The following is a 114,216-nucleotide window of genomic DNA, read 5'->3' on the forward strand; positions in this document are numbered from 1 at the left end:
TAAAACATCGTTCAAAGCTTCACTCATCGTCGGATGCGTGTAGATCTGGTCACGTAAAAGCGTATATGGAAGCTCAGCTTTCATCGCTAAAGCTAGCAAGTTGATCAACTCATGGGATTCAGCTGCATAGATCGTTGCCCCTAAGATCGCATCGCTATCTTTAGCCACTAAGATCTTAAAGATCCCTTGTGTCTCTTGTAAAACACGCGCTTTAGGAATGGCTGCGACAGGGAGCTTGAACAAACGATACTCTATCCCTTTGGCTTTAGCTTCTTTTTCATTCAACCCAACTTTTGAGAGTGGTGGTTCAATAAAGACACTGTAGGGCACGACTACACGGTCACTTACCCGCCGTTTTCCCGTGCCAAAGAGCTCATCTTTGATGATCCGAAAATCATCCAGCGAGATATACGTGAACTGAAGCCCTCCTTTAACATCCCCTAAAGCCCAGACATTTGGAACTGTCGTATGCAACTGGTCATCGACAACGATCGCTCCGCGTTCATCGACTTTGATAGCTGTATTTTCTAGACCAAGCTTTGCTGTGCGCGGTTTTCTTCCAGTCGCAGCCAAGATCTTATCTGCTTTGAGGGTCACTTCGTTTCCATCTTTTTCATAGCTGATTTCGACGTGATCTAAGACATCTTTGACTTCTTTGACGTTGACCCCTAATTCGAAGTTGACCCCTGCTTTAGTCATATCTTTAAAGACAAGTTCTGAAACATCGCTATCTTCACGAGGGATAAAGTCAGTATGGAGATCTAACACGGTGACTTTTGAACCGTAACGAGCAAACATTCCTGCAAATTCAAGCCCAATATAGCCAGCTCCTAAGATCACAAGTTCTTTTGGCAACTTTGTCTCGTCCATCGCTTTGGTAGAATCAAGGACATTTTTACTTTCTTTTAAACCTTTGATCGGTAAAACGACTGGTTCAGCCCCAGTGTTGATAAAGATCCGTTCACCTTCAAGTTGAACTTTTTGACCATCTGCTTTAGTCACTTCAACAACATGATCTGAAACAAAGCGCGCTTCCCCGTCTAAAACAGTGACTGAGTCTTCATCTGCCAACATATGGTAGTTTTTATCACGCAAAAAGGCTGTCATCTCATTTTTGCCAGCTACGGCATGACTGAATTCAGTCCCCTTGGTCGACTCGATGATCAACCGCTTTGAAGGCAAGCAGGCGATGTTGATACATGTGCCCCCATACATCTGATCGGAACGTTCAACAACGACGACTTCTTCACCTTTTGCTGCTAAAGTCTTTGCCAATGTTTTGCCACCTTTACCAAAACCAATGATCAGATTCTTTACTTTTTCCATTGTTTTTCACCGCTATATGTCTAAACATATAGTCTTTCCTTTCTTGCACTTGCTTACTACTAGCGATCCAAACTAAACTATCAGCTGACCACTTATAACACCCGACATTCCCTTTTTGATTTCATTCTTACAAATAGTAAGTTAACATGTTATCTACTCGATTGCAATTATTTTGTCTTACAAAAAAGCTAGGCTAAAAGACCTAGCTTGCTTTTTCTTTAACTTGCATTCATCATGATCTTATCAAAAAGACTTGTTGGTAATACCGTGTGTAAAAAGACAAGTGGTTTTGCCATGAACCCGATCAAATAGCGAGGACGCGGACGTTTAGCCGCAACTGCCTTACCGATCGCTTTTGAAACGATCATTGGGTCAGACATCATGTTGCCACTGTATTGTTTGCGCATCCCAGCAGCTGTCTTTTGCGCGACTGCTTCATACGCACCACCTTGAGCCGATTTTTCTAATTTATCAGCTGCGATGTGCCCAAAATCAGTCTTGATCCCACCAGGCTCGATCAATGATACTTTGATCCCAAATTGTTTGACTTCCATCCGCAATGCATCTGAGAAAGCTTCAACTGCATATTTTGTCGCATGATACCAAGCACCTAAAAAGCTTACTAAGCGTCCACCCATGGAAGCGACGTTAATGATCCGCCCCGCCTGTTGCTTGCGCATATATGGCAAAACTGCCTTTGTCAAGCTAGCTAGTCCAAAGAGATTGACTTCAAATTGACGTTTAGCTTCATCTAACGATACATCCTCGATCGCTCCATAAGAACCATAACCAGCATTATTGATCAAAACATCGATCCGCCCTTCATTTTGGATGATCGTTTGGACCGCTTCATTGATCGAAGACTCATCAGTCACATCTAAACGTAAGGGTGTGACCCCAAAAGCTTTCAATGATTCCATTTGCTCGATGCGTCTTGCACCAGCATAAACTTTATAGCCTTGCTTAGCTAGAAATTCAGCTGTCTGTTTGCCGATCCCACTGCTTGCCCCAGTCAATAAAATAATTTCCATTTTTCTACCCCTTTTCTTTTGGCTTTGTTATCTATATTGTGCCATAGGAGTTTAAAGTTTCAAACATCATTTCACGCCAAAAAGACATCTCTTGCTGTCATAGTTGACGCTTGACTGGATCTGCCCTATAATGCTTAATAACATAGGTATTTGCCGGCGAGACCTAGGCCAAAAGCGCCGACGAGAAGAAAGGATCAGTATGCGGATCAATATTTTGCAACATACACCAAATGAAGGGCCCGGTGCGCTCAGAGCTTGGGCCAAAGAACATGGACATGAACTTTATATCTATCATCCTTATCAATTTGACGGTGTCTTACCTTCAGCTGATACGACTGACTTCCTTGTTATTTTAGGGGGGCCGATGAGTCCAAATGATGACCTTTTTTGGATCAAACAAGAACGCCAACTCATAAGAGAACTCTTAGCTAAACACGTTCCGATCTTTGGCGCTTGTTTTGGAGCTCAACAGATCGCTAAAGCTTTAGGCTCTCAGATCACAAAAGCTCCTGCTAAAGAAGTCGGTTGGGCGCCAGTCTATTTAAAAAGCACTGTGATCCCTGGTATTCCTAAACGCTTAACTGCTTTACATTGGCACGAAGAACGCTTTGAGATCCCAAAAGAAGCCGTCCATTTATTCGAGAGCGATCTTGTCAAAGAGCAAGGCTTTTTAGTCGGTGATAATGTATTAGGTCTACAATTTCATTTCGAACCAGAAGCCGACGATGTCCGTGAGATCGCTTTGAATGATCGGACTTATCCAAATGAAGGTAATGCTTTAAAACAAAGCACGCTAGATATTTTACAAGCCAAAGTCCCAGCCGAAAATAAAGCTGTCTTGTTCAAATTGCTTGATTTCATTACACAATAAACTAAAAAGTCCTGCTAACAGGACTTTTTTAGTGCTCATTTTGAGCGCGATATTCGCTGACACTGATCCCCCGCCAAACGATGAAAGCGCGTAAAAAAGAATTTAATTCTTGGTAACCTAGTAGATAAGCGATATCGTTCGTAGTCATCGTGATATTTTTTAAATAGTGTAATGCTAAGATCTCACGGGCACTATTCAATTGTTCTTGAAACGTCGTATTTTCTTCTTTTAATCGGCGTTGCAAAGTTCGTTTAGAATATCCGAGCTTTTGGGAAATATCTTCGATCGAAAATAAGCCACTAGCTAACGATTCGGTGATCGCATTGCGAACTTTAGCACTGACCGAATCATCAACTGCTAGTTCGGCTAAACGTTTCTTTAATTCTGGTTCAAAGTAGTCCCACATCGTCTGATCATGACTTTTAAAGGGACGTTTGAGATCAGCCAGCGCAAAGGTTATTTGATCTTTTGCCCCTGAAACAGGAGCAACTAAGAAAAAGTCGGCTAAAGCAGAGGTTTCTTTAGGCATAAGCTCATGAAACTGAACTTTTTGCGGTCTAACTTCAAAGCCAGTTGCTTTCCGCAACATCCCCACCATAAATGCAAACTCACTTTTAGCGATAAAGCGTGGGATGCTTAGTTCACTTGCAGTCGAATGTAACTCGATCGTTAAAGTGGTCTCAGTTTGTTTGAGTTTAAACGTCATCGGACCGATCAATTTTTTATACTGAGCGATCCGCTTGATAAAGGTTTGACCGTCTTGACTACAGTAAGCGGCAAAGATCGGGGGCGAAAATTGTTCGATCTTCTCTTGCGTCGCCATCTTGACCGGTAACAAAGGATCACTTAACTTATGTTCGATCAGTTCCATCAAGTGGTAATAATCTCTTTCAGCCACAAGAGGGCGTTCTTTTGTAAAAGTCTCAGGCGCTAAGCCAACTTCAGTCAAAAGTTCCTTTAGGTCAAGACCATATTCTTCAAAGAGCTGTGCATACCGACCATCGATCACAAATTTTTCCATACTATCCCTACTTACGTGAAATATTTTCAAAAACAGCTTGCATATCTATTTTAGCACTGTTCAAATATTTTTCATTTGTAAACTCGCGCATCCCCGAAAAACTCATCTCACGCCCGTATCCCGAGTCTTTGATCCCACCAAAGGGGATCGCATATGAAGCCATCGTCGGCTGATTGATCGAGATCGCTCCCGCTTCTAATTTTTCGCCTAAAGCAGCTGCTTTTTTAGGATCTGTTGTATACACTGACGCCCCTAGACCAAAAGGCGTTCCGTTTGCAAGCGCAAGCATCTCAGCTTCATCTTTATACGAAAAGACCATAAAAACAGGGCCAAAGATCTCTTCTTTTGCGATCGGATTATCTTGTGTCACTTCAGTCAAGAGCGTTGCTTGGACCCAAGCACTATCGGCCGGAACTTCTGGTCCGATCGGTGTTGCTTTAGCTCCATGGCTTACTGCTTTTTGGATCTGAGCTTTAACTTTAGCAGCAGCTTTTTTAGAACAAAGCGGACCATAAGATGTGGTTTCTTCTAAAGGATCGCCAATGGTGAGTTCATTTGTTGCTTTTGTTAGTTCGTCTAAAAATGTTTGGTATAACGATTCATGGATCAACATCCGTTTATCAGCTAAACAAACTTGACCTGAATTTGTCAAACGTCCAAGCAAGGCACCTTCGATCACAGTTGCCATATCGGCATCAGGTAAAACGACCATCGCATCTGAGCCACCAAGTTCCATCACATTTTTCTTCAAAGCATGGGTTGCTTTAGCCGCGACTTCACGTCCGACTTCAGTACTACCAGTGATCGTGACCCCACTGATCCGTGGATCGCTCAATAAACGATCTGATTGTTCATAATCAACAAAGAGATTTTGGAAAACTCCTTCTGGTAAGCCAGCATCCAAAAGTAATTTTTCAAAAGCTAAAGCACATTGGGGCACATTTGATGAATGTTTCAACACGACAGTATTACCAGCCATCAGCTGAGCGGCTGTAGGACGTGCCATTTGGAAAAAAGGCACATTCCAAGGTTCGATCTCATAGATCGTACCTAACGGTTGGTAGATCCCGATCGCATCCCCAGCTAATTGGTCCTCGGTCTTTAAATAATGTGGCGCTAAAAATTCAGCTGCATGTTCAGCATTATATTCGAAAATATCGGCACACATTTGGTTTTCCCATAAAGAGATCGTGATCAATTTCCCCGTCTCTTTTGTATTTAAAGCCGCTAACTCTTGATTTCTTTCACGAAACAGTTTAGCTGCTTTTTTTAAGATCTGTGCTCGTGTAGCAAAACTTGTTTCCTTCCATGTCTTAAATGCTTCTTCTGCTTTGGCGATCTTTGCTTCAAATTCAACATCTGTCAAAGTTTCAAATTCAGCCATCACTTCGTTACTGTATGGATTTTTACTTACATATGCCATCTTTATTTTCCCCCATTAATTATCAGCACTACCGCGTTCTTGTAATTTATAAACATTATCTAACAACAACTTCTTTGGGATCATCGGTGATAAATTCATAAACGGCTTTTGTAAAGCTGTCAGCCCTGCAATCACTTCTAATTCACCTTGAAGCATCGCATCATAACCAGCTTGAGCGACTTCAAGTGGCGAGACTGCATTAGCAAAGAGTTTAGTATCACTCAAGCCCCCTGCCTGAGCAAAACCCGTTTGCATCGCACCAGGCATCAAACAGGTAACTGTGACGCCGGTATCTTTCACTTCACGCCATAAAGCTTCAGACCAACTTGTGAGATAGGCTTTAGTTGCATAGTAGACTGCTTGGAGTGGGCCTGGCATAGCTGCTGCAGTCGAAGAAACATTCAAGACTTTACCATTACCACGCTTGACGAAATCAGGTAAAAATAGTTTCGCCAATCTCGTTGGTGTTTCGATATTGACTGCGATCATCGCCATATCTTGTTCCATCGTTCGAGCAATAAACTCACCTTGACCGCCAAAACCAGCGTTATTGATCAAATAATCAACTGTCCAACCGTTTGCCTCACACGTATCATAGATCGACCAAGCTGCTTCTTTTTCTGCCAGATCAACGGCGATCGTATGTGCTGTGATCCCATATTTTTCTGTTAATTTTTCGGCTTGGGCCACCAATTTTTTCGGATCACGACCAACTAAGATCAAGTTCCCACCTGTTTTAGCATGGATCTCAGCAAAACATTGTCCTAGACCACCATATGCACCAGTTATCAACGCTGTTTTCTTTTCCATTTTGATTACCCCCTATTTCATCTCAACTGATGCTTTAAGTATATTTCTTCAACAAAAAAGTTTGAACATCATTTGATGCCGAACTCCGATCAAATCATGCCAAACAACGTAAACGCATTCAATTATGTAGCTAAAAACAAAAAAGAGTGCCTTTTTTAGCACTCTTTTGTCTATACCCGATTTTAAAAATGAAGATAATAAAAAATCACTTTCTATTTTTAAGATTTCTGTACAATTCTGTGTATTTCTAGTTACTATAATAACTGACTTGAAACGTTAATATCATTGCTGAAAAATCGCCTGCATTTTTACAACTCGTAGTCAAAACTTAGTCAAAAAGACATTATTTGATTTGAAGTCAAGCTTAAAATCAATGACTCGTTAGATACAAAAAAAGAGCCACACCCGATATTTTTCGAGTGTGGCATTTTTCATCTAGTGACGGTCTTTCAACCAATCATAAATGATGCTTGATACAAGATTGACTAAGATAGCCAAGATCAAGCTTAGTATTGTAGAAAACATCGGAGAGTCTCACCTCCAATTTGTACTAACTGAGATTGATTAGATCTCACGTACAATACCCAGTATACAAAACATCTTGACAAAGATAAATATCTAACTTAATATGAGAGTGTAGAGAACACGGAGGGTCACTTCCATTTTAGCGAGCTGATTACTCGCAACCGTCTTACCTTCTGACATCTGTCAGAGGGTAATTTTTTTGCACAAAAAAGCCCTCTGGCGCCCGTAGACGGTCCAGAGGGTGGCTAGCCTCTTTCAACGTTAGTATAACACGAAAAGCGCCACACCCGAAAATTAATCAGGCGTGGCGCTTAGTTTAGCTATTCAATTAGTATCGTAACGTTTGCCCGGGGTAGATCAAGTTGGCATTTCTGATCCCGTTGGCGCTTTGTAGGTGTGATACTGATGTACCTAATTTTCGCCCGATCGCTCCAAGTGTATCACCAGATCTGACCTGATAACTTCTCACTTGTTGTTTCGGTGCAACTTGACGTCGTGTACCGTATTCTTGACCACCCATCACCCCCATTGCTACATAGTGATAACTACCGCTATAACTCATATACCGTGCCCAGACATATCCACCTTTGATGTAGACGTGATCATACGTCAGGCTTTCGCCCGGATCGTATTGGGCTACGATCTGTGCGCTAGTGTTTGGGGCTGTACGCACGTTAAGCTTAGTATTAGCTGTAAACACGCCAGTCTGCGTATAGTCTTCATCTTTGGTTGAAGTTTGTACTGGTTGCTCTTGCTTAGCTTGACTTTGATTATCTACGTGGTGCGTATCGCTGTTACTGATCACAGCATTTTTATCTTGGCCACCAGTGTAATAATCATCATAAAGTTGCGAGACATCAAAGTGCCCGTAGGAGCCGTTGAATACTGCGTCACTTGCCCACTGCCAAGCATGGTGTTGCGTATGACGATCAGCCGTCACATTATATGGATATTGTGCGATCCACCCAGTCCCGGCTGGTACACTGACAACGTTATTCTTCCAGCTTTGAGAAGTATAGATATCATAACGATAACCTGCTTGTTCAACGATTCGCTTAAATTCCATCACTGCTAGATCATTAATATTCTTAGGTATCGATTGTTGTTGATCAGCCTCAACATCAGCAACTAAAACGGCGTTGATCGGTAAGCCATCTGCTTTAGCCATCGCCACAGCATAATTAGCTTCGGCTTGCGCCCCGCCAACACTGGACCATCTTGCAAAATGATAGCCATTAATGTACAAGCCTGATTGCTGTGCTGTGCTGATGTTATTTTTTGCTGTCCAGTCGTGATAATATGTTCCTTCACTGATTTTAGTCACAACAGATTTAACGCCGTATTGATCACGCATCGCAGTAAAGTTTCCAACTGTCATATAGTCGTTATGATTTGACACATCAACCATATCAGTACGCGCGGCTTCTACCTGTTTGGGTACTGCCACAGTAGCCAAAAAAAGAGTCGTTGCAACAGCGACTCCCAGAAGTAATTTTTTCTTATTCAACTTATTCTGCCCCCTTATCTTTTTGTGGGTACTGATCCAAAAGATCCCGCTGTTTAGCGTAGGCTTGTTCTACTGCATTTACGATGATCTGCTCATCTTTTACGGTGAACCCTGCGTCTAAGAGCGCCCGAACAACGGCTTGGACAGCGTGATTTTTCTTCATCGCACCACTCAAATATTCAGTTACTCCAAGTTTTTGCGATGCAACCACTGCATCTTTAGCCAGTGGTTCTAATGCCCGAAGCATGCTTAAAGCTCGACTGTTTTTGACAAAATAGCTACCACAATATCCAATCACCGCTGTGATGATCGCTGTTAAAATCGTTACGATCATATCTATTAAAGTCATATATATTTCCTCCTAATCATCTTTTACATCTAACGCTTTGACTTTGTTATATAAGACCTCGCCGGTACCATTTCCACCGAGATCCTTATAACTACTAAAAATATATTCCAGATCATTAAGCTGACCTGGAGTAACATATCCATTACTGATATATTGGGTGCAGTTATCGTATAACTCATGATGTAGCATTGCTATCACACCATTTTTCAAAAGTCTGTCGGTTTCGTGCAAACTTTCTGCCGATAATTCTCGCTCCTGTTTTTTATGTTCTAAGTAGATTGCTAGCTCCTTAACCCCCCAGCCAATAAAACCAGTACCAAAAAGGCTACATAGTAGCTCTACAACTTCGTGTAATTGCATTACACCCCTTCTTTTCTCTTTAAATTCCGCCCACCCACCACAACTTTTAACACAAATTATTCATTGTTCTCAGAAACTAATTTGATCAGCTTCTTGTGTGCAATATCTTGAATTTTTTTGCGGTTTAAGTCATCTAGTGTAACCCCAGATTCTAAATCATCAGCAGTTACATTGACGGATCCGTTAATATAATTATCTCGATTGTCGTCATGACCTTCGAAACCTACATCGATCCGCACTGTATTCCCTTTTGCATCAAAACGATATTGCAAGCCATTCATTGTATTTTTAAACATATTAATTACCTTCCTCCTCTGTTTTTTCTAACTGATCCATCAAAACATCATAAATAAGAGCTGCCTGACTATCTAATTCATATGGATAGTCAAGCAACTCTTGATACAAAGCTTTGAATTTCTCTAAATATTCAGTACAATCGATCACAGCTTTTTCTTCTGCCAAATCACTCATTTCTTTTTGTAACTGCGGGAGGTCGTCTTCATTCTTAAAAATGTAATGATCTCCATCTTTCTTCAACTCACCGCGATCATCGACTTCAAAATAATTCTTGCGAATTTCATCTAGATCCTCGGTGTATTCTTTGTTTTTTTCTGCAAAAACTTTAATGAGCTTTGTACGTCCACGACTGGCACGTCCCTTTAGTTTCAAACCATCTAGAAAGTTTCCTACTGCGACTAATTCAGCATTTTTGAAATTTAATGCACTCATTTATTTTCTCCTTTCAGATCTACATCGACTTTATCTAGTCGAACATTTTCATATTGTTTACGTTTTGCCTTGATTTCATATGATACAGGTAAATTTGGTACGTTAGATTCAATTACAAAGTAATCTCCCTTCATCTCAGAGACCCAAGCATAACCATCTCCATAGCTAGATACAAACACATGATAATCAATACTTGTGTTGATCGTTTCTAAAAATAATGGATCGATCAAAATCTTTATGCGTTTAAAAGTACCCGTGTTCGCTTTGGCAATGTCTCCAAAGTAGTATTCGGCTGTTTCATATGCATTAATTGCTGTTTTCCCTTGAGAAGTATCTACGATTGAATTTTTGCTTCCTTCAACTCCCAATCTTCCTTTAACGGTTAACCCGCCAGTGCCAATAAGAGTTTCTCCGTTTGCGTTAATACATACACCATTCGCAATCATATAAATATTATTTCCAGAACTATCTAAATTTCCATGATCGAGCCATCCATTCGTACCTATTTTAATCTGTGGTCTTGATCGCACTATACCATCACTTAACGTTCCAGACATAAGAGTCATTGGTCCGCTGGCTTCTAGTAACATCTTTCCAGATTTTCCTAAAGTAACACCGGCTCCATTGATCTTGTCGCTCAGTAGATAGCCCCAGCCATTATAATTATTAGATTTCATTACAATTCCTTCATTTCCTATGATTTCCATACCATCACAGGCTTCGTTAAGGATTGTTGATGATCTATTTATGCGTCCGTATTGAGGATCTTTATTTTTATCCCAAATAGATTTTCTACTAAAATCAATAGAACCATTGCGTGCAAACACGCCATTACCCCATATATCAACTATATTCAAGGTTCCATTATCAATATCTATATCTAAAGTTCCGGTTGTTGATCTAATTCTACCTTTCTGAAATGAAACGTAACCACTATCAAGATTAATATTTAAATTGCTTCCTGAAATCGATCCAGAAGTAATATTGTTAGCGTTCAAGTTAATAACGTTGATATTTCGCCCATTAATTGTTCCACCATTGATTTTATCAGCAGATAAGCTAGCTATTGCAGCGCTTGGGATAAATGCCTTACCACTAAACACTACTGATTCAGAATCAAGATAGATTTTATTAGCTTGAATCAACGTATGCCCCGCTTGCATATTAATTTGAGATAACAATTCACCCTTTTGCACTCGTAGATCAATCGCTGTATTCAACTCGTTTCTTACAGCCGTAATCGCAGCCATGTTATCTTCTGGAGCTGGTGACCAGTCTGTAGCTCTACTTCCCTCTTCAATTTTAATTTCTGCAACGTAAATAGATCCACCTTCAAAGCTACCGTTTATCCAGTTGATAATGCGCCAACCATCAAAACTTCCAGTTCGATCACTAGTAAAGGTACAACTATACTTCTTCCACTGGTCTCTCAGAGTTTCAGTAAGTAAGAAACCTCCACCACCATGTTGATCTGTATAACTGCTAAACATATGAAGAGATTGCCCACCAACTTCTCTGCCCGTTGGATTTGAGCTATAGTACTTGGCTTTACACGATATAGTATATTGTTGGCCCTTAACGAGATAGATAGAATTTTTAGCTCTAAACGCACTATCTTTGGCGTTTTGTTGACCAGCACCAAACCAATAATGAATTATTCTTGTTTTGGCTCCGTTGTCATCTTCAACACTACAGTTGTATAGATCCCATCCTTGATACTCTCTAGTGTTATACAGAAGATTAGTCCCGCCAACCTGCAGTTCCTCTAACTTAGCTTGCCATTGACCAGCTCTTTGATCTACATAGGAAATATCTGCCTTATTAGCCACAACCGAATTAATACCATTCACTTTGACATCAAGGGCTGCGTACTTCTCCGACAACACACCTAAAGACTTGTTATCTTGGGTGTACGGCAAATAAGAACTGCTAAACGTCACCATAGGTTGATTAAAGATGACATTTCCTACCTTATATGTCCATAGCCTGAGAGTAGCAAATTTAGCATTGGAGGGCACTTCAACATCATTTACATAGAGCAATTTTGCAAAACCATTTGAAATATTATTTACTCTTGATGTTGTCTGAGATACACGTTTAATTTCATTACCGCTAGTTTCATCGGGATAAAATATGATCTCGATCCCCGCATCACAACTATTAGTAATAGTATCAGTTACATGTAACTGCACACTAGCAGAAATTCGTTGCCAATTTAAAACCTTAAATCTCTTGCTTTGCGATAAAAGTGTGCTGGTTGGCGCAGATGAGTTTCTAAATGCTAGTCCGTTTGATCCTTGCCAGCTATCCCATTCATTATTTGAAAAAAAGATCGTTCCTGCAGAATTATTACCGATATTTGTCCAACCCTCAGCATTATTAGAAAATTCAGAGTTATAGACAAGGTTTTGAATCCCTAATTTATCGATCCGATCATTGACTCTTGCAATTTCACTAGTTCGAAAAGTCATCCCATCTTTTAGCACATTCAACTCTGTCTGATATGTTTTTAATGTATTCCCTACATTCAGAAGTTGATTTGCCGTATCTTCAGGAGCTGGAGACCAGTCTGTAGCCTTGTCTCCTGATTCGAGTTTCACTTTTCTAACATAGACTTTCCCGTTAGGTTTTGAATCGGCCCATCTTCGACCAACGATCGCAGTTTTCCTCGTGTTATCAGGATCAACTTCATAGAGCACCCAATAACGTTGCCACTGAGTCGTTAATGTAACAAATGATGCCCATCGCCAGCGGTAAAAGTTTCACCTTGCGAAGTTGTTGATTTCTTGCTTATGTTTCTACCACCTAGACCGCCGTGCCATAGAAATGTCCCAATACGTTGACCATTTACATCACCACGAGCCTCAAAAGATAACATGTATCTACTCTCAGTTAAAGCATCTAGCGTATTGTAAGCTGCACCGTCTATCCAACCAGTTGTCGGAGCATCATTTGATCTAGCTTCTGAACTTGTTCTATCAAGCAAGTTCGTTCCACCTATCATCAAATTATTAAAACGATCATTGACGTTATTTATTTCGTTTATTCGCAGCTGCATTCCATCTTTTAAAAACTTGAGATCCAAGCTTTGCGATTTCAAAGTATCGTCAACTTTAGAAAGTTGCTTGGTTGTATCCTCTGGGGCTTGAGTGTAATCAGTTGGCTTGTTACCTTTTTCAATTTTTACATGTCTAATATATGCATCATATCCAGCATTAAAATAGATGATATACGCTTTGTTAAGGCTGTTTATTTTGCCAGAAACACTATACCTTTTCCAATCTGAGGTTAAACTAGTCCCGGCTAACGGACCATCACTAGCCTCACTTTCGTTTTTTACAGTCTTAAACACGCCTGTTCCCTTGGCATCAAACGATAACGTATAATCGTCGCCGACTTGCAGTTCTCCATTAGGAAAGGCGCCACCCCATCTAGTGTATATACCACCAAAGTATTGACTATTTAGATGTGCGACCTTAGTTTCGCCTTGCATTTCAAATGTAGGAGAAACGTTAAGCTGACCAATACCCGTCGGCCACGTAAAATCTAGTGATCCTTGTAGGTAGTTTCGACCACCCACTTTGAGCCCATTTATTCGATCATTGATCTTGCTGATCTCATTTATTCTTAGGGTCATACCGTCTTTAAGCAAGTTAAATTCAGTATTATACAACTGCAGTGTATTATTCACCGTTGTTAATTGTTCACTAAAGTCTTCAGGGGCAGGCGACCAGTCTGTTGGCTTATTGCCTTTTTCAAGCTTAACTTTGCTAAGTCTAAATGGAAGTTTCGCACCTTTTAGAGAACGCACCATGAAGATTATCGTATGAGTGTCAGGTTGCGTATGGATCACAATCTTTTTATCTCGTCGTCCCGGTGTATTTGGAAGTTGGGCCATATTAGTCCAATTATCTTTATAAACACTTGTTGTCTGTTTACATTCACGATCTTTAAACTCCCAAAAAATGAACCCTTGTTTATCAGGATGTTGTCCATCGGCGTAATTTAGATCAAAACTAAATACATAATCAGTATCTGGTTCAATATCGTATACGCGTTGCTCAATTTGTACGCAATCTTTATCACCGACATTAAGCTCAACTGTGTCGCTGTTCCAGGTAATTCCGCCGAATGTTTCATACCACGCATCATGTAAATAACTAGAGCCCAACTGTGATTGTTTTAATAAATTTCGACCACCAATATCCAAATTATTGATTTGATCACCGATCGTTGTAATATTAGCTTTCAGACTATCTGCCGTATGGGTAAATTCGCTAGTTCTGACGTATCCATTTAGATCAGTAGCTGTTAGTTTGCTACGCAATTCCTGTGCTGTACTTGCTCGAAAACTTTCAAAAACATCATTACCGACCTTACTCAGCATTTGCTGTTCGATCTCGTTAGCCTTAGTTTTTAAGCTAGCAATATCTCCTTTTGCACTGGAAAAATTTGCCGCTGCACTATCAGCTGTCAATTTAACAGTTGCTAGCTGTCCTTTAGCATCTTTTAATTGAGCATTTACGCCCTCTAAGCCTGCACTAAATTCACTGATTCGACCGTCTAGTGTTGCATATTGACCTTTGACCCCATTAACATCAGTCGTCAATTTTCCAACATTTGACGTTAAATTATCTGTGACTTTCGTTAGTGCGTTTAGATCACTATCAACTTGATGCTTCATTTTTGTATAATTATCAGCCGTCTCTTGCGCCTTTTGGCTTGCATCAGCAATTTGTGCCGACATATCTGTTTGTACAGACATGAAGTCTTTGTAAATAGTATCAGCGGTCAAATGTGCATTCTCAGCTGAATGATATGCCTGATCAGCTTTTGAACGCGCTTCTTCTAAAGCTGTTTGTTGTTCTTCGATCTGTTTCTTGATCTCATCATTTGCTAAATCATTTCTTTTCCAAACGCCAGAGCCATCATCTTGTTTTTCATATACCCAAAGTTCTGTATCATTTCCGTTCTTTTTAAACCAGATATCATTTACTTTTGCATTTTCAGGTGGACTTGTGACCGTCGTCGGATAAATGACCGTCCCGTCAGGAGCATTTCGAACTTGTAGCTCTTTTATCGCCTGCATAACACTACCGCTCCAGCTGATCGCCTGTGCAGAGCTAGACGTCTGATCAGCTTTAGAAACAGCTGAAAGTCCGCCATTAAAATCAAGTGTATAGCTATTATTAGGGACAACAAACGAATTGCCTTGCTTATCCTTTAATCTAAGCCAGTCGCCCGCTTCGATAGCTGGATTTCCAAACCAGTTCAAACTGAAAGGGTAGAAATTAAGATCTTTCAAACGTTCCCAAATATCATTAAGTCTTTCAACTGTCATGATGTTGTTTTCCAACTTGATCTGCGCACCGCTACTTGATCCTGCCTGATAGGTTTGCGTTGTTTCTGTTTTCTCTCCATCCCTAGTTTCAGTCGTGATCGTTGTTTGGCATTGAATACCCCCGATCTTATAAGTAGCCTCATTTTTAACTAGGCCTGCTTGTTCATATTGACTAGGATCTAGTGAATAATTTGGTTCTGCGATCGTTCTGATTGTAAATAAACCTTGCCGGTCAAAGAGTGCATAACCAACATATAATTGAGCGATCCATCCAAGCGCCTTGCGATAACTTTGGCCAGTGATAGGAGTAGGAAGGTCGGACTGCTTAGGTAATCTGGCTAAGTCACCAGTATTGACTTTAACACCGGCTTTAGCACATACCTCGGCGATCACATCCAACACTTTTGCGGGATAACTAAGAGATGATTCATATATCCCCTCAAGTCCACAAAATTGGTCACTTGCGCTAATAGTTGTCAGGTTATTATTTCGATCCATTTTGATCTCGTTTGAAATGACGAAAACACCCAAAGGTTCATAAACGTAGCCACTGGCTGTTTTGATCCCAATACTAGGTAAAACTTTCATTCCAAGTTTTAACCCTTCGACAAGATGCGAGAATTCAATCTGAACACTATTTGAATATGTTGATCCAATAGCGAATGTCTCGCCAGTATATGCACCCGAATCATACTTTAAGCTATTGATATCTCGAGCGGTATACGTAGTTCCATTGACAAGAACTTTAATATCTAATGTTCGTTGTGATGCACGCCAAGCATCTACTACCTCTTTTGCTTGTGTTAGCACCTATGATCACCTCCTCTATTGTTCAATTAGATCAAAGGATAAACCTTTCCAAACTGGATAGGTATCAACAAAAGAATAGACTGGTGTAGTCCGATCACCAACATAAAATGTTCCTGATCGCATCTGCCCGTCTTGTGGATCTAAAAATTCAACACTAAAAAACTCATTCTTGACAGCATTTAAGATCTGTGCACATTCAGAAACTGTTAGAGCACCAAAAGTCAGAGTTATTTTTCTTTTAGTTGCAACTCGATCACGGTGCAACAACCCATGTGCGTCACGAGTTGCTTTAGCATCTATATCCTGAATTCCAACGCTCATAGTTTGTGGCGCCGGATCAACCACTGTCCCAGAAATTTTTAAATAATACAATCACAAATTCACTCCTTATAAGATCAACATATTTTTGCCATTACGTTGATTGATAGCATTTATACCTTTAATAGCGTGCGTTCCAAAAGATTCATCTCCAATTTGAACATGAACGTTTAAATCGGTAGATTGTGCATTGGTCTGGCCAGCTTGTTGCATTTGCAAGCCTTGCAAAATAGCATTGACTAAGTTTGTAGCTAACTCACTAAGGCCTCCGCTGACTTGCTTTTCATTAGTTGAAGAGTCTGATCCATCAAAAATACTGCTACCAAGCGAACTTCCCGTAGTTATTGATGATGGCATCTGTAAACCACCACCAAAATTACGGTTCATGAACGTTATTGCCTCATTGATCCGTTGCATTCCCAATTCACGATCACTCAAAGGCACGACCATCTCAGGTTTATTTCCTTCACCGATTTCATAGAAACCGTGTTTATTGATAAGTCCGCCATTCTCATATCCATGACCATGTCCGATCACAGCTAACATATCAGAGCCATAGCGATGCTTAGCGTAATTAATAGCTGCTAACATATTATCGTAACCTTTCATGATGTCGCCATGTCCCGGAAAAGCGTAGGCTCTAAATGTACCCGGTTTAGTCTGTAAGAGACCTGTTGCATTTCCTTCAGCTAAACCATCATCACCACCAATAGCCCGTTCATTACCACCAGATTCAGTATTGATCTGACGAACCCAAGCATCTACATAAGCCGAAGTCGTTGGTAAACCATTTTCTCGTAAAGCCTTTTTTACAGCTCCACGCCAACCTTCCGCTCCCGGGCCACTTTGATGAGTTGAACCTCCAAACTTTTGGATAACATCTTTAGCCCAGTTCATCATACCTTTCTTTTCCTCGTTGACTGCTCCTTTAGCGAATTTCAATGAAGCTTCGCCTAAGCCCCAGTCATAAGTAACAAATTTATTGACGATATAATCAACTAGTTTACCCGGATGAGCAATATCATCCATAACGTTTTCTAATTCATCGATCACACCGCCAACGAAGCTACTAACACCGCTAAAAATATTTCCTAGTCCACTGAAGTTAAGCCCACTAAGCGCTCTAGATATTCCGCTAAAATCAAAATTAAAGCTACCGATCCCACCAGCATACTTAGGAACCATACTAGATAGCTCATTAGCTGTGCTTGTGGCAGTTTTAACTTTGGTGCCAGCTGGCAAGTAAGTTAAAAAGTTGCGCTGTGCTGGAAATAGGCCTTGCTCACCATTTGGCAACTCGTAACTTTCGCGGTAGATATCACCAACTTGATCATTGACTAGAGCCAAACCACCGGGGTGATTTTCTGTCCCAGTTTCGTAAGAGTTCCAGTTAAAGAAGCCCCAATTAAGTGATCCACCTCCTAATTTGTTCAAGACCCAATCGATACCATCTTTGATCTTACCTGTAGCATTCTTTACCGGAGTTACAATAGCATCAACGACTTTTCCAACAGCACTTTTGATACTTTGCAACCCTTTAGTGATCCCACCGCCGATTGTATCGCCTAAGCCGCCAGCCCAATCGCTCAATGTTCTAGCAGTATTATGTCTAAAATCAGAGACCCAGCTACCTAATCGTTTACCTGCATTAATGGCTGAGCTATATGCATTACCCATGCCACGATCGACGTGACCACCTAGACCACCAGCCCAGCCTGAAATGCTACTATTAGCATCACTGAAGAAACTTCTTGTCCATTCTGATAATTTTCTACCAGCATTAGTGGAATTTGATCTTGAAGATTCAGAGCCGTTGTTGATATGATCGCCCAATCTTTCGGCCCAAGATCTTACAAGACCACTAGCAGAATCTCTAAAATCGGTCGTCCAGCTTTTGAGCTTGGAACCTGCATTTTGAGCTAGATGCTTACCTGTTTCAACACTGTTATTTACATTTCCACCGATCGAAGATGACCAATCATGAATTTTCTTTTTGGCATCAGTAATAAAACCTGTGGTCCAAGACTTGATCTTGTCACCAGCAGAAGTTGCAAATTTCTTGCCTTTATCTACATCTTTATTGATATTAGAACCAATATCAGAAGCCCACTTAGACAAAGTTTTCTTAGTACCTGAAATAAAATCGGTAGACCACTTACCAAGGTTAGAACTAGCTTTCTGAACTTCCTTCTTTCCTTTGGTGATGTTGGTATTGATATCCTTACCAACTGATTTAGCCCAAGAGGTAAAGTTATCTAAGATCTCATGAGACTTAAAGCCAATAGCTTCAACCCAATCTTTAGGCTTTTTACCTTTACCGTACTTAGACCATCCATCACCAAACTTAGAAGCGCCAATACCGCCCCATTTACCGATAAAAGATCCAATTTGTTGACCAATGGCGGCTCCTAAAGGTCCACCGAAATAAAGTCCGATACCACCACCAATAGCACCACCGATACCTGAACCAAAGTTTTGAAATTTATCTTCTTTATTTTTAGCCTTGATACCTTTATAGATATCAATTCCGGAAGTTACAGCTATCATCGCTCCAGATAGTCCCGTCCCCAGCTTTTGCCCTAGCTTCATAGGCTCACCAGATTTAATGGACGAGCGTACGGACTTAAGGAAGTCAGTTTTGGCAAGATTACTATTTTGCCAACTCTTATTAACTTCTCCCCATAGGTTCTTAGCATTGGTGTAACCTGTTTTTATATTATCGAACGTTAGCTTAGTAAGTTCTTTGATTTTTGTAATCGGATGCTTACCGAAATCAATCACAACGCCTAAAAGATCATCAGCATATTTTGCCCCGGCTTTTAACTTATCAAACTTGAGCATTGTTAATATTTTAATAGTATCGATAAAGTTTTTGATACCAGAAATAACACTACCTGCTATCTTTATCCCGAATAAAGTAAGCAACGTTCCTGTCATCACCTTAACAGCCGTCTGATGTTTATCGACCCAATCAGATAGCCCTTCTAATGCTTTAGTCAATAATTTTAAAGACTCGATGATCACAAAACCTGCCACTTTGGCAAGTGGTTTTATGAAATCATCGAAGAGCCAACCTAAAACAGGCTTAGCGGCTTTAACGACACTATGAACTACCTTAAGAGCTGCCGCTAGTAAGTTAAAGAACTCGGGAATCAAGTCGGTGATCGCAAACTTGGCCAGTGGCAATAATACATTCTTATAGGCCCACTCAATGCCGTCCCAGACATCTTTTGTGACTGGTCGGATAGATTTAAGCAAGTTATCGATCGATTGTAACAGTGGGGTAAAATCAAGTTTTTTGGTCCAGTTGGCTGTATAGTTAGCCATATCACTCAAAGCCCCAAGCATATCATCAACCATACCCAAAATAGTCTTAAAGATCGATGTACCAACATTACCGTGTTGCCAAGCTTTGTCGAACTGTCCCGCTAAATTACCAATAGTGTTTGAAATACCAGTAAATAATTCGATCAAATGTGCTGCGATCCGTTCGCCTGTACCATCATTCCACGCTTCTCTAAACGATGTAGCTATATGATGTATCAACTCAAGGACTCTATTCAATGAATCAAAAATAGATTGAATAAATCTTGTGCCACGATCACCTTGTTCCCATGCATTTGCAAATGCTCTAGCAATATCGCCAACGATGTTAAGCATGTCCGCCAATAACTGAAGCAAATTCTCAACGACTCTTTGCCCGGTCCCGTTATCCCAAACATGCATGAATGAGTTACCGACATCACCTAATAAACGCTTGATCTCAGCCCACGAATACTTAGCAGCATCGATCACAGCTTGACCTTTTTCATCCCAAGCTTTTTTCATCGGGTCAAAGATCTCGCCTAAAACTTTTTTAATCTTATCGACTGCATCGATCGCGCTTTGGTACCCTTCAAGTGGGACATTCCAATCAATGCTAGGTTTATCACTGTCTAATGAAGTATCGTCTTGTGCTGGATCGTCAAAAATAGGTGTATCTTGCTTTTGCTGTGGGGTAAATTTTTCGAGCGGTTGAGCTTCAAATTTACTGTTATCTTTCGCTTTGTTATTATCAAGGACATTTAATTCATCAAACCCCATAAGTGAAGCTTGGAGTTCTTCGTTTGCTTTTTTAGTATCTTCGAAAGCCTTTTTCGCTTGTTCATTAGCGGCTTTGATCTTTTCATTTTCAGATGCAACTGCAGCTGCACCTTCACGGTTAGCTTGTGCGATCTGTTGGTTAGCTCTTCGCACAGCTTTGGCCTGCTCTGCTTGCTGTTTTTTCACTGCGTCACTAGCCTTATTTGCCGCCTTTGAAGTATCATTCATTGCTTGTACTTGTTCATACAGGCCTTTAGCACCACTTCGAGCATTTGATAAACTCATCCCTGTTAAAGCAGACGTAAATTGTGCGATCCACCCAGTAGCACGTTGTAAGGCGCTCATAAAAGCATTGACTGCAGGTAAAACATAACTATAGATCGGATAAAAAGCTGTCAATAGATTGACTTTGATCGCATTAAAACTACTTGCAAATTGCTTATTTGTCATAAGCGCTGCACCCATTCCTTGGGCAAGCATCATGATCCCTTGATACAACAAAGTAAATACGATCAACTGACTGGCTAACATGCCCATTGCCATTTTGACGCCTTTTAGTCGTTCTCCTAGTAACGAAGCACTTGAACTGGCTTTGCGCATCGAAGAACCACCATCATTTCCGATACGTTTAAACGATGATGAGAGCCCTGAAATAGTATTCTTCAGGCGATTAAATTTAGAGCTTGTCGTAGTTGCTGTGTTACCTTCTTTAGCCAGCTCTGTATTGACTTTTGAAGTAACGGACTTGAGTTCTTCTCCTCTAGCGCTTACGTAACTATACGCTTTTGATAACTCATTATTTCGAGCGAGCAGTTGCGTATATTCTTTTTCTGCAGCTTTTAAATTAGTATTTTTACTTGAGGATCGTCCCATCATCTCATCAGTTTGGCGCAACTTTGCGATAGATCGTCTAACCTTTTCGATCTGTGCTTCATTTCGATCCATTTCATCTGCAATTTTTTCTAGAGATGTCGGAATTGTAGCAAACTCCTGCTTCATTTGTTGTGCAAGAGCTTTAGCTTGGTTTTGGAATCTTTCCATCTTAACTTGAGCATCAGCGATCTGATTATCTAATTTTAAAGCCTTAACTTGGCTTCCTTGTTTACTCATGTCAAGATCGTCTTTGCTAGCTGTTAAGGCTTGGATCTTTCGTTGCATCGAACGAGCCTGTTCCATTTTTTGTTCAATATGGGAGACTAATTCATCAACTTCCTTTTTAGCTCTAATAGCTTCTTTTTGGATCTCATCATCGATTCCAAAATCAACTTCACGTTTAGGCATGTAAGGACGTAATTTTTCTTCTTCGGTCTGTACTTTAGGCGTTGTCTGGCTATTAGCCACTCTCTTGCTATCTGATTTAGGTTTAGGAATGTCACCAACACTTTCACGGGCTATTTTGGTTTGATTAGCGATGCGTTGTTGCATATTTGATGCTTCTTGCAATCTTGCTGTTAAACTATCCAGTCCTTTTTCCGAAGCATTAACAGCATCCCTTGAACTTTCAGCTTGCGTCCTATTACTTTCAAGGATCTTCTCTGTTGCTTTGTCCTGTACCTCGATCGTTTTTTGGATCGCTTTTTGTTTATCATTTTCAGCTTCACCACGTTTTTGGACTTCCTCTTTAGCTGCTTCTGATGATTTAGCCAAAGTTTCACCAAGCGCTTGCCGGATCCGATTCAAATTACCTTGGGTCTTCATTTGTAAATCGCCAGTTTTTTGTCCGACCAACGCAACAAACTCGTCCATCTTTTGAATAACATCGCCATAGTTAGCTTTAAATCTTAACTCAAGTTCTTCAAGATTCACTCTTCACACCTCCTCCCGCTTTATCTGCATTAAATTGTTTGATCCGTTGTGCCTGTTGCATAAATAAAGCCTGATCTTTTTTCCACTCAGCTTCTTTGGTTGCTAATTTTTGATCAGCATGTTCTTCTTTCACAAATGGATAAGCTTCTTCAACTTTTGGAAGTTTAGCTGGATCATTGACCGCAACAGCCATTAATTCACTTAATCTATGATCCATATACGCCTTAGCTCGCCATTCTTCTAAACGTCGCTTATTATTAGCTTCGATCTGAGTCATGATCTCTAATAGATCCATTTCCCAAAAGCGATCAGCATCGATCCCAGCTTCAACTGCGACCGGGTATAATTCTTCAAAAAATTGAGAGACAGTAGTTAAGCCATTCTCTTCGTTTTTTATAGAAGTGCGTCTTCGGCTGGTTCTTCTGCTTCGAGCGACACCGATTCCGTATCTGTCTTCGAATTCTTGCCCGTCTTTTTCCCGAAAAAACCAGACGATTCTAGCAATTCCATCAACTCACTAAATAATTCCATCGTAGTATGCCCTTGATCTAAATATTTTTCAAAAGCTTCTACGATCTTTTTATCAGTAACGCCTGCAGTTTGGTTGGCACTTTGAAGTACGATCAAAATCTCATTTACAGGCGGTAATTTGTTTCCGCCCTGACTATCCATGAATAAAGAGAGCATTGATTTACCTAAGCGCTTTTCAGCATTAAAGACTTCACGTCCGCCTAGACGTAAGCTTAATTCAAGATCCCCAAATTGCATTTTTTTAGTTGCTTTTTTAATTGATGTTGCCATATATAAAACTCCTTAATCTAATTTTTACTAAGAAATAGATGCAGGACTCGAACCTACATCTACTTAAATGTTAGTGAGATGCACCTTGTGTTGCTGCCGTGAAGTGTGGACCATCGGATACTGTGATCGTGATAGTGTAACCTAAAGCCCCGTTAACGGCGACAGATCCAAACTTAATGTTGTAAGAGCCTCGCATTGTGGCAGTCATTCCATCTGGATAGGTAACTTTCCATTGGTATTGTTTACGATCGCCGGCTTCAGCTAAAGCCTTTTTAAAGCTTGGTCCTTTGTAAACAACTTGGAACTGTACGTTAGAAGCATTTTGAATCCCTTCAACTTGCTTGCGTCGATCGTCAGCTAAAGTTGTAACGTCAACTTTTTCAGTGTCACCGCCTAATTCAGGAATCGTCTTAATGTCTGCAAATTCTTCCCAAGTTGTACCGTCAGACGATCGTTCAAGCTTAGTACCTGTTCCGACAAGCCCTTCCGTATTATCGACTGCAAAGCGTTGTAGATCTAACGCCAAAACGTCACTATAAATTTTTACTTTTTTCACTGTTATCATCCTTTCTGATAAACTCGTCCGCTCGTATTATCAACAACACCGCTAAATACGATCAGCACTCGAGTTACTCCATTCAAATCTTGATCACCAACACTATTAGAAAAGCCCATTGCTGAAAACTTAGCAATGAGCTCATCTTTTATCTTGGTCAATGATCCTTTATCACTGTACAGATCGATAGTGATCTGCCATTCAGTGTCAGTCTCTTGTTGTTTATTATTCCGAATATACGATGATTGAGATGTTTTATAGATCGCTGTCGGAAATTTTGTAAAGTTATCTGGATAATTTGGTGAGACCACTTTTAATTCTGACATAGCTTTCAAGGTCTTAAAAACCAGCGCTTTAACATTATAAATTTCCATCTAATCACCTAATTTGTCTCTAAATTCTTGTTCTACACGCATTTTTATGATGTCAGGCGCTTCTTTAGCAAGACGATCCATTGCCGGCGTCATAAATTGACGTGCAGGCTGTCCTGTTGTTCGATAGAAGTATTTCCCTTTGATCTTGATCTTTGGCATACCATAAATCTTGTTTAGATCGATATCAACTTCTTCGACTGGGATATACCATGGCGTTTGTCGGTACGTAATCGCAATATTTGGTGGTAATTTTTTAGGCGAATTTTCACCAACTTTACCAGTCCCAAATTCACGGAAAATAGCAACCATAGATGAATTCCACCAACGCGCAACTAGATCATCGCCATCTTGTCTAACTTCATGCTTAAAGCTTCTAGCAAGCTCCCCTTGGGAATATTTGATACTTGATTGCAATTCATCAACTGCATAAGCCTCTGCTTGTTCGATCGCGTCTTCTTGACCATTCATTGTAGCTTTGGCTAGAACATCTGGTAACTTATTTAACTTTGTTTTGAGTTTATCTAAACCATGGATCTCAACTTCGAGCATGATCATCATCCCTTTTAATACGCTCTAATGTGATATTTTTGTGGGTTGAAAATTCTTGAATAGCTGTGATCTTATAGTCAGGATCTTCACTCTTGTCAACATATAGGCAAATACCAAAACCTTCGCCACGACTTTCGCTAAGTTCCGTACCTTGATATTTGCACGCCTTGATATACTTGATATCCTTGCCATAAAGTTGAGTGTTGACCGCTCCACCTGCAGATTGAACATTCATTCTAATTTCTTTAGGATCACCCCAGCCTTTGACATTGTAACCTTCATCGTCCTGAGTGTTTAGAGGCTCTTTTAGATAAACTGTTGTTAAGTCGCTTTCTTTTAATCTCATAGTTTAGTCACCTTAGCGATCCGATACTGATTCAATCCTTGTCGAATATCTTTAGGAATTCCCGTCTCAAGATAGTTAGTGACGCCACCTTCAGAGCGTTGTGTCTCGCCCTCTAAGCCTAGACGATTGTAGTTGACGATTGCCAAGCGTTTTACATAGACGGTAAGGTTACCAACTAATTTCTTTTGACCAGTATAATCAAGGACTAAAGCGACCGCCTCTTCGATCAGATCGATCATTAAAGCTTCATCACTATTATTCAGTCTTGTACCTAAGGCGGTAGCCATCGTAAGTATTTGTTGATCCACATTTAATCCCTCCAAAATTAAAGAACCTTCGCCTGAAATACATCATCAGCGCTGGCAAACGATGGAAGCATAGTTGCAGCTGCTAATACCCAAGTTCCGATCGGATCTTCACCCGTCTCGTAAACTTTAGCCATAACATTGCCAACTTTAGATACTTGTGCATTGCTTGAAACTAAGCGATTTTCTTCTGGTGTTGGGCCATAGATCTTTTGACCAGGTACTTCATCATTAAAGAGAACGATACGATCTTCTGGGAAATATCTTTGCGTCTTCACTTGGCCCTTACTATCTTCTTCACGATACTTACCATCATAAGCACGAATGATCGGTAATCCTTGGGCTGTCATCCATTGATCTAGGTCCGATTGTCCCACAACACGCCCAGTATCTTTACCAAAGATCGCTTCTTTGATCTCGGTACTACGCATTAATGTCCGTAATACCTTCTTAGAGGTTAGAGCTCGTGTCGGTGTGATATCTAATTCATCAGACCAATCTTGCAGGTTTTGGATGATAGAGGCGCTGTCACTGCCCCAAACAGCATTTCCTGTCAATGATACTTGATGTTCTTTTGGAACTTTGTAATCAATAGAAATACCATTTTTCTTATCTGTGATCTTACCTGTGGCAAACATTTCCATTGTCATCTTTTCCCCACGAGCAAGCACAGCTTGGACCATCGCATCAATATCATTGAAGACATATTGCTTTAAGTAATTTTCTTCGGCCGTGTTACGTGGCGATTGTAACTTGATAAGCGTTTCTTCCGTGAGTTGCACCTTACGTTTTACATAAGCAAGTTCTGCGGTCATTTTCTTTGCGTCACGACTGCCGATCTCTGCTTCAGTATCGAAGGCAGAAATATTAGCGATCGTCGGTACACGACTACCTGCTTTTAAAATATCTACTTCTAAAGTAGGAACCTTGACGGCTGGAAATAAGGTATCACCCAGCATGTCACGGTATTGGCGGTTACGAGTATAATCGAGTACCGTCTTTTGACTGAACATATCAAGGATCGGCGTTGCAAAGCGTTGTAGATCTAAATTAATTACTTGATGTTTCATCTACTATTTTCTCTCCTAACTGTTTATTGATTAACTTTTGTTGTAGCTTCTGCTTCTAAATCTTTAAAGTGGATCGCTGTCATTGCTTTGATCGCTTCGGCAGATGGCACTGGATCTAAACGTTGACTCAAGACCCAACCCTCACGCATAACAGCAACCATTTGATTAGATCCATCACTTAGTACATATACGTCGTTAACTGTGATTCCGATCGCTTTAGCATCATTCGTTGGATAAACTGTGCCTGCTGGCACGTATTTACGCCCTAAATCATCAGTTTGAACGTTGTAGTTAGTACTATTGATCGTTTCAGTAAAAGCAGTAAACTTTTCAGAAGCTAAAAAATTAACTTGCTTCCCACTTTGAAATTGTGTATACATTCTTTTTCCTCCTATTTCCAAAGATCATTTTTAGACTGATTAGCGTTATTAGCCTTCTCAGCAAACATCTCACCTACAGATTTAGATGACATACTATTTTGTGTACTCTTAGGAGTACGTGCACCTTGAGCCAATCGTGCTTCAACTGCGTCATGTACAGCATTTCTAAAAACTTCACTTACCTTTTGATAACTAGCATTCATTGTATCTTCATCAGCAAGTACATCACCGAAAACATCAACTAATCCGGCTGGTAATCCATCTTGGATCAACTGATTTGCTAGCTTGCTTTTGTTTTCGCGTTTTGTGATCTCAGCTTCACGATCGCTTAACGCTTGTTCGCGTTGCTTGAGATCATACTCACGCTTTTGTTCTTCGGTCATGTTTTTGCGCTCTTGGGCTGTTTTAGCTTGCTCTTCTTGTTCTTTTTGCCAGTTAGAACGAGCTGTTTCTAATGCTTTAGAGAGCTTTTTATCAAAGAACGAATCCATCTCTGACTCGGTTTCAAAAGTTTTAAACGGCTCTGATTGGGTCTCAGTACCTTTTTCACTTTCTTGCGTCTGTGTTTGTGTATCACCTTCTCCAACTGATTCACCCTCTGCAAAACGTTGCAGATCTAACAGCAATAATTCTTTTTTCATAATGTGATCCTTTCTACCCATGCACACTTGTAGATGACTGCACCAAAAAAGCCGCCCCATATTTCTACACAGCGACTTTTAAAGTGTGCGTCAACAAGCCCACACACATATTTAATTTAAGCAGTTTTATGACTTACTCGGGTCGGGAAGATAAAATAAAACGCGCTCAATTAGCGAACGCGTTTAGGTCTACGAATTACTTTTTCTATGTCATCAATTGAAATTGGTATCATCGCCATCGTTTTTTCTTCTTGCTCAGGTGTTTCAACGCCATAATCAGGAAGGAAATGAGTTTCGTCTAATTGATCCATTAAACAAACTTCTTCACCTGTTTTCAAAATAACTTCATCATATTCCTGTGGGATAAGTTTACTCATTTTTCTTAACCTCCTTAATATAGCTACTCGTAAATCTTATTTGTTTAAGATTATCTTTCGGTATTATCCAACCTACAATAACATTCACTGGGATGCCATTTTTATTATATAACATTATTTTTTGTTCGTACACATCTCCAAAACCATTGTTGCCTTTAAATTTCGATGGATATAATTTAGTAGCTTTTTCTATGGCATTTATATAATCTGAAAAATTATCTATATCATAACCTAGCTTTTCTTTGATTATTTTTCCTTTATTCCATCCTTTTTTACTTTCTCGACTAAATAAATACCCTGTAAATTTTGCTTCAGGAAATACTATATTTTCTAAGTTAGGTAACGCCTTTTCGGGATGTTTTTTCAAATCTAGTCTTCTTTTGATGTCAACGTTTAAGTTGTTCCAGTAACTACCCCCATCGCTTTTAAGCTTATCGTATACTTTTTTGCTAGGCATATCTTCGCCTAAAAGTTCTTTGATCATATCATAGTCATCTTTGATAATATCTTTAGAAAAACCTAAATAAATCACAGGTACAGTACGACAAAAGGGATGTAACGGTGGCATATTCTTGCCAAAAATTGCATCCTTAACATTGAAGATCTTCTTGTTGATACTACGACAGATCTTACTTGTTCGACTGTCTAAGATAGCTATCAGCTGATACTGTTTGACGCCTCTACTTTTCCAATTGTCGAGCTTGGTTTTAGAGTAAAAGTAATTAACTTCTGTTCTGATCAAACGACTAGCATTGAACTTGCCGACATTAAATTCTTGATCGATACGCTTGATCATCTCACGTTCTGACATGTTGCTGAGCTCTTTGACTGTAAATAACTCTTTCAAGCGATCAGCAAGTTTGTCAGTGTTATCCCAGATACGAGATGAGAAATTACTACCATTCCATCGACTATTCAAGGCCCGCTCAACATATCTATTTGGCATTTTTGTGAGCTTTGTTTTGGGCTCATCAAACTTCATAGGTACACTAGCAAGTTCTTTACCTGTCTTAGGATCTTTGATGATAACTTCATTTTTTTGTTGCTCTAATTTCGGCTTAGTGTTGTCGTCTCCAAGCTTATAGTCTCTAGCTTTGTCATACACAACACCTTGCTTCTCTGCTTGTTTCCAAGCGCGTTCCATTACATTTGTATGCAGCTTAACATTTTGCTCTAGCTCAACTGCTCCAGCTGATCTAGCTACAATATAGGCTTTAACCTGTATCTCTTCTAACCTAGTGATCCGACTCTTAGCAGCTAATCTACTCAAGTAATCATCAACTGCCTTTTTACTGTCTTTGTCAGCAATATTGCTAGATAGTGCTTTTAATGTAACTAGCTCGGACGGAGAGATATGCGAAGACATGATGCTTTCAATTTCATCAGTCGAAATATCTGCATAAAAATAGCGACGATAGATCTTTTTGACCTCGTCGCTTAAATATATTTGCGCTTTTTGATAAGCACTATTGATAATGTTTAATTTGTCAATTGCTTCATCTTGATTGTCCTGCTCACCTTGCAGATCACGCAACTGCCAATAATTAAATTGATCCTTATCACCTTTCATAGACTCACCTAGAACGTGATTGCGATGTAATCACCGTATTGACTAACAAGTTGACCAACTGTATTTTCAAATGCTTTTAGTAGCGTTTTATTCTCAATGCTTTCACCATCTGAAAAGATAGCCGTTAAAACTCCATCATTATCGCTTACAGAAACGTTAGTGCAATTATTGATCGTATGTGTCAATAATGTGGAAAACGACGCACAGACGATGTCAGAGCCATATGAACTATATTCAGCGTGTCCGCTTGCTGTGATCGTCGTCTTGTTGTTTTTCTTTATCATCTTCACTTTGATCATTTTGACTATCACTCCATTCTATGCGATCGGGATCTTGTTGCAAGGCCTGTTGATTCTTCTTGATGTTTTTCGCATCTTGTTGATCCATTTCATCAATGATCTCTTGCGGATCGTCCACTTGTGGTAGCCAGCCGTAAGTGATCTTACGTGGGATGATGCCGTCAGCGTTCTTGATATTACTTACAACATCAGATAAATTGACTGGAATGTTTGGCGTGAGCTCGATACCACAGCCACTTACATCGTCATTACCACCCTTAATATTTACGATCATTTGGATCAGATTGAGCCGACGACGTAACCCATCAAAGAAGTAACGCTTTTTGATCGATAAAAGATTTTCCAAGCCAAAAAGCTTGAACTTCATAGCTTCACCAGACACATTGCCCATGAATTTTTCATCGTTCATGTTCGGTACGTATGAGATCTTATGGATATCGTTCTCAATCGATTGACTGAGCAAATTGACCTGAGTTTCATCAAACGACTTAGTTAGCCAGCTGATATCTGCGCCGTCTTCGCGGGATGGAGCATTCAAAACACCATTCTTTAGAGCTTTAAGATCATCATCGTCTTCGGCTAGACCAAAACCAAATGTAACTAAGATAGCATCAACAAACGCTTCTTTATCCGAAATGCGATCAGTTTGTAGCAAGTTATACGCATCGATCAATGAAATAAGTTGTTCAAAATCTCCTTGCCTTTCCTCGTTGTTGCGATATTCTATCAACGGTACAGCATTAAATAAATTTTCGCCATCATAAACGATCGTATCGGTATCGGATAACTCCATTGCCATTTTAGTCCTAAATTCAACTACACGCTTAGGCATGTACACTGTCACACTATAGCCATCCATGCGCCCATCAAGATCTTTCTTTGGTTGCACAAAGACAGCAAATAATGGATCATGTTCCACGGTGTCATCAGTAACGACGATCGCAGCACGAGGATCAATGACTTCGATTTTCAATTCAGTGTTCGGGGTCAATTTTTCATTGCCCGCTTCATCTATTGTCGCCTCTGGTTCTGTTTCTTTAAGATACAGCAATTCATAGCCATAACCAAAAACAGATAGATCTTTTTCAAGTTCGATATCATGCTTGTGAATATCAGCATCCTTCAATACATCAAGTACATCATCAATGCTTTTATCCTTATCAGCAGTATACTTAACAGGGTTGCCTGTCATGAAACCGACATTCATATCAGTGATATATTTAGCATGGTTGATCATAATATTTGCTGACTTCACCTTAGAATTATCAAATTTATGATTATTGACATCTTGCTTACCATTGTAATAGTCGGCTAACTTATCCAGCCTTTTTTGACGTTTCTGAAGCTCTTTGATCGCATAGTTGATAGCTTTGATATTTGGCTCGTTTACATTTTCTAATAGGTTCTTATCGATCGAAACAGCCACATAACCACCCTCTTTCTATAATCCTCGAACATTAGGCCGTCTTGTAATTTTTGCAGTAAAGTTTTTGTGGATCACCATATACACAAAATAGCGCATAGCATCACAAGCATGGTCATGTTCCTTGACTGGTCTGTCTTCGCCATGTTGAGCTGCCTTTTCATCCCAGATATAACTTGCTAACTCTTTAAATAAATTAGAGCAAGTATCACTAAATAGGATCTTACCTTCATTCATTGCGCTTTGAGTAACTCGAATACCATCAACGACATCATTTTTAGCTTTCTTGACTTTAAAGCCGTTTTCTCGCAACACTGCAATAAAAGAGGCCGCCGATGGATCAATAATGATCTGAGCACGGATCTTCCCTAGAAACTTTTTAAGCTCTTCACAATACTGTTCATCAGTTTTTTGCTTAGCACTAGTACGCCCAGAATAATAGTATTCTTTGATCAAATACCAAGTACCTCGATTACGTCCCCACAATAAAAAAACAGTTGGGTTCTGTGTACCGTAATCGCACGATACATAGTATTTTTCAAAATGCTCCGGCAGATCGTGAACTACCATGCTGTTCTTATCAAAGTTGTCATAGATAACACCTTCTGACATGACCCAAAGCCCAAGAATGTAGCGTTGATAAAACACACCGCTAAACATACGTTCATAACGTTCAATGATCGCCTGCGATAGGGATGGATTGTCTTTCATCGTGAAATGAATACGGATCGCATTCTTCTCACTTAACTGATCTATCCAATCTAACTTAAAGTAATGATACGGACCTGCAGGGTTACAATTAAACCACAGCTTAGATCCCTCAACTGAACAACGAGCGATCGCTTGATTAACAAAACTTTGTGGCATAAGTGCAACTTCATCAAAGAAAGCGCCGCCAGCGGTCAACCCTTGCACTAGATCCTGTGATCCTTCATCCTTACCACCAAATAAAAAGAAATAGTTCTCTTTGTTGCCTTTTTGGATCACGAGCATATTCTCTGAGCGACTATCTTTTACAGAGTAGCCACGACCTTCGAGCATACGTTTTAATGGTCTGATAACATTGCGTCGGAGCGATCCGATCGTTTTACCGGATACAATGAATTGCTCACCATTGAAACTATTCATAGCCCACAAAACATAGGACAATGACATCACCACGGTCTTACCTGCACGAACTGACCCATCACAAACAAGCACTTCTTTGTCTTGCAAGGATGGAACTTTCCACCACGTTAAAACCATCAGTTGCTTCCGTGAAAAGGTTGTGAACTTAAAAGATGATCTACTTAGTGCGTTTTTCTTGGCCATTCTTTTTACTTTCCACTCCTTCTACATCTGCATTATTCCAAATTCCCGGGATAGCTTGTTCGATAGCCTTAATAAAGCCATCGTCATCAGCGAGCGAATTATCTGGTTCTGGCAAGCGATCCAACAGTTCACGCATTGCAGTCTGTTTATCATACATTTCGACCACTGGCTGTCCTTTATCAATGCGTACGCTCTTGATATTTGCTGTATCGATCTCACTGCTATCCTTTAAAACAATGATTGTTTCGTAATAGTAACCTTGCTTACCTGTCTGTGGATCTATCCACGGATCTAAACGATAAGCGCCGGCATCATCTTCATAATCACCTTCTGGATCGTGAACTTTAGACCATTTAAGTTTTTTGACAGACTTGAATTCTAGCACGTCTGTAATGTCTGCCGTTGCCTGTTGCAGGTACTTCAATAGAATATCATTTGCATCAGTGTACAAGTCCATAGACTGCTGTTTTTTTAACTCTGTGAGTTGCTTTTTTATCTCTACATTTCTCAACAATCTTGAACCTGCTCTCATCGCTGTCCCATAGTCAGCGCCATATGCTTTTTGATACGCCCAAGTAGCATTGTATCGTTGCAAGTAATACAAGCAAAAGGCTTTCTGACGGTCTTTTAGCTCATCATTTTCTACTAGCTCATCGATCACATCCGGGCTTCTTGCCTGTGCAACTTTGCTCTTTTTTGTGTGCACCCTTTTTGCTTTTTTGTGTGCACCCTTTTTCTTGGTTGCATCCCTTTGCCAACCATTGCGACTTTTCCAAGATTTGACAGTATTAAGTGATACTCCGTATTTTTCGGCAATGTCCTTATACTTCATTCCAGCTAAATAGTCCTTTTCAGCATCTTCAATGCGACTCACTTCATATCACCCACCTCCTAATTTGTAGTTTACGTAAATTACTTCTCGTCTTTCTTATTGCTAGTCTCACGACCAAGTTTGTTAATTAGATACTCTTCCAAGCCACAACTCACAAGACCAGCATCTTTTGTCTGCTTCATATTGCTCCCTTTCTGCAAAATAAAAAGCCAGCCGGTAAGCTGACTACTCAATATTTTTAAAAGCTACATTGTTATCTTTAGAATAAACATCCATGTACAATTCTTTTTTATCGCCGTTATAGGTAAGCTCATAATATGCGTTAGATCCTGAAATACCTAGTAATGCTTTGTTATTTTGTAACACTTTACAACTCCAAACAACTAAAACATTTTCTTTGGCTACTCCCATGTATTTAGAGATTTTCTCGATACATAGATTTAGAAATTTTTGTCCATCCATAATTGAATACCTCCTAAAATAAAAAAGCCAGCGGTTAAGCTGACTTATGATATAAACAAAGGCTCAAACTGGAATTGCACCAGCACGGCATGGGGAAAGTACCGCTCACTAGATTAAGCCATTTTGCCACACTCTCGGAATTTACGTGGCAAGGACTTAACGCGCCCACACGCTAGATTTATTTAGTGACGTTCTAGCACGTCATGCTTTAAGCATTGTCAGATTTATTAGAATGTAAATTAACTCATGTCCCATTTCTGGAACACTATCATAATAGCATGATATTGCTCTGATTATGGTCTGATGTTTCTATGGTTTTAGTCTGATTTTTGTCTGTTATTTGTATACAAAAAGTCTGATAAAGGTCTGATTTTATTTCATGCTTTAGTTTACGGCAACAAAAAAAGACGGTATACTAAAGGTGGTTAATCCTGTATACCGTCTCAAGCTATTAGCCTTATTACATGCTAATAGCTTTTTAATATGTCATTTTTATTATTGACAATACTTTATCCAGAAATTCTTTAGGAACTTCATCGATCAACTCAAACCCTCTCGATACTAAATCAAGTGTTCGCTCATGCTCCAATAAAACTTGCCCTTCAACATCTAGATTTTCTGGAAGATCCAGATGCATTGGAAAGTCCTTCAACTTAGTTGTGATTGGAACGACCTTCACTAACCCCGTTAAGCGATTATATTCGTTATTTGAAATAATCAACACAGGACGCATACCTTTTTGTTCATGTCCTCGGGTAGGATTTAAATTCGTTTTTACAACTTGTCCCTGTCTAAACTTAAATCTCATAAGCCTATGCTCCTTACTATTTTAATAATTGCCCTTACAAAGAAACGGTCAAGTAAGGGCAATATATTCAAAGGAATTCACGACCATAAGCTTCAGACAAATCATGCTCAAGATTACCGTGATTTTCTTTTTGATAAGCTTCTGTGTCAAAGCCATCAAATAACTCACTTAGATTCTTAACATCTGTTTTTTCTACTGGTTTAAGCAACAAGTTTTTTCCGCTGGTCTCAACATTAAATGAAACAATATCATCTCCGATTTTTGACAATAACGATTTGGGGAGTCTGATAGCAGCGGAATTACCCCATCTTTTTAGTGTTATATTCATTCTAAGTAACCTCCAATACTTTAGAACTAAATAAAGTATACACAAAAGTTTCTACATTGTAAATAAAAAAGCCTGATTTCTCAGACTTTTTCACTTATATTCGTGTAGATCTTTCCACCATGGACAACATGTCTCGAAAGCATCTGCAAATTCGTTTTCAGCTTTGCGTTTCTTGAGTTGATACTGAGCTTTCTCACATCCCAACAATTCGCATATTTCCCATGAATTGAGATCATCAACATATACACTAACTAATATTTTCTTACTCTCATCTCTGAGTGTATTTAAGGCTTCACCGACTCGCTCTAGCGTTTCTTTCGCATAAACTCGCTTTACGATCCGCTCTTCTAGATTATTACCAAAAGAGGGCGCTTTAGGTTCATCTGTGATCACTGGTGATTTGATGAAGCTATTTCCAACACCAGCTACACGCATTAATCTCTGATAGTCTTGCTTAAAAAATTTACGTACATTAGCTGATGTTGCAATCGTATCTACATCGATTCCTTCAAACCAATTGACAAATTCTTCAGCTTTTGTCATGTCAATTTCCATCGTGTGGCCCTCCATGTTATAATTAAGCATCGGATATTTGTGGAGGGCTGTCGCTTGTTGCGATGGCTTTTTTCATTCGATCGTATCGATCGTGTAACGTCTAGCTACCGTAAGTTGTTGCGTTTTTGCCTTCCGCACATGACTTAAGCTACAACCAATAAAATTAGCTACTTCAGCATTCGTTTTGAATTTATACTTTTTTTGAGTTCTGTGGTCCGTTACGACCCACCAGCTAAATTTGCTTATACCTTTATCAGATCGTGATTGTCGCCCATATTTTCGGTGATGCGCATAATTTTTACGATATTTCAAGATCTCTTTGTAATGTGGATTAGACTTAGGTATGAGTTGCTCATGCTCATACCATTTAGCACTCGGATCACCTAGTTTATCCTGAATATACCAATCTAAAGCATCTAGATGTCTCGGATCAAAAGGCCCTAAGTACCTTAGTCGTTGTCGTCCCATTTGCGATCCCTCATAAGGTCTGCAATCTCGCACAACTTAATCATGCACACGCTAAGCAGATAAGCTACTAGCAGACCAACCAAAATCAATGTTGTTAACATATACCCCTGAGACATTCTCACGAAGATAGCAATCATCAAACTTGCCACTCCAATGATATTTAACGCATTCCAAATTCCTTTAAACATTAGTCGTCCCTCCTTAATGCCCAACCGATAAACATTCCAATTCCGAGTGTCGCACCTGCGATCACGATCGTTAAAGCTGTCATTCTGTTTCCTCCAAATCGTCTAATCGAGCCCACAAAATATCACTGTACCGTTCCATTGTCTCCAGCTGGAGGCGCAACAACTTCACTTGCTCTTCTCCGATACTTGATAATTTTTCGTCATCATTCAAAAAGGCTTTTAACTTTCTGATTTTTTTGTCCAGATCAGCTTTTTCTTCTTTAAGCTTTTCAACGACTGGCTTATCTGCTGTTTCTTTTTTATCTTCATACATGATTATCACTTGATGAAATGCTTCAAAAAAGCCACCGGCTGAGCTTATTTGATATTTAATATCAATTAATTCTTTATCTTTGATAAAGTCATTGATTGAATCTTCTAAGGATACGTATGGTCCACTTCCTTCTTGAAGATACCCCTCTGTTATAATCTTTACTTTCATTTCCTAGTCCTCCAATTCATCTTCTGATACTTCGACTTTGAGTACATTGAGATCTAGCCCTTTTGCGCGCGGATCTTTTTGCATCTCATCGATCTCATCCTGCGTAAATTGCGGACGTCCCAAAGGTGTTGGTGTTTTAGATTCCCAATACCACGAGCCATCATAACGATTTACCCTTAAATACTTATAATCAAAGTTCGGTTTGATGTAATACTTCTTCTCTTTTTCGGTCGTATAACCTGTGAAGTAGGCTTGTGACATTCTGTTGATAAAATCTTGTTCAACAATATCAGAGTATTTTTCAGCCTGCTCAACTAACATATAACTGAAATTCAAATTAATATTGCTGTTATAGAATGGCAGATCTTTGTGTTTCTCAAACCATTCAGCTTCTTCGGGAGTTAGTACCACCCGTTTGACAATCTGCTCATTGCTGTTTAGTTTGTGCCAGCCTTTTCTGTTCATTTTCTTTTGAGTCACTTTATACAACGTTCCTTCAGCATTACTTAAGGCACTTACTTCATCTTTGTTGATCCAAAAATCTTTTTCTTCTGTCATTTTGTTACTCCCCCTAAAACTTATCTTTTCCACCTTTAGCCACCGTTTCGATCGTGACCTTGCAAATCTCATGTGGGATTTTACGTGGTCCCTTGTTATTCATGTATTCTTTCGCTTTTTCCTTGCTCTTGAACTTAGCAGCTTCACAGCAGTTGTACGTGTAACCATATCCTGTAATATGTCCATATTTTAAATAGCCATAAGCTTGAGTTTTAGGATAACCGGGATAATACAGCTTGATCACGTAATACTTACTCATGATGATCACCTCACTTTAAAAAATTCTGCTGGATCGTAATCAAGATTTTGCATGATGTCGTAAAACTGTACCTTACCTTTTGTCGTAACTCTACGAGTATTGACGTTCTTGCTTAGTCCAAAGATCCGCATCTTAAAATCATTCTTGCGTGGCACAACTACTTCAACAGCTTTTTTAAACCGTCGTTGAAATAAGTTAAATCTCAACTTAGCAGCTGGATCAGCACCGTATCGTCCATCTAAGCTAGATTTAACGTCGTAAACATGCAAGATACGTCCATTACGATCATAGATCACAAAATCTGGTTTATATGTGATCGCCGTCATAGCTCCAGCTTCTTCAAGCACAAATCGGGGATGCACGTCAAACTCGTAGCCACTATGTTTGACAAAACGCTGATAGAAGTCAGCCTCTTTTTGTGAATCAAACACGATCCCATCGAGTTCGACCTTACGACCAAAATGCGTGCCTGGTTTATTCTTCATTAGCTTTGCTCCATGCCTTAGCCATCGCAGCATACTCAACCCGTGCTTCGTTTAGCTTATTGATCAATTCTGTTGTGCTTTCAAACTTCAAAGCCGTTGCGATCTCATCAAAACTATATCCCTCAGATAACATTGCTAGCGTTTTACGTGGTTCGAAATCACCTTTGATTTCGTAATTCTCGATCAGCAGGAATTTATCAACAATATCTGCTGTGATCTCTTCATCTTGTTCGATTGTTTGTTCTCCACCTACTTCAAGCGATAATTGTTCATTTTTTACTGACGTCCACACGCCATTACCGTCTTTTTCGAAAAATTCAACTGGCTCAAGTGTTTCAGCATCTACGGTACGTTTGTAATGCGTGATCGCTGATTCGATTGTGATCTTTGCTCGACCATCTTCTTTTAGCTTGGATAAGTTATCTAGCTGATTGTTTAGCCCCCAACCCTCTAACTTGACTGTAATTGATACATTGCCCTTGGAATCTACCTTGAAATTGTCGATGTCTGCATAAAAGTTTAAACTCATGTTCTTTTCCTCCTATTGTTAAAAATGTCGTTTTTTTTGACAATACAGCTTAAAATTCAAATTCTATCGTTAAAAAAATTGCTTTTTTTGATTTTATCTATTGTCAAACCCTGCCCAAATCAGCAAGATCAATATCACTAATAATCCGATAAGGCTCAACCCACCGAATATCACTTTAAAAATAAACACATTGCTTTTAACCCCCTTAGAATGCTCATACACGTTCGTTTATTCCCACCCTTACAAATTCTTGTCCTACCCACTAAACTTTGTGTATGGTGTTCTAGCATTACTTTAATCAGCTTTTAGGCTGCTTCCATTCGTCTGGTTTATCAGATCCTGTACTTTTGACCCACTCTTTATAGGTTTGACCATGCGTATATGGTTGTCCTAAGACAGTTCCATTCTTCTTGGCATCCCATTGAATGACTCGACGTTGTCCTTTATTCATGTTTTTTTACCTTTCCAGCTTCTAAAGCTAATTCATACATTCGTTGTGTTGTCTCTTCCTCTAAATTATCAAGCGCTCGTTTATGCTCTAAAGTGATCAACTTCTGAACATGAGCCATCTCACTAAATGCTCGTTCGTACGTCCATTTTTTTGTGTGATACATCTCCAAAGCCTGCAGTTGGCGTTCTTCTAGTTGTCTAATACGACTATCACGCTCATCTTGTGTCATCATTTCCATCGCCTTGCACTCTCCTCTCTTCAAGTTCATGTGCATCCCACTCACGCTTAAATCGTTGATAGATGCTTTCCCACGACTCATCATTCATATATCCCTCACGTAAGGCCTTTGTGATCTTCTCTTTTCTCTTATTCCACCGCTGTTGTCTCCCTGCATCTGTTTGGCTTTTTTCTTCTATGCCTTGTAGATAGCCGACCGATACGCCAAAGTAATCTGCTAGCTTTTGCCAAGCCTCTATTTTGGGCTTTCTATCTCCCTTTTCATATTGACTGATAGTACTAACTGCTAAACCAGTATTGTTAGCTAGATTTGCTAAGGTAAGACCTCTTTCTGCCCGCAGTTCTCTAATTCTGTTTTCCAACTTGCGCACGCTCCTCATCAACTGAATAAATCAACATAGCATTAACCCCAACACCATCAGCCACTTGTGGTTGATAATCTGAAAATTCAATCCAATTTCCAAACTTAATGTCTTTGATTTCAACCTGATTATCTCGAAGCCAACTGTTAATACTTGTTTCAAGATCTAACTCAGAATATTCTGAAAACAGCTTCACTTGTGTTAATTTCATGCTTTCTTCTCTCCCTTCAACATTGCTTTTTCCTGTTTCTTCTTGCGACGGCGTCGCTTATCTCTCTTACGACTTCTTTTCTTCCCTGTCATAGTTTCACCCTCACTTTCCTGTGATCATCTTCGTCTCAGCGACAAACATGTCATACTTGGCTAATTCGTCATCAATCATTCTGAGCACCGATCTTAATTCAATCAGATTATCTTCGCTAGAATTGATTCGAAAATCGTTTGCAGCTTGCTCAATGTCAGATACTTTTGAATGCACATTTTCCGCTACTTCCTGTCGCTTATTTTCCAAAAATTTAGCGATCATCTCGTTAACACTTGTCTGTAACTCTGGATTCAAAGGCTTTTTGTCTAACTTGATCGCATCTTGTGGATCAGGAAACATTGTGATCACTTGTTTCTTCTTAGCATCCAAGATGATCGCAATATCTTGATACCGATACCGATCTCGACCGTTTTCTTCATGCTTGACAAATTCAGATAGCTTTAACAATCGCTCAGCCCATTCACGCATTGTGTCTAAAGTCTGTCCAAAGCGTTTTTTGATTTGTTCACTTGCATGTGGTGTGATCGTATAATCACTTGCACTAGTTACTCCCATTTAGTCCACCTCCTAAACTAACGACATCTCAATAACTGATAACATTTTTTCATTCGCTTTGTTGTAAATATCACGTTCGACCTCAAAACCATAAGCACTTCGATTAAGTTCAGCTGCAGCCCTCAATGTGCTCCCGCTGCCTGCCGTAGGATCTATCACAACATCGCCCGGATCAGTAAAGATCTCTATCAACCGTTTCAACACTGGAATTGGTTTTTGTGTTGGATGGATCTTAGGGTAGCCATTATCGACTTCCCAATTAAACCAATTCATGATCATCCGCCCATCATTGTTAAACTTAGGCAACTTATCACGATATAAAACGATCGCATATTCGGTCGCACCCACAATTTTCATGTTAGCTTTGAGTGCCTGCGAACTTGATTTTTTGATGAAAATCAAAGGGTATGCATGGTTAAAGCCCTCTTTCTTTCCTGTTTCGACTAACATTGGGATCTGTTCCCACGCACAAAACACGATCATAGCTGGCGCTTTTCCACGCTCTTTAGGCTCTTTAATAAGCATTTTTCTAGCAAACTTCATAAAGTTAACCACGTTAAACCGCTCATCACGATTGAAAAAGTTGGCGTTTGCTTTCTCACTCTCACCATTTTTATTGTTTCCGCCTTTATACCAAGCGGGATTGCTTGCATAAGCGTTGTTCCCAATGTTATAAGGAATATCTGCGATCATCAGTTGTGCTTTTGGTATCTGATAACGTTTGAAGTTTTCAAAGTTATCGTTATATAGCTCTACTTTTGTTTTCTTAGTTACTTCACTTGGTAATTTTTTACTCAATACCCTCTCACCTCGTATCTTTTTGTCGTCTGATCTTAGAATCGATCTTGGTTACTAGCTCCATCTGAAGCTTTTCATCTTCTCTCATAAGCGATAGATCGTCATGGCATTTGGCCTTGAGGTAGTCAAGGAATGCATCAGCATCTTCAACCAATCTCCACCGCTGTTCTTTTTCTAACTCTGCGATACTAATTGCAGACCAAGCAGCTTCTATGCGTTTTTGAGTTGGCTCTGCAAGCAGTTTGGCATACGTTTCAGCCTGATCTGGATGTGCATCTCGATGCTTTATCAACTCTTTGCATACGTTATTCCAGTAAGCCACTTCTTTTTCATACGCTCTTACTGCTTGTGATCTCAAGTACCCATTTTCTTTCATGATTGCTAGATACTCATCACCTTGCATGTAACTCAATGGGTCAAATACATAATTCACGATCATCCACCACCTTCATCAATTTCTCTGAATTCCATATACGCCCCGTTAAACAGATAGTCGATACTGCCTAACGCACCTTCACGATTTTTTTGTACTGTCAGTCTTACCAGATCACGATCATCTTCATTTGGTCGGTGTAGGAAAGCCACAACGTTGCTGTCCTGTTCGATCGATCCTGACTCTCTTAAGTTAGATAACTGAGGCGTCATGTTTTTTTGCGTATCACGATTTAACTGAGACAAGATCACGATCGGTACATTGTACTCATTAGCCATGATTTTTAACTCCCTTGAAATTTGGCCAACTTGTTGCCATCGATCTTGTTTATTTTCAACTTTGACCAAGCCAATATAATCAATGATCGCTATATACTTGTTTGGCTTTGATTTAGCTGCATTTTCTCTGATGATCGATAATATCCCACTTAACGTGATGATCTTGTCATATACTCTAAGCTTGCGATCCCTATACCACTGCATTGCTTCGTTGACGATCATCGCCTCGTAACTTTGCAGATACTTGGCGGGACGTTTCAATTTTTGACTAGCAATTCTGGTGTGCCTTGCAATAAAGCGGTTGAGCATTTCTCGCTTGTTCATTTCCAGCGTAAAATAATCAACTTGTACTTCTGTATCGTTTGCAATGATCTGATAAGCTAGATTGACGCTGTATGCTGTCTTACCAACTGACGGACGAGCCCCGATCGTCAGCAACATTGATCCATACAAGCCACCCGCTAAGATCTCATCCAGTTGCTCAAAACTCTTGATACCTACTGGTGCATCATGATCCATGCGATATGCTAAATCTGCCATGGCCCCATCAAGATAGCCCTTGTCATCTTCTTCATCTACCTTTTTCAAGTTCTCGATTGATGCAGATAAATTGGCTATGCTTTCTTTTCCCGGTGACATCTGATATAACGCGACTGCCTCATCAAGTGACTTTTGCACTGCGATCTTACGTAGTGCTTTAACTTCATTCGCAAAGTTAGCAGTCGAAAATACCGTATCTTGCAAAGCCATCAGATCACGATAGCTAAACATCCCTTCGTAATGTCCTAACTCGTTGTAGATATTTAAAGCCGTCCGTTCTGTTTGATCCATGTTCTGCATGACCGACAAGATCTCTCTATAACGCTGATCCGTAAACCAACTAGCATTTATATCAACCGTGTCTAACAACTTAGGATCTTTAAGCAGTGTTGCGATCACTCTTTCTTCGAGTTCGTGCAATCTCTAACACCTCCTCTTTTAACTCTGGATTTTTAGTTACGAAATCATTGATCGCAGCTTTCATGTGTTCGATCTCGAAATATTCTGGATGCTCACGCAAGTTGTACAAGAACGCTTCTGCCGATTGCTTACGTGCTTCTAGTTCCTCTTCCTCACGGCTTCGTGGGCGGGGGGCGTCTCCAGTTTTTTCTTTATGGCTAACAGGAGATTTACTTTCACCTAAGTTGTACTCATCATCCCAACACTCACCGTTAAACCACGTTGAGCCTTGTTTGATGTACTTCTTGTCTGTGCCCTGAACCTTGATCTGTGTCAGGTAATTCACGATACCTGTTTGGATATCTTTGTTAGTTGTCCCCTTTTTGATAGCTCTCTTGTAAGCTTCAAAAGCCTTCTTTTTGCCTTCTTTTCTTGGGTACAACTTCCAAAGCTTGTTAAAATCTTCTTCTAGCTGTTTTTCACTAACTTTACGATCAGATTGATCATTAGTATTAGATGTTCTATTACTATGTTTTCTTTGGGTAAAACCTGTTTCACTACCCTGGTGAATTCCATTGGACCACCCTAGTGAATTCTGTTGGACTACCCTACCTAAAGTGATCATTCTTCCTGTAATTGCCTTAGTTTCATCATCAATCACATTTTCAGTTTCTATATAGCCTTGTTTTTTCAACAAATTAATGTAATTAATAATCGACTTTCTTGAACAATCTAGACGCTTAGCAAGAGCGTTATTACTCATGTAAAATTTACCTGTTACATTCAACATCGAATAAATTTCACCAAATAATAGAATCGCTTTTGGAGCTTTTTTTAATAAAACTTTGTCGTGAGCTACTAATGCTGGAATATTCAGAAATAATCTTGATCCTACAAATTCTTGTTCAGTCATTGTTACACCCCACTTTCTATCGGGCATCCCACCCGTTCGGCGATTGTACGTTCGCTAACCCTAGTATTTGCCTCTAACGTTTATCTTTTTCAGTGCTTCAACATCTAGTTTGATACCCTCAGCTGGAACGTGATACAACTCTGAAAACTTTTCTGGCCCAAGCTGATGATAGTTTTGATGATGCGTCCGACACAGTGGCAGCACTCTATGTTGTGTGTGGTCCACCTTGTTACGATCAACGCCCATACCAACCGTATCTGTATGGTGTATATCAGCTGGCAGACCACAAATCAGACACACCCTATGTCGGCAACATTGATAGATAAAGTACTGCTCTTCTTTAGGCAGTAGCTCGTAGCCTTTCTTGAAAGGTACATACCACTCGAACATGAAATCTATCACTAGTTCGATCAATACATTGGCGTCTGTAACACTTGATCTTGTGTAATCTGCTAAACTAATCTCTTTGCCCGTGTAATACTGGTATTGCAGATAGAACATGTCCTTTAGGAAATCTTGCGGTACAACGAAATGATCCACAATGTCATTCAATAGGGCGAAGAATAAGCGTCGTTGCTTCTTCCTGACCCGTCTTGTATCTGCAAGTTCCCAGTCCACATAGAACTGTTCTTTACTACCTGCCACCGTTTCGATGTGATCCAAGTTAGGCATGTGATCTAACTTGACCATCAACCATGCCCCACCATCATCAGCCTTTTGCAAGATGGCTCGTGATCTTCGCTCCATCTTTTATCACCTACCTAGAATGGCAAGTCTGCATCTGATACTGTCGTACCTGCACCAGCAAATGGATCAACGCTTGGTCCAAAGTTATCAGGCAGATTATTAGCAGCTTGATCAATCGCTGGTTGTCGATTACCAAAGTTAGAGGCCCCCGGTTGTTGTCTTGCTGGCGCAAATACTCCATTTGGTTTGCTACCTTCTGGGTCAGTAGGATTATGTGAAGTAACATTCAAGTTATAGTAACCTTTGTCGTTTGGTTCAGAGTTCCATTCTACTGTTACGTTCATTTTGTTGTATTTCTTTAATCCTTGTAACAAGATAGCCAGTGTATTAATCTGAGTACCAGCTGGAACGCCTGCTACAACTAACAATGTGTTAAATCGCTTTAATGATTGTTCTTCTTTTTCTGGTGTTGTATCGTCATACACGACGTTGTCAAATTTGATCGTTCCTCCAGCATACTTACCATCTAAAACTTCGTAGTTCAGAACTAGCATTTCTTTGCCAGTACTTGATGTTTTCAATTCTGATGTTGGTAACAAACGCACGTTATATGTTCCCGCCTCTTCCACTCGACGTCCTAACACGTTATTTTCATCTACTGTTAATCCTTTAAATGCCATAATTTATTCATCCCTTCTTTAACTAGCTTTTTTAGCTTTCTTTTTTGGTTCTTCTACTGCAATTTGTTCAGTTGGTTTAGGCTCAATAAGTTCATCTGCCTTGATCAGCTTACGATCGTCAATACGGTTTTTAGCATGGTTGCCTTGCTCTGGATCAAGATCGATCCAACGTTCACCGTCTTTAAGATAGATCCGACCGACCAAATCAAACATACTTGTAAAAGCGTTGAACGTTTTTAAGTTCATATCAGCTTCGTATCGGCCTTTACCGTCGATCCCTCCATTGTCTTTATCGATCGCATGAGCCGTAGCGTAAATTGTCTTGTTTGAACGTCTCAATAACGTTCCAATTTCTCTGAACCATTTCTGCATTGCGTTGTAATTTTGGCGATTGTCTCTTGCAGCATTTTCGATATTATCCAGCACATAATTTTGCAATGCTGTTACATTATCCAAACAAATCACATCAATGTTTGGGCTGTTGATTGCTGCAATTAAGTTGTCCCATACAACACGTTGAATAATTGGAACGTCTGTACCTTCAAGGACAGCCAACGTGATGTCTCCAGTATCTTTAACAGCGTTGTATGATAAGTCAAAACTGAATAATGCTTTATTACCTTTAAATTGCTTTAGTAAGCTTGTTTTGCCTGTTCCACCGTCACCATAGATAAAATACATGTTATGGTGCTCTGGGAAATTCCCTGGCGTAAAAAATTGCATCCTTATCCCTCCAGATCCTCTGTCTTGATAAATGTGCCATTAACTGTTTTGCCTGTGCGATCTTTGATAACGTTGTAAGCATTGTTCAAGCATTCGATAGGATCAAGCCCACGTTGATAACATAAGATCATCAGCACTACTTGAATATTACCAACAGCATCAATTTCTTGTTCTACCATTTTTTTATTGATTGCCTCTGAAAGTTCTCCGATTTCTTCAAATAGCTTCATGATTTGCTTATCTGAATACTCTCCAATATTACGATCATCAGCCCAGTTTTTTAGTCTTTCGTTGATTTCTTCAAACGTCATTTAGTTACCTCCTACTTGATTACGGTCCCACGATTATCTTTCAAGTGAGCACCCTTGATGTCTTTACCATCCATGAGTGCCCTGTATAATGCCATGGAATCAGCTTTGACTACCGTTTCTGTCTTCTTGTACTCATCTGGAATGTCTTCTAATCGATCAATGATCACTGACTTTTTATAATTTCTTGTCTTTAAGATGTGGTTGCTTGTCTGCAGTTCTTTGATACCCGCTTCATCAAGCGCTGTTGTCATGTAATCTTTTAGGCTCTTTTGTTTGTTTTCGAGAACTTTCTTTGCTTCTTGTAGCTCTTTGATCTTGTTCTTCAAGAAATCAGCTTGCATCTTGCTTTTCTCAATCAGAAAAGCGATATTATCAAGTTTCACATCCCGAGCATCTGCGATCGCATCTAACGTATCTTGTAAAGTCTTTGGATCTAGATCCATTTCTTCGACTGCCCGATACTGTTCGTTAATTTCAAATAAATTCATCATTCTTCCTCCTCAATTGCTGAAAACTTTTCAAGATAGTTCTTAGCTACTTCAAATGCAGCCTCTTCACCTTCTTCGCTATAAGCTGTGTTAATTCTGAATAGGAATGTCGTGAGCTCTTTTACTGTATAGTCGATAACCTCGTCTTTTGTTTGGTGCACTAGCTCTGTATTATCCCATTCTGTTATCGTGTACAGCGGTTCATCATCTAGACGGTAACAGCTATTCGGATCGTTGAATGTTTCGATCTCGTCATTTTGATCTGGTGTCATGATAGATTTCCTCCTTCATCAAAATGTTTTCCGACAATTTCTCTTACCTCTTTTGGTGTTCTGTCTAAAAGAGCCAAAATCAAAACTGCAGTTGTTTCGTTGTCTGCAGGTACAGAGGCTGTCGCGCCTTTTTCGTCTGCCGCTATGATAAGTGAGGTCTCCACCCCCAACGATTCTAAAAATTTTTCTGCCGCTTTCACCGCTGCTGTAAATTGATGCATTTCGTATCTCCTTTAAATTCTTGTTATAATTTACCTAAAGTTATATTTGTTCAGGGTCGCACTGCCATGCGATCCTTTTTTATAGGTCGCCAAGGTCGCCGAAAAAGAAATCTTTGACCTTTTTTTGTAGCTCTTCGTTTGGGCGGATAATGTCTGATACAACACCCACCACCCATGCTAAGATAAAAGCCCAGCACATGAGCCAAGTTGTCTGGAAGCTACCGATCCCAAATCCGATCAGTAATGCAACAAGATAACCACTCCATTTCATTTCATCACCCCCTTAAACTTCAAAGTTGTCACGTAAAAATTCTTGGAGTCTTGACTTCTCGATTCTGATTGATCTGTCAGACCAAATTTGTTTCTTTAATCCCATTGCATACCAGAGATTTAGTCGATCCATCCCAATATCAAGTTCTTTAAGGACTTCCGATTGTTTGGAGTATTCCTTTAAACCTCTTGTTTTTGTTGCTAATTGCATGCGTTTTTCAAATTCTTTCGCAGCAATTACTCCCATTTGCTTAGCAATATCATCAGCTGATACTGTTATCGGCATCATCACTGTTTGTTTCATAATTTGATCACCTCCTTTCAGATATAACCTTCACTAGCTAACAGGCCAATAATCGTATCTTTTCCTTTTTCCTTATATAATGTGTACTTTGTACCGTCTCTAATTATGATCTTGCAGTATTCATTTTCCGTGCCGTATAAAGGTTTTAGCCTATGCTGATTTGCAATCTTTCCGATCGTAAACGCCCCGTTCGTAAAGTGAACCATATCAGCGATCGTTGTTGCCATGTAGAAATTTCCATAATACGGAAGTTCAGGTAGCTCGATACTACTTAGATTTTCTTTTTCTTCATTACCAACTAGCTCGTTACTTGCCTTGATTAACAGTTTTTCTCTTTCTCTTTGATCATTTGTTTCCATTGCGATCTTGTACATTAACTGAGCTCGTTTAGTCACTGCATTACGCTCCATGATTTTCAAACGCTTATCAGCCAATAGTGCTTTATCGTCTGTCTCAATTGCTTTTCGTGTTGCGAAATATGTTTCTTCCAGTTCGTCATACACGTCCCATGCCCGATCTGTCCCAAGCATTTTTGCATGGCGACTCGCTCCTCGCTTTGTCCAGAGATATAACTGATTTGCATTCTTTCCAACAAGGTAAAGATTTTTTACCTTGTTCTTAAACTCCTTGAGCTGAGCGCCTTTCAGCAAATAATAATGTTTTCCTTCTTCAAACTTGCTCTTATTGTTGTTGAAATTAACCTTGATCGTATTGACTGTTGTTTCGTAAAATTCTGCAAGTTGTTCAGTCGTTAAGATTAATTGATCATCGTAACTGACTTGCTCTATCCGTAAATTTGTCACTGCTATTTCTCCTTTCAGATAATTCCTCTGACCTCAAATGTATACTTGAAGCCATTGATTTCGACTTCTGCCTTATGCCTCCCTAGGTTTTCCACAAACCTGTATCGTTTCCTCATTCGCTTAGCAGCATTTACATGCTGATGTGCAAATTCCGATACTGCTCTAAATGCAATCTTTTTACTTGGATAGATCCCAAGTTTTACTTCTTTTTTGTTGCATGTTTCGATCACTTCATAACTCATTCGACCACTTCACTTTCTGCTATAATTTGGTTATCTCCTAATAAAGGAGGTGAAAATATGCGTCATACTGATGAACAATATCTTGAATGGATTAGACAAGGTGATTTCCTATTGCTCAAAAATTCATATGAAAAAGCCCTTCAACATGGTTCAAAAGATTTTAAGATCCACCGCTCTGGTTTTGAAGATAGTCCAAACTTCAGAGCCCATATTTCTCAGTTTGCTTTGGAGAATGGATTATCCTTTATTGAAAAATCGGATTTCTTTATATTCCATATTCCATGAGCAATGCATAAGCTCTACTCGATGATAGTAAAAACTCCATTTTGTCTACGATTAATCCTAGTTTTAAAGCCTGATGACCTTTTGGAAACATTTTGTCTTGAACAATCGTTTGATAAACAATTCCGTTATAGTTGTGACTATCAATAGTTGTTGTTCCTAGTGAATTTCTTAACGTAGTAGTAATGTTTAAGCTATCGTCTGTTATCAAGAGTGCCCTGAATTCTCTGTCGGGGTACTTTTTTTTTAAAATTTCAAGCTTTGCTAATAAATCATTCTTCAATTTGCTACATCTCCTCTTGCATCTTCAAGAGATCCTTAACGTACTTTTTAGCTTCTTCTGTCGTTGCTCGATATCGGATACATTCTTCAAACTTGCCTTCACTATTTAGCTCTAAAGCTAATTTTCTAAAGTTGCGATCCGTCACAAAGTAGATTGTTGGCTTCTTCTTCCACTGTCTAAGTAATCCATCATCTACTAGCTTCTGTGCGCCTACCGCAAGTTCTTGTTCAGCTTTTTTAGCCATTTCCTTTAACTTGACTAATTCTCGCTCATATCGCTTGATAGTAGCTTTTGTATATAGTGACTCACCACGTTTAAATTTCTCGATTTCTTCTTCAATTCGTGGAATATTCGCAACGCTCATTTCTAAGCCGTTGCCTTGTCTATTCAAGCCAAGAGCTTTATTTTCTTCTTTATCCTTAAGTTTTTCTATCCGCTCCTCTTGTTGCTTAATTTCATCAAGCAATCGAAACCCTCTTTCTTCGATCGCATCTTTTTTCTTAAACCAACTAGCTCCGTTACGTTTATCGTTCATAGGCTGTCCATTTGTGATTCTGTAATGCTCGTTCAACTGTTCGTCTACCTGAGCAAATTCTCTTTTTAAGCGTGCTAGCTTTCCTTTTGCACGTTTAATTTGATAGGACTCTTCTTTAACTTGTGTCATTTTCCTCACCCCTTCTTACTTGAAGATCTTTCTTTAAATTCATTTGGCGACGTTTTGTAGTCAAAAGCTGCAAAAAAAATTTTTTCTTTTGGAACTCCAAAAAAATCTTCTATTTTTTGCATTGTCGCTGGTCTAGGCGTTCTAAAACCACTTTCATACGATTGCCAAGCTTTTTGAGTAATATCAAGCTTTTCAGCAATTTCTTTCTGCGTCAAGCCTTTTTCCTTTCTCAAAGTTGCCAACATCAATCTGCATCTCCTTCCTCTCTATACTACATTACGTAGCTTTATCACACTTATTACTATATACTACTTTTCGTAGCTTGTAAATAGTTTTTAGCTACTTTTTGTAACTTTTTTATTTTATAATTCTAAAATGCTACTTAAAGTAGTATTATATAATTGTAAACAACATAAAGGAGGGACTAGCCTTGTTTAATATTCGACTAAGGGATTTACGTCTTAAAAAAGGATTAACGCAAGATGAGTTAGGCAAGATACTAAACGTTTCTGGTAAAACCATAGGCACATGGGAAAGAGATTCTAGACAACCTAACATAGAAACCATTAATGAATTAGCTAACTACTTTGGCGTAACGACTGATTATTTACTTGGCAGAACTCCGACTCCTTCATTTACTGCCAAAGATGAAAGAGATATTCAAAAGGTCGTTGGCGATCTTATTGATGGTCTTAGCAATGAAAATAGTCTTGCTTACCTTAGAAATGGTGGCGAGGAAATAGACGAGGACGATGCAGAATTAATCAAAGCTGCCTTAGAAAAAGTTGCTCGTAGATCTAAGATCTTAGCAAAAGAAAAATTTACACCGGATAAATACAAATAAGGCGGTGTAGTCTATGTCAAGGAAAGTTATTAGGGATAAGGTGACACATCTTGTAGAAAAATATGATACTACTGATCCTATTGAGATCTGTAATTGTTTAGGCATAAATCGCTATACATTCGATCTAGGTAAAGATACTATGGGATTCAGAACTGAGATATACCGTATTAGTTCGATAGCTCTAAATGCTAGGAATAGTGATGCAGAAAACTTTGTCACTACCTGTCATGAACTCGGCCATCACATTTGTGGTCACGACACCAACACGGAATTTCTGAAACATTCAAACTTGAACTATATCAACTATGGGGTTGAGTATGAAGCAAATGTCTTCATGGTTGAACTATTAACTTACGGCGTTAATGCTGCTTGCTTCTCAAATGAAGAACAGCTATTACAGAGTTGCAATGTACCTAAATGGGCTGAAAGATATGTCGATTGGGACTATATCCGATCTAAAGCCGATTTCTCATCGTTCGACTCTATTTATTAAGGCTGAAATGTAAACCTTATCATTGTATAAATTTTTTGACCAAATACTGATGTCGTTAAAAGCTGGAATAAAAAGGAGTGTTTGATATATGAAATCAAACAAGTTAGCGCTAGCTAATGGTATTGTAGGGTTAGCTGGGGGAATTATTTTATTGTTAGGTGGATGGTTTGTCATTGGAGGAGCAGCCAGTGGCGAAGATGCTTTAAACGTTATCGTTACTTTTCTTAATTTATTGAAGATTGCAATTTTAGTTCTCGGTATTTATGGAGCTATTTACTATAAAGAAGCTGAGGAAGTTGGTGCTGCTCCAAATGTACTCATGATCGTTGGTGGCGCTATTGCACTCGTCCCATTTCTTGGTTGGATTGGTGGTATCATCTCTATCGTTGGGGGATCTTTATATTTAGCAACTTTAAAAAAATTCAAAAAATAGAGCATATAGGAGTTAGATCTTATGAACAAAAAATTCCCATTAATATTTGCATTAATGATCACCACTATTCTATTTGCAGGTTGCAGTAGTAGCAATAGTAGCACATCAAGTTCGAACAACCAGAAAACTTCGTCAAGCAAGACTAGTTCTTCTAATAAATATTATCAAGTTGGCGATTCTGTTAAAGTCGGTGATGTCGTATACACACTGAAATCTGTTGAAAAAACCGACGAACGTAACCAATTTGAAGAAGAACAGCCTTCCAATGTTATCAAAGTTGTATATCACGTAAAAAATGAATCAGATGATAACTTGCCAATTGGAACAGATTTGAATGTTTACGGCCCAGATAATCAAAAGCTAAGTTCATATGCAATAGAGAATACTTTCGACTCCATTGCTCCAGGTAAAGAAGCTGATGTTACAGCAGGTTTTGGTACCAATAAACTTGGTAATTTTGAACTACAATTTGCGCCACTAATATCACTAGAAAAAGCAGCTAAATTTAAAGTAGATGTTCAATAATTAGCAATCATTTAAGCCCGTCAAAATGGCGGGTTTTAAAAACAGCAAAAAAAGAACATATATTCTATTTATATTAAGAGGTGTATGACATGGCATATATTAAAAAATATACAAAAAAAGATGGGTCAAAAGCTTATATGTTTAAAGCATATCTTGGAATTGATCCACTAACAGGAAAAGAGCGTCACACTACTAGACGAGGTTTTAGAACGATTTCAGAAGCAAAGACAGCTATATCACGCTTAGAATTGGAAGTAAAGGAAGATGGATTACCTACTAGTCAAAGAAAGATAATGACATTTCAAGAACTATATGTACTATGGTTTGAGCAATACAAAACAACAATAAAAGAAAGCTCTGCATTCTCTCAGCGATCAAATATTCAACTCCACATTTTACCTAAATTTGGTAAGCTTAAACTGGACAAGATAAGCACAGCATATTGCCAAAAACAAGTAAATAACTGGTTCAAAACAGTTAAGAACTATCATAACTTAATCGGACTTACTAGACGCATATTGAACTATGGGAAAGCTTTAAAACAAATATCAAGTAATCCAATGGATAATGTAATAATTCCAAAACGAAAGGATAAAACTACTAACAAAATTAATCCTAATAACTTCTACGATAAACAACAACTGCAAACGTTTATGAAGACATTGGAGGAACATGCTTCTTTTCAAATGTACGTGGTATTCAGGGTTTTAGCTTTTACAGGAATCAGAAAAGGTGAACTTTCCGCACTTAAATGGTCTGATATTGATTTTAAAACTCATACCTTATCGATCAAAAGAACAGTAGCCTTTGATCAGAATGGAAAATTGTACTGTCAAACTCCCAAAACTAAAAATAGCAATCGTTTGTTATCTTTAGACAAAGAAACAGTAGAGATATTAAAAAAATGGCAAAATAAACAACGGAAGGAAATGTTTAAAAAAGGCATTAATATAGACAAGGAAGATAATTTAGTTTTTCATAATAATAATGGTGGCTTCATTCAAAACAGTATATTTGGTTTTCTGAATCGATTTACGACTAAATATAATTTACCTCCAATAACTCCCCATGGATTTAGACATACACATGCTAGTCTACTTTTTGAATCTGGTGCAACAGTTAAAGAAGTGCAAGAACGATTAGGACATGAGAATGTTAAAACAACACTTGATGTTTACACGCATGTAACTAAATCAGCACGTGAAAAAACTGCCAATAAATTTGCCGAGTATGTTAGTTTTTAAAAAACCTTAGTCAATCACGTAGTCAAACAAAAAAAAGAGTGCTGAAATAGCACTCTGAAATGTTGATATATCAACGTTTATACCCGATTTTAAAAATGAAGATAATAAAAAATCACTTTTTATAACGAAGGTTTCACAGATCCGATACCTGCTACTTAGGACTAGACTCGGTTTTACCCAACATCGTAACGCCCAGTTATCGCTATAAAAGTGACACTAGTTATCTATCGGTTGCTAATCAAAATTAGTCAACTAATTCAAGAACAGCCATCTTAGCTGCATCGCCGCGGCGTTCGTTCATCTTGATGATACGTGTGTAACCGCCGTTACGGCCTTCAAATTTAGGCGCAACTTCTTCAAACAACTTTTGTAAAGCAGTTTGAACAACAGCCTTGTCATCATCGCTCACTTTAACGTCAGCAACTACGTCCATCATGAATGCAGCTGCGCGACGACGTGAAGCAAGATCACCTTTTTTACCTAAAGTGATCATCTTTTCAGCAGTTTTACGTACTTCTTTAGCACGTGTTTCTGTTGTAACGATGCGACCATTAACGATCAAGTCAGTTGTTAAGTTACGTAACATTGATTTACGGTGTGCGCTTGTACGACCTAATTTACGGTAAGCCATTAACAGTTCCCTCCCTTAATTGAATTTATTAGTCATCATGACGTAATGATAGACCGAGATCGGCTAACTTAGCCTTAACTTCTTCCAGAGACTTGCGTCCAAGGTTTCTAACTTTCATCATATCTGCTTCAGACTTATTCGTCAAAGCTTGGACCGTATTGATACCGGCACGCTTCAAGCAGTTATATGAACGAACAGAAAGATCAAGTTCTTCGATCGTCATTTCTAACATTTTTTCTTTATGTGTTTCTTCTTTTTCGACCATGATCTCAGCATTCTTAGCTTCATCAGTCAAATCAACAAATAAAGTCAAATGTTCTGTTAGGATCTTAGCAGACAAGCTGATCGCTTCACTTGGTGTGATCGAACCGTTTGTCCACACGTCTAACGTTAATTTATCATAATCATTTTTTTGACCAACACGTGTTTTTTCTACTTGGTAGTTGACACGTTCGATCGGGGTATAAATTGAGTCGATTGGTAAAACGCCAATAGGCATATCTTCAGCCTTAGCTTTATGTTCCGCAGCGGAAACATAGCCTCGACCCTTGTCAGCAGTCATACGTGCGTGGAAAACAGCTCCATCTGCAACCGTACAGATATATTGATCTGGGTTTAAGACCTCAACATCACTGCTACCTTGAATGTCACCGGCTGTAACTTCTTTTGGACCAACAACATCAAATTCTAAAGTTTGAGGATCTTCAGAATCAAGCTTTAGGGCAACTTTCTTTAAGTTCAAAATGATCGCTGTCACGTCTTCTAATACACCTTTGACAGTGGAGAATTCGTGTAACACACCATCGATCTGAACATCTGTGATAGCTGCACCTGGTAAAGAAGAAAGCAAGATCCGACGTAAGGAGTTACCTAAAGTTGTCCCATAGCCACGTTCGAGCGGTTCAACAACAAACTTACCGTAATCTTCGCCTTCTTCAATTTTATGAATTTTTGGTTTTTCAAATTCGATCATTCTTATCTTTACCCCTTTCAAAACGTAACGTGCAATCTGGTGAAAACATTATGAAGTTTACCCTCAAAATGAATACTGACCCACATTAAACACGACGGCGTTTTGGAGGACGGCATCCGTTATGAGGAACTGGTGTAACATCCTTGATAGATGTAACTTCAAGACCTGTTGTTTGAAGCGCACGAATAGCAGCTTCACGACCAGAACCAGGACCCTTGACTGCAACTTCAACAGTCTTCATACCATGATCCATTGCACCTTTAGCTGCTGCTTCAGCGGCCATTTGGGCAGCAAATGGAGTAGACTTACGGGAACCTTTGAAGCCTAAAGAACCTGCAGATGACCATGCAACGGCGTTACCATGAACGTCTGTGATCATAACAAGTGTGTTATTGAATGTTGAATGAATATGTGCCACACCGCTTTCGATATTCTTCTTGACACGGCGCTTGCGAGACTTTTTAACTGCCATGAAATAGCTAACCTCCTTCTTAGTTTATTTGATTATTTTTTCTTACCTGCAATTGAAACTGCTGGGCCTTTACGTGTACGTGCGTTGTTCTTCGTGTTTTGACCACGAACTGGTAAATGACGACGATGACGTAGACCACGGTAAGAGCCGATTTCGGAAAGACGTTTGATGTTTAAGGAAACTTCACGACGAAGGTCACCTTCCACCTTGTAGTTGTCTACAACGGCACGGATCTTGTCTTCTTGATCTGAAGTAAGATCGCGTACACGTACATCTTCTGAAACACCTGCTTCAGCTAAGATCTTCTTAGCTGTTGTATTACCGATTCCGTAAATATAAGTTAAGCCGATAACGATACGCTTGTCGCGTGGTAGATCGACACCTGCAATACGAGCCATTACAATTACACCTCCTGATTAATTATTATCCTTGACGTTGTTTGTGCTTTGGATTATCGCAAATAACCATAACGCGACCTTTACGTTTGATAACTTTGCAATGTTCGCACATTGGTTTAACTGATGGTCTTACTTTCATGAATTATACCTCCTAAATATTTTTGAAGTACAATCTATTTAAAGCGATAGGTAATGCGACCCTTAGTCAAATCATAAGGGGACATTTCAACTGTAACCTTATCACCTGGTAAAATACGAATATAGTGCATGCGGATCTTACCAGAAACGTGAGCTAAAATCTCATGTCCATTTTCAAGTTCAACTTTGAACATCGCATTTGGCAACGTTTCTTTGATCGTACCCTCAATTTCAATCACATCATCTTTCGCCACGCAAAAGTACCTCCTTAAAATTGGTTTTAAAACTTTACACGTAAAAATGTGAGAAGCTTTGCTTGGAGTCCCACCTTTTTCCGTAAGTTCTGTCTGTCCAAAAAGACAAACTGAGCCTCTTGAAAAGATAAACCTGAATTATCATACCATAGCAAACAAGCGGATGCAAGCACTTATTTCTAAAAATGACAATCCAGGCGTATCTTTTTTATTATTTGATGTTATCTAAGATCTTTTCGATATCAGCAAAAACTTTATCGATGTCTTGGTTACCATTGACTTCATGCAAAATACCTTGTTTTTCGTAGAAGTCAAGTAATGGCGTGTTCATCTTGATATTAACATCTAAACGGTTCTTAACTGTTTCTGGTTTATCGTCTTCACGTTGATAAAATTCGTGTTGACCACAACGGTCGCAAGTTCCTTCAACTTTTGTTGGGTTAAAGATCTTGTGGTAAGTTGCGCCACAGTTACGACAGATATAACGACCTGTCAAGCGTTCCATCAATGATTCTGGGTCAACATGGATGTTGATCACGCAATTTAGCGGTTTGTTCAATTCGTGACCAAAGACTTCTAAAGCTTTAGCTTGTTCCATATTTCGTGGAAAACCATCTAACATGTACCCGTTATTTACATCATCTTTAGCTAAACGTTCTTTAACGATCCCGTTTGTTACTTCATCAGGGACAAGTTCACCCTTATCGATGTATTTTTTAGCCTCGATACCCATTGGAGTATTATTTTTCATCGCTGCACGGAAGATATCTCCTGTCGAGATGTGTGGGATCTGATATTTATCCACGATTTTTTCTGCTTGAGTCCCTTTACCAGCGCCTGGAAGACCCATCAACATAAGATTTAATGCCATGGTAGACCTATGCTATATTAATGTAGAAAATGAAGACTAGCACTTCATCTGAGAGAGCTATAGCATTCCTTTCTTAAAAGATATCATAACGCTCATCTCTACATCTCTCTTTCTCGATGAGCAGCCATTTTACTAAGAGGCTAAGCTCTTTAAAACAACGTCTTTATTATAACATATAAGCTCTGTGACTTTAGCATAAAAATAGAGCTTTAAGGGCTTGGCCTACCATGTTTAGTTATGCTCTTTTTTCGAGTCACTCGTTTTCGCTAGATCGATCAACGGATCACTCAAGTATGTGAAATACGGATAAAAGAAAGTCCGCGAATACTTCAAGTCATCGATCGTCATTTTATTTTGGATCGCTAGTGCAAGGCGGAGGATCATTTCTGTTAGATCGGAATGCGCACAGATCTGGCCGCCAAGGATCCGACGATCTTTTTTGTGATAGATGATCCGGAGCTTGATCTCATCTTTTTTCCCAAGCGTAGATAACAAAGTAACTTTTGAACTTTCGACATATTCAGCTTCAATATTATATAAGTGCGCACTTTTAATAGTGATCCCCGTTGAAAATAGATTGAGATCAAAAATTTTGATCGCACTGATCGTAACTGAACCTGTAGCTGGGAGTGGTTTTTCTAAAATACTTTGCGCTGCAATGTAGCCACTCCGTAACGCATTTGCAACCGAAAAATCACTTCTTTGGTCTTCAGTCGCACAAGAATAAAACGTTGCACAATCACCTACAGCATAAACATCTGGATCAGAGGTACGCTGTTGCTTATCAACAAGGTAAGCCCCATTTGTATAGTGATCTAGATGAAAGCGTCCTAGATCTGTATTAGGAATAAAGCCCGTTGCTAAAACAACGATGTCAGCCCGATAGTACCCTTGCGTCGTCACGACCGCTGTAACTTTTCCGCCACTTCCTTCAAAACGAGTCACTTCTTCATCCAAATGTAACTCGATCCCATGTTCAGCAAGGTGTTGCTGTGCAATTTCACTAAAGCTCTTATCATAGTGACTATTCAAGATCTCCGGTTGGATCTCAAATAAGCGGACATTTTTATTCCGAAGGCTCAAAGCTTCTGCTACTTCGACCCCCAAATATCCCCCACCGATGATCGCAATATTTTTAACGCTCAAATTATCAAGTTTTTGATTCAAAAAGAGAGCATCATCTAGATCTTTGAGTAGTTGGATCCCTGCCAGCTCGCTATTTTCGATCCCTAGTCTTTGCTGGCGTGATCCTGTCGCTAAAACTAACTTATCATATTTGAGTGTGCTTTTTTTATGCAATTGGTCTTTGAGTAAGATCTTTTTTTCTTTAAAATCGATCCCAATAACTTCTGAACTCTCATAAAAGTGAGCCACATTCTCTTTTATCTCATCAAGATCACTATAAAAAAATTCTTTGTAAGTCCTGATCTTATTTCCAAGTAATAACGGTGTGCCTCCACTGATATAACCGACTTGTTTTCTCCGATCGATCAAAGTGATCTCAACATCTTTTTTACTTTGCAGTAGTTGGCGTGTTGTTGCTAACCCCGCATGATTTGCTCCTATAATAGCCACCTTCATCATTCATTCCCCTTTGATAGCTAATTGTCATAGACGGGAGTGCTTACTAGCTCACTAGCTTTAAAAATACTGATCGTCTCAGCGTTCGTTCAAGTCAACCACTATTTTTCCCTCCTGCCAATCTTCTTGCTAGATCTGCTCTTGATTTAAGAAAATATATCTTGCACTACTTATTATACATCGACTCACTATAATTATTTACTACATTTACATCAAATTTTTTTTATATAATAAAAAAGATCAGCTAGTTCATAATAACTCCCCCTTAAACAAAAAGAGCCGTCCTGCATAGGTACGACTCTAACTAGTAATTGATCGGGATGGCAGGATTTGAACCTGTGACCCCCACGTCCCGAACGTGGTGCTCTACCAAACTGAGCTACATCCCGAAAACAATTACTATTATAATACTAGTTTGTTAAATGTAAAAGGAAAATCTTATTTTTCTTAACATTTATCTGTGCAAGGAACGTGCTTTAGTAAATAAAACAGACTATCATAAAAGATGAAAGGAAGGTGGATAACATGACAAATACTTGGCTTTATAAGCAATTATTTACCAATTGGAAGAAATTTGAAGTTATCTATGTCAGCATTTTGATCTTGATCCAACTGGCTGTCTTTTTGGTCGTTCCCGATAGCTTGATCGGTATGATCTCAGGTGTCACGGGCACATTATCCCTTGTTTACGGGATGAAAGGGCGCAAGATCGCCTTTATCTTTGGAACGATCCAATGTCTAGCCATGACTTACATCGCTTGGATCAGCCACGCCTATGGTTCATTTGCGATGGATATCTTCTATGTCATCTCGCAACCCATCGGCTGGTTCATGTGGGGCCACGACCAAGCAACACATCGCTTTTCTTCTGCCAATCGCAAAAAACTCTTTGTTAGTGCCTTTGTCGCTTGGCTCATCGGCTGGTGGATCTTAGCTTTACTACACGGACAACTGCCGTATTTTGATTCGATCAATTTTGTCGTCAGTTTCATTGCGCAACTGCTCTACATCTTGAAATACCAAGAAAACTGGTCACTTTGGATCGTGGTCAACATTGCCAATATCCTCTACTGGTCGATCCTAAGCCTTCAAGTCATAACTGGGGCTACTGACATCGGTTCTTTAGGGGCTTACCTCTCCCAAGTTGCCTTGCAAGCAGCTCTACTCTTCAACTCGATCTATGCAACTAAAGTCTGGGCCAGTGGTGAAGCCGACAATGAGGGTGGAACTAAGTCGTAAATTATATAAATAAATCAATATTTACTCTTTAATACTCACTCTAAGTAAGTTAATATAGATGGTGCTTACTAAAAATAAGAAATAATGGTAACTAACTATGGAATTCAAAGATGCACCTACACCTTGAATTCTCTCAGCGTGGTCGATCTATGACTTAGGAGCTTTTGGACAAACCTTAATGCTGGGAGCTGCTGCTCGAAAAATCGATTCAATACCAGCGTGGAAGAGCGTCAAGTATCCAAGTGTCGTTAAAAATATCATGCAGATCCCAGATGATAAACAACTCATAATGGGGATCGCACTAGGTTATCGCAACCAAGCAACAAAGATCAACGTTTTTTATACTGAGCGCAGTGAAGTTGATAAGTTTTTAAGTTATCCAAATACTGTTCGCCCCAATCGCATAATGCTACTACGATCGAAACTATACTATTCCCCAATTCAGTCAACGAATACTCTGTTTTACGCATTTGAGTAATAAGCCGATCACCAATCTTAGCATACAAATAAAGTCACGAAAATAGATCAAACTTGACGCAATAAATTTTTCTGACACCACTTTACCTCATCCTTCAGCACACATTTCCTGTTTACGCTTATTTAAAACTGGTAGTACCACAAAGGCTGTAAATTCTCCATTTACGGCTTTAAAATCATAATACCCGTTATATTTAGCAACTCTTCTTTTGATACTCCTCAGCCCAATTCCTTGGCGCCCATATCTTTTAGATGATCCAACCCTAAGTTTATTATGATTTTGCTGGCGTATTCCCGAGTAAGGATTTTTCACTTTAAATATAAGTTTACCTTCCTTAAATGCCAACATAATTTTTATAGACTTCTCACTTGGTGTGGCCTCAATTGCGTTATCCAATATATTTCCTAAAATTGCGCAGATATCTATCTCCTGTTTGCTAAGATCCAAATCCCTGGGAACTTGCAACTTTAATTTATAATCTATATTTTTTAATGTCATTACTTTTATCTTCTGACTTATAATTGCATCTAAAGCTAAAATTCCTGTATGTTTATTCTTGAGTACAGTACTTTTAGAAATATCAGCTACCAACTCTTGAATTTTTCTATGATCTTTTCGTTCTGCATAATATGCAATACTTGCTAAAATATTTTTCAAATCATGTCTCAACGTTCTGATCTCTTCTTCTTGTTGCAAAAAATCTCTAAAAAACTCTAACTGCAACTTTTCAAGTTGCAACATTTGTACTTGATAATTTTTGGCTGTTAAATAGTTGTATAGATATAAAATAGAAACATTGAACCACAACAACAATAAACAAATAACTAGCAATATTCCACTGTTATGGATCAAATTCAACACTAAAAAAATTGACGACAATATTGGTGCTTGCATTAAAAGCAAATATTCCTTGATCGAAACATCTACTTTATTTTCAAATTTAAAATTTCTCAGGCATTGAATCAGCATAATAAAAAAAATAAGAATAATTGCATACATTCCCAAGAAAAACAAACTAGCATTTCCACTTACTACCATGTAAAGTGCCTGCCCAATATTTTCTTGGATCAATAGGAATGAACTTAAAAAACTATAGTGAAATATTTTTTTATAGACTGATCCTCGTAGGCACCACCACATTATTAAAAATAATATTGTAAACGCGATCCCTCTGCCACCATATATTTTTGTTCCTATATTCAACGAAACTTTACTTATAAGTATTGCTCCAAACAATATACTGCCTAGTTTTACACTTGTTATTTTGAATTTAAAGAAGTAACCTAAATAAATATAAACCGTAAGTGCTTGAATAATGATCACTACTGTCGACAAAACCATATTAATGCTATTACTCATATCCCGGTACACCTTTCAATAAATTTGGTATACGCTTTCTTAAAATCTTGTCTATTTCGGCGGCTAATATACACGACCTTCTCATTTATTAATGTTATTTGATCACCAATTATCCCTGTTATATAATTCAGATTGATTATCACACCACGATTGACTTGAAAAAAATAACTGCTTGGTAAAATTTTCAGTAGTTCTTTTAACTTGAAATAAAATTCAATTTCAGACTCATCCACTGATCCAATTTTTACTTTTCGCCCTAATTCTGATGAAATCACAACAATATCTCTAATTCTCAACTGATAATGTCGCTTACCAATTTTATAAAAAAGGTATTGATTATGGTGATCCAATTCAAATACAAGTTGTTGTAAAATTGGCTCCATTTTCTCACTGTCGATCGGTTTTAGCACATATCTAAACGGTAAAACCTCAAAGCTTTCCAACATATAATTATCATATCCAGTTATAAAAACGAGCAAAAATTCTTTCTCCAACGCTCGTAATCTTTTTGCTACTTCGATCCCATTTATCCCTTGCATTTCTATATCCAAAAAAATGAGTTGATAATTATTTTTTGGTTCACTCATAACATTTAACAATGTTTCTGGTTTAAAAAAAACATCTATCTCTATCTTTCTATCTATAGTCGCAAAAAAGTCTAAGATTATTTTTTCTGTAATCCCCGTTTGCTCAACATTATCATCACAAATAGCTATTTTATACATTGAATCACCTCTAATCTTAATTTAATTATAACATTTCACACTCTAGTATTCCTTTTTCTCAAATTGCTTAACTGTTAAAAATATAAGGCCACTGCACAAAAGACCCAATTCAACATACTGAAAGATCACTCTTGATGATGTAAATTTATAATTAGCTACAACTGTAAAATATCCTGGAATAAACTCACTTACACCAGGGATATATGCCAATAGCATACACAATAAATAGACTCCCATTCCTGAAAGAGTTGCGACAATTACACCTGAATTAATTGAAAGATAAAACGTTGTCATTAGCAAAAAAAATATAAATAATAAGCTTGCAATTGATACCAAAATTGATTCTAAATTATAATTGTGGGTTACAAAAATAGAGCTGTAGCCTTTATTTGTTCTAGAAAGAAAAACTATATACGTACAAATTGAACAAATAATATTGGTTATATAGAATAGCATACACATAAGCAAAATTGCTAAAGCTTTCCCTACTATTAAGGTCTTCTTATGCTTTATTCTTGTTACTTCTAACAACATTTGCCCTTCATTTATTTCGCCTCCTAAAGTTGTAGCAGCTATAAATAATAATAGAATCAATGGTATTGTTAACATAACAGTAAAGCTCCACATACTTGTGGCAAATGTTATCAGATCTAGCTTAGCTCCTATTAAAACTATTTTCCATTTAAAATATGCTCCCATCCCATATAACAAAGGTAAAAGATTTAAGCATAGTAAAGAAACTAAATATTTTTTCTTGTAAAACTTATAAAATTCAACTTTTATAATTTCTTTTAGCAACTTCCTCACCTCACAAAAACATTCTCTAAATTTTTTTCAACAGTAACTTTCAAAATTGTTAATCTTGCTTTGGAAATTATTCTAAATAATTCAGATAACATCCTATCATCATTAGCAATCAAAACTACATTTTTTTCTACTATTGCAAAATTTGATAAAACCGTTCTTACTTTATCCGGGATATATGATAGCCAAATACACAGTTTGCTCTGACTTATCTCTAAGTAACGCCGTAACTTCCTATCTTTGATAACAAGAAAATAATCACAGATCCCTTCTATTTCACTAAGTTGGTGCGATGATATCAAAACGGTTACCCCTAACTGACTTCGGATCTTCTGAATATATTCAATAAACGATTGAACACCCACTGGATCTAGTCCAACAAATGGTTCATCTAAAATTAAAAAATCAGGCTCCTCAAGCATTGCCAAGGCTAAACTTAATCTCTGTTTCATCCCAAAAGAATAATCTTTTACCTTCCTTTTATCATTAGGTAAGCCGACAAATTCTAGTAATTTCTCAACACGTGTTACCGAAGGCCTGTTAGAACCATAACTGCCTATCAATTTTAAATTCTCTGCACCTGATAAAAATTCAAACACTTTACAATCCAGTAAAAATCCAAACTTCACTCCTTCTTTCTTCTCGATGTTGCCACGTGTTGGCGATGCTAAGCCTAAAATCAATTTCATTAAGGTAGTTTTCCCACAACCATTTCGTCCTACTAGCCCAACAATCTCCCCACTTCTAATTTCAAAATTTACATCCTCTATAACAACCTGAGATCCATACTGCTTAAAGAGCTTCTCCACTTTTAGAAGAGTCATTATTTTTCACCCCCACAGACATTCTAGTTTCATATTCATTCTTGCTTACAACTTTCCCATCTTTTAAGTAAATTATTTCATCCATTTTATTTAAAAATTCTTCATCTGAATTATGTGTTATACAAATAATTAATTTACCTTGCTCTAATATATAATCTTGAATCATTATTTTTGTTTCGTTATCAAGAGTATTTTCAAACTCATCCATCAATACAAGTGAACTATTACTAATAAGTGTCCTAGCTATATTTATTTTCCTCTTCTCACCACCTGACATACTCCCACATGCTATCTCAGACATCCCTTTATTGTTAAAAAAATATTCAGATATATTAACTCTTCTCAATATCTCATCCAGTTTTTCACGTAAATTTTCCCTACCTAAAAGAATATTTTCTGATAAATTTTTTCCAAAAATTACTGACTCTTGTGGTAAAAAAGATATATCAGTTATTATCCTCTCCTTTAGACATTCCCCATTCACAAATATATTTCCTGAATAATTTTTCCTTATTCCTAAAATAACTTGAAATAAAGTACTCTTTCCACTACCATTCTCACCTATGATTGCGTATTTTTTTCTATCATTGAATTCCAGAGTAACATTATCCAATATCTTGCGCCCATCATCACCATTTAAAGATACGTTCTTTAACTCTAAAGTTTCTATTTTTTTATTATAATTTTCTAAATGCTTAAACTTCCTTCCATATTCCAACAAATTATCCAATTTTTCTCTTATACTTTTACTTCCTTTAATCTCTAAAACTGCTATTCCAATCTGTTGCATGGGTATGATCAACATATTTGAAACCTGTGTTACAGCAACTAACTGTCCCAAATTTACTTTACCAACTATAACTCCAGCCCCGGCTATAATTAAGCATAAAATTATGATTGTATATTGAAATAGTGCACTAAGCTGATTTAGTTTTCCATTTGTTATACCTAATGCCTGTGTATGCTCTTCTAAAGTTACTAGTTTTTGGGTAAATTCATCAGAAAATTTCTTTTCTAGCCTATATCCTCTAATTACCTCCATACCCGTCAATATCTCTTTTATTTTTGATAAAAATTCAGAATTTAGTTTAGAATTTTTATCAACCATATCATTGACGATTTTTCCTAAAATTATCGGTAATATTAGAGAAAGCATTCCTAATCCAAGGACCAGAATTGTTATGAGTGTACTAACACTCAATAAATAACCCATTCCAATTATCAAAATAAATATATTAGCAATAAATTCCCATACATTGTTTAAATAATATTGTTCATAGACATCCATATAATATTCAAAATAATTTATCTTTTCACCTATAGATACTTTTTGAATATTCTCAAAATCAGTATATAAACAAAAATCCATCAACCGTCTTTTCATCTCTATATGGATTTTCTTTTGAATTATCGATTGTATCTTAATCAACCAGTAAGTCATAAAATAGTTAGACAGTATAAAAAATACAAATAATACTACTGACAACTGAAAAATAAAAAAATCATTATTTTCTATAGAGCTAATAAACAATTGGATGATCAACGCGAAAGAAATATCTATTACCCCTACAATTAAAGAGAGCAGTACAAACAAAATGATTTTATATTTTTGTTTTAGAAGTATTTTTCTCATATACGTTACCTACTGCTCAAAGATTTCCTTAGTTGTATCACTATAATAATCCCTAAATAATTCACAATACGGATCCTGAGCAATAACGTTACCATACTTCATGTATGATCTTGCTCTACATCCTCCACCGCAAAAATATCTAAATTGACATTCTGTACAATTTCCACTTAATTTATCAACACTTAAGTTTCTAAATGTTTTTAATTTATGCGAATGTTCTAGAATATACTTTAAGGAATTCTTTTTAACATTTCCTAAACAAAACTCTTCATACATCAGCATATGACATGGATAAACATTGCCATCGGTCCCTACTGAAATCATTGTTTTACCTGCCCCACAATAATTCTCTGCATGAAATTTTTCAAAAATATTGCTATCTTCAATAGCCATATCAGTATTTTTCATAAATTGACTAATTGTTCGCAAATCTTTATTATTTGGCAAATAATTAAGCAATTCACCTTCAAAACATGCTGATAATATACTAAAGCTAATTGTTACACCTAACTTATCAGCTAACTTGACATATTCTTCTAAATATTTTGAGTTTAAATGATGTATGGTTGGTAAAATATTCACATTGTTTCCAGTTTCTTTTAGCCATCCAATAGATCTCATTATCTTATCAAAAATATTGGAATCTCTTAAAAAAGGTTTTCCATCTGAACAATAAGTATCCAAAGAAACTGAAACAGTATCTATATACTTTGACAACTCAGATAAAATCTTCTTGTTAAATATTGTTCCATTTGTAATAAGGATAAGATTAGGGAATTTACAATCTATTTTTGCATACCTTACTATCTCAATGATATTCCTAGTAAGTAATGGTTCACCGCCCGAGAACACCAAATTCTCTACTCCTACATCCCTAAGTTGAAAGATTGCCTGTTTTATTTCTTCTGTGGTCATATCTTTATACTTATTTCTTTTTTCGTCTAACGAGTAACATCCAACACAATGTAAATTACATTTGTTAGTTAAATGAATATAAGCTGATATTGGAGTATTCCTAACCACAAACTGCTTTTCAGAAATAAACTCGTTATCTTTTAAAAACTCAAAAAACTCTTTTTCTTCACCATTTAACTCATCTTTAGAGATATTCCCTTTCTTTAAATTATCTAATAATTCTACAGCTTCTCTAGTGACACCAGCTACCACTCCATTATCGAAATTAAATAATAATTCTGTATTTTTTGAATGTAAGACTGCAATATTATCATTTATAAACACTATTTCCGCCCACCTTACTAAATAATTTTATCAACACAAATTCTAGTAAAAACAACATAATAAACGAAGATATACCAAAATCTAAACTAATATTTGTTACCACAAGTCCATCAATATTTTGAGTCAACATTGCTGTATTTTTTTCTATAGAGGCTAATGTGCTATTATCAACTCTAAAATAGCTAAACAGTAAAATAATAATTACAAAAGTAACTGCAGCTATAAACGCAGACATACTTTCTCCAATAGGCCTAATTATGCATACAGAAAAAACTGCGAATAAAATTGCAGGAAAAATAACAACAAACAGAAAGAAAGTCAATAAATTCAGTTTATCTACCAGTAAAAAGACTATAATCATATTCAACATAAATAATGCGCTTGATATTTTCTTTACCATCCTCATCCCCCATATACTTTACATAATTGAAATACAGATATTATACATAGCATGAATTATTGTTGGATATATTAATTTTTTAAATTTTATCTTTATACAACAAAACACTACTCCTAATGGAAATCTATACAATAAGTTATTTATTATTTCCTCCCCCATATGACCAATAATGGCAAATAAAAAGCTACTAATTATCAGAGCAACAATAATACTATAATTTTCCCTTATATCATCAAATATTATTTTTCTGTACAAATATTCTTCTGAAAATGCTGCTACTAAAAAATGAATTGACATAAAAAATAACGTTTGAGTTTTCATAGTAAAATACATAATAGCTATAAAGGAAGCTACTATAATTAAATCAACTTTATTTGGAGTTTCGTATACAAATTTACTTTTTCGATATTGTTCAATTAAATATGGAAATACTGTTAATGCTAACAACACAGGGAGAGTTAATCTCACTAGTATATTTTCAAAGGGAAATATACTTACGACTAACATGATGAGCACTAATATACTTCCCGATAAGACTGATAGCATAACAGGATAGAAAAGTTTATCACTGTGTCTTCTTATCACTTCTCAGCTCCTACTAATTAACACCAAGCAAACAATTTTACTTGGTGTTAATTACAATCTCTTATACATCACTCTTAACTTCTTTGATATAATGGCCAACGGATCCACAAACGATATAACCAACAGAGATACATCCAGTTTTTTTCACTTTCTTCTTAGTAAAAAATTTAATCATTGTAAACACCTCCAAATATAAAATCCAACATCTATAGTGTTGCTATGCTCAGTATATTCAATAATTAAACTGAGATTTCTATATTGCTGTATTTTGTACCTCATTATGTAGTAAGCGGTTAAATTTACTGAATTAAACAATTTTAACAAATTATTTATTCCATAAGTTCTTGTATAAAACTCCTGAATTGTCAAATCAAGTTAGAAAAAACTACATGCTCATTTGTAATGTACTTCATGAATACTTCTAGTGGGGTTCTATAGTTTAAACTTTTACGTGGAATATTGTTTCTATAACTAGCTACCTGTTGGACATAGTCAGTGGAGAGGTCACTAAGATCCATATCTTTTCCTAGTCCGTCTTTTCTAAGTAATCCATTTGTCTGTTCATTTAGCGCTCGTTGGTTAGGTGCACCTACATCGGCAAAGTAGGTACTGATATCATGCTTATTAGAAATATCTTTCCACTTAGAAAATTCCTTACCATTATCAAAAGTGATCGATTTAAAGAGTCCTTTAGGAGTAACAGAAAGTAAAGCATCAAGTTTCTCTAAAATAGCTTTATCCGTCTTATAGCGTGTATTCAAAATGATGACAGCCTTAGACTTTCGTTCAACTAATGTCATTACTGCACCACGATGTTTTTTACCTTGGATCGTATCAGCTTCAAGATGTCCAAATTCATTATGGTAGTTGGGATAGTCCTGATGCCGCTCTGAAAGGGACCGACCTAGTCGTCCAGCTTTTCCACGGCGTTCAACGTAACCATTTGGATGCCTTTTTCCTTTCATTGGGAGCGAGGCTACATCTAGAACGTTAGAGCGCTTGAAGATGCGATAAAGCGTACGCATTGAGCAACTGATATGTTTTTCATTACGTCCGATAATCGTATCAGGGGTCCAACCTAGACTAACTTTTTTCTTGATGTACTCAAGCTCATCATTAGGTAATACGATGGGTTTACGGCCGGATCTAGATTTATTAGCCCGATAGTTTTCATAGTATTCAGAGATCGAATTCCCAGCATCTAAAAAACGATATACTCGATAAATAGTTTCAGCACTACGTTTTAAGGTTTTAGCTACAATATAGGCTTTAACACCTTGATTCCAAAAATTTTGTATGAAGGACAGTTCGCTTATGGTAAGATGATTATAGGTCATTTGTGATTTTCCTTTACTTTTGTTTGTCGTTACTCAAAAGTCTATCACGAATGGCTTTTTATTTGGGTATACACTTTCTGGTATGGATGAAAAATTCCATACCAGTTTTTTTGCGCAAAAAAAAGGACATTTAATGCCCTCTCGTTATACAATGAATTCACCACAAACCACGTAAAGGAGAGAATTTAAATGTCCCATAACGATTGTATACTAAAACTTCTAAATATTAAAGACCCTAATCTCAAAGTTATTGATGTTATCGATAATTTATATAATGGCACAGAGAAATTAGTTTTGATCAAAGCTGTACTATCTTATCCTATCAACCGTTGTCGAAATTGTGGCTTTGCCACTGTTAATAAAAATGGTTTTGCTAAAGCTCACGTACGTTTGCCAAGTTTAAACGGTATACGTTATGAAATGATCCTTCGTAAACAACGCTATCAATGTAAAAATTGTCGCACAACTTTCGGTGCGACCTCTGAATTGACTAAGCCTAATCAAACTCTTTCTCGTAAACTAAAAAATCAGATCATGTTATTAGCTAGGGAAGGTTTGAACGGTGAACTTATCGCTCGCATCTGTCATTGCTCTGCTAGTAGTGTTCGAAGAACTATTGTCGAACGGATCAAACCTCAATATCGAGTACCTGTTTTGCCCAAGAATCTTTGTTTTGATGAATTTCGTTCGATTAAAAATACAACTTCTTTTATCTGTTGTGATGCACAAACTCATAAGTTAGTTGTTAAACTCCCAGATAGACTATCTTCTACCATTATCAATTATTTTGAAAATCGTTACTCAAAGTTTGAACGTGATCAAGTGGAATCAGTCGTCATTGATTTAAACGCTCAATACCAGCGCTTCATTCGCCGACTTTTCCCGAATGCCAAGATTATTATTGATCGGTTTCATATAGTTCAGCTAGCCGGACGTGCTTTAGACAGTTGTCGAATCGCTCTCACTAGATCACTCAATAAGCATAGTCGAGAATACAAGATTCTCAAATCACAGTGGCGTTTATTCCATAAGAAATCTGATGAGATCGACCCTAAAAATGTTGTCTATCTTAGGGGAATCAATGAATATATGACTCAACAGAATGCGATCGACTTGATCATCAATAAATTTTCTGAATTCAAAATAGTTTATCAGACTTACCAAGATATTACCTTAGCTTTGAAGAATAAAGACATTACTACTTTGAATGAGGTTCTCGATAGTTATGAGCGCACCAATACAGAGATGGATACGACTATTCGTACTTTCCGTAAAAATCGCAGCTATCTAATAAATAGCGTAACTTCAAAATATTCCAATGGTCCTTTGGAGGGTATCAATCGAAAGATCAAACTCTTAAAACGAAGTTGTTACGGTTTTGCTAATCAACAATTTTTCTTTTTACGAATTGATTGTATATTTGCGTAAAAAAAACACTCCCCACAATTCTATTGATCTGAGACCCGTCAAGTGAACAACTAAATAATTAAAATTCTAGGCAGCCTGATTCCGGTATTCTTCTGGAGTCAGGCTGTTTAGTTTTATTTGGTAACGTTGGGTATTGTAGAACTTGATATAGTTTTCGATCATTTCTACAAGTTCTCCATATGTTTCACATTTTAGCCAATAATAACATTCTGTCTTGAAATGACTCCAAAAACTTTCCATTGGTGCGTTATCGATACATTTCCCCACTCGAGACATACTTCTTGTAACACCATGCCTTGAGGTCAACCGAAGATATTCCTTTGAAGTATATTGAAATCCACGATCACTGTGAAGAAGTAGATTAGCTTCATTTAAATGCGTGAATGCTTTTTCTAAAGTCTTCATGACAAGCCGATTATCATTTCTTTTACTAATTTCAAAACTTATGATAGATCCATCGTATAGATCTTTGATCGCACTTAAATAAGCTTTTTGTCCTAAGCCATATTCTAAATAAGTGACATCAGTCACCCACTTTTGATTAGGTCTAGTAGCGGAAAAATCACGACCTAAAGTATTTTCTTCGTAGTTTAAATGTTCTGAACGAGTACAACCTCGGCGTTTGCGACGAATTACTGAATATAAACCAAGGACTCTCATTAAGCGACGAATACGTTTGAAGTTATATTGTTTTTGATACTTTCGATTGATAAGAAGAGTCATTCTTCTAGAACCGTAAATTCCATTTAAAGCATGAAATTCTTTTTTTATGATCTCACTTAACCATTCATTTTCCAAAGTACATTGTGATTTTGGAGCAGTTAAATAACGATAATACCCTGAGCGCGATACATTTAAGATCGCACAAAGGATCCAGAGTTCAATTTGTGGAAACTCTTTAAGAACTTCCTGAATAGCTTTAAAACGCAGATTTTTAGGTATAAAGCTTATCTCCTCCTTTCGAGTTCGTCCAATTTTTTTAAAACGATATTTTCTGCTTCTAGATATTTATTACGTTCTTTCAAACGTAGGATCTCAAGCTTGAGACGCTCAGTTTCAGAAAGAGTCTTATAATCACGATCTTTAACTGTTTTACCACGATTATCGTATAATGCCTTTTCGCCATCTACTTCAAACTTTTTGACCCAATTATAGACTTGGGAATAAGAAACATTATATTTATCGATCGCTTTGTGATAATTCTTATTATTAGCAAGTGTATACTGAACTATTTCGAGCCGTTCCTTAAAAGTAGTTTTACGTCCATGTTTCATTCTATTACGACCTCCAATGGTAGCTTTAAAGCCTTTTCCATTAGTATACAAGTTGATCCATTTACGTAAAACCGAAACACTCGAAATATTGTATTTATCACAAATTTTCTTTGGTGAACGTCCATTTTCTAAATATTCTAGAACCGCAGTTGTTTTTAATTCAACTGAATATTCTTTCCAGGTTCTAGACTCTTTTAAGCCATCTAAACCGCCAGCTTTGTATTTTCTGATCCAATTATCAAATGTATTTTTAGAAATGGTATATTTCCGGCAGATAAAGTACTTACTATATTGTCCACTAAGATACTCGGAGACTGCCTGGTATCTTTCTTCAAGTGTATGTTTAGTAGTTCTTCTAGACATAAAAAATCCCCCTAGAGTGATCACAGAATCTTTATTATTTCCGTGTCCACTCTAGGGGAATCATATCATATTGTAGGAAGTGTTTGTAGGAATATCCATATCAGTTGACGAATACCCTTTTATTTTTCTAACTTAATTTTACAAACTGCGATATAATAAAAAAGATCAGCTAGTTCATACGAACTAGCTGATCTTTTGGGTTGATACATTTTATGTTATCGATCTACTTGCGTATGAAGCCAACGTATTCACGTTTCATCATCATACCATTCAATTGACGCATTGTTTCAAGGGTCACCCCAACAACGATCAAAAGACTAGTACCCCCTAGACCGATAGACTCGTTCAAGCCCCAGACTGCCGAAGCGATCAATGGGATCAATGAAACTAGGCCTAAGAACAAAGAACCGACTGAGCTCAATCGCATAAGTAAACTCGAAATATATTTTTGTGTTTCTTTACCAGGCCAGACCGAAGGAATGTAGCTGCCTTGCTTTTGCAAGTTTTCAGCTAATTTCTCTGGGTTGACTTGCACAAACGCATAGAAGAAGGTGAAAATAACGATGAGGATCGTATACAATGTCATACCTGGAACAGTTTGCATATTGAATAGATTACTCATCACTTTATACCACGTATCTTCTGAGTGATTTTGAGTAAACAACATCAAGATCGTTTGTGGTGTTGCAATAAATGAACTAGCAAAGATAACTGGGATCACCCCTGCCACGTTCACTTTTAATGGTAAATACGAATTTTCCGAAGCGCCAGCTACACGTCTTGTATATTGGATCGGGATCTTATAGTTTGCCTGTTGAACATATGTCACAAAGGTGACGATCGCTAAGATAACTAACAATAAGATAACGATATACAAGATCGGTTCCCATAAGCTTGAAGCACCTTGGAACTCTTCTGTAAAGACTTGGTGAATCCCACTTGGCACACGTGCAATAATACCTGCCATGATGATCATTGAGATCCCGTTACCGATCCCACGATCTGTGATCATATCACCTAGCCAAGTCGTAAACATCGTCCCACCAGTTAAGATCAGACCGATACTGATGTATGTTTGTGGACTTGGATCTTTCACGAGGCTCAAACTACTCATATAGTTAAAGCCAGCTGTAATTCCAATTGATTGTATAAACGCGAGCACGATCGTTAAATATCTTGTCCATTGATTTAACTTGCGTCGCCCAACTTCACCTTGTTTACTCCATTCAACAAATCGCGGAACAATGTCCATTTGTAATAACTGAACAACGATTTGAGCGGTAATATATGGAGAAACACCCATCGCTAAGATGGAGTAGTTAGTCAAACCGCCACCGCTAAAAGTGTTCAAGATACTAATTAACCCTGAAGACGCAACACTATTCAATGCTTTAGCGTTGATCCCAGGGACTGTGATATAAGTGCCTAAACGAAATACAATCAAGACACCTAAGGTAAAGAATATTTTATTTCTAATATCTTTTACAGCAAAGGCGTACTTCATTGTCTTAAGCATCTATTACATCACCTCTGCTTGACCGCCTGCTGCTTCGATGGCTGCTTTAGCACTGGCAGAGAACTTATTAGCTTTAACAGTTAATTTCTTGTTCAATGTACCATTGCCTAAAACTTTGATACCATCTTTTTCATTCTTAACAAGCCCAGCTTCCACCATCAAGGCTGGTGTTACTTCTGCGCCGTCTTCGAACTTGTTCAATGTTTCTAAGTTTACAATAGCATATTCCTTGCGGTTGATGTTATTGAAACCACGTTTTGGCATACGACGGAACAATGGCATTTGTCCACCTTCAAAGCCCAAACGTACTTTGCTACGAGCCTTTTGACCTTTTTGGCCACGACCTGCAGTTTTACCGTTACCGGATGAAGTACCACGACCAACACGGTTACGTACTTGGCGTGAGCCTTCAGCTGGCTTTAATTCATGTAATTTCATCAGGGTTGGCACCTCCTTATTCATCTAAATAATAATTATTTAGCCAATTCAACGTCCACTAAATGATTGATCTTACGAATAGCACCGCGCATAGCAGCGTTGTCAGGAACAACAACTGAGCTATTTACACGTCCAAGGCCTAAACCTTCAACGATCTTGCGTTGCGTTTGAGGACGTCCAATGACAGAACGAACTAAAGTAACTTTTAAGTTAGCCATGAATTTGTCCTCCTTATTACTCTGCTAAGTGTTGTGTTGAAACGCCACGTAATGCAGCAACTTCTTCAGCACTCTTCATGTTAGCTAAACCATCCATTGTTGCACGAACAACGTTGATCGGTGTGTTGGAGCCTAATGATTTACTTGTCACATCAGCAACTCCGGCGAGTTCCATAACGGCACGAACAGCACCGCCAGCAGCAACCCCAGAACCAGCTTCAGCTGGTTTAAGTAAAATACGACTACCGCTGTATTGACCGAGAACTTCGTGAGGAAGTGTTGTTCCGACCATTGGAACTTTAACTAAGTTCTTACGAGCAGCATCAACAGCCTTACGGATAGCTTCTGGAACTTCTTGAGCTTTACCTGTACCGAAGCCCACGTGGCCATTATGGTCACCAACGATCACTAAGGCAGCAAAACGAAGACGACGTCCACCTTTAACAACTTTAGTGATGCGGTTGATCGCAACAACGCGATCTTCTAAATCTAATTGAGCTGGATCAATAAAAGTCATAAACGTTATTTCCTCCTTTTCCTAAAAGTCTAAGCCGTTTTCGCGAGCAGCTTCTGCTAAAGCTTGCACACGACCATGATAAAGGTATCCGCCACGGTCAAATACAACTTCTTTGATACCCTTGTCTGCAGCACGTTTAGCAACTAATGCGCCAACAGCACTAGCTTGAGCTGTCTTTGTACCAGCGCTAACTTCACTGTCTAAAGTAGAGGCACTGACCAGCGTCACACCCGCTACGTCATCAATAACTTGAGCGTAGATGTTTTTGTTTGAACGATAAACATTTAAGCGTGGGCACTCAGCAGTACCAGAGATCTTACCACGAACACGTGTATGGCGCTTTTGACGCGTCTTATTCTTATCTGGTTTTGAAATCACTTTTTTCACCTCTTAATTTTATTTAACAGCAGATCATGCTGCAAGATTATTTACCTGTCTTACCTTCTTTACGACGTACGTATTCGCCAACGTAACGAATACCTTTGCCTTTGTAAGGTTCTGGTGCACGAGTTGCACGAATGCGCGCAGCACAGTCGCCAACTTCTTCTTTGTTGATACCAGAAACGACGATCGATGTAGCAGATGGTGTTTCAAATGTGATACCATCTTCTTCTTCAAATTCTACAGGGTGAGAATAGCCTACGTTCAACACAAGCTTCTTACCTTGCATTTGAGCACGGTAACCAACACCACGAAGTTCAAGTTCTTTCTTGTAACCTTCAGTTACACCAACGACCATGTTGTGGAAGTTAGCACGGGTTGTACCATGCAATGATTTAGATTTTTTGTCATCGCTTGAACGTTCAAAAGTTGCAACGTTACCATCGATGTTGATCTTGATAAGATCAGAAAATTCACGTGTTAATTCACCTTTAGGACCTTTTACAGTCACAACGTTGCCGTCTTGTTTTACTTCAACGCCTTCAGGTAATTCAACTGCTTTATAACCAATACGACTCACGAGATGGACACCTCCTTTTGAACTTAATATATTACCAAACGTAAGCGACTACTTCGCCACCGATTTTCTTAGCGCGAGCATCTTTATCTGTCATAACACCTTCAGATGTTGACAAGATAGCGATACCTAAACCGTTAAGAACCTTAGGCACTTCGTCTGCCTTAACGTATGAGCGTAAACCTGGTTTTGAGATACGACGAATACCAGAGATCACACGTTCATTGTTTTTACCGTATTTCAAAAATACACGGATGATGCCTTGTTTGTCATCTTCGATGTATTCAACATCGCGAACGAAGCCTTCGTTCTTAAGGATGTCAGCGATGTTCTTCTTCATTTTTGAAGCAGGAACTTCTACAGATTCATGCTTGACCATGTTAGCATTACGAATACGTGTCAAGAAGTCTGCAATTGGATCTGTCATTGCCATGTTATTGCCTCCTTTTCTTGTTTAATATGGACTACCAGCTAGCCTTTTTCATGCCAGGGATTTGACCCTTATGAGCAAGTTCTCGCAGGCAAACACGGCATAACTTAAATTTACGATATACAGAATGAGGACGACCGCAACGTTCGCAACGTGTGTATTCTTGTGTTGAGAACTTAGCTGGGCGCTTATTCTTTGCTACTTGTGACTTTTTAGCCAATGTGAAACCCCCTTATTTAGCGAATGGCATTCCAAGTTGTGTCAAAAGTTCTTTGGATTCTTCGTCTGTGTTAGCTGTTGTAACGATCACGATATCCATACCACGAACTTTGTTAACATTATCAAAATCAATTTCAGGGAAGATCAATTGTTCGCGTACACCCAATGTGTAGTTCCCACGGCCATCAAAGGCACGCTTGCTAACACCATGGAAGTCACGCACACGAGGCAATGATACTGAAACTAATTTATCTAAAAATTCATACATACGTTGTCCACGTAAGGTAACCTTGGCACCGATAGCCATACCTTCACGTAAACGGAAGCCAGCGATAGATTTCTTAGCGCGTGTGATAACTGGTTTTTGACCAGAGATAAGCGTAAGTTCTTCCACAGCTTCATCTAAATTTTTAGCATTACTTACAGCGTCACCAACACCCATGTTGATAACGATCTTATCAACCTTTGGTGCTTGCATGATTGATGAGTAATTGAATTTCTCCATCAATGATGGAACGATTTCTTTATCATATTTTTCTTTTAAACGGTTAACCATGAAGAAAGTATCCTCCTTCCTTAACTATTCACTGATTTTTTTGACGTTAGAAACATGAATTGGTGCTTCCATTTCAACGATCCCACCGTTTGGGTTAGCGTTGTTTGGTTTTTGATGTTTCTTAACGATGTTGACACCTTTAACGATCACGCGGTCTTTAGCTGGGAAAGCTTGTAAAACAACGCCTTCTTTGCCTTTGTCTTTACCAGCGATCACTTTAACTTTATCATTGCTCTTAATGAACATTTTCTTTGCGCACCTCCTTGCCTAATCGACGGATATTATAATACTTCAGGTGCTAAGGAAACGATCTTCATGAAGTTTCCGTCACGTAATTCACGTGCAACAGGTCCGAAGATACGTGTACCTTTAGGTGACTTGTCATCACCGATGATAACAGCGGCGTTTTCATCAAATTTGATGTATGAACCGTCTGCACGGTGTGCACCAGATTTTGTACGAACAACAACAGCCTTGACAACATCGCCTTTTTTGACAACGCCACCTGGTGTTGCTTGTTTAACAGTAGCAACAATAATGTCACCGATATTTGCAGTCTTCACACGAGAACCACCTAAGATCTTGATGACCAAGATCTCACGTGCACCGGAGTTATCAGCGACTTTCAAACGACTTTCTTGTTGGATCACAGTATGTGTCCTCCTTTCGCTATTAGATAGATCAGAATACGAATGCTTTGTTAGTTATCAAATTAGATAATAACTGCTTTTTCAACGATTTCTAATAAACGGAAACGTTTTGTAGCTGACAACGGGCGTGTTTCCATGATCTTGACAATGTCACCAGTCTTGGCTTCATTGTTTTCATCATGTGCCTTGTATTTCTTAGAATACTTAACACGTTTGCCGTAAACTTTATCGTTCACGTAAGTTTCAACAACAACAGTGATTGTTTTGTCCATTTTGTCAGAAACGACACGTCCTTGATAGACTTTGCGTTGGTTACGACCTTCACTCATGCGCGATTAGCCTCCTTTTCGTATTCTTATTTGTTTAATTCTTGTTGACGCAACGCAGTTTTGATGCGTGCGATCGTTTTACGAACTTCTTTCAAGCGTGCGGTGTTTTCTAATTGACCGGTAGCTAATTGGAAGCGTAAGTTAAATAATTCTTCTTTGAATTGCTTTTCTTTTTCGAGCATTTCAGCAGTGGTTAATTCATTAATTTCATTAATCTTCATTTGATTCGCCACCTACCTCACGTTTTACAAACTTAGTCTTGACTGGGAGTTTGTGGGAAGCTAAACGCAATGCTTCACGCGCAACTTCTTCAGAAACGCCACCAATTTCAAACATGACCTTGCCGCGTTTTACTGGAGCTACCCAGCCTTCTGGAGCACCTTTACCGGAACCCATACGAACACCAATAGCCTTAGCTGTGTAAGACTTGTGAGGGAAAATCTTGATCCAAACTTTCCCACCACGCTTCATGTAACGAGTCATCGCGATACGAGCAGCTTCGATCTGACGGTTTGTGATCCAATGTGAATCAGTTGCTTGTAGACCGAATTCGCCAAACGTTACTTCTTTACCGCCTTTAGCTTCACCGCGCATTTTACCACGGAATTCACGACGGTGTTTTACACGTTTTGGTACTAACATAGATTATTTCCCTCCTTTACCGTTATTTTTCTTTGCTGGCAATACTTCGCCACGGTAGATCCAAACTTTAACGCCCAATTGGCCGTATGTTGTTGTAGCTTCTACCCATGCATAGTCGATATCAGCACGTAATGTATGCAAAGGAACTGTTCCTTCTGAGAATTGTTCGATACGTGACATATCAGCACCGTTCAAACGACCAGCAACTTGAACTTTGATACCTTTTGCGCCAGCACGCATTGTACGTTGGATAGCTTGTTTCATCGCACGACGGAAAGCAACACGGTTTTCCAATTGTTGTGCAATGCTTTCACCAACTAATTTAGCATCAAGATCAGGCTTCTTGATTTCCACAATGTTGATGTGTACTCGCTTGCCTGTTAAGTTGTTTAATTCTTTACGAAGTTTTTCAACTTCAGAACCGCCTTTACCGATCACCATACCTGGTTTTGCAGTATGGATCGAGATGTTAACACGCTTTGCAGCACGTTCGATCTCTACGGTAGAGACAGCAGCGTCGGCTAATTTCTTTTCGATGTATTCACGGATGTGCAAGTCTTCGTGTAAGTTGGAAGCAAAATCTTTTTCAGCATACCATTTTGCATCCCAGTCACGAATGATACCGACACGCAATCCAGTTGGATTTACTTTTTGACCCACGCGTTATCCCTCCTTATTTAACAGATACCACAACTGTGATGTGACTTGTGCGCTTGTTGATCGGGGAAGCAGAACCCTTGGCACGAGGACGGAAACGTTTCAAAGTTGGTCCTTCGTTGACATAGGCTTCGCTTACGTAAAGATCTTCAACATCTAAGTCAAAGTTGTTTTCTGCGTTCGCAACAGCAGATTTTAAAACTTTTTCGATTAAGTAAGCACCGGATCTTGGTGTGAATTTCAAGATACCAAATGCTTCAGCAACGTTCTTACCACGGATAAGATCGATCACAAGACGTGCTTTACGTGCAGGGATTCGAACTGTCTTGGCAGTTGCTTTTGCTGATGTTACTTGTTCAGCCATGATTTATCCTCCCTTATTATTTCTTGCCTGTCTTCTTATCGTCTGCGGCATGACCATGGAATGTACGTGTTGGCACGAATTCACCAAGTTTATGACCGACCATATCTTCTTGGATATAAACCGGCACATGTTTACGACCATCATAAACAGCGATCGTGTAACCAATAAAGCTAGGGAAGATCGTGGAACGACGTGACCATGTCTTGATCACTGATTTCTTTTCTTGATCAGCTTGTGCTTCGACCTTTTTCATCAAATGTTCATCGACGAAAGGTCCCTTTTTCAAACTACGACTCAAAGTATGTCCTCCTTTCGGAACAATAATCGCATAAAATTTACGCGATTAGGAGATTATTTCTTTTTACGACTACGTACGATAAATTTGTTTGACTTAGCTTTCTTAGAGCGTGTCTTAAGACCTGTAGTCTTCTTACCCCATGGAGACATTGGAGATGGACGACCAACAGGAGCTTTACCTTCACCACCACCGTGTGGGTGATCGTTAGGGTTCATTACAGAACCACGGCTTTGTGGACGCTTGCCTAACCAGCGAGAACGACCAGCTTTACCGATGTTGATAAGTTCATGTTGTTCGTTACCAACAGCACCGATCGTAGCACGGCAAGTAACTAAGATCATGCGAACTTCACCAGAAGTTAAACGAACGATCGCATATTTGCCTTCTTTACCAAGTAATTGAGCTGATGTACCAGCTGAACGAACTAATTGTCCACCTTTACCTGGTTTTAATTCGATATTGTGGATAACTGTACCAACTGGAATGTTTTCCAATGGTAATGTGTTACCAACTTTGATATCGGCATCTTTACCGGATTGGATTTTTTGGCCAACTTCAAGGCCTTTTGGTGCAAGGATGTATGATTTAACACCATCAGCATAAACAACTAATGCGATGTTAGCAGAACGGTTTGGATCATACTCGATTGCTTTAACTGTTGCAGGAACATCGTCTTTGATACGTTTGAAGTCGATCAAACGGTATTGACGTTTGTGTCCACCACCACGGTGACGTACTGTGATATGACCGTAAGAGTTACGACCAGCTGTCTTACTCTTAGATGCAAGCAAGGACTTTTCTGGGGTTGTCTTTGTGATCTCTGCAAAATCAGAGCCCGTCATATTACGACGACCGTTAGAGGTTGGTTTGAATTTTTTGATCCCCACTATATTTCCCTCCTATGATTAATGATTTTATTCTTCGTTGAATAATTGGATTTCTTTAGATTCGGCTGTCAAAGTAACGATAGCTTTACGACGCTTTCTTGTGTAGCCTTCGTAACGACCCATGCGTTTCTTTTTGCCTTTAACATTCATAATGTTGACTTTAGCTACTTTAACATCAAAGATGTCTTCCACAGCATGTTTAACTTGTGTCTTGTTAGCACGAACGTCAACTTCAAATGTGTAGCGTTTGTCGTCCATCGCAGCCATAGAAGCTTCTGTAACGATAGGACGTAAGATTACATCGCGTGATTCCATTATGCAAGAACCTCCTCTACTTGAGAAAGAGCTCCTTTTGTGATGACCAATTTGTCGCTGTTTACGACATCTAATACGTTAACGCCTTTAGCTGGGATAACTTTCACGTTAGCTAAGTTACGAGCAGCTAATGCAGCTTTTTCGTTGTCATCTTCAAGAACTACTAAAACTTTGGATTTAACATCTAAGTTGTTCAAAACTTCAGCAAATGCTTTTGTCTTTGGTGCATCAAATTCTAATGCATCAACAACTACTAAACTATTGTCCAAGACCTTTTGAGAAAGGACGGAACGGATAGCTAAGCGACGCACTTTACGTGGAAGCTTGTAAGCGTAGGAACGAGGTGTAGGACCAAATACGGTACCACCGCCGACCCATTGTGGTGAACGGATAGAACCTTGACGAGCACGACCTGTACCCTTTTGACGCCATGGTTTACGACCACCACCACGAACAGCACTTCTGTTTTTTACTGCGTGTGTACCTTGACGAAGTGAAGCACGTTGCATGATCACTGCGTCAAAAACAACACTTTCATTTGGTTTGATACCGAAAACTGCATCGTTCAATTGAACGTCGCCGTTTTGTGTACCGTCTTGCTTAAATAATGCTACTGTAGGCATGTGTATGTTTCCTCCCTTCCTCTAATTATTTAACTGTACTTTTTACTGTAACGAATGACTTGTTTGCGCCAGGTACGTTACCTTTGATCAAAAGTACGCCATTTTCTGTATCAGCTTTAACGATTTCCAAGTTTTGGATCGTAACTCGTTTACCACCCATACGTCCTGGTAATAACTTACCTTTCATAACACGGTTGATGATAACACCCATCGAACCTGGTCGACGGTGGTAGCGAGAACCGTGAGCCATAGGACCGCGGCTTTGACCCCAACGTTTGATGTTACCTTGGAAACCATGTCCTTTGGACGTACCTGTTACGTCTACGATGTCGCCTGCTTCGAATAAGTCTGCCTTGATTTCGTCACCGACTTTGTATTCTCCAAGCTCAACATCGCGGATTTCACGAACGAAGCGCTTAGGAGCAGTATTTGCTTTTGCTGCATGACCTTTAGCAGGTTTGTTAGCATTGACTTCACGTTGGTCGTCAAAACCTAATTGAACAGCTTCGTAACCGTCGTTTTCAACTGTTTTAACTTGTAAGACAACGTTAGAACCAACTTCAACAACTGTTACAGGAACTAATTCACCATTTTCAGTGAAGACTTGCGTCATACCTACTTTTTTGCCTAAGATTCCTTTAGTGGTCATGAGTACACCTCCAATTGATTATTTCTTTATTTAATGTAAAATATTATAATTTGATCTCGATGTCAACACCAGATGGTAAGTCAAGTTTCATCAATGAATCAACTGTCTTAGGTGTTGGGTTTACGATATCGATCAAACGCTTATGTGTGCGCATTTCAAATTGTTCACGAGAATCTTTGTATTTGTGTGGTGAACGAATAACCGTGTAGATCGTACGTTCCGTTGGCAACGGAATCGGACCGGAAATTTGAGCACCTGTTCTCTTAGCTGTTTCCACGATCTTATCTGCGGATTGATCTAAAATGCGGTGTTCGTATGCTTTCAAACGAATACGAATTTTTTGTTTTGCCATTATGTTACCTCCCTCGTCTATTTTAAAAATAAGACTAGCTCCGTGAAAATTCCCGTCACGCCTGTGGCAAAGCTCCCGGGTGTGTCGCAACCTTTCACATCATAGCTCATTTAAAATATATAACAACTGAATTATGCACTTGTCCCTTGCACAAGTACCTTTCTATAGTATTACAAAGAAGATAATAACGCAAGCTTTTTTTTCATTTATTTTTTGAAAACGTTATTTGTTTTTTACTTTACTCGTGCTCGCTTTTCTTCTATTATAATAGGAAAAACTTATGAGGTGATCTACGATGAAAAAAGCTCTTTTGCTCATTGACTATACAAATGACTTTATCGCAACTGACGGTGCTCTTTCATGCCAAGAACCAGGACAAGCTCTAGAACAAACTTTAGTTACGGCTGCCGATGATTTTCTTGCTAACGGTGACTATGTTATCTTACCAACTGATACGCACCAAAAAGACGATCCTTATCACCCTGAGACTAAACTCTATCCTCCACATAATATTGAAGGGACCTGGGGACATGAACTTTATGGCAAACTAAACACTTGGTATCAAAAGCACCAAAACGATCCCCACGTCTTCAAATTTGCTAAAGATCGTTACTCTAGTTTTCAAAATACGGGACTCGATAATTTTTTACGGACACACCAGATCGAAACTTTATGTTTAGCTGGAGTCTGTACCGATATTTGTGTTTTGCACACTGCTGTTTCAGCTTATAATTTGAACTACCAGCTTGAGGTCTTAGAAAAAGGCGTTGCAAGTTTTGATCCCCGCGGACACAAATGGGCTTTGAACCACTTTAAAAATGCCCTAGGAGCAAAATTAGTCTAAAAAAGAAGCATTCGTGTATGCGAATGCTTCTTTTTTCACCAAACTTCATTTGCAACTTTAACGACAAGTTTGATCTTTTCCCATTGTTCTGCTTCAGTCAAAATATTGCCTTCTTCTGTCGAGGCAAAACCACATTGCGTGCTCAACGCTAGCTTTTCTAAAGGAACATAGGCACTGGCTTCTTTAATGCGCTGTTTTAACACATTCTCATCTTCAAGTTGTGGACGTTTGCTTGTCACGAGTCCTAAAACGACTTCTTTTCCTGGAGCAGTCTCTTTTAAAGGTCCAAAATCACCTGAACGATCATCATCAAATTCTAAATAAAACGCTTGGACAGCTTCTTTAGCAAGCAATGCATCGGCTACTGGCCCATAGCCACCTTGAGCCGCCCAAGTCGAATGATAATTCCCCCGACAAACATGAGTCGAGACCCGAAGATCACTAGGTAGATCTTCTAAAACGCCATTGTTCAAATTCAAATAAGTTTGCTTTAGTGCTTCATGATCAAAGCCTTCTCCTGCCATCGCGGTCCAAAAATCTTGATCACTCAGCATACCCCAAGTACAATCATCTAATTTCAGATCGCGACACCCCGCTTCATATAAAGCAAAGATCAGCTCACGGTAAGCTTGAATGATATCTAAAAAGAGCTCTTCTTCAGTTGGGTAGACTTCTCTTAATTTAGCGACATTTTCCTCACCCCGAACGAGCTCAGCATAAAATTGCGCTGGGGCAGGAATACTTTGGCGGGCCGTTATTTCTGGTCGATCTTTGACTAAATCATTTAAAAATTTGAAAGCTACCAGATCTGGGTGGTCTGAAGTAAAACGGATCTTCCCACTGACTTGTGCCGAATCAGCGCGGGTCTCTTCACCATGGAAAAAGTAACCATGTTCAGGTATCGTATGCTTGATCCCCGCAAAGCCCCAAAATGTATCTAAATGCCAATAACTGCGGCGAAATTCACCATCAGTCACAACTTTTAAGCCAACAGCAAGCTCTTTTTCCACTAGCTCTTTGATCGCTTGATCTTCGACTGCTGTCAACTGCGCTTGGTCCACTTCTCCCTTAGTAAATGCTGCTCGAGCTTTTTTTAATTTTTCTGGCCGTAAAAAACTGCCCACGATATCATAATGTAACTTTGTCATGTGAGATCCCCCTTTAAACTAAAAAAGCCCCTAAGAGTCTCTAAACTCTTAGGGGCGTCATCTTCAACAAAATAACGCGGTACCACCCAGGTATAACGACACTTCACAGTATCAGTCCTTACTAAGTACACTTCTGTATACTCGAGCACGTTAGCGGGTGCTTCACCGTTGAACGCTCATCTAAAACTCACGCTCAAAAAGCTCCAAGACCATCTTCAACACCTAAGATCTCACTGTCTTTCACCTCACACAGCTCTCTTTAGAGTTCTTCTAGCGTTTACTCATCTCTTCTTAGCTTTAATTTAATATTGTATTAATAATAACACGCTTTTTTAGTTTGTCAACTTTTATCAGCAAAGTTTTGCTTACTTTTCTTCGAAATCCTTGCAATGAGTGGGCAAAATCCCTAAAATAGTTGTGATAACTAAGAGAGGAGAGGAAATTTTATGTATTATAATGCAGCGCTCATACTTGAAGGTGGTGCTATGCGTGGCCTTTATACATCAGGGATCTTAGACGTCCTTTTAAAAAAAGATATCCAATTTAAAACTGTCATCGGCGTTTCGGCCGGTTCACTTGCAGGGGCAAATTACGTTTCTAAGCAATATAAACGGACTTATAATATCAACACTAAATACCGCGACGATAAAGACTATATCTCAATGGCAAACGTCTTAAAAAAAGAAAGCATCATCAACCTCGACTTTCTTTTTGCCGATCACGGTCCAACTTGGCACAATTTTGATGCTCGTGCTTATGAACGCTCAGAAACAAATTTTGTTGTTGTCGCAACTTCACTTGAAAGTGGTAAAGCTGTAACTTTTGATAAGCCTAAACCAGGACGTCCGTTGATCAACGCCCTTGAAGCCTCTTCTTCAATGCCTTTCATCTCTAAACCACACGAAACAAGCAAAGGTCTTTGTTTAGATGGTGGGGTCGCAGACTCGATCCCTTATGATCTAGCTCAAAAAGCTGGCTTTGATAAGATCGTCGTCGTGCGCACACGAATGCGTTCTTACCGTAAAAAACCAACGAGTTTTGCTTTACGGCGCTTATATGCGAAACATTTCAAAGACTATCCAAATTTCGTCAAACAAGCGATCGCACGTCCTGAAGATTACAATGCTTCTGTCGAAAAGCTGAATAAATTAGAAAAGGCCGGTGAGATCTTTGTTTTAGCCCCAAAAGAGCCCGTCAAAGTCGGACGGCTCGAACATAGCGTCAAAAAATTAGATGAACTTTACCAGATCGGCGTCAATGACATGGAAGCACGCTTTGATGAAATGCTCAAATATTTAGAAGCCTAGCCTAAAAAAGACTCAAGTAGCTAACTTGGGTCTTTTTCTTTATTGTGTAACTGTCAACAATTGATACTTTTTACATGTATGACACACATCTAGTGCATTATATGTGCCATCAACTTCAGACGAATTAGCAAATTGGACATCATGCCCATTTGCTTTACAGTCGTGATACCACCCGATCACCGTCCCTTTTTTTACGGTCTCAGTCGGAAGCGCTTGATAGTCGGCAACTTTAGCGCCTAGATCTGTAAATGCATCTGTCGTGTGCTTTTCTGAACTTGTCTCTTCATCATGTTTGCGCTCAGAACTTTCTTTAGCGAGGCTTTCACTTCTGCTCTGAGCTAAACTAGCTTCACTTTGTCTTGTTGCTTCTTGTTTGCTTGCTTCTTTGGCCAACGAACTTTTCTTCTTAGCTAAGCTTTGTTTTGCTTTAGCATCGATACTTGCTTCTTTTTGCTCTTTTTTTAACGAAGCTTCTTTTTCACTTAACTGTTTTGCTTCGCGCGACCATTTTTTTGACTCGGCTTGTGCACTTAAAGCTTTTCTTTCAGCGATCAGTTCTTTTTGGACATGCCGATTCCATAATTCAAACGAAAGGAATCCTAAAATGACCACGATCCCTACAGTCAAGACCACTGTCAATCCAAAACGCTTGCTTCGATGCTTCTTTTGCACTTGACTTCGGCGCCCAGTTTCTTGTGGGCGTTTAGAACGTCTCACATCAACTTCCCCTTTCAGACTTGGCCTTACCTACAACTGTATCATTATTTTAGCATGGTCATTCCTTTTGATTCCACCAAAGTGATCGCACAAAAAAAGAAGTAAGACAAATCCTGTCTTACTTCTTAAACTGATCTGTTCAGTAAAAATTAGGCGTTGCCACCATTTTTCTTGATGATCTCTTCTTGGATAGCCTTTGGCACTGGTTCGTAGTGATCCATTGTCATTGTAAATGTACCACGACCTTGTGTTGCAGAACGCAATGTTGTTGCGTAACCAAACATTTCAGACAATGGCACAAATGCGTTAACGACTTGAGCGTTACCACGAGCTTCCATACCTTCAACACGACCACGACGAGCTGTTACGTGACCCATAACATCACCTAAGTTGTCTTCTGGAGCAACAACTTCAACTTTCATGATAGGTTCAAGGATAACGGCACCAGCTTTAGATGCAGCATTACGTAAAGCAAGTGAGGCAGCGACCTTAAATGCAGCTTCAGAGGAGTCAACATCGTGGTAACTACCATCGTAAAGTTTAGCCTTAACGTCGATCAATGGGTAACCAGCTAAGACACCGTTTTGCATAGCTTCTTTCAAACCTTGTTCTACTGAAGGGATGTATTCACGTGGAACAACACCACCGACGATAGCATTTTCAAATTCGAAGCCTTTACCTTCTTCGTTTGGTGTAAATTCGATCCAAACGTCACCGTATTGACCTTTACCACCAGATTGACGTACGAATTTACCTTGAGATTCAACTTGTTTTGTGAATGTTTCACGGTAAGCAACTTGTGGTTCACCAACGCTAGCTTCAACGTGGAATTCACGTTTCATACGGTCAACGATGATGTCTAAGTGCAACTCACCCATACCAGCGATCAATGTTTCGCCTGTTTCAGGGTTTGTTTCAGCCTTGAAAGTTGGATCTTCTTCAGCAAGTTTTTGTAAAGCAACATCCATCTTATCTTGGTCAGCTTTAGATTTTGGTTCAACAGAAACTTGGATAACAGGTTCTGGGAATTCCATAGATTCAAGGATCAATGGATGTTTAGGATCTGTTAAAGAGTCACCTGTTGTTGTATCTTTCAAACCGATCGCAGCAGCGATATCACCAGAGAATACTTCGGAGATCTCGTTACGGTGGTTAGAGTGCATTTGTAACAGACGACCAACACGTTCACGCTTGCCCTTTGTAGCGTTCAAAACGTATGAACCTGCTTCTAAAGTACCTGTGTAAACACGGAAGAATGTTAAACGACCAACGAATGGGTCAGTTGCGATCTTGAAGGCTAAACCAGCAAATGGCTTGTCATCATCAGCAACAAGTTCAACAACTTCGTCTGTGTCTGGGTTTGTAGCGTTGTATGGTTTAACGTCTAATGGAGATGGTAAGTAGTCGTTAACACCATCAAGCATCATTTGCACACCTTTGTTCTTGAAGGCAGAACCTGCAAAAACAGGGTAAACGTCTAAGCTAAGTGTAGCTTGACGGATAGCTTTCTTGATCTCTTCTTTTGAGATCTCTTCGCCACCAAGGTATTTTTCCATGATGTCTTCGTTAACGTCAGCTAAAGCTTCGATCATTTCTTCACGACGAGCTTGTGCTTCTTCTAAATATTCATCAGGCACAGGAACTGTTTCCCAGCTTGCACCAGAAGCATCTTCATCGTAAAGGTCGGCTTGCATTTCAACTAAGTCGATCACACCTTCAAATTGATCTTCAGCCCCGATAGGCATTTGTACAGGCAATGGGTTTGCTTGTAAGCGATCTTTGATCGTGTTGACAGAGTAGTCAAAGTTAGCCCCGATCTTATCCATCTTGTTGATAAATACGATACGTGGAACACCGTATGTTGTAGCTTGACGCCATACGTTTTCAGTTTGTGGTTCTACCCCAGATTGAGCATCCAAAACAACTACCGCACCGTCAAGAACACGCAAGGAACGTTCAACTTCGACCGTGAAGTCAACGTGTCCTGGAGTATCGATAATGTTGATCCGGTTGTCTTTCCATTGAGCTGTTGTTGCAGCAGATGTGATCGTGATACCACGTTCTTGTTCTTGTTCCATCCAGTCCATTTGTGAAGCACCATCGTGTGTTTCACCGATCTTGTGGATCTTACCTGTGTAGTACAAGATACGTTCAGTCGTAGTTGTCTTACCAGCATCGATGTGAGCAACGATCCCGATGTTACGTGTTTTTTCCAATGGGAATTCACGCTTGTTTGCCATTTGAGATTTCTCTCCTTCCAAAATTACAGATTAAAAGTAGTATCTTTTTTCAAAAAAATGACTACTATAAGATTTACCTATCTAAATCATATAATAGTCATCCTCAAATTACCAGCGATAGTGTGCAAATGCGCGGTTGGCTTCTGCCATCTTGTGTGTATCTTCGCGCTTCTTAACTGATGCACCTGTGTTGTTAGCTGCGTCCATGATCTCTTTAGCTAAACGTTCTGGCATTGTGTGTTCCCCACGTAAACGTGAGTAGTTTACTAACCAACGTAAGCCTAAAGTTGTACGACGTTCTGGACGAACTTCGATCGGAACTTGGTAGTTAGAACCACCAACACGGCGAGCTTTAACTTCTAAAACAGGCATGATGTTCTTCATTGCTTCTTCGAACACTTCTAAAGGTTCATTACCTGTTTGTTCCTTAATGATATCAAATGCTTCGTATAAAATCTTTGATGCAGTCCCGCGCTTACCATCTAACATCAAACGGTTGATCAAGCGTGTAACCAATTTTGAGTTGTAAATTGGATCTGGGAGCACTTCGCGTTTTGCAACGGCACCTTTTCTTGGCATCTAAATGACCTCCTCAAATTCTAGCTAATGATTCGTAATTAAGTATTTTTTTGATTGATTATGTTGATTATTTCTTAGGTTTCTTAGCACCATACTTGGAGCGACTTTGCATACGGCCGTCAACACCAGCTGTATCTAAAGCACCACGAACGATGTGGTAACGAACACCAGGTAAGTCTTTTACACGACCACCACGGATAAGCACAACACTGTGTTCTTGCAAGTTGTGACCGATACCTGGGATGTATGCTGTAACTTCGATCAAGTTAGACAAACGAACACGAGCATACTTACGTAAAGCAGAGTTAGGTTTCTTAGGTGTCATTGTACCGACACGAGTTGCGACCCCGCGTTTTTGAGGAGCAGGATTGTTTGTTTGTACTTTCTTGTAACTGTTATACCCAAAGTTTAAAGCTGGGGAATTAGATTTTGAACCTTTAGATTTACGACCTTTGCGAATTAATTGGTTAATTGTAGGCATATCTAAAGCTTCCTCCTTCCTTATCTCATGTATTATTTTAAGTACACACATCCAGGAGTTTCTTTTTAGTGAATAAAAAAAGAACGTCCCGATGTACGTCATTGTAGTGTGTGCTAACTTGCTCACAGCCAGCACGATCTTGAGCTGATCTCAAGAGAACTGTTCACATAAAGCACCTTTTACAGAATATCATTTTTAAACTAGCTCTGTCAAATACTTTTTGTTAAAAAAATCACGCTTCATTTGCGTATTTATAAATCAAAGGTGGTGCTTACGATGTTTAGTAGTCTTTACTTCTTAGTTGGTGCATTACTTGCGTCTTTTTTTAGTTGTCGACTTTACCGTGCTCAGCATTTTCTTTGGGCTTTTGAACCACGTTCTTTTTGCGAAAATTGTCACCAAACTTTGACATTTTGGCAACTCATCCCGATCATCGGCTTTCTTTTGCAAAAAGGACGTTGTCACTTTTGTCAAAGCCCGATCGCACCGATCAGCACTTTAAATGAGCTTTTCTTTGGGATGATCTTGAGTTTGCTCCCCTTTTTTGTGCCTCAGACCCTTTGGCTACAAACGTTTTTAATTTGCAGCTGGCTTTTTTATTTGAGCCTTTTTGATCTTGCGACTAGATCAGTCCCACTCATCCCCCTATTATTTGGCGGAAGTTTAAACGTCATCTTTTTTGCAAAAACACACTTTTTCTTTGAGTGGTCCATCTTTGGGCTAGGCTTACTTCTTTTAGTATTAGGTAATCTCTCTGGAAAACTCGGACATGGGGACACACTGGTGATCAGCTTTTTAGCTTTTGAGCTTCCGTTCCAAGAGCTTTGGCTACTTTTAATATATGCAAGTTCAGTCGCATTGTTTTACACGTTTTTTTTCAAAGTTTCCCATGAACTCGCCTTTATCCCCGCACTTTTTTTAGGTTATTTGTTGGCATTGTTTATCTGACTTGACTTTATAGAACTGCTTAGCTACAATCTTTTACATAGTTACATCGGAGGGTGCAAGTGAGCGCTGGATAAGATGGCCTAAAAGCGATCTTATCCAGCGCTATTTTTTACGAAAGGAATTCATGCATTATGGAAAAACAAGGATCTTTTACACAAGGAGCGATCTTAGGAAGCTTACTTAAATTTGCTTTTCCTGTTCTTTTAGCTCTACTTTTACAAGCTTTATATACAGCTGTCGATCTGATGATCGTCGGACAATTCAGTGATACGAGTCAGATCTCAGCCGTTGCGACTGGAAGTCAATTGATGCAGACTTTGACTTCTTTAGTTACAAGTCTTGCGATGGGGATCACGATCTCGATCGGTCAAACTTTAGGACAAAAACGTGCTGATCGGGTCAGCCATATTATTATGAATAGTTTACTGCTCTTTTTTGGATTAGCGCTTATTTTGACTGGCATCGTTGTGATCTTTGCCCCACAACTTGCGCATCTTTTGAATGCTCCAACACAAGCCTTTGACGCAACTGTTGCCTTCTTACGGATCAGTGGTGCAGGTGCGATCTTTATCGTAGGCTATAACTTAGTTGGGGGGATCTTTCGGGGGCTAGGTGATTCGATCACACCTTTGATCACAGTTGCGATCGCTAGTGTGATCAACATTTTAGGCGATCTTTTATTAGTCGCACATTTTCATCTTGGAGCAGCTGGAGCAGCGGCAGCAACAGTCTTTGCCCAAGCTTTGAGTTTGCTCTTCTTTTTCCTTTTGAAAAATAAAAAAGAAGAAACGATCTTTGACCTAAAAGAATTTAAAAAACCTGACTTTAAAATCATCAAACAGATCTTCACGCTCGGCAGTCCGATCGCTTTACAAGACTTTTTGATCAACTGTTCATTTGTGATCATTTTAGCGATCGCAAATAGCCTCGGCGTAGTTGCTTCTGCTGGGATCGGAGTTGGCGAAAAGGCAACAGCCTTTATCATGTTGCTCCCTCTTGCTTTCATGCAATCGATGGCTGCCTTTGTTGCCCAAAATGTCGGAGCTAGACAACATCTGCGTGCCAAAAAAGCACTCTTTTACGGAATGGGATGCGCTTTTTTGATCGCCGTCATCATGGCATATATATGCTTTTTCCATGGCGATCTTTTAGCTAGGATCTTTACTCATGAACAAGCGGTGATCCAAGCAACGCAACTTTACATGCGCTCATATGCATTTGATGTTTTATTGACTGCGATCTTCTTTTGTTTTGTTGGTTACTTCAACGGTTACGGCAAGACGCGTTTTGTGATGATCCAAGGTCTGATCGGCGCGTTGCTCTTCCGGATCCCACTTTCCTTTCTTTTCAGCTCTTTACCACACGCTGATCTCTTTACGTTAGGTATGGCAACGCCAGCTTCATCCTTAGTTCAAGTTTTGCTTTGTTTTGGTTATTACTTATATTTACAAAAGCAAAACGTTATCGACCTTAAAGGATAAGAAAGAGTTTTCTTTAGCAAATCATGCTCATTTTCCGTTATAATTTATTTAGATAAATATTTTTCCAATGAGGTGATGAACATGAAACACAAAATTATTTTAGACACTGATCCTGGGATCGATGATGCTGTTATGATCTCAACTGCTTTGAATGAGCCTAATTTAGATGTTGCATTGATCACGACTGTCGCTGGAAATGTTACGGTCGACAAAACGACCAAAAATGCCTTGACATTAGTTGATTTTTTTAACAAAAATGTTCCCGTTGCCGCTGGCGCAAGTGAACCTTTATTGAAAAAATTTGAAGATGCAGCGCGGATCCACGGGGAAAGTGGGATGGCCGGTTATGATTTTCCCGCTCCAACTAGTCGACCTTTAGCCAAAAGTGCTGTCCAAGCACTGCGGGACACGATCATGGCAAGTGAGGAACCGATCACTTTGATCCCAACTGGTGCTTATACAAATATCGCTTTACTTTTGCGTGAATATCCCGAAGTCAAACCAAAGATCAAAGAGATCATCGCGATGGGCGGGACACTTGGACGTGGCAACATGACAAGTGCGGCTGAATTCAATGTCTTTACTGACCCCCACGCCGCTGCGATCGTCTATAACTCAGGGATCCCGCTCGTCATGGTCGGACTAGATGTGACTCTGACGGGGCGGATCACTGATGAAACAACTGCCAAAGTTGCTAAATTGGGGCGTGCTGGCAAGATGCTTTCTGCGATCCTCGGGCATGATTTTGATCATGATGAAACTGGTACAGCCGTCCACGACTTGCAAACGATCTTTTATCTCTTGCACCCTGAAGCTTTCCAAACAAAAGATCTCTGGGTCGATGTCGTTCTTTCTGGACCAGCGATCGGTGAAACTGTAGCCGATATTCGCGGGGCTTATCATAACGGTAAAACAAATGTTAAAGTCTGCGTTGATATCGATACAAAAGCTTTCAACGAATGGTTCTTAACTGAAGTTTCTGATAATATGCAATGATAAAAAGCCTGCTAAGTACGCTCAACATTGACTTAGCAGGCTTTTTCAAGAAAGCTAAAATTTTATTTTAAAAGCAAGACTTCTGCATCTGACTATGGTATGATTACCTTTGTGACTTTTGGTCAACTGAGAAGTTACATAATTATTTTGAAACGAGGACACTAGATCAATGAAGATCGTCAATGAAACATATTTTGCTTTAGCATTGCTAGCGCTTGTGATCGCCTTTACACACAGTGTATTATTCGATTACTTATTTGCTCTCACAGCTCTTCTAGCGATCCCTTGCTTCTTTAAAGCACTTAAATCCAAAAAATAATTTATTTTCTTAAAAGATCTCCTTTAGAAATTTTTTTCTAGAGGAGATCTTTTGGCTTGACCTGGAATGCGTTCCACAATTTATCTTTGAGATACATTAAGTGAGGTGTAAAAATATGACTATCAAACACATTTTTTCCGACATGGATGGTACACTGCTCGACTCTTTAGGACACGTTTCACAAGAAAATATCACCTTGATCAAAAAAGCTGCTTTACCTCTAACACTTGTCTCTGCCAGAGCCCCGCTCGAGATGCGTCGTGCGCTCAAAGCTTTAGCGCTCACGCAAACTCAGATCGCCTTCAACGGTGGCCTGATCTACTGCTATCAAGGTGATCTTTTACAAGTTCAAGTCGCTCGTCCGTTAGCAACTGAAACGCTAAATTATTTATTGGATTATCTCAATCTGAATTTTCCTGACGTCAGCCAGTCATATTACGACGTTGCCACTTGGTATAGTGCTAAAATAGATCGTGGGATCGAATATGAAAGCCAGATCACTTTAGAGCTTCCGACCCTGATCTCGAAAAAAGCTTACCTCAAACCACAACAGCCGATTTATAAAGTGATGTTGATCACCTTTTCCGAAAAGACGATGCAAAAACTCTTAGAAAAACTCTCGGCGCTAGCGTTAAATGACATTACGATCCAACGTTCTGGACCATACCATCTTGAGATCACTCATCAAAAAGCTAAAAAATCAGCTGGGATCGCCTATATTTTACAAGAAAAACAACTTTTAAAAGAAGAAACGGCCGGTTTTGGGGATGGACATAATGATCTACCGATGTTTGAACAGGTTGGCGTCGCGATCGCAATGGCTAATGCCTCACCGCAAGTCAAACAACAAGCGCGCTATGTCACACTTTCAAACGACCAAGCGGGGGTCGGTAAAGGGATCTGGCAATATTTGAAAGTTTGACCTCCCTATCCTAAAGAAAGGAAGACTAACATTTATTGCCATGACATCGATCAGACAGATCGCCAAACTAGCAGGCTACGCGCCCTCGACTGTATCACGTTATCTCAACGGTTCCGGCTATGTTTCTAAAAAAGCCACCGCTAAGATCCAAGCTGTGATCAAACAAGTTGATTATATGCCAAGCCAGATCGCCCGTGATCTGAGCCAAGGTTCGACTAAACGGATCGGCGTTGTGATCCCCCACACAAAACACCCATATTTTATCGAGATCATCCGGGGTTTACTTGAAGCTTCTAAAAGCAGTAATTATCAGTTGCTCTTTTTACCGTCAGATTATGATCTGACACTAGAGCATGCCTATCTCGAACAACTCCACGCTAAAACATTTGATGCCTTGATCTTTACTTCGCGAACGGTCTCTTTAAACACGATCGCTTCTTATACTAAATACGGTAACATCGTCTGTTTAGAGCCGGTCACTTCTAAAAAGATCTCAGCAGTTTATTTAGAACGCACGGTCGGATACACTGACCTTTTTACCTGGCTTAAAACTAAGCACTGTCAGAAGTACGCTTTGCTCTTTTCGCGCAATGAAGATCAAAGCTCAACGTTTCTCGAGACGCTGGCGACCTTCAATGACATCCTAGGTCCAGTCACTTACCAAACTTTTGGCCAAGTAGGAACTTACGCAGACGGACAAAAACTCTTTCAAACTTTGAGTCAGGCCAATTTTGATTGCATCGTTGCTAATAGCGACGAACTAGCAGTCGGACTCTATCAAGCTTATACACAAGCGCAAAAACAGCCACCTGTGATCGTCAGTCAATCAAAACAACTCGTCGGACAATTTTTTACCATCCCTACGATCGACGATCACGCTTTCTTGTTGGGGAAAAAAGCTTTCGAGAGTGCCTTAGGTCCAGCGGGAACAAATCTCTCCTTAGCTACAACTTTTATCGACCGTACTAAAAAAGAGCTGCCATAAAAACAGCTCTTTTTTAGTTTACTTAGTTTGCAATACAACGTAAAATATCTATGTTGAATATGTTTTAATGCTCAAAATGAATAAAAGGGGTAGAGTTATGGAGACACGTGTACTTAACTACTTTCTCATGGTCGCTAAACTAGGCAATGTCACGCGCGCAGCGGAAAATCTGCATATCACCCAACCAACACTTTCCCGTCAGATCGCTGATCTAGAGGCAGAGCTCGGCGTAAAACTCTTTGACCGCACTAAGCGCCATTTAACGCTAACTAAAGCTGGGACTATCTTTCAGCAACGGGCGATGATGATCCTAGATCTGATCGACCAAACAGAAGTCGAACTCAGCCAAGAACAAGATGAATTGACAGGAACGATCCATCTTGGTTGTGTTGAAAGTAATGCTTCGAGTTTTATGATGAAACTCGTCACGCAATTTCAAGAAAAATTTCCAAACGTCCACTTCGATATCTATACTGGCAACGGCGATATTTTAAAAGAACGGCTCGATCAAGGGCTTTTGGAGGTCGCCTTGTTGATCGAGCCGATCGAAACAGCTAAGTATAATTATTTAGTTTTACCAACTAAAGATACTTGGGGCGTACTCATGCGTAGCGCTGATCCTTTAGCTAAAAAAGGCGCTTTAACGCGAGAAGCTTTGTATAAATTACCTTTGATCATCCCCCACCGCAATCTCGTCCGCGACGAATTGACTGATATTTTGAAGATCGCACCTTCGAAACTCAATACTTTAGTCGAATCAAATCTTTCTAGCAACGCATTGCAACTTGTCAAATACGGACACTACTATCTTTTAGGGATCAAAGGTGTGTATGAACTGCATAACGATCCAGAGATCACCTTTTTACCTTTTTCACCTTTAAAACAAACAGGCCATGTCTTAGCTTGGCGGAAAAATGCACTGCTTTCACCAGTCACGCAAAAATTCATCCAATTTGTCACTGATGCAAGCAATATCTAATAAAAAAGCACTCGGTTGAGTGCTTTTTTAGATGCCTAGACCTAAAAACGAGATCACTTTGCCATTTGTCGTCGCAAAGGTCACAGTTGTCTTTTGCAATAACCCCAAATAGTTTTTAGTCGTCACACTTGTGACCATCTCTTGCGGTAAGATATACATCCGCTTATTTAAAAGGCCACTTGTAAAGAGCAAATAATTTTGTGATCTCGTAAAACTCGTCGTCAGCGGTGTAACTAAAGGCTCCCAGAAAAGAAAAACTAAGAGCACGAGCCCACCTAAAACTAGTAAGTCAGCAAAGAAAAAGCGGGCCACAAAATAGAGCAGACCTAAGAGCAGTCCTCGACTCAAAAGATAGACTATTTGCGAAAGACGCTTTGGCCTAACTGGTTTTTGCGTCAATAAACCACTTGGGATCTGGGGAAAATGCGCTGTTAAAATAGCTGGCAATTTTTCTTTAGGTAAAAAAGGAAATAAAAAATTCTTTGTTTTGTTCTGGGTCTGGTCATTATCTTCATTGGTCAAGATCGCTTGTAAGCCGACATACGAAAACAGGCGCCGATTTAGATCAGCTGTGAGTTCCAAACCAACTAGAGCCTTTTTTGGATCACGTTATCTTCGGTCAAAAGCAACCGATTTTGAATATTGAAAGTCGTTTCTGTTTCAAAAAGCTTAAATTTAGCAAAATTTAGATATTGGATACTAAGATGCCATAAAACAGCCCCACCTAACAATAAGAGCCATACCCACCACGAAACTAAAAATGCTTGTAATTTAGGAAAATTAGTTCCAAGTTGCAAAATAAAAACTAAATAAACTAGATAGCGCGTCGAAAAGAGGCCTGTTTTCAAAAGCGTGCTAAGTTTCGTTTGTGCTAAGGGGATCTCTTTTAAGTTCGGCTCTTCTTTGCTGGAGCGGATTTGATAAGCAGCTAAAAAAGTGCTCAATTCGGCTAAAGCTGCTGGACTCAAAGCATAGAGCTCTAAGGCATCTTCTGAAGTACTACTCTTTAAATAGAGTTGTAAGCCTTTAGTCCCACAAAGCTTTTGAAAAATATTTTGTTCGATACGAAAATTCGAGACTGTTTGTGCTAGATCAGCTTTTTGTAATTCAAACGTCGTTAAGAAAAATGTTCCCGTCTGTAAGCGCAACGTTGTTTCAGTTAATTGATAAGTATTGGTAAAATAACTCAAAAAGATCACTAAAAGTGCAAGATCATAGGCAATAAACAAAAGAATATTCCACCAGTTCGGCACGACACAGACTGCTACTAACAGCCCAAAATAGACAAAACCGTTATAGGCAAAAAAACGAGCATAGCGGACTAGAAAATATTTGCGTGATTGGCGTCTAACTTGCATATCACTCACCTAACTTTCGGAGATCAAGCTTTACTTCTTGGTCAAGCCCAGCAAAAGTCAGCGTTTGAGCTACCGTTTGCAGATTTACTTTTTTAAGCGCAAATAAAGCTAAATAAAGGTTAGTACTTTCAGATAGAAGAAAGAGCTTTTCAAGTGGGATCTGGGCATGTGAATAAAATAATTTCCCTTTAGTCACGGTGACTTTCTCCGCGCTAAAAGTCAACGTTGCATACCGCCAATAAAAGAAAGCTTGCCCTAGATCACAACATAGACAAAAAAGACACCCACTGACCACTAAAGGAAAATACTGCATATATTTAAATTCTTGCAATAACAGATAAGTAATGAGCACTACAAGCGGATAAAGACTACTAGCTAGCGCAACGCGGTAACCCAAATACCTTTTAGAAACACGGTACGTTTTCATATGATCTCCCCCTTTAGCCTCATTATATCATTTTGATGATAACGTTTTCTATAAAAGCAAAAAAACAAGCCTAAGTGGGCACAGGTCCCACTTAGGCTTGCTTAAGATCAATGATTATTCTTCATCTTTAGCTGGTGTAGCTAAAGCGGATTCTTGATCTAATGATTTTTCAACATCTGAGATGGAGTAAACACTGTTAGAAACAGAACCTACTTCATCAGGCACGATATCACGGTATTTTTTCATACCAGTACCAGCTGGGATGATCTTACCGATGATAACATTTTCTTTTAGCCCGATCAATGGATCGTTCTTACCGCGGATCGCAGCATCTGTCAAGACACGTGTTGTTTCTTGGAAGGAAGCAGCAGATAAGAAACTGTTTGTTTCCAAGGAAGCTTTTGTGATCCCGAGTAAGACTGGACGAGCTGTCGCAGGTACACCACCGTTGATCAAAGTATCAACGTTGCGATCTTTGAAATCGTTGATATCTAATAATGTTCCTGGAAGCATGCTTGTGTCACCTGGATCCATGATCCGCACTTTACGAAGCATTTGGCGCGCCATAACTTCGATATGCTTATCAGAGATCTCTACCCCTTGCATGCGGTAAACTTTTTGAACTTCACGCAAGATGTAGTTTTCAGTTGATAAAACGTCACGCACTTTGATCAATTCTTTAGGATCGATCGAACCAACAGTCAAGGCTTCACCACGGTGGATGTAGTCGCCTTCTTTAACTTTGAGAACTGAAGTAAATGGTAAGGAGTAAGTTCTTGTATCTGTTTCACCCTTGACCGTAACTTCTTTTGTACGTTCGGCTGGATTTTCTTCAACAGATTCGATCACACCCGTAACTTCAGTGATCGTTGCCCGACCTTTAGGATTACGTGCTTCAAAGATTTCTTGAACACGAGGAAGACCTTGAGTGATATCGTCTCCGGCAACCCCACCAGTATGGAAAGTACGCATCGTAAGCTGTGTACCTGGTTCACCGATCGATTGTGCAGCCACAGTACCAACTGCTTCACCGACTTCAACTTCATCACCAGTAGCCATGTTCCGGCCGTAGCAATGTTCACATACACCATGACGTGTGTTACATGTGAAGGCTGAACGGATCGTGACCATTTCAACGCCAGCGTCGACAACTTTTTGAGCCATTGCTTCATCGATCATCACATCAGCTGGAACAAGCACTTCACCTGTTTCAGGATGACGGATCGTCTTCATCGTGTAACGACCTAAGATACGGTCATACAATGGTTCGATCATTTCATTACCTTCACGGATCGCTGTCACATCAAGACCACGATCAGTGCCACAATCTGTTTCACGGATGATAACGTCTTGGGCCACATCAACTAAACGACGAGTCAAGTAACCAGAATCGGCTGTCTTAAGCGCCGTATCCGTCATACCTTTCCGCGCACCGTGTGTCGAGATAAACATTTCCATCACAGAAAGACCTTCACGGAAGTTCGCAATAACAGGAAGTTCCATCGTCTTACCGTTAGGAGCAGCCATCAACCCACGCATCCCAGCAAGCTGAGTAAAGTTAGAGATATTACCACGAGCACCCGAATCACTCATCATTTGGATCGGGTTAGATGGGTCCATCTTTTCAACGAGCTTAGCTTGGATATCATCTTTAGCTTTGTTCCAGATTGCAATAACACGGTTATAACGTTCGTCTTCTGTGATCAAACCACGACGGAATTGCTTAGCAACTGTCGCAACTTCTTTGTGCGCCCGTTCAACGATCTCTGGTTTTTCTTCTAAGTCAGTAACGTCAGCGATACCAACTGTCAAACCAGACTTCGTTGATTCATAGTAACCTAAGTCTTTCATTCGGTCTAAAAGTTCAGCTGTAGCTGTAACTTTGTAGTCCTTGTAGACTTGAGCAATGATATCTGATAAGAAACCAGACTTAAATGGTGCAACAAGTTCTTGTTCTGCCAAGAATTCATGGATATCTTGACCTGGTTCTAAGAAGTACTTATCTGGTGTCTTGTTCATCAAGTTTTCGTTTGATGGTTCATTTAGGTAAGGGAAATCATCTGGTAAGATCTCGTTAAAGATCGCCTTACCTGCTGTTGTGACCAAGATCCGATCTTTTTGCCAGTCAGTAAATGGTTTACCTTTAGCAGCTAACGAAGAAGCTTGGATCCCGATCCGTGTGTGCAAGTGCACGTAGTTATTTTGATAAGCTGTCCGGACTTCGTTGACATCTTTGAAGATCATACCTTCACCTTCACGATCTTTTTCTTCGATCGTGATGTAGTAGTTACCGATCGTCATATCTTGTGATGGTGAGATGATCGGTTTACCATCTTTAGGTGCCAAGATGTGGTGCGCAGCTAACATCAAAAGACGTGCTTCAGCTTGGGCTTCATCTGACAATGGAACGTGGATCGCCATTTGATCCCCGTCAAAGTCGGCGTTGTAAGCTTCACAAGCAAGTGGGTGCAAGCGCATCGCTTTCCCATCAACAAGGGTTGGTTCAAACGCTTGGATACCTAAGCGGTGCAATGTAGGGGCGCGGTTCAAAAGGACTGGGTGTTCTTTGATAACATCTTCTAAAACGTCCCAAATATCATCGTCACGACGATCGATCTTACGTTTAGCGTTTTTGATGTTTGAAGCCATTTCACGTTTCGTCAATTCACGCATCATAAATGGTTTGAACAATTCCAAAGCCATTTCATGTGGAATACCCATTTGGTTGAGCTTCAATTTTGGACCAACATCGATAACAGAACGACCAGAGTAGTCAACACGCTTACCTAATAAGTTTTGACGGAAACGTCCTTGCTTACCTTTAAGCATGTGGGAAAGTGACTTCAACGGACGGTTACCAGGACCTGTTACCGGACGACCACGACGACCGTTATCGATCAAAGCATCGACTGCTTCTTGTAACATCCGTTTTTCGTTTTGGACGATGATGCCAGGTGCATTAAGGTCTAATAAACGTTTCAAACGGTTGTTACGGTTGATCACACGCCGGTATAAGTCATTAAGGTCACTTGTAGCAAAACGGCCACCTTCAAGTTGGACCATTGGACGAAGATCAGGTGGGATAACTGGGATAGCATCCATGACCATCCAATCAGCATGGTTACCCGAGTTCAAGAAAGCTTCCAAAATGTCTAAACGACGCACAGCACGGGTCCGTTTTTGACCAGTAGCTTCTTTTAATTCTTCTTTTAATTCGGCACATTCTTTTTCAAGATCAACGTCACGTAACAATGTACGGATCGCTTCAGCACCCATAGCAGCTTTAAAGCCATCGCCGTATTCTTCACGTTTTTCACGATATTCACGTTCGGTGAGCAATTGCTTTCTTTCAAGTGGTGTATCACCACCATCAGTTACGACATAAGATGCAAAGTAGATGATCTCTTCTAGGGCACGTGGGCTCATATCAAGCACAAGTCCCATGCGACTTGGGATACCTTTGAAATACCAGATATGTGTTACCGGGGCAGCAAGTTCGATGTGACCCATGCGTTCACGACGAACTTTGGCACGTGTGACTTCAACGCCACAACGGTCACAAACGATCCCTTTATAGCTGACTTTCTTGTATTTTCCACAGGCACATTCCCAGTCTTTTGTAGGCCCGAAGATCCGTTCATCAAACAGACCGTCTTTTTCTGGTTTCAACGTACGATAGTTGATCGTTTCTGGTTTCTTGACTTCACCATAAGACCAGCTTCTGATCTTATCGGATGAAGCAAGGCCAATTTGCATACTATCGAATTTATTGACATCGATCAAAGGACCGACCTCCCTTTCCTATTTTTGAAATACTGATTGACTACTTTTCAACTTGTGTTTCTTCAGCTGCAGTGCTTTCTTTAGCACCTTTCTTTTCAGCTTCTTCTTTTTCTTTCTTAGCTTTTTCAGCTTCAGTTACTTTAGCTAACGCATCGACTTTTACGACATCATCTTCATCTTCGTCCATATCGCGAAGTTCGATCTCTTCTTTATCAGCATCAAGCACTTTCATATCCAAACCAAGTGATTGTAATTCCTTGACTAAAACGCGGAATGATTCAGGCACACCTGGTTGTGGGATCTGTTCACCTTTAACGATCGCTTCGTATGTCTTGACACGACCAACAACGTCATCAGACTTGTAAGTCAAGATCTCTTGTAAGGTGTAAGCTGCCCCGTAAGCTTCAAGGGCCCAAACTTCCATTTCACCGAATCTTTGGCCACCAAATTGAGCTTTACCACCAAGCGGTTGTTGTGTAACTAATGAGTAAGGTCCGATCGAACGAGCGTGGATCTTATCATCGACCATGTGAGCGAGTTTCATGTAGTACATGACACCAACTGCGACCCGGTTGTCAAAGGCTTCACCTGTCCGGCCATCGTAAAGTACTGTCTTACCGTCTGATGGAAGACCAGCTTCTTTTAAAGCAGCCCAGATATCTTCGTCACGTGCACCATCAAAAACAGGTGATGTGACGTGGATACCTAATTTACGTGCAGCCATACCTAAGTGAAGATCCAATACTTGCCCGATGTTCATACGTGAAGGCACACCCATTGGAGAAAGCATGATATCGATCGGTGTTCCATCTGGCATAAATGGCATATCTTCTTCTGGGATAACAACAGAAACAGTCCCTTTGTTACCGTGACGACCAGCCATCTTATCCCCAACTTGGAGTTTACGTTTTTGTGCGATATAAACGCGGACCATCATGTTGACCCCTGGAGCTAATTCGTCACCAGCTTCACGGGTGAAGATCTTGACATCTTGGACGATCCCGCCACCACCGTGAGGAACACGTAAGGACGTATCACGTACTTCACGCGCTTTTTCACCAAAGATCGCGTGTAAGAGACGTTCTTCGGCAGAAAGTTCTGTCATTCCTTTAGGTGTGACTTTACCAACTAAAATGTCGCCGTCTTTAACTTCAGCCCCGACACGGATGATACCGAACTCATCTAAGTTCTTCAAAGCATCTTCCCCGACGTTAGGGATCTCACGTGTCATTTCTTCAGGCCCAAGTTTTGTATCCCGCGCTTCAGATTCATGTTCTTCGATGTGGATCGAAGTATAAACATCTTCTTTAACTAAGCGTTCGTTGATCGCGATCGCATCTTCGAAGTTGTAACCATCCCAAGTCATGAAGGCAATCAATGGGTTTTGCCCTAAAGCTAATTCCCCTTCTTCCATTGATGGACCGTCAGCTAACACATCGTCAGCGTCAACACGGTCACCAACACGCACGATCGGTGTTTGGTTGTAGTTTTTACCACCGTTAGAACGACGGAATTTCATTAATTTGTATGTGTCAAGCGAACCATCTTCGCGACGCACCCGGATCTCACGTGCATCAACGTATTCAACGGTCCCATCATGTTCGGCGATCAAAGCATCCCCTGAGTCATGAGCTGCTTTATATTCGATACCTGTCCCAACTAATGGAGCATGTGGCTTGATCAAAGGCACAGCTTGCCGTTGCATGTTCGCACCCATCAAAGCACGGTTGGAGTCGTCGTTTTCCAAGAAAGGAATACATGCTGTAGCGACCGCAACAACTTGTTTTGGTGACACGTCCATGTAGTCGACTTTATCAACTGAGATCTCGATGTTTTCATCTTTGTGGCGCGCCATAACAACATCATCCACAAATGAACCATCATCGTTCAACGGAGAGTTAGCTTGAGCAACAACATAGTTATCTTCTTCGTCGGCTGTCAAATAGTCGATCTTATCTGTAACTTTATGTGTGTCCCAAGAAACACGACGGTATGGTGTTTCCACAAAACCGTATTTGTTGACCCGCGCATAAGTCGACAAACTGTTGATCAAACCGATGTTAGGACCTTCAGGTGTTTCGATCGGACACATCCGGCCATAGTGCGTATAGTGCACGTCACGAACTTCGTAACCAGCACGGTCACGGGTCAAACCACCAGGCCCTAAGGCTGAAAGACGACGTTTGTGCGTCAATTCACCAAGTGGGTTCGTTTGATCCATGAACTGGGATAACTGGGAGCTTCCGAAGAATTCTTTGATCGAAGCGACCACTGGGCGAATATTGATCAATTGTTGTGGCGTAACGGTTGCTGTATCTTGGATAGACATTCTTTCACGAACGACACGTTCCATTCGTGTAAGCCCGATCCTAAATTGGTTTTGTAATAATTCACCAACAGAACGGATCCGACGGTTACCTAAGTGGTCGATATCGTCAACATTACCAAGACCTTCTTGCAAATTGAAGAAGTAGCTCATAGAAGCCAAGATATCAGCTGGGGTGATGTGCTTGTATTCCAAAGGAACGTTACCGTTGCCGATCACGTTCACAACACGTTCTGGATCAACTTCAGAGTAAACTTTGATGATCTGTAACGTCATTGGTTCTTGCACAACACCTTCTTCAGACGGATGGAACGTTACCATCTTAAAGCCATCTTGTTTCAAGTAAGGTGCTAATTTTTCCATTGCGACCTTATCTAAAAGGTCGCCTTTTTTCACGATGATCTCGCCTGTTTCTGGGTCAGCTAAAGTTTCAGCGATCCGTTTGTTCAATAAGCGTGTCTTGAGATCTAACTTCTTGTTGATCTTGTAACGACCAACAGCAGCTAAGTCATAACGTTTTGGATCAAAGAAACGAGCTGTCAACAAGCTACGTGATGAATCAGCTGTCTTAGGTTCACCGGGACGAAGACGTTCGTAAATGTCTTTCAAAGCTTCTTCGACACGAGAATCATCCATATTTTTGTGGATATCTTTTTCTAACGTGTTCATCAAAGCATCGGTTTCGCCAAGCATCTCAATGATCTGAGAATCTGATTCGTAACCTAAAGCACGGATCAATTCTGTCAATGGGATCTTACGTGTCCGGTCGATCCGAACGTAAGCGATGTTTTTAGCATCTGTTTCGTATTCTAACCAAGCACCACGGTTTGGAATGACCGTTGTACCATAGTTTTCACGCCCGTTTTTATCTAATTCTGAACTGAAGTATACACCAGGTGAACGAACTAATTGTGAGACAATAACACGTTCGGCACCGTTGATGATAAACGTACCTTGCTTTGTCATCAATGGGAAGTCACCAAAGAACACATCTTGTGACTTGATCTCCCCTGTTTCTTTGTTGATCAAACGCAAAGTAACGTGTAATGGTGCAGAGTAGTTTGCATCATGTTCACGTGCTTCATCGACTGTATACTTTGGTTCTAACAATTGATAATCGACAAATTCAAGTGATAAGTTACCAGCGAAGTCTTCGATCGGCATGATGTCTTCAAACATCTCACGCAATCCTTCGTCTAAGAACCATTTGTAGGAGTCAGTTTGGATCTCGATCAAGTTAGGCAGATCTAGAACTTCCTTGATCCGAGAATAACTTCTGCGTTCACGGTGTTTGCCGTATTTTACTAAATGTCCTGCCAAGTTGTTCACCTCTCAAAATATTTACTGTAAATCGCTACTAAAACTGAAAATTTAATATTACAATTATGTTACAAATAACTTTTTGCAAAAATTTTCAGTGAATTTTGACAAAAAAAAGCAAAAACAGATCATGTTTAAAAATAAACCTCACTATTTTTGCTTCTTCGTTTGCCTGATCCGGACAATAGATCGCATCAAGCAGCTAAATTCACAGTTTTTGCATCTATATATTTTAGCAAGAAAAAACTTTCCTGTCAACAAATTTTATGATTTTTTGAAAATTATCTAGTAGCTGATAACTTAGGACTCACCTAAATGCTCTAGATAATGATATTTAATGATATCTTCATCTAAGATCGGGGCATTTTGTTGCCTAGCATATGCTCGATCCCAAGGAGTACCTTTGTGATGTGTCAAATTCTTTTTGGGGCTAGCAAATGCCCCTTGGTATTGGAGAGCACACCGACCAACGATCTCATCTACCAATTCTAAAAGTTCTTTCCGATATGGACATGCGAAGACCTTCTTTTCAAATTCGACAGAAAGTCGCAAAGTTTCTGGATGATATTTATTTGCTCTATATACCTCAACATCAACAGGTCCGTGTTCAAAAGCTACAAAGTTCGCTTTAAAAGGAACTTTCTTATATTTCTCTAAATAACTAGCATAGATATGATACAGTGTTTTTTGAAGTACAAAAGCTCCTGTCACATCATACTTTTGGAATAAATAAGCTGCAATATCCAAAGTCGTTAAACGTTGCTTTTCTGAAAGTTTAGTTAAAAACTCCTCAAAACTTTCGAGCAGGATAGCATCAGCAAAGTATGGATCCATCTCTTGTAATTCAGAAAAAGTTTTACTTGGATCACTGATCACATGCACGCTAAAACTAGCCAGCAATTCTTCTGGACTGTTTTGGATCTTTCGACTCATTTCTAAAAAGCGTTGCTTATCAGTTGTCATATAATGATACGCAAATGTCTCACCATCTCTTTTAGCTAAAGTTACAATATGGATCATACTTATAACACCTCTCTTTTTCTTTCATGTTCTAAATGAGAATAAGTATTTTGTTGAACATCTCGACTATCCCAGATCTGTAATTTCCAAGGAAAACTATGTTTATTAGGATACATATAACAGTGCACAGCATGATATTTTTCTAGATCACGTTTAACATAGCGGAAAATATGACGCTGTTTCTTTTTACTTTCTAGCAATGCTAAAATTTCAGATAATTCATCCCGTGCATTCGGTAAAATGATCCTAACGCCAAAGATGTCATTTAAACACTTATCCAAAGGTAATGTTCCTAAATCTTTTTCCTTACGTGCATAATGTTTTAGCTTAGTGTAAATAGTATCATCGATCTTCACTCGATATCTAATATTATACTGGACAGAGTAAATAAATAGATCTGATTCGATCAGATCTCGCGAAGTATTAATAAACTTCGTGTAACTTGGAATAATGTTGTAGACAAGTTCTTTATCTTCAAGGATCTTACTAACGCCTAGCTTCATAAAATTATATCGACTTAAATCTACATTTTCTGCAAAAGCTAGCGTAAATCTTTCATTCAAATTCCAAATATCATCGATCAAAGGTGCTAATAGCTCAACAGCTCGCAAAATTTCACATCCTCTAAGTGTTTTCTCCACAACTCTATTTTTTCTGTAGCTTAACACTTAGAAAAAGCGATTACAACTTCAATTATTTAGCTTGATTAGGTTATCTAATATATTTAAGCTAAGATCTGCTCCACCTGGGCCAACGAAGCAACTTCCCAATCTATTTTGAGATCTGGCGTCGCCGTTTGTTTTTTAGGATTGAACCACAGCGTATCGATCCCAGCATTTTGTCCGCCTAGCATATCTGAGCTCAAAGAGTCGCCGATGATCAAAGCATGCTCTTTATCAAAATCTTTGATCTGTGCAAATGCTCGTTCAAAAAAGAGCGGTGACGGCTTTTGCGCGCCTAATGTCTCTGAGACAAAAACATCTTTGAAATAATGTGTAAATTTAGCTGCGCGTAGCCGTTTTTCTTGGATAAAGCGCACCCCATTCGTTACGATATAAAGTTCATAACCGCGAGCATTCAAATTCTCAAGTAAAGCTTTTGCACCTTCGACTTCTTGGTGTCCTTCAGCTAAAAAGTTGAGATAGCGCTCATTTAAACTGTTATTTGGTAATTCTTTTTGAAAATATTCTTTGAAGAAAGTCGGAAAGCGCGTCGCCATCAATTCATCTCGGGTGAGCTCACCTTTTTCCAATTTTTCCCATAAACTTTGATTGTACGTAGCATACGCAGTTTTAACGGTCGTCGTTGGTGCGATCCCCACTGAATCAAATAAGCGGTCGAGTGCTTGATCTTGGGCCGCATGAAAATCAAGTAATGTGTCATCCACGTCAAATAGTAATGTCTGATAGCGTCTCATCTAGTTCCATCCTTCTTGTTTTTTGCTAGTTTAGCATAAAGTTTTGGCTAATGGTATTATTTTTTCTTAGTCGCCAGTGCCAGTGCAGTCAAAATAACTGAACTCAGATTTTCAAGATCGATCGCCTGACCATCTTCAAATTCTTTGATCAAAACTTGCCCGATCGCTTCTGTCACTGAAACTGCTACGCCTGCACTGATCGTTCCACCAACGATACTGCCAGCACCTGGAACGAGTTTGAACAGATTACCTGCTAAACTGCGACCCATCGTTGTAGCAAAAGTTGCTTTGAGCACACCTTGGACCATCCCTTTTGAAACTTTTTGACCATAAGCGCGGTAGATCTGGACGATCATCCCTGTTTGGATCGGCATCAAAGCAACGGCATCAGCAAATGGGATCGGCGTCAAAGCGACTGTTGCCGCCCCAAGCGCAGCTGTGTGTACGGCCTTTTGGGCTTTTTGCTTTGTTTTTCATAAAAAAACCTCCGTCGATTTTTTATTACCTATATATAGTATAGGCGAAAAAATAGCAGTCAGCTCTTTTTTTGCATAAAAATCATTTCTACTCGTGTTTTCGATCCTTTCTCATTTTTTGATACAATGTAACAAGTCAAGCGATACTGATGACTCACTCCATATTATATGGATTTTTTAGAAAGGACAGACTGATGGATCAACTTAAAACTTTGGGGCTCACTAAAGAGCAATTCCAAAATTTTGCAACTTTAAAAAAATTTCCCGCTAAAACGACGTTGCTCTATGAAGGAGAGATCGCTACCAAAGTATTTTTTATCAAAAAAGGAGCGTTACGCCTGTGGAACAATAACGATGGCAATGACATCACCGTCCAATTTTTCTTTGAAGACCACTTTGTCGCTTCGTTTGAGAGCTTTCAAACTCAGACTCCAAGCAAATTTTCTTTAGAGTGTTTAGAAGATTGCGAACTTTTTGTCTTAGAACGCACGACACTAACAGCGCTATTTTCTAAAGACCCATTTTTAAAAGAACAGATGCTCACTTTGATCACACAGCGTTTCACTGACTATATCGACTATTTTTTGTCACGCCTCAAAAATACCCCCGAAAAACGTTACCAAGAATTAAAAGCAAAACGGCCTGATATTTTAGCACGTGTCCCCAACTACTACATCGCTTCGTATCTAGGGATCACCCCCGTTTCTTTGAGTCGGATCAAAAAAAGAGTCGGCGATTAACATATGTTAATTTCAATTATTTCTTTTTGGGATAAGATGAACTCATCAAAACAAAAAGAGGTAATTACTATGAAAACATTGATCGTATATAATCATCCTTACTCTGGCAGTTTCAATCACGCTTTACTTGAAGCTGTGATCGCAGGCGCTAAAAAAGCTGGTCATGAAGTCGACGTCATCGATCTAGATCAAGATCACTTTGATCCAGTGATGACTGGGAAAGACCTTTTAGCTTTTCGTGACCATCAAGTGCTCGATCCTCAGGCTAAAGATTACGTGGCGCGCTTACAAGCAGCCGATCACTTAGTTATGCTCTTTCCGATCTGGTGGGAATTGATGCCGGCGCTGACAAAAGGCTTTATCGATAAAGTGATCTTTCCTGGGGCAGCTTATGAGTATACCGCTTCAGGGTACGGGATGCGCACACTTTTACCAAAACTACGCTCAACGACTGTGATCACGACGATGAACACGCCTAAACTCGTCTACCGGTTTGTCTTTGGCAATGCGATCAAACAAGCCTTGCTCAAAGGAACGTTCAAAAAAACAGGCATGAAAAATATCAAGTGGTTCAACTTGACGATGGTCAAAAATAGCACCCAAGCCAAGCGTAAAAAATGGCTCACTCAAATCGAAGAACACTTTGCTAAAAAATAAAACTTCCCGTTAGGCCAGTGTTTTGGCCTAACGGGAAGTTTTGTGGATATAAAGATAATTTTAATACCCTCTAAATCTACTGCTCTAAGGGGATCAGGTTATCTTTAAGCTATTTCTTCAATTGTGATCTTCTTTTAACGACTCCTAAGGTTCCTAAAGCACTTACAAGTAGAGCACCTAAGAATGTGATCCAACTCTCAGAACGAGCACCTGTTTGCGGTAATGGCGCTACAGTTGCAACAGAGTTCTTTTCTAATGAAGTTGTTTGAGCTACATTTTTATCCAAAACTTTTTTCTGCTTATCACTTACTGTTTGAACGCCTTGATCAGGTGTTAGGGTTTCATGATAAACATCAGTGACATTACTTTGTCCTTTAGTTTTTGCTTGCACATTTGGAGTTGAACTTGTATCTGGATTTTTAGTTTCTGTTTGTTCAACTTTATCCAAAAGATGTTCTGTCTTTTCACGAGCTGACAGTTGCTCATATTGTTTCTTTAAAGCCTCTGCTTTTTGTTGTTTAGTAGCTAAAACAGCCTTAGCTGCCTCATAACCATCATTTAAGATCGCATAAGTCGCTTTAGTTTTTTCTAAATGTTCGTTAGCAACATCAAGTTCTGCCTGAGCTTGTTCTAAGGCTTTACCAGCTAGACGATAGCTTTCCAATTTACTTTGAAGTTTCGCCAAATTATTTTTAGCCGTTGTAACATCTTCCTTAGCTGTTGTTAATCCTGCTTGAGCTTTGGCTAGATCTTGTTTTACTGAAGCCATAGTTGCCTTTGCTTTTTCTAAAACTTGTTGTTTATCAGCCAGATTTTGTTTAGCTGTCTTTAACTGTGCTTTGGCTTCATCTAATTTAGCTTGCTTTTCTTGTGTGTCAGCATTTAAATTATCTACTGCTTCTTTCGCTTGTGCTAATTTAGCTTGCGATGTCTTCAGAGCATCTTGTGCTTGTTGTAACGCAATAAAGCTCCCATTTAATGCTTGTTCTTTTTGAGCTACTCGTTGTTGTGCTTCAGATAATTTTTGACTTGCTGTTTGAGCTTTATTTTGCGCATCTTGGAGTGCTTGGCTTGCATTTTGGTGAGCAATTTGGGCTTTGGTTTGAGCATCTTTTGCTTGTGCTAAGTTTGCTTTAGCTTCTGCAATTTGTTGTTCTTTGTTATCTTCTTTTGGTGTATTTAAAATTCCACCTTGATCAACAAATGCTTTATCTTCTGGAATGAATGATTCGAAATGAAGTGTCCCATTTCCATCAATTGCAAAGCCAAAATAAATTTCTTTTGCTCCGAAACGATACATAAAACGAGTTGATAAATGATCAGCATGTCCCCAATTAGATCCTTCATCAGCAAATAACATATCGAGGATTACCCCATAAATTCTAAATTTTAATAAATCTAGAGAAATTACTTTATTATAACTTGTTCCGATTGATTCTGATTGGAAATTAGCCCCATGAACATAATCATAACCTTTATCTAAAGCTTCTTGACTATGATTAAAGCCGGCTGAGGTTGAAGCATCAGCAATAACCTTAGCATAATCAATTGTTTGTTGCGTTACTACATAATGGGTATCATAGCCTAACTGACTTGGAATTTGATTTAATAAATCTACGATCCATAAGTTCAATTCCCGTAATTGTTCAGCACTTAAATTTGTTGGATCGACCATGATTTGTTCTTCTTTTGGATTATGTTGGAATTGATTTAGATGTTCAATTTCATGTCTTGCTTCAACTAGCTTGTTATATTTTTCTTGATCTGTCTGAATATTACCGTTTTCATCATAATATAAAAAACCAATATATTTATTATAATCAGATCCCATATTGATAGTGTTAACGACATTATCAGCTGTTAATTCATCTAATTTATTTTGAGCTTGATTTACTTGATCATTTGCCTTATCTAAGTTCGCTTGTGCATTAGATGCGTTTGTTTCTTTATCTTTTAAATCAGCTTGAGCTTGATCATTTTCCGTTTTAGCCGATTCTAATTCGTTTTTAGCACTTTCATGTTCATCTTTTGCTGTTTGATTAGCAAATTGTTTATCCGTTACATTTTGTTGATTTTGATCAACTTCATTTTTAGCATTTTCAAGATCATTTTGAAGTTTATCAGCATTAGTTCCGTTTAAAATATCTTGTGCTTCATCGACTTTTTGTTGTGCTTGGTCAACGGTTGTTTGTGCTTGATCTACATTTTGTTGCGCTTGATCAACTTTTGGCTCTGCGTCGGTCACCTTTGTTTGAGCTTCTTTTACTTTCTTATCAGCTTGAGCGAGTTTTGCCTCCTTATCTTTGATAACTTCGCTTTGTTCAGTGATCTGGCTTTGAACTTTAGCGATATTTTCTGGAGTTGCTTCTGCTTTAGTATTTGTAGCTTCAGTAACATTTTGTTGCGCTGTTTTGACATCATCTTGAGCCTTTGCTACTTCAGTCGCACCCTTATCTAATTTTTCCTTAGCTTGATCAGCGGTCACTTGAGCCTCAGTTTGTTCCTTAGTCGCTTTATCGTAATCAGCTTTAATATCAGTTGCCGAGCGCTTTTGGACTACTTCGTTAGTAGTTGGTTGTGGGACGTTAGTTACATCTGCTTTAGCCACTTGGCTATTAGCGACTGTGACTGTACCAACAAGTGCTGTTGTCGTCAAAAGAACATTTTTTACTTTTACCATCTTAAATTCCTCCCCTGTATCTTAACAAAAATCACTTTTCAGCTCATTTATCTAATGGAGTGATATTATCATTTATCTCTTTTTTTAGATTTTCCAGATCGAGAGATGACATTTCTGGTCCACTCTCATAACTACTTACATCAAGTTTGTTATCTGAAAGATTCACTTTAAAGATTCCATAATTAAATTTGTACATCTCGTTTGTCAGATCGATCGCAGAATAATACTTAGTCCGTTTAACGATATGTCCAACAACGATATCTTCAGTTCCAAATTCGTTACCACTGTAGCGAGGGATCCCCTCATCTCCATCATAATAGCGTGCACTACTACTTATATCGTCTAAAGCGACTGTCCAATCACCTACATCTTCATATTTTATATCTTTTTCAGGGCGCTCCATTTGATCTTTAACAGTAGACTTAGCACCGTCTACATTCTTCAAATTTTTTGAAGTCAATAATCCGGTAACTTTCAGTTCAAATGTTTTTTTCCCAACCAATTTATACCCCATAGCTTCAAGTTGAGCCGGTTCAGTTACAACTCTTACTTTGATATTTTCACCATTTTTTAGACCTTTTGTTTTGGAAGAAAGATCAATATTAGGGTATTTACTCTTATTTTGAACAATTGCTAAGCGTCCTGTCCCATTAAGACCAAAAAATTTAAATGCGATTCCCTTTTTCAACTCATCTGCAGTTAAAGTTTTAGGTTCTTTCAATCCTTTGACCGTTACTGTCCGTTCACCACTTTTGAGTGGAAGATCCTCATTATTGACGACCCAACGATATTTGATCTTTTCGCCATTTTTTAAGCCTGTTCGCTTAGAAAAACTAGTTTCGACTACATTTCCTCTAAAATTGGTAACTTCATCCAATGTTTTTTTCTCACTATCGGTCAATAGTGACGTATCTACTTGTTCAAGCGTTTTAGCTTCTTTGATCAATGAACTTAATGTTTTATCAGTATCTCGACTAATGAAATCTTTTTTCTTTAGGTATTCTAGTTGGAGTAATGCAATTTTTTTAGCCGTTTCTTTTGGAAATACCGAACTTACTTCACCATGCCCATTGTATCCAGAAAACTCAAATTTAACTTCATCGATCAATTTTGCATTTTCAGTTCTTTTATACCAAAACAAACTACCACATAAGATGACACCAATGATCACCAACCA

138 protein-coding genes, 1 tRNA gene and 4 pseudogenes (2 of these 143 cut by a window edge) are annotated in these 114,216 nt (G+C 39.1%); 21 read left to right on the top strand and 122 right to left on the bottom strand.

Features of this window, described 5'->3' with window-relative positions; translation table 11 throughout:
• Nucleotides 1-1,326 carry the 5' portion of an FAD-dependent oxidoreductase gene (locus QFX10_RS01390; RefSeq protein WP_280606466.1) on the bottom strand. 6 nt of this gene lie to the left of the window's left edge, so 1,326 of the gene's 1,332 nt are visible here — the first part of the coding sequence; its start codon is at nt 1,324-1,326; the stop codon falls past the left edge of the window.
• Between the two features lie 218 nt (nt 1,327-1,544).
• On the bottom strand, nt 1,545-2,357 hold the full coding sequence (locus QFX10_RS01395; protein WP_280606467.1) for an oxidoreductase: 813 nt from the start codon (nt 2,355-2,357) through the stop codon (nt 1,545-1,547).
• Between the two features lie 199 nt (nt 2,358-2,556).
• On the opposite strand from QFX10_RS01395, the gene QFX10_RS01400 reads away from it, so the two are divergent.
• Nucleotides 2,557-3,228, top strand: a complete 672-nt coding sequence (locus QFX10_RS01400; protein WP_280606468.1) for a type 1 glutamine amidotransferase — start codon at nt 2,557-2,559, stop codon at nt 3,226-3,228.
• Nucleotides 3,229-3,256: 28 nt separating this feature from the next.
• On the opposite strand, the gene QFX10_RS01405 is transcribed toward QFX10_RS01400, so the two are convergent.
• From QFX10_RS01405 to QFX10_RS01695, 59 genes are all read right to left on the bottom strand, one after another.
• Nucleotides 3,257-4,249, bottom strand: coding sequence for an AraC family transcriptional regulator (locus QFX10_RS01405; protein ID WP_280606469.1), 993 nt, complete (start codon nt 4,247-4,249; stop codon nt 3,257-3,259).
• Nucleotides 4,250-4,256: 7 nt separating this feature from the next.
• Nucleotides 4,257-5,672, bottom strand: a complete 1,416-nt coding sequence (locus QFX10_RS01410) for an aldehyde dehydrogenase family protein (RefSeq protein WP_280606470.1) — start codon at nt 5,670-5,672, stop codon at nt 4,257-4,259.
• Between the two features lie 15 nt (nt 5,673-5,687).
• Nucleotides 5,688-6,482, bottom strand: a complete 795-nt coding sequence (locus QFX10_RS01415; RefSeq protein ID WP_280606471.1) for an SDR family NAD(P)-dependent oxidoreductase — start codon at nt 6,480-6,482, stop codon at nt 5,688-5,690.
• An 853-nt stretch (nt 6,483-7,335) separates the two neighbouring features.
• Complete coding sequence (locus QFX10_RS01420) at nt 7,336-8,514, bottom strand: GH25 family lysozyme (protein WP_280606472.1); 1,179 nt, start codon at nt 8,512-8,514, stop codon at nt 7,336-7,338.
• Nucleotide 8,515: 1 nt separating this feature from the next.
• Complete coding sequence (locus QFX10_RS01425) at nt 8,516-8,863, bottom strand: phage holin, LLH family (RefSeq protein WP_280606473.1); 348 nt, start codon at nt 8,861-8,863, stop codon at nt 8,516-8,518.
• Between the two features lie 12 nt (nt 8,864-8,875).
• Entirely contained in the window at nt 8,876-9,223 is a 348-nt protein-coding gene (locus QFX10_RS01430; protein ID WP_280606474.1) for a hypothetical protein, read from the bottom strand.
• A 56-nt stretch (nt 9,224-9,279) separates the two neighbouring features.
• Nucleotides 9,280-9,519: a hypothetical protein gene (locus QFX10_RS01435; protein ID WP_280606475.1), complete on the bottom strand. Its 240-nt coding sequence runs from the start codon at nt 9,517-9,519 to the stop codon at nt 9,280-9,282.
• A gap of 1 nt (nt 9,520) precedes the next feature.
• Nucleotides 9,521-9,952, bottom strand: a complete 432-nt coding sequence (locus tag QFX10_RS01440) for a DUF1617 family protein (RefSeq protein WP_280606476.1) — start codon at nt 9,950-9,952, stop codon at nt 9,521-9,523.
• Nucleotides 9,949-12,552 carry a hypothetical protein gene (locus QFX10_RS01445; RefSeq protein WP_280606477.1) on the bottom strand — a complete coding sequence of 868 codons (2,604 nt, stop codon included), beginning with the start codon at nt 12,550-12,552 and terminating at the stop codon, nt 9,949-9,951. The genes QFX10_RS01440 and QFX10_RS01445 overlap by 4 nt, the downstream gene beginning before the upstream one ends.
• 122 nt (nt 12,553-12,674) lie before the next feature.
• Complete coding sequence (locus QFX10_RS01450; protein ID WP_280606478.1) at nt 12,675-16,103, bottom strand: GumC domain-containing protein; 3,429 nt, start codon at nt 16,101-16,103, stop codon at nt 12,675-12,677.
• Between the two features lie 15 nt (nt 16,104-16,118).
• On the bottom strand, nt 16,119-16,475 hold the full coding sequence (locus QFX10_RS01455; protein ID WP_280606479.1) for a DUF6711 family protein: 357 nt from the start codon (nt 16,473-16,475) through the stop codon (nt 16,119-16,121).
• Between the two features lie 15 nt (nt 16,476-16,490).
• Nucleotides 16,491-22,310, bottom strand: a complete 5,820-nt coding sequence (locus tag QFX10_RS01460) for a lytic transglycosylase (protein ID WP_280606480.1) — start codon at nt 22,308-22,310, stop codon at nt 16,491-16,493.
• A complete protein-coding gene (locus tag QFX10_RS01465; protein WP_280606481.1) occupies nt 22,300-22,605 on the bottom strand; it encodes a hypothetical protein in 306 nt (101 codons plus the stop codon). Before QFX10_RS01465 ends, QFX10_RS01460 begins: the two co-directional genes overlap by 11 nt.
• A gap of 98 nt (nt 22,606-22,703) precedes the next feature.
• Nucleotides 22,704-23,111 carry a DUF6096 family protein gene (locus QFX10_RS01470; protein WP_280606482.1) on the bottom strand — a complete coding sequence of 136 codons (408 nt, stop codon included), beginning with the start codon at nt 23,109-23,111 and terminating at the stop codon, nt 22,704-22,706.
• 70 nt (nt 23,112-23,181) lie between these two features.
• Complete coding sequence (locus QFX10_RS01475; protein WP_280606483.1) at nt 23,182-23,667, bottom strand: phage tail tube protein; 486 nt, start codon at nt 23,665-23,667, stop codon at nt 23,182-23,184.
• 5 nt (nt 23,668-23,672) lie between these two features.
• A complete protein-coding gene (locus tag QFX10_RS01480; protein ID WP_280606484.1) occupies nt 23,673-24,041 on the bottom strand; it encodes a hypothetical protein in 369 nt (122 codons plus the stop codon).
• Nucleotides 24,042-24,590: an HK97-gp10 family putative phage morphogenesis protein gene (locus tag QFX10_RS01485; protein ID WP_280606485.1), complete on the bottom strand. Its 549-nt coding sequence runs from the start codon at nt 24,588-24,590 to the stop codon at nt 24,042-24,044.
• Nucleotides 24,577-24,936, bottom strand: coding sequence for a hypothetical protein (locus QFX10_RS01490; protein WP_280606486.1), 360 nt, complete (start codon nt 24,934-24,936; stop codon nt 24,577-24,579). The genes QFX10_RS01485 and QFX10_RS01490 overlap by 14 nt, the downstream gene beginning before the upstream one ends.
• Complete coding sequence (locus QFX10_RS01495; RefSeq protein ID WP_367617606.1) at nt 24,933-25,244, bottom strand: phage head-tail connector protein; 312 nt, start codon at nt 25,242-25,244, stop codon at nt 24,933-24,935. Before QFX10_RS01495 ends, QFX10_RS01490 begins: the two co-directional genes overlap by 4 nt.
• A gap of 17 nt (nt 25,245-25,261) precedes the next feature.
• Complete coding sequence (locus QFX10_RS01500) at nt 25,262-26,311, bottom strand: major capsid protein (RefSeq protein ID WP_280606487.1); 1,050 nt, start codon at nt 26,309-26,311, stop codon at nt 25,262-25,264.
• Nucleotides 26,312-26,334: 23 nt separating this feature from the next.
• Nucleotides 26,335-26,691, bottom strand: coding sequence for a hypothetical protein (locus QFX10_RS01505; protein WP_280606488.1), 357 nt, complete (start codon nt 26,689-26,691; stop codon nt 26,335-26,337).
• A gap of 11 nt (nt 26,692-26,702) precedes the next feature.
• Nucleotides 26,703-27,332: a DUF4355 domain-containing protein gene (locus tag QFX10_RS01510; protein WP_280606489.1), complete on the bottom strand. Its 630-nt coding sequence runs from the start codon at nt 27,330-27,332 to the stop codon at nt 26,703-26,705.
• A gap of 170 nt (nt 27,333-27,502) precedes the next feature.
• The gene (locus tag QFX10_RS01515; RefSeq protein ID WP_280606490.1) at nt 27,503-27,709 is read right to left on the bottom strand and encodes a hypothetical protein; all 207 of its coding nucleotides are present in this window, start codon (nt 27,707-27,709) and stop codon (nt 27,503-27,505) included.
• Complete coding sequence (locus QFX10_RS01520; RefSeq protein WP_280606491.1) at nt 27,702-29,279, bottom strand: minor capsid protein; 1,578 nt, start codon at nt 29,277-29,279, stop codon at nt 27,702-27,704. Before QFX10_RS01520 ends, QFX10_RS01515 begins: the two co-directional genes overlap by 8 nt.
• Nucleotides 29,280-29,287: 8 nt before the next feature.
• On the bottom strand, nt 29,288-29,563 hold the full coding sequence (locus QFX10_RS01525; protein WP_280606492.1) for a ribosomal-processing cysteine protease Prp: 276 nt from the start codon (nt 29,561-29,563) through the stop codon (nt 29,288-29,290).
• Complete coding sequence (locus tag QFX10_RS01530; protein ID WP_280606493.1) at nt 29,514-31,004, bottom strand: phage portal protein; 1,491 nt, start codon at nt 31,002-31,004, stop codon at nt 29,514-29,516. The genes QFX10_RS01525 and QFX10_RS01530 overlap by 50 nt, the downstream gene beginning before the upstream one ends.
• A 15-nt stretch (nt 31,005-31,019) precedes the next feature.
• On the bottom strand, nt 31,020-32,312 hold the full coding sequence (locus QFX10_RS01535; protein ID WP_280606494.1) for a PBSX family phage terminase large subunit: 1,293 nt from the start codon (nt 32,310-32,312) through the stop codon (nt 31,020-31,022).
• Complete coding sequence (locus tag QFX10_RS01540) at nt 32,287-33,186, bottom strand: terminase small subunit (protein WP_280606495.1); 900 nt, start codon at nt 33,184-33,186, stop codon at nt 32,287-32,289. Before QFX10_RS01540 ends, QFX10_RS01535 begins: the two co-directional genes overlap by 26 nt.
• 183 nt (nt 33,187-33,369) lie before the next feature.
• Nucleotides 33,370-33,606 carry a DUF6275 family protein gene (locus QFX10_RS01545; RefSeq protein WP_280606496.1) on the bottom strand — a complete coding sequence of 79 codons (237 nt, stop codon included), beginning with the start codon at nt 33,604-33,606 and terminating at the stop codon, nt 33,370-33,372.
• Nucleotides 33,607-34,084: 478 nt separating this feature from the next.
• Nucleotides 34,085-34,414: a type II toxin-antitoxin system PemK/MazF family toxin gene (locus QFX10_RS01550; RefSeq protein ID WP_280606497.1), complete on the bottom strand. Its 330-nt coding sequence runs from the start codon at nt 34,412-34,414 to the stop codon at nt 34,085-34,087.
• 67 nt (nt 34,415-34,481) lie between these two features.
• Entirely contained in the window at nt 34,482-34,742 is a 261-nt protein-coding gene (locus tag QFX10_RS01555) for an AbrB/MazE/SpoVT family DNA-binding domain-containing protein (protein ID WP_280606498.1), read from the bottom strand.
• A 90-nt stretch (nt 34,743-34,832) separates the two neighbouring features.
• Complete coding sequence (locus QFX10_RS01560; protein WP_280606499.1) at nt 34,833-35,297, bottom strand: ArpU family phage packaging/lysis transcriptional regulator; 465 nt, start codon at nt 35,295-35,297, stop codon at nt 34,833-34,835.
• Between the two features lie 72 nt (nt 35,298-35,369).
• Complete coding sequence (locus QFX10_RS01565; protein ID WP_280606500.1) at nt 35,370-35,765, bottom strand: hypothetical protein; 396 nt, start codon at nt 35,763-35,765, stop codon at nt 35,370-35,372.
• The gene (locus tag QFX10_RS01570) at nt 35,747-35,953 is read right to left on the bottom strand and encodes a hypothetical protein (RefSeq protein ID WP_280606501.1); all 207 of its coding nucleotides are present in this window, start codon (nt 35,951-35,953) and stop codon (nt 35,747-35,749) included. The genes QFX10_RS01565 and QFX10_RS01570 overlap by 19 nt, the downstream gene beginning before the upstream one ends.
• Nucleotides 35,954-36,032: 79 nt before the next feature.
• Nucleotides 36,033-36,434, bottom strand: coding sequence for a crAss001_48 related protein (locus QFX10_RS01575; RefSeq protein WP_280606502.1), 402 nt, complete (start codon nt 36,432-36,434; stop codon nt 36,033-36,035).
• Between the two features lie 3 nt (nt 36,435-36,437).
• Nucleotides 36,438-36,992, bottom strand: coding sequence for a DUF1642 domain-containing protein (locus tag QFX10_RS01580; protein ID WP_280606503.1), 555 nt, complete (start codon nt 36,990-36,992; stop codon nt 36,438-36,440).
• A 13-nt stretch (nt 36,993-37,005) separates the two neighbouring features.
• Complete coding sequence (locus QFX10_RS01585) at nt 37,006-37,251, bottom strand: hypothetical protein (RefSeq protein WP_280606504.1); 246 nt, start codon at nt 37,249-37,251, stop codon at nt 37,006-37,008.
• A 5-nt stretch (nt 37,252-37,256) separates the two neighbouring features.
• Entirely contained in the window at nt 37,257-37,736 is a 480-nt protein-coding gene (locus QFX10_RS01590) for a DUF1064 domain-containing protein (protein ID WP_280606505.1), read from the bottom strand.
• Nucleotides 37,726-38,265, bottom strand: a complete 540-nt coding sequence (locus QFX10_RS01595; RefSeq protein WP_280606506.1) for a DNA primase — start codon at nt 38,263-38,265, stop codon at nt 37,726-37,728. The genes QFX10_RS01590 and QFX10_RS01595 overlap by 11 nt, the downstream gene beginning before the upstream one ends.
• Nucleotides 38,266-38,563: 298 nt before the next feature.
• The gene (locus tag QFX10_RS01600; RefSeq protein WP_280606507.1) at nt 38,564-38,716 is read right to left on the bottom strand and encodes a hypothetical protein; all 153 of its coding nucleotides are present in this window, start codon (nt 38,714-38,716) and stop codon (nt 38,564-38,566) included.
• Nucleotides 38,709-38,954, bottom strand: coding sequence for a hypothetical protein (locus tag QFX10_RS01605; protein ID WP_280606508.1), 246 nt, complete (start codon nt 38,952-38,954; stop codon nt 38,709-38,711). Before QFX10_RS01605 ends, QFX10_RS01600 begins: the two co-directional genes overlap by 8 nt.
• Nucleotides 38,932-39,315, bottom strand: a complete 384-nt coding sequence (locus QFX10_RS01610; RefSeq protein WP_280606509.1) for a helix-turn-helix domain-containing protein — start codon at nt 39,313-39,315, stop codon at nt 38,932-38,934. The genes QFX10_RS01605 and QFX10_RS01610 overlap by 23 nt, the downstream gene beginning before the upstream one ends.
• Entirely contained in the window at nt 39,299-39,526 is a 228-nt protein-coding gene (locus QFX10_RS01615) for a hypothetical protein (protein WP_280606510.1), read from the bottom strand. Before QFX10_RS01615 ends, QFX10_RS01610 begins: the two co-directional genes overlap by 17 nt.
• A 102-nt stretch (nt 39,527-39,628) precedes the next feature.
• A complete protein-coding gene (locus QFX10_RS01620) occupies nt 39,629-40,135 on the bottom strand; it encodes a hypothetical protein (RefSeq protein WP_280606511.1) in 507 nt (168 codons plus the stop codon).
• A gap of 12 nt (nt 40,136-40,147) precedes the next feature.
• The gene (locus QFX10_RS01625; RefSeq protein ID WP_280606512.1) at nt 40,148-40,933 is read right to left on the bottom strand and encodes a DNA-methyltransferase; all 786 of its coding nucleotides are present in this window, start codon (nt 40,931-40,933) and stop codon (nt 40,148-40,150) included.
• 7 nt (nt 40,934-40,940) lie between these two features.
• A complete protein-coding gene (locus tag QFX10_RS01630) occupies nt 40,941-41,366 on the bottom strand; it encodes a hypothetical protein (protein ID WP_280606513.1) in 426 nt (141 codons plus the stop codon).
• Nucleotides 41,367-41,368: 2 nt separating this feature from the next.
• Complete coding sequence (locus tag QFX10_RS01635; protein ID WP_280606514.1) at nt 41,369-42,604, bottom strand: replicative DNA helicase; 1,236 nt, start codon at nt 42,602-42,604, stop codon at nt 41,369-41,371.
• Nucleotides 42,564-43,496 (bottom strand): helix-turn-helix domain-containing protein, encoded by a 933-nt coding sequence (locus tag QFX10_RS01640; RefSeq protein WP_280606515.1) that lies wholly within the window; start codon nt 43,494-43,496, stop codon nt 42,564-42,566. Before QFX10_RS01640 ends, QFX10_RS01635 begins: the two co-directional genes overlap by 41 nt.
• Nucleotides 43,497-43,556: 60 nt before the next feature.
• Nucleotides 43,557-44,243, bottom strand: a complete 687-nt coding sequence (locus tag QFX10_RS01645) for a putative HNHc nuclease (RefSeq protein WP_280606516.1) — start codon at nt 44,241-44,243, stop codon at nt 43,557-43,559.
• A 14-nt stretch (nt 44,244-44,257) separates the two neighbouring features.
• On the bottom strand, nt 44,258-44,863 hold the full coding sequence (locus QFX10_RS01650; RefSeq protein WP_280606517.1) for a DUF669 domain-containing protein: 606 nt from the start codon (nt 44,861-44,863) through the stop codon (nt 44,258-44,260).
• An 18-nt stretch (nt 44,864-44,881) separates the two neighbouring features.
• A complete protein-coding gene (locus tag QFX10_RS01655) occupies nt 44,882-45,586 on the bottom strand; it encodes an AAA family ATPase (RefSeq protein WP_280606518.1) in 705 nt (234 codons plus the stop codon).
• A 2-nt stretch (nt 45,587-45,588) separates the two neighbouring features.
• Nucleotides 45,589-45,897 carry a MazG-like family protein gene (locus QFX10_RS01660; RefSeq protein ID WP_280606519.1) on the bottom strand — a complete coding sequence of 103 codons (309 nt, stop codon included), beginning with the start codon at nt 45,895-45,897 and terminating at the stop codon, nt 45,589-45,591.
• Between the two features lie 11 nt (nt 45,898-45,908).
• Entirely contained in the window at nt 45,909-46,385 is a 477-nt protein-coding gene (locus QFX10_RS01665; RefSeq protein WP_280606520.1) for a siphovirus Gp157 family protein, read from the bottom strand.
• Entirely contained in the window at nt 46,385-46,657 is a 273-nt protein-coding gene (locus QFX10_RS01670) for a hypothetical protein (RefSeq protein WP_280606521.1), read from the bottom strand. Before QFX10_RS01670 ends, QFX10_RS01665 begins: the two co-directional genes overlap by 1 nt.
• Nucleotides 46,654-46,878: a hypothetical protein gene (locus QFX10_RS01675; RefSeq protein WP_280606522.1), complete on the bottom strand. Its 225-nt coding sequence runs from the start codon at nt 46,876-46,878 to the stop codon at nt 46,654-46,656. The genes QFX10_RS01670 and QFX10_RS01675 overlap by 4 nt, the downstream gene beginning before the upstream one ends.
• Nucleotides 46,879-46,957: 79 nt before the next feature.
• The gene (locus QFX10_RS01680) at nt 46,958-47,149 is read right to left on the bottom strand and encodes a hypothetical protein (RefSeq protein WP_280606523.1); all 192 of its coding nucleotides are present in this window, start codon (nt 47,147-47,149) and stop codon (nt 46,958-46,960) included.
• A gap of 12 nt (nt 47,150-47,161) precedes the next feature.
• The gene (locus QFX10_RS01685; protein WP_280606524.1) at nt 47,162-47,452 is read right to left on the bottom strand and encodes a hypothetical protein; all 291 of its coding nucleotides are present in this window, start codon (nt 47,450-47,452) and stop codon (nt 47,162-47,164) included.
• A gap of 17 nt (nt 47,453-47,469) precedes the next feature.
• Complete coding sequence (locus QFX10_RS01690; protein WP_280606525.1) at nt 47,470-48,255, bottom strand: ORF6N domain-containing protein; 786 nt, start codon at nt 48,253-48,255, stop codon at nt 47,470-47,472.
• Nucleotides 48,256-48,269: 14 nt separating this feature from the next.
• On the bottom strand, nt 48,270-48,497 hold the full coding sequence (locus tag QFX10_RS01695; RefSeq protein ID WP_280606526.1) for a hypothetical protein: 228 nt from the start codon (nt 48,495-48,497) through the stop codon (nt 48,270-48,272).
• A 57-nt stretch (nt 48,498-48,554) separates the two neighbouring features.
• On the opposite strand from QFX10_RS01695, the gene QFX10_RS01700 reads away from it, so the two are divergent.
• The gene (locus tag QFX10_RS01700; protein ID WP_280606527.1) at nt 48,555-48,782 is read left to right on the top strand and encodes a hypothetical protein; all 228 of its coding nucleotides are present in this window, start codon (nt 48,555-48,557) and stop codon (nt 48,780-48,782) included.
• Here the strand turns inward: QFX10_RS01700 and QFX10_RS01705 are convergent.
• The 3 genes from QFX10_RS01705 to QFX10_RS01715 are packed head-to-tail and all read right to left on the bottom strand — an operon-like array spanning nt 48,763 to nt 49,971.
• Nucleotides 48,763-49,062 (bottom strand): hypothetical protein, encoded by a 300-nt coding sequence (locus tag QFX10_RS01705; protein ID WP_280606528.1) that lies wholly within the window; start codon nt 49,060-49,062, stop codon nt 48,763-48,765. The two genes, QFX10_RS01700 and QFX10_RS01705, sit on opposite strands and share 20 nt — an antisense overlap.
• Before the next feature lie 4 nt (nt 49,063-49,066).
• Nucleotides 49,067-49,726 carry a hypothetical protein gene (locus QFX10_RS01710; protein ID WP_280606529.1) on the bottom strand — a complete coding sequence of 220 codons (660 nt, stop codon included), beginning with the start codon at nt 49,724-49,726 and terminating at the stop codon, nt 49,067-49,069.
• Nucleotides 49,727-49,731: 5 nt separating this feature from the next.
• Nucleotides 49,732-49,971, bottom strand: a complete 240-nt coding sequence (locus QFX10_RS01715; protein ID WP_280606530.1) for a helix-turn-helix domain-containing protein — start codon at nt 49,969-49,971, stop codon at nt 49,732-49,734.
• Between the two features lie 185 nt (nt 49,972-50,156).
• On the opposite strand from QFX10_RS01715, the gene QFX10_RS01720 reads away from it, so the two are divergent.
• The 5 genes from QFX10_RS01720 (at nt 50,157) to QFX10_RS01740 (ending at nt 53,265) form a co-directional block, all read left to right on the top strand.
• Entirely contained in the window at nt 50,157-50,570 is a 414-nt protein-coding gene (locus QFX10_RS01720) for a helix-turn-helix domain-containing protein (RefSeq protein ID WP_280606531.1), read from the top strand.
• 13 nt (nt 50,571-50,583) lie between these two features.
• Complete coding sequence (locus QFX10_RS01725) at nt 50,584-51,063, top strand: ImmA/IrrE family metallo-endopeptidase (RefSeq protein WP_280606532.1); 480 nt, start codon at nt 50,584-50,586, stop codon at nt 51,061-51,063.
• Nucleotides 51,064-51,151: 88 nt separating this feature from the next.
• Nucleotides 51,152-51,496, top strand: coding sequence for a hypothetical protein (locus QFX10_RS01730; RefSeq protein ID WP_280606533.1), 345 nt, complete (start codon nt 51,152-51,154; stop codon nt 51,494-51,496).
• 21 nt (nt 51,497-51,517) lie between these two features.
• Nucleotides 51,518-52,021, top strand: coding sequence for a hypothetical protein (locus QFX10_RS01735; protein ID WP_280606534.1), 504 nt, complete (start codon nt 51,518-51,520; stop codon nt 52,019-52,021).
• Nucleotides 52,022-52,110: 89 nt separating this feature from the next.
• On the top strand, nt 52,111-53,265 hold the full coding sequence (locus tag QFX10_RS01740) for a site-specific integrase (RefSeq protein WP_280606535.1): 1,155 nt from the start codon (nt 52,111-52,113) through the stop codon (nt 53,263-53,265).
• Between the two features lie 244 nt (nt 53,266-53,509).
• Here the strand turns inward: QFX10_RS01740 and rplQ are convergent, their stop codons facing one another.
• The 9 genes from rplQ to QFX10_RS01785 all read right to left on the bottom strand — a co-directional run bounded on the left by rplQ (nt 53,510) and on the right by QFX10_RS01785 (nt 58,972).
• A complete protein-coding gene (rplQ, locus tag QFX10_RS01745; RefSeq protein ID WP_280606536.1) occupies nt 53,510-53,896 on the bottom strand; it encodes a 50S ribosomal protein L17 in 387 nt (128 codons plus the stop codon).
• A 28-nt stretch (nt 53,897-53,924) separates the two neighbouring features.
• Nucleotides 53,925-54,869, bottom strand: a complete 945-nt coding sequence (locus tag QFX10_RS01750) for a DNA-directed RNA polymerase subunit alpha (protein ID WP_280606537.1) — start codon at nt 54,867-54,869, stop codon at nt 53,925-53,927.
• Nucleotides 54,870-54,954: 85 nt separating this feature from the next.
• Entirely contained in the window at nt 54,955-55,341 is a 387-nt protein-coding gene (gene rpsK, locus QFX10_RS01755; protein WP_004050265.1) for a 30S ribosomal protein S11, read from the bottom strand.
• 32 nt (nt 55,342-55,373) lie between these two features.
• A complete protein-coding gene (gene rpsM / locus QFX10_RS01760; RefSeq protein ID WP_280606538.1) occupies nt 55,374-55,739 on the bottom strand; it encodes a 30S ribosomal protein S13 in 366 nt (121 codons plus the stop codon).
• Between the two features lie 25 nt (nt 55,740-55,764).
• Nucleotides 55,765-55,878, bottom strand: coding sequence for a 50S ribosomal protein L36 (rpmJ, locus tag QFX10_RS01765; protein WP_003696792.1), 114 nt, complete (start codon nt 55,876-55,878; stop codon nt 55,765-55,767).
• A gap of 34 nt (nt 55,879-55,912) precedes the next feature.
• Entirely contained in the window at nt 55,913-56,131 is a 219-nt protein-coding gene (gene infA / locus QFX10_RS01770; protein WP_003689399.1) for a translation initiation factor IF-1, read from the bottom strand.
• Between the two features lie 211 nt (nt 56,132-56,342).
• Nucleotides 56,343-57,002 (bottom strand): adenylate kinase, encoded by a 660-nt coding sequence (locus tag QFX10_RS01775; RefSeq protein WP_280606539.1) that lies wholly within the window; start codon nt 57,000-57,002, stop codon nt 56,343-56,345.
• Between the two features lie 231 nt (nt 57,003-57,233).
• Nucleotides 57,234-58,583 carry an FAD-dependent oxidoreductase gene (locus QFX10_RS01780; RefSeq protein WP_280607216.1) on the bottom strand — a complete coding sequence of 450 codons (1,350 nt, stop codon included), beginning with the start codon at nt 58,581-58,583 and terminating at the stop codon, nt 57,234-57,236.
• Nucleotides 58,584-58,898: 315 nt separating this feature from the next.
• A tRNA-Pro gene (locus QFX10_RS01785) sits at nt 58,899-58,972 on the bottom strand.
• 136 nt (nt 58,973-59,108) lie between these two features.
• On the opposite strand from QFX10_RS01785, the gene pnuC reads away from it, so the two are divergent.
• Together pnuC and QFX10_RS10940 are read left to right on the top strand one after the other, a co-directional pair.
• Nucleotides 59,109-59,822, top strand: a complete 714-nt coding sequence (pnuC, locus tag QFX10_RS01790) for a nicotinamide riboside transporter PnuC (protein ID WP_280606540.1) — start codon at nt 59,109-59,111, stop codon at nt 59,820-59,822.
• Nucleotides 59,823-59,967: 145 nt separating this feature from the next.
• Nucleotides 59,968-60,120: pseudogene (locus QFX10_RS10940) on the top strand (nitroreductase); the annotation flags it as partial.
• Nucleotides 60,121-60,151: 31 nt separating this feature from the next.
• Here QFX10_RS10940 and QFX10_RS10945 read toward each other — a convergent pair.
• From QFX10_RS10945 to QFX10_RS01840, 10 genes are all read right to left on the bottom strand, one after another.
• Nucleotides 60,152-60,292: a winged helix-turn-helix transcriptional regulator gene (locus QFX10_RS10945; RefSeq protein ID WP_367617607.1), complete on the bottom strand. Its 141-nt coding sequence runs from the start codon at nt 60,290-60,292 to the stop codon at nt 60,152-60,154.
• Between the two features lie 95 nt (nt 60,293-60,387).
• Nucleotides 60,388-61,659 carry a sensor histidine kinase gene (locus tag QFX10_RS01800; protein WP_280606541.1) on the bottom strand — a complete coding sequence of 424 codons (1,272 nt, stop codon included), beginning with the start codon at nt 61,657-61,659 and terminating at the stop codon, nt 60,388-60,390.
• Nucleotides 61,656-62,384 (bottom strand): LytR/AlgR family response regulator transcription factor, encoded by a 729-nt coding sequence (locus QFX10_RS01805; RefSeq protein WP_280606542.1) that lies wholly within the window; start codon nt 62,382-62,384, stop codon nt 61,656-61,658. The genes QFX10_RS01800 and QFX10_RS01805 overlap by 4 nt, the downstream gene beginning before the upstream one ends.
• Before the next feature lie 42 nt (nt 62,385-62,426).
• Nucleotides 62,427-63,182 (bottom strand): hypothetical protein, encoded by a 756-nt coding sequence (locus QFX10_RS01810; protein ID WP_280606543.1) that lies wholly within the window; start codon nt 63,180-63,182, stop codon nt 62,427-62,429.
• A 5-nt stretch (nt 63,183-63,187) separates the two neighbouring features.
• Nucleotides 63,188-64,012 (bottom strand): ABC transporter ATP-binding protein, encoded by an 825-nt coding sequence (locus tag QFX10_RS01815; protein WP_280606544.1) that lies wholly within the window; start codon nt 64,010-64,012, stop codon nt 63,188-63,190.
• The gene (locus QFX10_RS01820; RefSeq protein WP_280606545.1) at nt 63,981-65,645 is read right to left on the bottom strand and encodes an ATP-binding cassette domain-containing protein; all 1,665 of its coding nucleotides are present in this window, start codon (nt 65,643-65,645) and stop codon (nt 63,981-63,983) included. The genes QFX10_RS01815 and QFX10_RS01820 overlap by 32 nt, the downstream gene beginning before the upstream one ends.
• A gap of 9 nt (nt 65,646-65,654) precedes the next feature.
• Nucleotides 65,655-66,884, bottom strand: a complete 1,230-nt coding sequence (locus QFX10_RS01825) for a radical SAM/SPASM domain-containing protein (protein ID WP_280606546.1) — start codon at nt 66,882-66,884, stop codon at nt 65,655-65,657.
• On the bottom strand, nt 66,871-67,284 hold the full coding sequence (locus QFX10_RS01830; protein ID WP_280606547.1) for a hypothetical protein: 414 nt from the start codon (nt 67,282-67,284) through the stop codon (nt 66,871-66,873). Before QFX10_RS01830 ends, QFX10_RS01825 begins: the two co-directional genes overlap by 14 nt.
• A gap of 18 nt (nt 67,285-67,302) precedes the next feature.
• Nucleotides 67,303-67,869, bottom strand: coding sequence for a CPBP family intramembrane glutamic endopeptidase (locus tag QFX10_RS01835; protein ID WP_280606548.1), 567 nt, complete (start codon nt 67,867-67,869; stop codon nt 67,303-67,305).
• A 365-nt stretch (nt 67,870-68,234) separates the two neighbouring features.
• A complete protein-coding gene (locus QFX10_RS01840; protein WP_280606549.1) occupies nt 68,235-69,206 on the bottom strand; it encodes an IS30 family transposase in 972 nt (323 codons plus the stop codon).
• Between the two features lie 189 nt (nt 69,207-69,395).
• On the opposite strand from QFX10_RS01840, the gene QFX10_RS01845 reads away from it, so the two are divergent.
• Nucleotides 69,396-70,634 (top strand): ISL3 family transposase, encoded by a 1,239-nt coding sequence (locus tag QFX10_RS01845; RefSeq protein WP_280606550.1) that lies wholly within the window; start codon nt 69,396-69,398, stop codon nt 70,632-70,634.
• Between the two features lie 66 nt (nt 70,635-70,700).
• Here the strand turns inward: QFX10_RS01845 and QFX10_RS01850 are convergent.
• The 23 genes and pseudogenes from QFX10_RS01850 to rpsJ all read right to left on the bottom strand — a co-directional run bounded on the left by QFX10_RS01850 (nt 70,701) and on the right by rpsJ (nt 82,889).
• Nucleotides 70,701-72,271, bottom strand: a pseudogene (locus tag QFX10_RS01850) (IS3 family transposase).
• A 223-nt stretch (nt 72,272-72,494) separates the two neighbouring features.
• The gene (gene secY, locus QFX10_RS01855) at nt 72,495-73,787 is read right to left on the bottom strand and encodes a preprotein translocase subunit SecY (RefSeq protein WP_280606551.1); all 1,293 of its coding nucleotides are present in this window, start codon (nt 73,785-73,787) and stop codon (nt 72,495-72,497) included.
• Nucleotides 73,788-73,790: 3 nt separating this feature from the next.
• Nucleotides 73,791-74,225 (bottom strand): 50S ribosomal protein L15, encoded by a 435-nt coding sequence (gene rplO, locus QFX10_RS01860; protein ID WP_280606552.1) that lies wholly within the window; start codon nt 74,223-74,225, stop codon nt 73,791-73,793.
• A 35-nt stretch (nt 74,226-74,260) separates the two neighbouring features.
• Nucleotides 74,261-74,443, bottom strand: a complete 183-nt coding sequence (gene rpmD / locus QFX10_RS01865; protein WP_280606553.1) for a 50S ribosomal protein L30 — start codon at nt 74,441-74,443, stop codon at nt 74,261-74,263.
• A 16-nt stretch (nt 74,444-74,459) separates the two neighbouring features.
• The gene (gene rpsE / locus QFX10_RS01870; protein WP_280606554.1) at nt 74,460-74,960 is read right to left on the bottom strand and encodes a 30S ribosomal protein S5; all 501 of its coding nucleotides are present in this window, start codon (nt 74,958-74,960) and stop codon (nt 74,460-74,462) included.
• 21 nt (nt 74,961-74,981) lie between these two features.
• Nucleotides 74,982-75,338 carry a 50S ribosomal protein L18 gene (rplR, locus tag QFX10_RS01875; protein WP_280606555.1) on the bottom strand — a complete coding sequence of 119 codons (357 nt, stop codon included), beginning with the start codon at nt 75,336-75,338 and terminating at the stop codon, nt 74,982-74,984.
• 46 nt (nt 75,339-75,384) lie between these two features.
• Nucleotides 75,385-75,921, bottom strand: coding sequence for a 50S ribosomal protein L6 (gene rplF, locus QFX10_RS01880; RefSeq protein WP_280606556.1), 537 nt, complete (start codon nt 75,919-75,921; stop codon nt 75,385-75,387).
• 31 nt (nt 75,922-75,952) lie between these two features.
• On the bottom strand, nt 75,953-76,351 hold the full coding sequence (gene rpsH, locus QFX10_RS01885; protein ID WP_280606557.1) for a 30S ribosomal protein S8: 399 nt from the start codon (nt 76,349-76,351) through the stop codon (nt 75,953-75,955).
• Nucleotides 76,352-76,382: 31 nt separating this feature from the next.
• Entirely contained in the window at nt 76,383-76,568 is a 186-nt protein-coding gene (locus tag QFX10_RS01890; protein ID WP_004050287.1) for a type Z 30S ribosomal protein S14, read from the bottom strand.
• A 12-nt stretch (nt 76,569-76,580) separates the two neighbouring features.
• Nucleotides 76,581-77,123, bottom strand: coding sequence for a 50S ribosomal protein L5 (gene rplE, locus QFX10_RS01895; RefSeq protein ID WP_280606558.1), 543 nt, complete (start codon nt 77,121-77,123; stop codon nt 76,581-76,583).
• 33 nt (nt 77,124-77,156) lie between these two features.
• Nucleotides 77,157-77,369 (bottom strand): annotated as a pseudogene (rplX, locus tag QFX10_RS01900) (50S ribosomal protein L24); the annotation flags it as partial.
• Between the two features lie 35 nt (nt 77,370-77,404).
• Nucleotides 77,405-77,773: a 50S ribosomal protein L14 gene (gene rplN, locus QFX10_RS01905; protein ID WP_004050293.1), complete on the bottom strand. Its 369-nt coding sequence runs from the start codon at nt 77,771-77,773 to the stop codon at nt 77,405-77,407.
• A 62-nt stretch (nt 77,774-77,835) separates the two neighbouring features.
• Nucleotides 77,836-78,102 (bottom strand): 30S ribosomal protein S17, encoded by a 267-nt coding sequence (rpsQ, locus tag QFX10_RS01910; RefSeq protein ID WP_280606559.1) that lies wholly within the window; start codon nt 78,100-78,102, stop codon nt 77,836-77,838.
• Nucleotides 78,103-78,128: 26 nt separating this feature from the next.
• Nucleotides 78,129-78,323: a 50S ribosomal protein L29 gene (rpmC, locus tag QFX10_RS01915; RefSeq protein ID WP_004050297.1), complete on the bottom strand. Its 195-nt coding sequence runs from the start codon at nt 78,321-78,323 to the stop codon at nt 78,129-78,131.
• Entirely contained in the window at nt 78,313-78,744 is a 432-nt protein-coding gene (gene rplP, locus QFX10_RS01920) for a 50S ribosomal protein L16 (RefSeq protein ID WP_004050298.1), read from the bottom strand. Before rplP ends, rpmC begins: the two co-directional genes overlap by 11 nt.
• A gap of 3 nt (nt 78,745-78,747) precedes the next feature.
• Nucleotides 78,748-79,404, bottom strand: a complete 657-nt coding sequence (rpsC, locus tag QFX10_RS01925) for a 30S ribosomal protein S3 (RefSeq protein ID WP_280606560.1) — start codon at nt 79,402-79,404, stop codon at nt 78,748-78,750.
• 13 nt (nt 79,405-79,417) lie between these two features.
• Nucleotides 79,418-79,765 carry a 50S ribosomal protein L22 gene (gene rplV, locus QFX10_RS01930; RefSeq protein WP_004050311.1) on the bottom strand — a complete coding sequence of 116 codons (348 nt, stop codon included), beginning with the start codon at nt 79,763-79,765 and terminating at the stop codon, nt 79,418-79,420.
• A gap of 16 nt (nt 79,766-79,781) precedes the next feature.
• The gene (gene rpsS / locus QFX10_RS01935) at nt 79,782-80,063 is read right to left on the bottom strand and encodes a 30S ribosomal protein S19 (RefSeq protein ID WP_004050313.1); all 282 of its coding nucleotides are present in this window, start codon (nt 80,061-80,063) and stop codon (nt 79,782-79,784) included.
• Between the two features lie 53 nt (nt 80,064-80,116).
• Nucleotides 80,117-80,950 (bottom strand): 50S ribosomal protein L2, encoded by an 834-nt coding sequence (gene rplB, locus QFX10_RS01940; RefSeq protein WP_010688177.1) that lies wholly within the window; start codon nt 80,948-80,950, stop codon nt 80,117-80,119.
• A gap of 27 nt (nt 80,951-80,977) precedes the next feature.
• On the bottom strand, nt 80,978-81,265 hold the full coding sequence (gene rplW, locus QFX10_RS01945; protein ID WP_280606561.1) for a 50S ribosomal protein L23: 288 nt from the start codon (nt 81,263-81,265) through the stop codon (nt 80,978-80,980).
• Entirely contained in the window at nt 81,265-81,888 is a 624-nt protein-coding gene (gene rplD / locus QFX10_RS01950; protein WP_280606562.1) for a 50S ribosomal protein L4, read from the bottom strand. Before rplD ends, rplW begins: the two co-directional genes overlap by 1 nt.
• Before the next feature lie 25 nt (nt 81,889-81,913).
• Complete coding sequence (rplC, locus tag QFX10_RS01955; protein ID WP_280606563.1) at nt 81,914-82,537, bottom strand: 50S ribosomal protein L3; 624 nt, start codon at nt 82,535-82,537, stop codon at nt 81,914-81,916.
• A 43-nt stretch (nt 82,538-82,580) separates the two neighbouring features.
• A complete protein-coding gene (gene rpsJ / locus QFX10_RS01960) occupies nt 82,581-82,889 on the bottom strand; it encodes a 30S ribosomal protein S10 (protein ID WP_025086710.1) in 309 nt (102 codons plus the stop codon).
• Between the two features lie 295 nt (nt 82,890-83,184).
• On the opposite strand from rpsJ, the gene QFX10_RS01965 reads away from it, so the two are divergent.
• Nucleotides 83,185-83,733: a cysteine hydrolase family protein gene (locus QFX10_RS01965; RefSeq protein WP_280606564.1), complete on the top strand. Its 549-nt coding sequence runs from the start codon at nt 83,185-83,187 to the stop codon at nt 83,731-83,733.
• 35 nt (nt 83,734-83,768) lie between these two features.
• On the opposite strand, the gene QFX10_RS01970 is transcribed toward QFX10_RS01965, so the two are convergent.
• The gene (locus QFX10_RS01970) at nt 83,769-84,881 is read right to left on the bottom strand and encodes a 5-methyltetrahydropteroyltriglutamate--homocysteine S-methyltransferase (protein ID WP_280606565.1); all 1,113 of its coding nucleotides are present in this window, start codon (nt 84,879-84,881) and stop codon (nt 83,769-83,771) included.
• Nucleotides 84,882-85,327: 446 nt separating this feature from the next.
• Between QFX10_RS01970 and QFX10_RS01975 the strand changes: the two genes are divergently transcribed.
• The gene (locus QFX10_RS01975; protein WP_280606566.1) at nt 85,328-86,188 is read left to right on the top strand and encodes a patatin-like phospholipase family protein; all 861 of its coding nucleotides are present in this window, start codon (nt 85,328-85,330) and stop codon (nt 86,186-86,188) included.
• 39 nt (nt 86,189-86,227) lie between these two features.
• Here QFX10_RS01975 and QFX10_RS01980 read toward each other — a convergent pair whose 3' ends face one another.
• From QFX10_RS01980 to rpsL, 4 genes are all read right to left on the bottom strand, one after another.
• Nucleotides 86,228-86,905 (bottom strand): hypothetical protein, encoded by a 678-nt coding sequence (locus QFX10_RS01980; protein ID WP_280606567.1) that lies wholly within the window; start codon nt 86,903-86,905, stop codon nt 86,228-86,230.
• A 149-nt stretch (nt 86,906-87,054) separates the two neighbouring features.
• On the bottom strand, nt 87,055-89,145 hold the full coding sequence (gene fusA, locus QFX10_RS01985; RefSeq protein WP_280606568.1) for an elongation factor G: 2,091 nt from the start codon (nt 89,143-89,145) through the stop codon (nt 87,055-87,057).
• A 108-nt stretch (nt 89,146-89,253) separates the two neighbouring features.
• On the bottom strand, nt 89,254-89,724 hold the full coding sequence (rpsG, locus tag QFX10_RS01990) for a 30S ribosomal protein S7 (RefSeq protein WP_280606569.1): 471 nt from the start codon (nt 89,722-89,724) through the stop codon (nt 89,254-89,256).
• Between the two features lie 67 nt (nt 89,725-89,791).
• The gene (gene rpsL / locus QFX10_RS01995; RefSeq protein WP_280606570.1) at nt 89,792-90,205 is read right to left on the bottom strand and encodes a 30S ribosomal protein S12; all 414 of its coding nucleotides are present in this window, start codon (nt 90,203-90,205) and stop codon (nt 89,792-89,794) included.
• Between the two features lie 276 nt (nt 90,206-90,481).
• Here rpsL and QFX10_RS02000 point away from each other — a divergent pair, with 276 nt between their 5' ends.
• From QFX10_RS02000 to QFX10_RS02030, 7 genes are all read left to right on the top strand, one after another.
• On the top strand, nt 90,482-91,153 hold the full coding sequence (locus tag QFX10_RS02000) for a prepilin peptidase (protein ID WP_280606571.1): 672 nt from the start codon (nt 90,482-90,484) through the stop codon (nt 91,151-91,153).
• Nucleotides 91,154-91,284: 131 nt separating this feature from the next.
• A complete protein-coding gene (locus QFX10_RS02005; protein WP_280606572.1) occupies nt 91,285-92,634 on the top strand; it encodes an MATE family efflux transporter in 1,350 nt (449 codons plus the stop codon).
• A gap of 81 nt (nt 92,635-92,715) precedes the next feature.
• Nucleotides 92,716-93,630 carry a ribonucleoside hydrolase RihC gene (gene rihC, locus QFX10_RS02010; protein WP_280606573.1) on the top strand — a complete coding sequence of 305 codons (915 nt, stop codon included), beginning with the start codon at nt 92,716-92,718 and terminating at the stop codon, nt 93,628-93,630.
• Nucleotides 93,631-93,799: 169 nt separating this feature from the next.
• Complete coding sequence (locus tag QFX10_RS02015) at nt 93,800-93,949, top strand: hypothetical protein (protein ID WP_280606574.1); 150 nt, start codon at nt 93,800-93,802, stop codon at nt 93,947-93,949.
• Between the two features lie 115 nt (nt 93,950-94,064).
• Nucleotides 94,065-94,871: an HAD family hydrolase gene (locus QFX10_RS02020; protein ID WP_280606575.1), complete on the top strand. Its 807-nt coding sequence runs from the start codon at nt 94,065-94,067 to the stop codon at nt 94,869-94,871.
• Nucleotides 94,872-94,911: 40 nt separating this feature from the next.
• Nucleotides 94,912-95,856, top strand: a complete 945-nt coding sequence (locus QFX10_RS02025) for a LacI family DNA-binding transcriptional regulator (RefSeq protein WP_280606576.1) — start codon at nt 94,912-94,914, stop codon at nt 95,854-95,856.
• A 97-nt stretch (nt 95,857-95,953) separates the two neighbouring features.
• Nucleotides 95,954-96,835 carry a LysR family transcriptional regulator gene (locus QFX10_RS02030; protein ID WP_280606577.1) on the top strand — a complete coding sequence of 294 codons (882 nt, stop codon included), beginning with the start codon at nt 95,954-95,956 and terminating at the stop codon, nt 96,833-96,835.
• A 27-nt stretch (nt 96,836-96,862) separates the two neighbouring features.
• Here QFX10_RS02030 and QFX10_RS02035 read toward each other — a convergent pair whose 3' ends face one another.
• The 9 genes and pseudogenes from QFX10_RS02035 to QFX10_RS02075 form a co-directional block, all read right to left on the bottom strand.
• Nucleotides 96,863-97,417, bottom strand: coding sequence for a YdbT family protein (locus tag QFX10_RS02035; RefSeq protein ID WP_280606578.1), 555 nt, complete (start codon nt 97,415-97,417; stop codon nt 96,863-96,865).
• Between the two features lie 5 nt (nt 97,418-97,422).
• Nucleotides 97,423-98,193 carry a PH domain-containing protein gene (locus QFX10_RS02040; RefSeq protein WP_280606579.1) on the bottom strand — a complete coding sequence of 257 codons (771 nt, stop codon included), beginning with the start codon at nt 98,191-98,193 and terminating at the stop codon, nt 97,423-97,425.
• A 1-nt stretch (nt 98,194) separates the two neighbouring features.
• Nucleotides 98,195-98,620, bottom strand: a complete 426-nt coding sequence (locus tag QFX10_RS02045; protein WP_280606580.1) for a PH domain-containing protein — start codon at nt 98,618-98,620, stop codon at nt 98,195-98,197.
• Between the two features lie 114 nt (nt 98,621-98,734).
• Entirely contained in the window at nt 98,735-102,403 is a 3,669-nt protein-coding gene (gene rpoC / locus QFX10_RS02050; RefSeq protein ID WP_280606581.1) for a DNA-directed RNA polymerase subunit beta', read from the bottom strand.
• A 40-nt stretch (nt 102,404-102,443) separates the two neighbouring features.
• Complete coding sequence (rpoB, locus tag QFX10_RS02055; protein ID WP_280606582.1) at nt 102,444-106,058, bottom strand: DNA-directed RNA polymerase subunit beta; 3,615 nt, start codon at nt 106,056-106,058, stop codon at nt 102,444-102,446.
• Between the two features lie 291 nt (nt 106,059-106,349).
• Nucleotides 106,350-107,069: a Panacea domain-containing protein gene (locus QFX10_RS02060; protein ID WP_280606583.1), complete on the bottom strand. Its 720-nt coding sequence runs from the start codon at nt 107,067-107,069 to the stop codon at nt 106,350-106,352.
• Between the two features lie 2 nt (nt 107,070-107,071).
• Nucleotides 107,072-107,680 carry a nucleotidyltransferase family protein gene (locus QFX10_RS02065; RefSeq protein ID WP_280606584.1) on the bottom strand — a complete coding sequence of 203 codons (609 nt, stop codon included), beginning with the start codon at nt 107,678-107,680 and terminating at the stop codon, nt 107,072-107,074.
• Nucleotides 107,681-107,793: 113 nt separating this feature from the next.
• Nucleotides 107,794-108,486 carry a YjjG family noncanonical pyrimidine nucleotidase gene (locus tag QFX10_RS02070; RefSeq protein WP_280606585.1) on the bottom strand — a complete coding sequence of 231 codons (693 nt, stop codon included), beginning with the start codon at nt 108,484-108,486 and terminating at the stop codon, nt 107,794-107,796.
• 56 nt (nt 108,487-108,542) lie between these two features.
• Nucleotides 108,543-108,941: pseudogene (locus QFX10_RS02075) on the bottom strand (YcjF family protein); the annotation flags it as partial.
• A gap of 215 nt (nt 108,942-109,156) precedes the next feature.
• Here QFX10_RS02075 and QFX10_RS02080 point away from each other — a divergent pair.
• Nucleotides 109,157-109,702, top strand: a complete 546-nt coding sequence (locus QFX10_RS02080) for a Crp/Fnr family transcriptional regulator (protein WP_280606586.1) — start codon at nt 109,157-109,159, stop codon at nt 109,700-109,702.
• Nucleotides 109,703-109,771: 69 nt separating this feature from the next.
• Nucleotides 109,772-110,359, top strand: coding sequence for an NAD(P)H-dependent oxidoreductase (locus tag QFX10_RS02085; protein ID WP_280606587.1), 588 nt, complete (start codon nt 109,772-109,774; stop codon nt 110,357-110,359).
• A gap of 109 nt (nt 110,360-110,468) precedes the next feature.
• Here QFX10_RS02085 and QFX10_RS02090 read toward each other — a convergent pair whose 3' ends face one another.
• Together QFX10_RS02090 and QFX10_RS02095 are read right to left on the bottom strand one after the other, a co-directional pair.
• Nucleotides 110,469-113,039, bottom strand: coding sequence for an SEC10/PgrA surface exclusion domain-containing protein (locus QFX10_RS02090; RefSeq protein ID WP_280606588.1), 2,571 nt, complete (start codon nt 113,037-113,039; stop codon nt 110,469-110,471).
• A gap of 43 nt (nt 113,040-113,082) precedes the next feature.
• On the bottom strand, nt 113,083-114,216 hold the 3' portion of the coding sequence (locus QFX10_RS02095; protein ID WP_280606589.1) for a hypothetical protein. It continues 33 nt past the right edge of the window; only the last 1,134 of its 1,167 coding nucleotides appear in the window; the start codon falls outside the window, past its right edge; its stop codon occupies nt 113,083-113,085.

Origin of the sequence: Ligilactobacillus faecis (genome assembly GCF_029889745.1) — a bacterium.
Classification (GTDB): Bacteria; Bacillota; Bacilli; order Lactobacillales; family Lactobacillaceae; genus Ligilactobacillus; species Ligilactobacillus faecis.

Coding starts and splice junctions, on each gene's coding strand:
- QFX10_RS01395 (WP_280606467.1), bottom strand. CDS start 2,357: ATGGAAATTATTTTATTGACTGGGGCAAGCAGTGGGATCGGCAAACAG.
- QFX10_RS01400 (WP_280606468.1), top strand. CDS start 2,557: ATGCGGATCAATATTTTGCAACATACACCAAATGAAGGGCCCGGTGCG.
- QFX10_RS01405 (WP_280606469.1), bottom strand. CDS start 4,249: ATGGAAAAATTTGTGATCGATGGTCGGTATGCACAGCTCTTTGAAGAA.
- QFX10_RS01410 (WP_280606470.1), bottom strand. CDS start 5,672: ATGGCATATGTAAGTAAAAATCCATACAGTAACGAAGTGATGGCTGAA.
- QFX10_RS01415 (WP_280606471.1), bottom strand. CDS start 6,482: ATGGAAAAGAAAACAGCGTTGATAACTGGTGCATATGGTGGTCTAGGA.
- QFX10_RS01425 (WP_280606473.1), bottom strand. CDS start 8,863: ATGACTTTAATAGATATGATCGTAACGATTTTAACAGCGATCATCACA.
- QFX10_RS01430 (WP_280606474.1), bottom strand. CDS start 9,223: ATGCAATTACACGAAGTTGTAGAGCTACTATGTAGCCTTTTTGGTACT.
- QFX10_RS01435 (WP_280606475.1), bottom strand. CDS start 9,519: ATGTTTAAAAATACAATGAATGGCTTGCAATATCGTTTTGATGCAAAA.
- QFX10_RS01440 (WP_280606476.1), bottom strand. CDS start 9,952: ATGAGTGCATTAAATTTCAAAAATGCTGAATTAGTCGCAGTAGGAAAC.
- QFX10_RS01465 (WP_280606481.1), bottom strand. CDS start 22,605: ATGGATCTATTAGAGATCATGACTCAGATCGAAGCTAATAATAAGCGA.
- QFX10_RS01470 (WP_280606482.1), bottom strand. CDS start 23,111: ATGGCAACATCAATTAAAAAAGCAACTAAAAAAATGCAATTTGGGGAT.
- QFX10_RS01480 (WP_280606484.1), bottom strand. CDS start 24,041: ATGGAAATTTATAATGTTAAAGCGCTGGTTTTTAAGACCTTGAAAGCT.
- QFX10_RS01485 (WP_280606485.1), bottom strand. CDS start 24,590: ATGCTCGAAGTTGAGATCCATGGTTTAGATAAACTCAAAACAAAGTTA.
- QFX10_RS01490 (WP_280606486.1), bottom strand. CDS start 24,936: ATGAGATTAAAAGAAAGCGACTTAACAACAGTTTATCTAAAAGAGCCT.
- QFX10_RS01500 (WP_280606487.1), bottom strand. CDS start 26,311: ATGAAACATCAAGTAATTAATTTAGATCTACAACGCTTTGCAACGCCG.
- QFX10_RS01505 (WP_280606488.1), bottom strand. CDS start 26,691: ATGTATACACAATTTCAAAGTGGGAAGCAAGTTAATTTTTTAGCTTCT.
- QFX10_RS01510 (WP_280606489.1), bottom strand. CDS start 27,332: ATGAAAAAAGAATTATTGCTGTTAGATCTGCAACGTTTTGCAGAGGGT.
- QFX10_RS01515 (WP_280606490.1), bottom strand. CDS start 27,709: ATGAGTAAACTTATCCCACAGGAATATGATGAAGTTATTTTGAAAACA.
- QFX10_RS01520 (WP_280606491.1), bottom strand. CDS start 29,279: ATGAAAGGTGATAAGGATCAATTTAATTATTGGCAGTTGCGTGATCTG.
- QFX10_RS01525 (WP_280606492.1), bottom strand. CDS start 29,563: ATGATAAAGAAAAACAACAAGACGACGATCACAGCAAGCGGACACGCT.
- QFX10_RS01535 (WP_280606494.1), bottom strand. CDS start 32,312: ATGGCCAAGAAAAACGCACTAAGTAGATCATCTTTTAAGTTCACAACC.
- QFX10_RS01545 (WP_280606496.1), bottom strand. CDS start 33,606: ATGGATGGACAAAAATTTCTAAATCTATGTATCGAGAAAATCTCTAAA.
- QFX10_RS01550 (WP_280606497.1), bottom strand. CDS start 34,414: ATGAGATTTAAGTTTAGACAGGGACAAGTTGTAAAAACGAATTTAAAT.
- QFX10_RS01555 (WP_280606498.1), bottom strand. CDS start 34,742: ATGAATATAACACTAAAAAGATGGGGTAATTCCGCTGCTATCAGACTC.
- QFX10_RS01560 (WP_280606499.1), bottom strand. CDS start 35,297: ATGGAAATTGACATGACAAAAGCTGAAGAATTTGTCAATTGGTTTGAA.
- QFX10_RS01565 (WP_280606500.1), bottom strand. CDS start 35,765: ATGGGACGACAACGACTAAGGTACTTAGGGCCTTTTGATCCGAGACAT.
- QFX10_RS01570 (WP_280606501.1), bottom strand. CDS start 35,953: ATGTTTAAAGGAATTTGGAATGCGTTAAATATCATTGGAGTGGCAAGT.
- QFX10_RS01575 (WP_280606502.1), bottom strand. CDS start 36,434: ATGAAAGTAAAGATTATAACAGAGGGGTATCTTCAAGAAGGAAGTGGA.
- QFX10_RS01580 (WP_280606503.1), bottom strand. CDS start 36,992: ATGACAGAAGAAAAAGATTTTTGGATCAACAAAGATGAAGTAAGTGCC.
- QFX10_RS01585 (WP_280606504.1), bottom strand. CDS start 37,251: ATGAGTAAGTATTACGTGATCAAGCTGTATTATCCCGGTTATCCTAAA.
- QFX10_RS01590 (WP_280606505.1), bottom strand. CDS start 37,736: ATGAAGAATAAACCAGGCACGCATTTTGGTCGTAAGGTCGAACTCGAT.
- QFX10_RS01595 (WP_280606506.1), bottom strand. CDS start 38,265: ATGAGTTTAAACTTTTATGCAGACATCGACAATTTCAAGGTAGATTCC.
- QFX10_RS01600 (WP_280606507.1), bottom strand. CDS start 38,716: ATGAATAAAGGACAACGTCGAGTCATTCAATGGGATGCCAAGAAGAAT.
- QFX10_RS01605 (WP_280606508.1), bottom strand. CDS start 38,954: ATGGAAATGATGACACAAGATGAGCGTGATAGTCGTATTAGACAACTA.
- QFX10_RS01615 (WP_280606510.1), bottom strand. CDS start 39,526: ATGAAATTAACACAAGTGAAGCTGTTTTCAGAATATTCTGAGTTAGAT.
- QFX10_RS01620 (WP_280606511.1), bottom strand. CDS start 40,135: ATGGGAGTAACTAGTGCAAGTGATTATACGATCACACCACATGCAAGT.
- QFX10_RS01640 (WP_280606515.1), bottom strand. CDS start 43,496: ATGACTGAACAAGAATTTGTAGGATCAAGATTATTTCTGAATATTCCA.
- QFX10_RS01645 (WP_280606516.1), bottom strand. CDS start 44,243: ATGGAGCGAAGATCACGAGCCATCTTGCAAAAGGCTGATGATGGTGGG.
- QFX10_RS01650 (WP_280606517.1), bottom strand. CDS start 44,863: ATGGCATTTAAAGGATTAACAGTAGATGAAAATAACGTGTTAGGACGT.
- QFX10_RS01655 (WP_280606518.1), bottom strand. CDS start 45,586: ATGCAATTTTTTACGCCAGGGAATTTCCCAGAGCACCATAACATGTAT.
- QFX10_RS01660 (WP_280606519.1), bottom strand. CDS start 45,897: ATGACGTTTGAAGAAATCAACGAAAGACTAAAAAACTGGGCTGATGAT.
- QFX10_RS01665 (WP_280606520.1), bottom strand. CDS start 46,385: ATGAATTTATTTGAAATTAACGAACAGTATCGGGCAGTCGAAGAAATG.
- QFX10_RS01670 (WP_280606521.1), bottom strand. CDS start 46,657: ATGACACCAGATCAAAATGACGAGATCGAAACATTCAACGATCCGAAT.
- QFX10_RS01675 (WP_280606522.1), bottom strand. CDS start 46,878: ATGCATCAATTTACAGCAGCGGTGAAAGCGGCAGAAAAATTTTTAGAA.
- QFX10_RS01680 (WP_280606523.1), bottom strand. CDS start 47,149: ATGAAATGGAGTGGTTATCTTGTTGCATTACTGATCGGATTTGGGATC.
- QFX10_RS01685 (WP_280606524.1), bottom strand. CDS start 47,452: ATGAAACAAACAGTGATGATGCCGATAACAGTATCAGCTGATGATATT.
- QFX10_RS01695 (WP_280606526.1), bottom strand. CDS start 48,497: ATGAGTTATGAAGTGATCGAAACATGCAACAAAAAAGAAGTAAAACTT.
- QFX10_RS01700 (WP_280606527.1), top strand. CDS start 48,555: ATGCGTCATACTGATGAACAATATCTTGAATGGATTAGACAAGGTGAT.
- QFX10_RS01710 (WP_280606529.1), bottom strand. CDS start 49,726: ATGACACAAGTTAAAGAAGAGTCCTATCAAATTAAACGTGCAAAAGGA.
- QFX10_RS01715 (WP_280606530.1), bottom strand. CDS start 49,971: ATGTTGGCAACTTTGAGAAAGGAAAAAGGCTTGACGCAGAAAGAAATT.
- QFX10_RS01725 (WP_280606532.1), top strand. CDS start 50,584: ATGTCAAGGAAAGTTATTAGGGATAAGGTGACACATCTTGTAGAAAAA.
- QFX10_RS01730 (WP_280606533.1), top strand. CDS start 51,152: ATGAAATCAAACAAGTTAGCGCTAGCTAATGGTATTGTAGGGTTAGCT.
- QFX10_RS01735 (WP_280606534.1), top strand. CDS start 51,518: ATGAACAAAAAATTCCCATTAATATTTGCATTAATGATCACCACTATT.
- QFX10_RS01740 (WP_280606535.1), top strand. CDS start 52,111: ATGGCATATATTAAAAAATATACAAAAAAAGATGGGTCAAAAGCTTAT.
- rplQ (WP_280606536.1), bottom strand. CDS start 53,896: ATGGCTTACCGTAAATTAGGTCGTACAAGCGCACACCGTAAATCAATG.
- QFX10_RS01750 (WP_280606537.1), bottom strand. CDS start 54,869: ATGATCGAATTTGAAAAACCAAAAATTCATAAAATTGAAGAAGGCGAA.
- rpsK (WP_004050265.1), bottom strand. CDS start 55,341: ATGGCAGTTAAAAAGTCTCGCAAGCGCCGTGTCAAGAAGAATATCGAA.
- rpsM (WP_280606538.1), bottom strand. CDS start 55,739: ATGGCTCGTATTGCAGGTGTCGATCTACCACGCGACAAGCGTATCGTT.
- rpmJ (WP_003696792.1), bottom strand. CDS start 55,878: ATGAAAGTAAGACCATCAGTTAAACCAATGTGCGAACATTGCAAAGTT.
- QFX10_RS01775 (WP_280606539.1), bottom strand. CDS start 57,002: ATGGCATTAAATCTTATGTTGATGGGTCTTCCAGGCGCTGGTAAAGGG.
- QFX10_RS01780 (WP_280607216.1), bottom strand. CDS start 58,583: ATGAAGGTGGCTATTATAGGAGCAAATCATGCGGGGTTAGCAACAACA.
- pnuC (WP_280606540.1), top strand. CDS start 59,109: ATGACAAATACTTGGCTTTATAAGCAATTATTTACCAATTGGAAGAAA.
- QFX10_RS10945 (WP_367617607.1), bottom strand. CDS start 60,292: ATGCGTAAAACAGAGTATTCGTTGACTGAATTGGGGAATAGTATAGTT.
- QFX10_RS01800 (WP_280606541.1), bottom strand. CDS start 61,659: ATGAGTAATAGCATTAATATGGTTTTGTCGACAGTAGTGATCATTATT.
- QFX10_RS01805 (WP_280606542.1), bottom strand. CDS start 62,384: ATGTATAAAATAGCTATTTGTGATGATAATGTTGAGCAAACGGGGATT.
- QFX10_RS01815 (WP_280606544.1), bottom strand. CDS start 64,012: ATGACTCTTCTAAAAGTGGAGAAGCTCTTTAAGCAGTATGGATCTCAG.
- QFX10_RS01820 (WP_280606545.1), bottom strand. CDS start 65,645: ATGAGAAAAATACTTCTAAAACAAAAATATAAAATCATTTTGTTTGTA.
- QFX10_RS01830 (WP_280606547.1), bottom strand. CDS start 67,284: ATGGTAAAGAAAATATCAAGCGCATTATTTATGTTGAATATGATTATA.
- QFX10_RS01840 (WP_280606549.1), bottom strand. CDS start 69,206: ATGACCTATAATCATCTTACCATAAGCGAACTGTCCTTCATACAAAAT.
- QFX10_RS01845 (WP_280606550.1), top strand. CDS start 69,396: ATGTCCCATAACGATTGTATACTAAAACTTCTAAATATTAAAGACCCT.
- secY (WP_280606551.1), bottom strand. CDS start 73,787: ATGCTTAAGACAATGAAGTACGCCTTTGCTGTAAAAGATATTAGAAAT.
- rplO (WP_280606552.1), bottom strand. CDS start 74,225: ATGAAATTACATGAATTAAAGCCAGCTGAAGGCTCACGCCAAGTACGT.
- rpmD (WP_280606553.1), bottom strand. CDS start 74,443: ATGGCTAACTTAAAAGTTACTTTAGTTCGTTCTGTCATTGGACGTCCT.
- rpsE (WP_280606554.1), bottom strand. CDS start 74,960: ATGACTTTTATTGATCCAGCTCAATTAGATTTAGAAGATCGCGTTGTT.
- rpsH (WP_280606557.1), bottom strand. CDS start 76,351: ATGGCAATGACAGATCCAATTGCAGACTTCTTGACACGTATTCGTAAT.
- rplE (WP_280606558.1), bottom strand. CDS start 77,123: ATGGTTAACCGTTTAAAAGAAAAATATGATAAAGAAATCGTTCCATCA.
- rpsQ (WP_280606559.1), bottom strand. CDS start 78,102: ATGAGTGAAGGTCGTAACCAACGCAAAGTCTATCAAGGACGTGTCGTT.
- rpmC (WP_004050297.1), bottom strand. CDS start 78,323: ATGAAGATTAATGAAATTAATGAATTAACCACTGCTGAAATGCTCGAA.
- rplP (WP_004050298.1), bottom strand. CDS start 78,744: ATGTTAGTACCAAAACGTGTAAAACACCGTCGTGAATTCCGTGGTAAA.
- rplV (WP_004050311.1), bottom strand. CDS start 79,765: ATGGCTGAACAAGTAACATCAGCAAAAGCAACTGCCAAGACAGTTCGA.
- rplW (WP_280606561.1), bottom strand. CDS start 81,265: ATGGAATCACGCGATGTAATCTTACGTCCTATCGTTACAGAAGCTTCT.
- rplD (WP_280606562.1), bottom strand. CDS start 81,888: ATGCCTACAGTAGCATTATTTAAGCAAGACGGTACACAAAACGGCGAC.
- rplC (WP_280606563.1), bottom strand. CDS start 82,537: ATGACCACTAAAGGAATCTTAGGCAAAAAAGTAGGTATGACGCAAGTC.
- rpsJ (WP_025086710.1), bottom strand. CDS start 82,889: ATGGCAAAACAAAAAATTCGTATTCGTTTGAAAGCATACGAACACCGC.
- QFX10_RS01965 (WP_280606564.1), top strand. CDS start 83,185: ATGAAAAAAGCTCTTTTGCTCATTGACTATACAAATGACTTTATCGCA.
- QFX10_RS01970 (WP_280606565.1), bottom strand. CDS start 84,881: ATGACAAAGTTACATTATGATATCGTGGGCAGTTTTTTACGGCCAGAA.
- QFX10_RS01975 (WP_280606566.1), top strand. CDS start 85,328: ATGTATTATAATGCAGCGCTCATACTTGAAGGTGGTGCTATGCGTGGC.
- fusA (WP_280606568.1), bottom strand. CDS start 89,145: ATGGCAAACAAGCGTGAATTCCCATTGGAAAAAACACGTAACATCGGG.
- rpsG (WP_280606569.1), bottom strand. CDS start 89,724: ATGCCAAGAAAAGGTGCCGTTGCAAAACGCGAAGTGCTCCCAGATCCA.
- rpsL (WP_280606570.1), bottom strand. CDS start 90,205: ATGCCTACAATTAACCAATTAATTCGCAAAGGTCGTAAATCTAAAGGT.
- QFX10_RS02000 (WP_280606571.1), top strand. CDS start 90,482: ATGTTTAGTAGTCTTTACTTCTTAGTTGGTGCATTACTTGCGTCTTTT.
- QFX10_RS02005 (WP_280606572.1), top strand. CDS start 91,285: ATGGAAAAACAAGGATCTTTTACACAAGGAGCGATCTTAGGAAGCTTA.
- rihC (WP_280606573.1), top strand. CDS start 92,716: ATGAAACACAAAATTATTTTAGACACTGATCCTGGGATCGATGATGCT.
- QFX10_RS02015 (WP_280606574.1), top strand. CDS start 93,800: ATGAAGATCGTCAATGAAACATATTTTGCTTTAGCATTGCTAGCGCTT.
- QFX10_RS02020 (WP_280606575.1), top strand. CDS start 94,065: ATGACTATCAAACACATTTTTTCCGACATGGATGGTACACTGCTCGAC.
- QFX10_RS02025 (WP_280606576.1), top strand. CDS start 94,912: ATGACATCGATCAGACAGATCGCCAAACTAGCAGGCTACGCGCCCTCG.
- QFX10_RS02030 (WP_280606577.1), top strand. CDS start 95,954: ATGGAGACACGTGTACTTAACTACTTTCTCATGGTCGCTAAACTAGGC.
- QFX10_RS02040 (WP_280606579.1), bottom strand. CDS start 98,193: ATGCAAGTTAGACGCCAATCACGCAAATATTTTCTAGTCCGCTATGCT.
- QFX10_RS02045 (WP_280606580.1), bottom strand. CDS start 98,620: ATGAAAACGTACCGTGTTTCTAAAAGGTATTTGGGTTACCGCGTTGCG.
- QFX10_RS02060 (WP_280606583.1), bottom strand. CDS start 107,069: ATGATCCATATTGTAACTTTAGCTAAAAGAGATGGTGAGACATTTGCG.
- QFX10_RS02070 (WP_280606585.1), bottom strand. CDS start 108,486: ATGAGACGCTATCAGACATTACTATTTGACGTGGATGACACATTACTT.
- QFX10_RS02080 (WP_280606586.1), top strand. CDS start 109,157: ATGGATCAACTTAAAACTTTGGGGCTCACTAAAGAGCAATTCCAAAAT.
- QFX10_RS02085 (WP_280606587.1), top strand. CDS start 109,772: ATGAAAACATTGATCGTATATAATCATCCTTACTCTGGCAGTTTCAAT.
- QFX10_RS02090 (WP_280606588.1), bottom strand. CDS start 113,039: ATGGTAAAAGTAAAAAATGTTCTTTTGACGACAACAGCACTTGTTGGT.